Below are 115,343 nucleotides of genomic sequence, written 5' to 3'. Positions count from 1 at the left end.
TCGTTCTGAGCACTCTTTCCCAATTTTGCCATAAGTTTTTAAAAATTGAAATGCAAATTTAATTGTTTCTGAGAGATTTACAAAATACTTTGTTGGTATTATTAATGAAATTTTGTGAATTGTTAATCTTGGATGGTGAATTTATTAAAAAAAGATGCTTCGACCTTGCCCGGCATGACACTTCTAATACTATCTGTTTTAATCTCACAGTAAATTATCAGCCATTGTCATGCTGAGCGGAGCCGAAGCATTTATCTTGTTAGGATCAATCTTAATAACTTAAAATATGGTAGATCTCTGCACCGAATTTCTTCAGTTTTTCATCACCGTTCAGACCTTGTAAACCGATAAGGAAACTGAACTGTGAAACTGTTGCGCCTTGCTTTTCTACTAATTTGGCCGCAGCTTCAGTAGTTCCTCCGGTTGCCAGAAGATCATCATGGATTAAAACTCTTTGTCCGGGTTTTATCTGCCCTTCACGGGTTTCTATAATAGCGCTTCCATATTCCAGGTCATATGTTTCTGAAATGACAGGAGGAGGAAGTTTTCCCGCTTTTCTGATTAAGATGAATGGAACTTCCAATGCCACAGCGATAGCAATTCCAAAAAGGTAACCGCGGCTTTCAATTCCGCAGACTGCATCGATTTTCCCTTTACTGAAGGCTACAAGATCTGCAATAACGTCTTCATAAAGTTTTGGATTTAAAAAGATGGGTGAAATATCCTTAAACTGTATTCCCGGAATCGGAAAATCAGGGATATTTTCAATTGTTTCTTCTAATTTTTTGATCAGTTCTGCTGAAGCCATTTATTAATTGATTTTATAGCTGGAAATTTTCCAGTCACCGTTTACATTTTTAAGCCCGAAAGTTACTTTTAAAGAAGTTGTCTTCCCGCTTTTATCCGTCACATCATAAGTGGCGTTTACACTTGCACTGTTGGCAGAGGTACCGTTAGTTGTAATATTTTTTACACTTACATTCTTCACCGATCCAAAACCTGAAGTAGGATTTGAGAAAGACTCATAGCTTCCCCAACTTGGATTGCTTGCGGTTTCGTAAGCTGCTTTTAAATTCTGGGAACTTACATTGTTCAGAAACTTGCTTACCGTATTCTTAGGATCTGCTGTGGGCTGCTTTGGAGCTGCTGGTGTCGTTGGAGCCGCTGTTGACGGATCTGTAGTTGTTCCGGAAGGAGCTGTAGGGTTGTTTGGGTCCACCACTGCACTTGGCTGTTCTGTCACCGCTGTAGAATCTGTTTTTGGAATGGCAGGTACTTTTAAGGCTGCAGCATTCACATCAAGTCCGATTTTTGACATTTTGAAAGTTTTTGCCGTAGTTTTTACGGAAACCGTGATGTCAATTTTATTATCTACCACTTTTGAAGCAGGGATAGATGAGAATTTTAAATTGAATCCTTTGAAGTTATTATCCTGCATCAGGTTTTTAGCTGTAGCTAGTCTTACACCATTGCTGAATACTTCAAGAGTGGCTTCAAGACCTGCACCTGTGAAAGATACCGGGTTTCCGGCTGCATCTACAAGTCTTGGAACAATCTGAATGGCCGTAGGCGCCCCGGTTCCGTCATCACCTGTAGGTCTTGTCACAAGGCTTAGTGATCCTGCTTTCACATCATTAGGATCGCTTTCTTTTGCTTTATCATCCCCGAAGATATTCATTTCTCCCAGTGATGGTGGGGCAGTACTTGCCCATTCAATTCCGTTTTTCTGAGCCACTTCATCAGCCAGAGCCATGATTTCAGGAACTTTTTTTCCGTTGATCAGTTTTCCCAGGGCTTTCAGCTCATTGATATCACCATCAGCTTCTACTCCAAATGTTTTAAGGATGTAAAGAGCTTCATTAAACTTAATCTGTTTAATGGTTGGTAAACTGGAAGTCATATCATTGATACTTGACTGCAGTGTTTTAGTATTCGTAGCATCTACATGATCTTTCTTGCATGCTGTAAAAAGCAACAGACTGAAAACAAGTAGAAAAGAAAACTTTTTCATTTTTATTTGGTTTGTTGCAAATTTAATAAAACCTTTATTAATACTAGATTTTATTTTCACTTTATGTTTTATGACTTATTTTATTTCTTTATCACAGGAGCCATAATCTTATTTTTACTTTTTGTTGGGTTGTTCTTTTAAGTCTCCTTTAAAAAAATTACTGAAGATGGTCTGCATATTCGGGAACGAAGGATTCTGCCAGTAAGACGTCTGGTAACTGCTGTTATCTTTATTGAATTTTACCTTTTCAATATCGTTGTCATTAGTGAAACTAAGTTCCGCAGGGTAGAAATTAGTGTAAAGTGCAATCTGATTGTATTCAGGTTCACTTTTATGTTTTAGTTTAACAAAAACGAGTTCGTTATATTCGAGGAAATCTTTTAGTGTTTTTTCTGATCCTTTCTCAAACGACATATTCAATATGGTTCTGATATCATAAAATCTATATCCGAAGAATGAAAATTCTTTTTCCTGAAGGGCGCCGCCTGTCACTTCAATCTGATCTTTACGATCGCCTTTCAATTCTCTGATGATATTTCTTTTGGTTTTATACTCTTCAGGATTTCCTACATTTTTAAGTTTTGGGATTTGCAGAGAGTTCCCATAATCCCATGATGAAGTTTCTTTTTTCTCGTTTTTAGAGTCTGCCAGTCTGAAAACTCTGTATTGTTCTACATTGGAGCTTTTCAGTTTTTTTGTTTTATTGTCAAAAATGTAAGTTACAATTCCATCGGCATAGCTGTTAAGCTTATTGTTTACCGTTACATAGGCGTTAAAATTTCCCTTAATGAAAATATATTTTGCCGGTTTGTTATTTTTGATAACGACAGTTTCAATTTCCTTTACCTGATCATTGATTTTTATAACGGATTGATCAAAGTCTGAGTAAGATAAGGTGGCCACCGGAAAATTATTGTAGACAAGCTGAAATTTCTCCTGGGAAGGCGAGAGGGATTGTTTGTCTATCTTACCTTCAATATCAGAATAGGCTAAAATAGTTCCGTCTTTTCCAAATACAGAAACTCTTGGAAGAGGGTTGTTATTTTTTTCAGAAACAAAGGTGATGGTCTGAGCCTGAATAAAACTACATAGCAAAAGGAAGAATGTGTAAAGGCAAAGTTTTGTTTTCATAGTAAGTTTGTTGATTGATGTGCATAAAAAAAGACTGATCGTTTTAACAATCAGTCTTTTATCATTTTATTTTGTTACAAGTCCTTAGAAAGGATACTCATAAATTTCAGATTCGTGTAAGAATGGGTTTCCTGTAGGAATCAACTTCAGTTTAGATAAAGCTGAAAGTACAGTAAACATAAATAATCCGGCTACGAATAAGATTGCTCCAAGGATTAACAAGAATACTTCAGGAGTGTTCCAGTATGGTCCTACCGTTCCCGGCATTACCATGTTGAAGTAGTCTAAGATGTGTCCTAAGATTACTACTACTGCCATTGTAGTAACTACTTTGTAGTTTCTCTTGATGCTGCTGCTCACTAATACCAATAATGGTAATAAGAAGTTGATGATCAACATTGGTAAGAAAGTAGGAGAGTAGTGCTGGAATCTACCGAAGAAGTAGTTAACCTCTTCCGGAACGTTGGCATACCAGTACAACATGAACTGAGCAAACCATGTATACGTCCAAAGCATACTTGTAGCGAAAAGGAATACCCCTAAATCGTGTAAGTGGTTGTCATTGAACTGTGGTAAGAAACCATTTTTCTTAAGATAAACACTTAATAGAATGATTACAGCGATACCACTTGAAAGGCAGCTAACCATTGAATACCAGATATACATTGTAGAATACCAGTGAGGGTCAATAGACATCAACCAGTCCCAAGCCCAAGCTGCAGAAGCAAATCCGAAGAATGCAATATATCCTACTGCCCATCTGTAAAGCATTTGATACTCTACTTTAGATTTAGTTTCGTCTACTTTCTTAGACTGAGCTTTTAATTTCCAAGCGAAGAAAGAAGCACCAATCACATAGATTAAAGTTCTTACTGCGTAGAAAGGAATATTTAAGAATTTTTTCTTTTCAAATAAGATCACATCAAAATGCGGAGAATCCGGGTTTGTCAATTCAGGGTCCATCCAGTGGAATAAGTGACCATTATGAGTGATGTTTAAGATCATAAGGATTACCAGGATTGCACCACCGTAAGGGATATAAGAAGCAATAGCTTCCATTACTCTTGTAATGATGATCGGCCATCCTGCGTGGGCAGCGTGCTGAATAGAATAGAAGAATAATACGCAGCAGCTTACTCCAAAGAAAAATACAGCTACAAAATGTATTGCTGCTAAAGGCTGGTTGTGTACCTGCAATGTAGCATGCTCAAGGTGAGCCGCGTGATCCTGAGGTCCAACCATTTCACTTGAGTGTGTAGGAGCAGTATGACCTGAAGCATGAACAGCTTCCATCATTTGTTCTATTTTCTCAGTAGAAATTCCTTTGTTCAAAAAGAAACCAATACCGAAAAGAACTAAACCTACAACAAGAAGTATTATAGAAGTTGATTTTAATTTTGGTGAAAAACTATACATTTCTTTTCTTATTTTTTAGTTTCGGTAGTCGTTTCAGTTGTTGCTGGTGCCGCCGCTGTAGCTGCTGCCGGTGCTGCTGCTCCTTTTTTGAAAGCACTCATCACATACATTGCTACTCTCCATCTGTCTCCTGCGTTCAATTGTCCCGCATAAGATCCCATGGCATTTCTACCGTTTGTTAATACATAATGAACAGATCCTACAGTAAGTTCTCTGTCAGCATAGTTTGGCACTCCGGAGAATGCTCCACTTTGTACGATAGGTCCTTGTCCGTCACCTCCTGTACCGTGACATGCAGCACAAGTGTGATCAAACAATATTTTACCTCTTTCAAGATCCTTCGCTGCATTAGCTGGGTTCAAAGGAGATACTGTAAGTTTTTTAGAGGCTTCATACCCTGCGTTGTACTCGTCAACATTTTTAGGTAATAAGCTTTCTTCAAAAACTCCATCTTTATTCTGAGCAACTGATCCTTCTACCGGAGAAAGACCTGTTGCACCATTATTTTTAACAAAAGCAGGAATTTCATTTTCATGATCTGAGTAAGCATCCTGAGCTTTCATCAACGGATCATAAGCTACCGGAAAATACATGTCCGGGAAATATACCAACGGAGTGTTCTCCTTTGGTCCGCAAGAGTTAAGTAAAACTGTTGTTAAACCTAAAACCGCTGTAATTTTTAATACATTCTTTTTCATTTTAAGCGTCTTTAACAGTTATTTCTTCAACTCCAGTTTCAATAAGCAACTGTTTTACAGATTCTACATCTTCAGTTACGAATTCCATCATGAATTTATCATCAGTAGTTCTTGGGTCCGGGTTCTGAGCAGGAGCTCCTGGATACATTTTGTTTCTAACCAGGAAAGTTAAAGACATCATGTGAGCTGCACAGAATACCATTAATTCGAACATTGGAACTACGAATGCCGGCATGTTGTGCCCCCAGTCAAAAGCTGGTTTACCACCGATATTCTGAGGCCAGTCGTGATTCATCACATACCAGGTAAGAGTAGCACCGATCGTTACACCATAACAAGCATAGATGAAAGCGGCATCAGAAATTCTGGTTTTCTTTAAACCTAAAGCTTTGTCTAGTCCGTGAACCGGAAACGGAGTATAAACTTCGTTGATTGCGATTCCTTTATCGTTGAATGCTTTAACGCCGTTCATTAAATCGTCGTCGTCAGCATAAAGTCCGTATACAATTTTAGTGGTGCTCATCTCCTTCTTTTGCTTTATAAGTTTCACCTGAGATTTTCAAAATCGATTTTAATTCAGCCTGTGCAATTACAGGGAATGTTCTTGCGTATAATAAGAATAATACAGAGAAGAATCCGATTGTTCCTAAGTATACACCCACATCAATGATCGTTGGCTTAAACATAGTCCATGATCCTGGTAAGTAGTCTCTTGAAAGGTTGATAACGATGATATCAAAACGCTCAAACCACATACCGATGTTGATGATTAATGCAACAATGAATGTCCAGATAATGTTCGTTCTTAGTCTCTTGAACCAGAAAGAAGCAGGAATAACAAGGTTACAGATGATCAATGACCAGAATGCCCACCAGTAAGGTCCTACAGCAGCACCCGGAGAAAGATATGTGAAATCTTCAAATCTGGATCCTGAGTACCATCCGATGAAATATTCAGTGGCATAAGCTACAGTTACCATACCACCCGTTAAGATGATTACGATGTTCATAATTTCGATATGATACATTGTAATATATTCTTCTAAGTGACATACTTTTCTTGCAACCAACAATAGGGTCTGTACCATTGCAAATCCTGAGAAGATCGCACCGGCAACGAAATAAGGAGGATAGATTGTTGAGTGCCATCCTTTAATTACCGAAGTTGCGAAGTCAAAAGATACGGTAGTGTGTACTGAGAATACAAGTGGAGTTGCCAAACCTGCAAGAACCAAAGAAAGTTCTTCGAATCTTTGCCAGTGTTTTGCTTTACCACCCCAACCGAATGCAAGGAATGTATAAATTTTCTTAGTCCAAGGAGTTTTCGCTCTATCTCTGATCATTGCAAAGTCAGGGATTAGTCCCATGAACCAGAATACAGTTGATACTGAGAAATATGTAGAGATCGCAAATACGTCCCAAAGTAGAGGAGAGTTGAAGTTCCCCCAAAGAGAACCGAATTGGTTTGGTAAAGGGAATACCCAGTATCCAACCCAAACTCTACCCATGTGGATTACAGGGAAGATTGCTGCCTGTACAACCGCAAAGATCGTCATCGCCTCTGCAGATCTGTTTACAGACATTCTCCATCTCTGTCTAAATAATAATAATACTGCGGAGATTAGGGTCCCGGCGTGACCGATACCTACCCACCATACGAAGTTGGTAATATCCCAACCCCAGTTAATAGTTCTGTTAAGCCCCCATGCTCCAATACCTGTCCCGATAGTGTAAGCGATACAGCCGAATCCATAGAGGAATAGAACTAGTGCAGCATATAATGAGATCCACCATAATTTACCTGCTCTTTCTTCGATAGGTCGTGCGATATCTTCTGTAATATCGTGATAAGTTTTGTGACCAATAATTAGAGGTTCCCTTATCGGAGCTTCGTAATGTCCTGACATTTTTTACCTATTTATTATTTAAACTTTATTTTTCTACTCTGTTTCTTACTTTAGTGTGATAGAACACGTTTGGTTTTGTTCCGATCTCCTCTAGTAAATAATATCTTCTGTTAGATGCATATTGCTCTCTGATCGAAGAATCTTTATCATTCATGTCTCCAAATGTCATTGCTCCAGTAGAACAAGCTTTAGAACAAGCAGTCTGGAATTCTCCATCCTTCACTCTTCTTCCTTCTTTCTTAGCCTCAAGAATTGTATTCTGAGTCATTTGGATACACATTGAACATTTCTCCATTACCCCTCTAGTTCTTACAACTACGTCCGGGTTAAGTACCATTCTTCCTAAATCATTGTTCATGTTGAAATCGAACTTGTCATTTAGGTTATAAGTAAACCAGTTGAAACGTCTTACTTTGTATGGACAGTTGTTTGCACAATATCTTGTACCGATACATCTGTTGTAAGCCATATGGTTTTGACCTTGCTTACCGTGTGAAGTAGCCGCTACCGGACATACAGTTTCACATGGAGCGTGGTTACAGTGCTGACACATTACTGGCTGGAAGATCACATCCGGATTATCAGCAGGGTGGTTCAATGCACCTCCTTCTTTGTTGAATGCAGTACCGTATAATTCTGGTACAGCCATTCCTTCTTTTAACCCTTCGTATACTTCTACCGTTTGTCTTGAAGAATAGTAACGGTCAATTCTTAACCAGTACATATCTCTGGACATTCTTACTTCTTCTTTACCTACTACAGGAACGTTGTTTTCTGCCTGACAAGCAATGATACATGCTCCACAACCAGTACAAGAGTTCAGGTCGATAGATAAGTTGAAGTGAGGACCATCTGTATCATCAAAAGCATCCCAAAGGTCGATTTTTCTCGCTGGAAGTGCTCCGCTGATCGTGTGGTATTCCAAAGGTTTGTTCCATCCTTTGTGCTCATCATCGAAAGCTACGTTGATGAAATCTGCCAAAGGAACTTCCTTCGCGATTTCATAACGACCCATCAATGTATTTTGAAGCTGGATACCTGCGAATTCGTGATCTTCTCCTGTTTTCTCAATTTTAACACCTGAAAGAACAAGGTTAGAACCGTCAAATAAAGGATAAGCATTTACACCGGTATCAGCAGTTGCTCCTGAGTTTTTCTTACCATAACCAAGCGCAAGACCTACAGATCCTTCAGCTTGTCCAGGTTGTACGAATACAGGAACATCTTTTATTGTTACTCCGTTTACAGTAAGGTTTACGATAGAACCATCCAGCTGCATTCTTGCATTAAGATCGTTATCAATTCCGAACTTTTCTGCGTCTTTTGGAGAAATTGTCAGATAGTTATCCCAAGACATTCTTGTGATTGGATCAGGTAACTCTTGTAACCAAGGGTTATTTGCCTGAGTACCATCTCCCATTGAAGTCTTAGTGTATAATACTAATTCTAATTCAGAAGCTTTAAAGTTTCCTAGTTCAGCAACAGCCTGAGCAGCGTTTCCACCTGCATAAGCTAAAGTAGTTGCGTTGGTAGAAGCGTTGATACCGTTATACAATGCTTTGTTGAAAGAAGTACCACCTAAAAGAGAAGCAGAGTTTGCTTTTAAATAATCGTAGTAATTGTTTGCTGCATTGTTTTTTCCGTTCTTCCAAACCAATAGAGATTCTTCAATCTGTCTTGATTTGTAGATTTTCTGGATTGTAGGCTGCATTAATGAATATACTCCTGTCTGTGGTTCGATATCTCCCCAAGACTCCAGCCAGTTGGCTACAGGAATTACAGCTTTCGCTGCTTTGTACATTTCATTTTTCTTATCTGCTACAGCAATTACGTAAGGAACTTTAGATAAAGATTTCTTGAAATCTTCTCCTTTTGGATGAGAATAAATAGGGTCTACGTTGTTGGTAACCAATACACCAACTTGTCCACCGTTTATCCATCCCAGGAATTCCTGGTATCTTGCTCCGTCAAATTCTTTAAGGAAGTTTGCTTTACCTGTGAAAGCTACTGAACCTAATTTCTGGTTGATTAAGTGTGCTAAAACCTGTGCTCCTTTAGAACCGTCAGCAAAAACAACAGCTTTGCTACCTTTTGCTTTCAATTCGTTAGCAATTTCAGTTGCAGTCTTATCAGAAGTACCGCCACCTACGATTGCGTTGTAAACTTCAACTAAAGTTTTGTTTACAGCACTTGGTTTTAATCTGTATCTTGAGTCAGCATTAGCACCGGTTAATGACATGTTAGATTCCACCTGAATGTGTCTCAACATGTTTGGTCCTGGCTTTCTAGCTGCTGCATAAGAAGTTTCTAAGCTTGAAGCGTTATAGTCTCCTAAGAAATCAGCCTGGAAAGAAACTACCAATTCAGAACCTTTAAGGTCATAAACAGGTAATGCTCTTTGTCCGAATACTTCCTGAGCTGCATCTAATCCTGCAGAGTAAGGGAAAGCATCATATGTTACTAATTCAGCTGTAGGATATTTAGCTTTGAATTCAGCGAATAACTTTTTGAAAGTTGGTGAAGCAAAAGAGTGTGATAAAACCACAATCTTTTTGCCAGACGCTTTAGCTTCTTCCAACCCTTTAATAACAAAACTGTCTACTTTATCGAAAGTTTCATCTTTACCATCCAGTTTAGGCTGCTTTACTTTATCATTATCATAAAGAGAAAGTACACTTGCCTGAGCTCTTGCGTTAGTTTTACCTAAATCGCCGCCAGCTGGGTTGGGTTCAATTTTGATTGGTCTACCTTCACGGGTTTTTACCAAAACACTAGCAAAGTCGAAACCGTCAAAATAGGTTGAAGCGTAATAATTAGGGATTCCCGGAATAATATCATGCGGTTTTACCACGTAAGGAATCGTTTTGATTACCGGAGCTTCGCAGGCAGCTAAGGTAACTGCTGCTGTAGAGAATCCTAGTAATTTAAGGAAATCTCTTCTTGAAGTACTTGATCCGTTTTTCTCAGCATCTCCAAGGAAATCTTCTACCGGAATTTCTTCCTGAAACTCTTTCTGAGCCAGCTTATTATTCAAAGCCGGATCTTTAAGTTCATGAATACTTCTGAATTGTATTTTGTTTGAAGCCATTTATACTTCTAATTTTTTAGTTATTAATAATGACATTTACCACACTCAAGACCTCCAATTGCATCTACAGTGATCTTACCTCCATCTTGTGGATATTGTTTTTTCAACTTGTCATGTAGATTTTTGAAGTACTCTTTATTATAACCGTTGTTCATATCAACTTCAGTCGTTCTGTGGCACTCGATACACCATCCCATAGTAAAGTCGTTAGCCATCTGAACAACATTCATTGTATCAATTTTACCGTGACAAGCTTTACATACAACATCAATTTTGTTGTTAGGATTCTTTTTGTTGAAAGAATTGATGATCGCCTGTTCCCCAGCAATTACGTGCTGAGAGTGGTTGAAGTAAACGAAGTCTGGCATGTTGTGGATTCTTGTCCATTCAACTGGCTGTGTTTTTCCTGTGTACTGTTGTTTTGCAGGATCCCAACCTGTTGCTGCGTAGATCTTCTGGATTTCACCGTCATAGAATGCCTTGTCTTTTCCAGGCTCCATGTAGTGATCTGCGTTGTATTCAGAAATTGTTCTGTGACAGTTCATACAAACGTTCATAGAAGGAATTTCAGATACTTTTCCGTATTTAGCACTGGAGTGACATAACTGACAGTCAATTTTCTGTTCTCCGGCGTGGATTTTGTGAGAGAAGTAGATAGGCTGCTCAGGTTTGTACCCTTTGTAAACCCCGATCCACATTAGCCAGTTCCATACTCCGTAAGCAGCTAAAATAGCAAGGATTGCCAATAGACCTTTACCAATGAAGTGGAACTTCTCATACATTTCACTGAAAGAACGAACTCTTGTTTCATTAAGTCCGGCTAAATCTTCAGACTGACCTAGTTTTACCAATTGTCTTAGTTTAACCAAGATCCAAACCAGTAAACCTGCGATCGCTAAAAGTGAAATGATGACAACGTTTGTTGTAGTTTTGTCTGCAGGTGCTGCCGCAGTAGCGTCAGTTGCAGGAGTTGCTTCCGGCTTTTTCTCCTCCGGAGCAGGAGGGTTAGTTGTGAAAGCTAAAATGTCGTCAATATCCTTATCTGTAAGATTCGGAAAGACCTGCATTTCAGTCTTATTAAACTTTTCAAAAATCTCATTAGCGTATTTATCCCCAGAAGCTCTCAGAGCTTTGTTGTCTTTGATCCACTTGTGAAGCCAATCTTTGTCTACACCACCTTCTGTCTTTACTCGTTCTACAACCCCTTTTAATGGTGGCCCTACAACTTGTTTGTCCAGCGCGTGACATGCAGTACAATTCGCTTTGAAAAGTTTCTCTCCGTTTTTAGGATCGCCGTCTTGCCCGTAAAATGAAGCACTGGTTGATAGCAATAAGCCTATCGCGATCAACGTTTTTTTATAATGCTTTCTCCAACTAATCATTTAAATTATCTTATGTTAGTAAATTATTGAACATTCAATCAATTCCGCAAAAATAATATTTTTAACAGGAATTTAACGGTATATCGAAAAGGGAAAATATCATTTACGTTTAATTTGTATTGATTCTAAATAACCAGTTTGGTATAGTTTTTTAATTTGTATAAATTTGCGGAAACAAGTTTAAATGAGAAATCTAATCAAAATATTTTCGATATTATCATTATTTGGATTTTATAATATTGAAGCACAGCAAGTTGTTAAAAAGGACACCCTGTCAGGAACAGAGCTTGTAATGACAATGGATTCCAAAATAAATGCTGCTTTGGAAGGAATTGAAGGGAAATGTGCTAAAGCTGCGCCAACAAATTCTTCCAGAGATTTCAGTAATAATGATAGTGGAATTTCTACAGGAATAACTACAAAACCACCTAAGATCTTTGTGCCAAGCAGAGAACTTACCAATGCTGAAATCTGTAAGAAAAATCCTAGAATTTTAGGATTTAAAATTCAGATTACAACAGTGAAAAGTAATGAAGAAGCCAACGAGGTGAAGTCTTATTTCAGAAAAAGATTTCCCAACCTGAAAGTGGAAACAGATGCGTCTTTAAGACCCAACTATAAGATTTTGGCCGGAAGTTATTTCACAAAACAAAGTGCTGCCAGTGATCTTTCGAAAATCAGAGAATACTTTAAATCTGCAGTAGCAGTACAGTATAGAATTTTCTGTGCCGAAGCAAAATAAGAAGAATTTATTTCAACATAGAAAAACAAAAAGCTGAGAAACATTCTCAGCTTTTTTTATTGGTAATAATGTTCCATAAACCAGAAAAATTCTGTCATTCTGAAAATATTGGCGGCGAGCAGATAAGTGAATAACACTACAACCGTTAATGTTAGCAATGACATGATTTTAGGTGATGATCTGTAAGCAAAAAAGAGCCATCCTAACAGCAAAGGATATACAAAGACAAAATGTCCTCCGTAGATGTAGGAAGTATGAAGACCAAATCTCATCACACAATGGATCGCAATGTCAATGAAAAATGAAATGGCAATCACCTGAACCCATTTATTTTTGAAATTTTTACAATAACTCCAAATGATCAGGATCAACAGCAGGATTACAAAAAAGTAAGGAGACACTGATGAATAAAGATCCATGTATAGGCCCTTGAAATTAAAACCTTTCATATTATGCTTGTCTGACATAATAAATCCGGGGAAAAGAATATTACCTCCAAAAAAGAACGAAAGAATCATATCCCATGTCGGCATCGACTTTACATTGGAGAACTTTTCATATTGCTGATTTGTTTTTGAAAAGATATTCTGATATTTAAAATCAATTCTGTTCAAATAAAGAAGTACAAAACAGATCATAGAGACTGTCACTCTAAGCGCTGCATTTCCGAATTTTTTCCAGTTTCTGAAAAGTCCTTTTTCAAATAAAAGTGGGATGAAAACTTTTACAATGTTTGTAATGGTAAGCCCTCCGATAGTAATCCCAGCCAGTGATAAGGCGGTTGCAGGTATTTTTTCTTCCTTCTTTAGTTTTATTGCTGCATAGTGGTTGTATAATGAGAGTAAAAATAAAGTGTAGGTAAAATTTTCCGGAGTGAATGACAAGATGATATTAGTGGAAAAAGCTCCAAAGAATAATATGATTAAAAGGCATAACCATAAAGGAAGGGAAATGATGTTCTTTACATATTTAAATACCTGAACAATATTCAATGTGATGATGATATTGCTGAGCCATGCCAGCGTGAGTCTGAAGCTGGCATCCATTTTTCCTCCTGAAACAAATAATGAAAATTCTCTTACCCAGTTAAAAAAATAGTAGGACAGGGGATGTCTTTCAAAACTGCCTCCTGTCATAAGGATCGATTTGTTATCAAAACTGAAATAAGCATCCCATGGGATTCTATTGTCAAAAATAATTCTGTAATGCAGGGCTATATAAGATCCTAATATTCCATAACAGATCATGAAAAACAGAAATACTGCCAGTTCGGTATAGGTGGATGGGAAAACCAGTTTAAAAAAATGGATAAATTTTGTTTTGATATAAGACACGTGTCAAATTTTTTGCAAAAGTAAAATAAAAAAACCACCAAAATTGGTGGTTGTAAAAGTTTGTATAGACGTTCTTACTGTTTGATTACTTTCTCGGTTTTGGATGTTCCATCAGAGAAGTCTACTTTTAGTAAGTAAGTTCCTTTTGGAAGTGACGAAATATCTAATTTGTCAGAAGAATTGTTAAGCACGGATTTTCCGCTCGCATCAATCACTGTGGCAGATTTTATTTTTTTATCTGCTCTGATGTTGATTTCTCCTTTTGTCGGATTCGGATAGATATTAGTAATGTCTTTTACTTTGGCATTGGTTTCCTGAGTAGATAATGTGCCATTTGCCAAAACCTGTACATCATCTATTGAAAGACTATCCGCGTCATTAGCTACATAATGGAATCTGAATTTAACATTGGCTTGTCCTGCATATGAAGCTAAGCTCACGGTAATCGCGAGTGTTTCATAGTCGATAAATGATCCATAGTTTTCTTCAACCCATACCTGGTTCCATGTGGTTCCTCCGTCAGTGGACACTTCTACTTTTAGATCTCCGTTAGGAAATGGATCAACCATGTATTCATAGCCTATTTTGGCGTTAAACTTTAGGACCGGACTTGTTGTTCCTACTAAACTGAAAGAAGGACTTGTTAAGTGAGCATCCTGTGCTTGGTCAGTCCATCCGATACCTGCAGATTTTCCACCTGTGATATTAAATGTTGCTTGTCCGGTTGCATTGAAGATTATGGTAGTGAATCCCCAAGGTCTTGAAGCCACATTTGTTCCCGTTGTCCATCCTGTTGGAGGAAATGTCGTGCCCTGGAAAGTCTCTGAGAGAATCTGCGCATTTCCCAATATAGAAGAGACTAAGAAGATGAATAGTAATTTTGTTTTCATTTGGTTTACGTTTAAAGTTGACAGTAAAAGTAATAAAAAAATGAAAATAATTACATGTTTTTTAATTTTTTATGAATAATAATCAATTATGAACTACATGAAAGTGTGGAACATCCCGCTGTATCATCATATCCCGACGGCCTTTTGACGGAGAATTCAGGGTAGATTTCCTGATATGGATTTTCAAGAGCTTTGGTAAGCTTTTCCAGCATTTCCTTTTTACCGTTGCTGATCTCTTCAATACATTCGTAAAGAAGATAATTTCTAAGAATAAATTTTGGGTTTGTTTTTTCCATCATGGCTAAACATTCTTCTCTGGAATTAGAGTTTAATTCTAATCTTGATCTATAACTTTTGATGAAATTATTAAGTTTTGTCAACTTTTTTTCGTCCAAAATAATATAAGAGACCTCTTTAAAGTGCTCTGATATATTGGTTTCTTGAGTTGTTTTTGCCAGTTGATTGAAAAACAGGGTATAATCCAGCTGAAGCTCTTGCATAAGACCTTGCCAGTTGGTGAAGAAATCCTCATCTTCTTTTCGCAGCTGATCAAATCCGAACTTTCTGCAAAGCATCTGGTCGTGGGCTTCCCAAAAATAGGTGCCAAAATTATTTAAAGTATCTTCCAAAAACTTTTCATCTTTGATTAATGGATGAAGAGCATTGGCCAGCTGCCAAAGATTCCACTGAGCGATCTGTCCCTGTTTTCCGAAAGCATATCTTCTTCCTGGAAGATCTGTAGTGTTGGGAGTAAAATTCAAATCATATTCATCCATCATGGAATAGGGGCCGTAATCAATCGTTAATCCGAGAACAGACATGTTGTCTGTATTCATCACTCCGTGTACAAAGCCTACTCTGAACCATTCAACCATCAAGTCGGCAGTCCGGATACATATATTTTCAAAGAAGTCTCTGTATTTTTTGTCGTCAGTTGATGTAATTTCCGGATAATAGTTTTCAATGGTAAAGTCGGCAAGCTCCTGAAGATTGTTGTATTCTCTTTGGGCAGACATGAGTTCAAAATGTCCGAAACGTAAGAAACTTTCAGCAGTTCTGATAACCACTGCACCTTTTTCCAGTTTTGGATTTCCGTTATACATGATGTCACGCATTACATCTTCACCTGTGAAAGCCAGGCTAAGCGCTCTGGTTGTAGGAATGCCCAGATGATACATGGCCTCACTCATCAGGTATTCACGTACAGAAGATCTTAACACAGCTCTTCCATCGGCATGTCTGGAGTAGGGTGTTGCTCCGGCTCCTTTCCATTGAATCTCGGTCTTTTTTCCTGCCTCATTGATAATTTCACCGGCAAGAATGGCTCTTCCGTCTCCAAGTTGTCCTGCCCAGTTTCCGAACTGATGTCCTGCATATGCTGTGGCATAGGTTTGAATATTGTCCGGAAGATGATTTCCAACCAGAAAATCCAGGTCTTTATCTTCATATTTTCCCAAGCCTATTTCCTCTGATAATGCTTCGTTAAAAGTTATCAGCTCAGGTTTATCAAAGCCTGCGGGTTTAATGGTGGCAAATAAAACCTTCGGGGTATTTCTCTGCATTGGGTTGTTGGAGAAATCACCCGGGAAATTTTCAATAAATGGCTGTCTGATACGTTCGATATTCATCCTTCAAAGGTATTAATTATAAAAGAAAAGACCTTTCAGATTATTGAAAGGTCTTATGTATTTCTAAAAGAGAAATTATTTATTGAAATCTACTTCATCATTGGAATGAAGGTTTTCATTGATGTTGTCCTCTTTCTTTTCTGTTGGTTTTTTAGGCGTTGGATCTGCCGGCCTTGGATTTTTGATCTCATCAATGGTTTGAAGGCTTCCTTCATCTCCATATCCTCCGCTTAATCCTTTAAGGTTTGAACATCCGTCTTTCCAGTCTGAAGGTTTTACAAACTTATCATCAGGGGTAACTCCCAGGCTCTTATCTGCCCATACTTTCTTCATGAATATAGCCCAGATTGGCAATGCCATTTTTGCACCCTGACCTTCACCTGTTCCATAAAAGTGGGTAGCTCTGTCTTCCCATCCAACCCATGCTCCGGTTGCTAATTTTGGAGTAATTCCCATAAACCATCCATCAGAGTTGTTTTGAGTTGTTCCTGTTTTGGCAGCAATTTCTACTGCTTTTGAAATTCCTCTTCTTCCCAGTTCTCCGGAAGCGGTTCCGTATTGTGCAACACCTTTCATCAGTTCAATCATGGTGTAAGCATACATTGGGTTCATTACTTCCTTAGGTTCCACGTTTACTTCCTTGATGACTCTACCGTTGGCATCTTCAATTCTCCAGATCATTTCTGGTTTGTTATAGTTACCATAGTTGGCAAAAGTACTGTAAGCACCAAGCATTTCGTAAATTGTAATGTCTGATGAACCTAAAGCAATTGTATTGTTTCTTGGAATATCTTCTGTTACTCCCAGATCTCTTGCCGTCTGGATTACAGCGTCTACTCCTGTCATTTCAATAAGTCTTGCGGCAACAGGGTTTTGAGAATGTGCCAATGCATCTTTTAAAGTTAGCATTCCGCCTCTTCCCGGTACATGCCATCCGTTATGATCGTATGTTCCGTTAGAAACAGCTGAACAAGGTGTCATTCCGAGTTTCATAATCGCAGTGGCATATACGAAAGGCTTAAATGTGGATCCTACCTGTCTCTTACCTTGCTTGATGTGATCATACTGGAAGTGCTGCCAGTCTATACCACCTACCCATGCTTTGATTTCTCCTGTTCCCGGAACCATAGACATTAAACCTGCCTGTGCAATTTGTTTATGATATCTGATAGAATCCCATGGAGACATTTCTATCTCTTCTTCTCCGTTCCATGTGAATCTTGAAGTTTTGATAGGTTTTTTGAATTCCATCATGATAGAATCATCAGGCATACCGTCTGCTTTCAACATCTTGTATCTTCCGGTTCTTTTCATAGCCTGAACCATCACATCATTGATTTGTTTGTCGTTCAGATAGTAGAAAGGTCTGTTCTTTCTTCCTCTTTGTTCCGCATCAAATCTTTTCTGAAGATCCGTTAAGTGCTCCTTAATTGCCTCTTCCGCATATTTCTGCATTTTAGAATCAAGGGTAACGTATATTTTTAAACCGTCTTTGTAAAGGTTTAGTTTTTTGCCGGTTTCTTTTTCGTGAGTTTCAAGATATTTATCAATCTCTTTTCTCAGATAAAACTTGTAATAGGCAGAATAATCATCGTTAATATTTTTGATTGGATGATAATCTAATGCAATAGGTGTTGCAACTGCTTTGTCAAACGTAGCCTGATCTATGTAGCCTGTTTTCAGCATTTGATCCAAAACAACATCTCTTCTCGCTTTTGCTCTTTCCGGATTTCTCATTGGGTTGTTTTTTACCGGATTTTCAAGCATAGCAACAAACATGGTTGCTTCGGGTAAAGTAAGTTCGGAGGTCTTCTTGTTAAAGTATATTTTGGAAGCCATTTCAATTCCGTTGGCATTGTAAAGGAAATCAAACTTATTGAAATACAATGTTACAATTTCTTCTTTGGTATATCTCTTTTCAAGACTTACAGCCACTACCCATTCTTTCAGCTTTTGAAAAACAGCCTTAATTTTATTATCTGCTCTTTTCCCTGTGAAAAGTAATTTTGCCAGCTGCTGGGTAATCGTAGATCCTCCACCTCGGCCGCCACCAAAAACTACTGCTCTGGCAACAGACTGAAGGTCAATTCCTGAATGTTCTTTGAAACGCTCATCTTCTTTAGCCTGAAGCGCATAGATAAGGAAAGGAGGAAGGTCCTTATAAACAATGGGCTGAGTTTTTTCTTTTTCGAATTTACCCAAGGTTACTCCGTCTGAAGAAATGATCTCAGAAGCAACAAAGATGTCCGGATTTTCAAGTTCTTTTACATCAGGCATTTCACCAAGGAATCCTTGGGAAACCGAAAAGAAAAGTACTGAAATTCCAAGAACTACCGCGATGAGTCCTATCCAAATAAATGAAACCCATTTTCTCCAGGAGGTATCTTTCTTTTTCTTGGGAGGCAGAGGAAATGTTTTCCCCTTATTTCCTGCATTTTTTTTGTTTTCTTCCATTTATGGTTACGGTTTAGCCGTTTCTATTTTTACCCCAATATCCTCAATTCCCGGAAGGTTGTCGTTTCTCATCGCCTGGGTAAGACCGATTTCATATTTTCCTTTTCCTGGAAACTGGTAATTTACTTTATACTGAAACAAAGTTTCTTTCGTATCACCAAACCCTGTACCAAGCCATTCTCCGTTTGGTTTAGCCAGAACATAATTTAAAGTGTCTGTTTCCTTTTTTTTGTTCTGTAGATTGGTGAAATTCACTATAAACCTTATATTGCTGTAAGGATAAGTGTTGTTATTTCTTACGACAAATATAATATTTTTAGGATTCTGCGGATCTGAAACTTCAAGATTAAATTTTTGTTCACTTTTCTTATTCCATTTGTTATCAACGGAATTCATAATGACATCTCCTCCTGAGGAAGAGTTGCAGCTAAAGAAAAGGATAAGTGAAAGTAATCCTAAAATTTTATGCATTATTATCTTTTTTTGGAGGGTATCTCTTTTTGAATTTTTTCTTGTTTGGATTGTTCTGTGGTTTCTTATCAGCATCAGAGTTGTTCACCGCTTTTTCCACAGCTACTTTTTGCTGCGGGTGCTGCTTTTGAGGTCTTGGCTGATTGGCAGACTGGGCATTTGGGTTTTCGGTTTTTTCAGATCTTTCCGGCCTTTCGTTTTTCTCCGGTCTGTTTCTTTTCTGTCCTTGTCCCTGACCTTGGTTTTGTGATCCCTGTTGTCCGTTATTCTGCTTATTCCTGTTTCTGTTTCCTCTGTTTTTCTTCTCAAATCGGTCCACATTATTTTCCTGGATCAGGTCAATAGTATGAGTAGAGGCTTCCGGCTGTTTCAAGTCTTCAAGAGGAAGCGTTTTTTCACCTCTTTTGTTTTTTGAAATCAGTTTTTTAACAAGATCAATATCGAAATCATACCATGCGATTGAACTATCCACATAAGCAAACCACATTTTCTTTTTGAAAACATCAATTTTGATACAGAATGCTTTTCCTTTTTCTGTTTCCAAAGTAGTTGAAGAAGAAGGGAAGTTGCTTAACGCATCCAGATAGCTGTCAAGCTCATAGTTAAGACAACATTTAAGCTTACCGCACTGTCCTGCAAGTTTCTGAGGGTTGATGCTCAGTTGTTGATATCTTGCAACGTTGGTGTTTACAGACCTGAAATCTGTAAGCCATGTAGAACAGCAAAGCTCACGTCCGCAAGATCCGATTCCGCCCACCTTGGCTGCTTCCTGTCTGAAACCAATCTGTTTCATATCAATTTTAGTACGGAAAGCTCCGGCGTAATCTTTGATTAATTGTCTGAAATCCACTCGGTTATCAGCGGTGTAGTAAAAGGTGATTTTTGAAGCATCCCCCTGATATTCCACATCAGTAACTTTCATTTCAAGACCTAATCTTTGTGCAATTTTTCTTGCTTCAAGCTTTACGCCATCTTCTTTTTTTCTTGCTTCCTGCCATACCTCAAGGTCTTTTTGGTTGGCCTGTCTGTATATTTTGAGTGCCGATTCTTCAGAAAACTTTTTCTTTTTCATCTGAATCTTTACTAATTCTCCCGTAAGGCTTACTACGCCTACATCGTGTCCCGGACTTGATTCTACTGTAATTACGCTACCTATATGTAAAGGAATATTATTTACATTTTTATAAAACGATTTTCTGTCATTTTTAAACCTAACTTCTACAAAATCACACCTGTTAGGTGCCGGATTGTTGATGTTAGAAAGCCAGTCAAAAACACTTAATTTATAACTATTCCCGCAGGTATTTACATTTTCACAGCCATTTGCGGTTTTTTTAGGGCCGCAAGAATGTGCAGAATCGCCGGATGTTTTACATCCACAACTCATATTTTCTATTATTTATAATCTGCAAATTTATGTATTTTTATCTTTATGCGATTCTAAAATACTTAAATAAGCTGAATTCGGCATAAAACATTTTCATATTTTGACTAAGAATGATGGCTGTAGGCTTAACCAGATGCTAATATTTATTCTATTTTGTTTCCTTTAACATTTATTATCTTTTTACTTTCCTGTATTGCTTTTTCAGAGCATAATTGTTTAGTTTTAAACAACCGTTTAAAACTAAACAATGAATATGACTTGGTTTATCAACTGTTTTAAATAGTTAATAATGATTATTTTGCATTTTATTTTCTTCGAGGTGTTATTTTAAACATAGTTTTCTTTTGCAATATTGTTTAAAATATTAGGAAATATTAACAGACGTATTCAAAATAATTTTATATTTGGCTTATATATATAATAATAGTCTATGAAAAAAATATTAGTATCAACTGCTTTATTGGCGGGAGTTCTATCTTATGCAGGAGGCTTCAGAGTTTCCCTGCAGGGGGTAAAACAATTGGCAATGGCGCATACTAGTGCTCATGCCGAAGACGCGAGTGTGACATTCTTTAACCCGGCGGGTATGTCATTTATCCCTTCCAAGCTGAGTGTAGTGGCAGGAGGGTTTGGTGCAAGTAATAAAGTTACTTTTCAAAACTTCAATACTTTACAAAGTGCAGAAACAGATAACCCTATAGGAACACCTATATATGCTGCAATTACTTATAGACCCATAGAGAAACTTACCGTAGGGTTCAGTTTTTCAACGCCTTTTGGAAGTACAATCAAATGGCCTGATAACTGGGAAGGTAAGGAGTTGGTACAGAAAATGGAACTGAAAAGTTTCTATTTCCAGCCAATGGTCTCTGTAAAATTGGCTCCATGGGTATCTTTTGGTGCCAGCTATATCTACGCAAGAGGAAAAGTAGATTGGGACAAGGCAGTGACTCAATTTGACGGAAAGGTTAATATTAATGACGATAATGCAACCGGCCACGGATATGGATTCGGTTTCTATTTCAGGCCTGACCCGAAATTAGATGTGAGTATTGCATATCGTTCAGCAATCGATATGAAAGCTAAATCAGGAACTGCTACATTCCAGTTCCCTTCTCAATCTGTTTATAATCAGCTAAAACTGAATGCTGCAGGACAAGATGGTTTCTCAGCAACGTTGCCATTGGTTGAAGAATATACCATTGGTCTGACCTATAAGATAACACCGAAGTGGCAGGTTTCTGCAGACTTTAACTATCACGGATGGGAAAGATACAGCAAACTTACATTGGATTTCGAGAATGCGCCTATCGGAAACAATCCGTCAGACCCAACGATTCTTACCAATCCTAAGAACTTCAAAAACTCCAAAACTTTCAGACTGGGAACCCAGTATGCATTCACCAATATGATCTACGGACGTTTGGGAGCTTATTATGATGAAGCACCTTATACTACGGATAACTTTATCCCGGAAACTCCTTCATACGATACCTATGTGGTTACAGGTGGGGTAGGCTTCAAGCTGAAGCAGTTCGGAATTGATGTTGCCGGAGGATATGCAATGCCTCAGTACAGAAAGGTGAATAATGTTAATATAGGGCTTAACGGACAGTCAAAAGCAACTGCTTTCTACTTTGGTCTAGGTTTCTCTTATAATCCATTTTAATTTTAGAAGACTATGAAAAAAATTATAATATCGACAATGGCAGTTTCTGCACTTCTTTTTACAGTAAGCTGTAATACGGATTTCGATACGGATGTGAAAGATATCCCGGTAACAAAAGGAGACGCAGACTTTTCAAAATATATATCGTTAGGAAACTCATTAACTGCTGGTTATAGAGATGGAGCACTTTACAGCAGTGGACAGAATGAATCTTATCCAAGCATGATTGCAGCGCAAATGCAATTAGCAGGTGGAGGAGCTTTTAAACAGCCAATGATGCCTAATGACACAGGAGGGTTTACCAATTTATTTAACCCAGCAACAGGAGATTTTGCAGGTAAATATGTGTTAAGTGTGGTAAACGGAGCATTAACTCCCGGTCCAACAGCTCCAGGAGCAGCATTAGATAATGTTTCTGCTGGTGGTCCTTACCAGAATATGGGAGTTCCGGGAGCAAGAGTAGCGCATTTACTGGCTCCGGGATATGGGAATCCAGCCGGATTAATCTCTACGCCTGCTACTGCAAATCCATATTTCGTAAGGTTTGCGTCATCAACAACAACTTCAGTAGTAGAAGATGCCCTAAAACAAGACCCAACCTTCATTTCTTTATGGATAGGAAATAATGATGTTTTATTATATGCAACTTCAGGAGGAGCTGATCCAAATGTTCCGATTACGCCAGTAGATGGTGCTGTAGGGGTAGGGTTCAGTAATACCTATGCTTATTTAGTAGATAAACTATTCCCTGCCGGTACAAAAAGAAAAGGTGTTATTGCTAATATTCCTACAGTTACCAATGTCCCTTACTTTACGAGAATTCCTGCTATGCCTCTTACGGGTTTGACAGATGCTCAGGTAACTCAGCTGAATACAGGATATGCTCAGTATAACGCAGGATTGCTGCAGGCTAAAACCTTAGGAGCGATCAGCGATGCTGAATATCAGAGAAGGTTAATTAAATTTACTGCCGGAGCAGCAGTCAACGGAGCTGTAATTGTAGATAAAGATCTGTCAACTGTTCCGGGGCTTCCAAAATACAGACAAACAACAGCGAAGGATTTAATTCTTTTACCAGCTAGTAAAGTTCTTACTCCACAGGCTGGAGGAGGTACTTCCGTACCATTAGAAGATAAGCTTGTCCTTACTGAAGCTGAGACTGCAAAAGTCCTTGCTGCTACTGCAGGATATAACACAGCGATAAAAAAAGCAGCAACAGACAAAGGTCTTGCCTTTGTGGATATGGACGCTAAAATGATGGAATTGAATTCTAAATCAGGAATTATTTGGGATGGAGTAAAATATACGGCGACATTTGTAACCGGCGGAGCTTTCTCTTTAGACGGAGTTCATCTGACAGGACGCGGATATGGTATTGTTGCTAATGAATTTATTAAATCTATCAATGCTAAATACAACTCTACACTTCCACAGGTAGATCCGAACAAATATTCAGGAGTTAAATTCCCTTAATAATTGATAAAATAAAAACTTAGAAACCACAGGAGTAAATCTTGTGGTTTTTTTTTAAATTTGCAAAATCTTTTAAAAAGTAAAAATGGCCGATCAGTTAAGTTATCTATTTTGTACAAGAACCAGCAGGGACTTGGCAGAGAAAATTGCCCAGAATTATGGGAAAGAATTAGGAAAAATCAACTTTCAGGAGTTCAGTGATGGGGAATTTGAGCCTGTTTTGGACGAATCTGTAAGAGGAGGAAGAGTTTTCCTGATTGGATCTACATTCCCTCCTGCAGACAATCTTTTGGAACTTCTTCTAATGATTGATGCAGCAAAAAGAGCTTCTGCAAAGAGCATCACCGTAGTAATTCCTTACTTTGGTCTTGCCAGACAGGACAGAAAAGACAAACCAAGAGCGCCGATCGGTGCAAAATTAGTTGCCAACCTTCTTACTGCAGCAGGAGCAACAAGAATCATGACAATGGACCTTCATGCAGATCAAATCCAGGGATTCTTCGAAATTCCGGTAGATCACCTGTATGCCTCTACTATTTTCGTAGACCACATCAGGTCTTTGAATCTTGATAATCTTACCATTGCTTCTCCGGATATGGGAGGTGCGAAAAGAGCGAAAAACTATGCCGGTCACCTGGGTGCTGAAGTAGTAATTGCTTATAAGGAAAGAAAAAAAGCAAACGTTGTAGAAGAAATGTTCCTTATTGGTGATGTTACAGGTAAAAACGTAATCCTTATTGATGATATGATTGATACTGCAGGTACACTTTGCAAAGCTGCAGATATCTTGATTGAAAAAGGAGCAAAAACAGTAAGAGCTATGGCTACCCACGGAGTGCTTTCTGGTAAGGCTTACGAGAATATTGAGAACTCAAAATTGCTGGAAGTTATTGTAACTGACTCAATTCCTGTTAAAAATAATTTGTCATCTAAAATAAAAGTGCTATCTTGCGCCCCGTTATTTGCAGACGTTATGACAATGGTTCATGAACATAAATCAATTAGTAGTAAATTTGTTATTTAATTGATTTTAAATAAATTGCAAATTAAAATTAGAACAATTTTTTAAATTTTTTATAAATGAAATCTATTACAATTCAAGGTACAAAAAGAGAAAGCGTGGGCAAAAAGTCTACAAAAGCTTTACGTGATGCTGAATTAGTTCCTTGTGTTGTTTATGGAGGTGAAGCACCTTTGAACTTCTCTGCTGAAGAGAGAGCTTTCAAAGGATTAGTATACACTCCTGAAGCACACACGGTATCTATTGAGGTTGACGGAAAAACAATTCCAGCTGTTCTTCAGGATATTCAGTTCCACCCAATTACTGACAAAATTCTTCACGTTGACTTCTATCAGTTATCTGACGATAAGCCAGTGATCATGGAAGTTCCGGTAAGAATTACAGGACGTTCAAAAGGTGTTGTAGCTGGTGGTGTTTTACGTCAGTCTTTCAGAAAACTAAAAGTAAAAGCTATCCCTGCTAACCTACCTGACGAAGTAGTAGTTGATGTTACTCCATTAAGAATTGGTAACAAACTTTACATCGGTGGTATCAAAACAGAAGGATATTCTTTCATGCACCCTGACAATGCAGTAGTAGTTGCTGTTAAGATGTCTAGAAATGCAATGAAAGGAGGTGCAGCAATGCAGGATGATGATGAGGATGAAGAAGTTGCAACTGAAGAAGGTGCAGCTCCTGAAGCAGCAGCTGAAACTGCAGCAGAATAAGAATTGCTTATTTAAACAATATAAGAACCCGTCAGTTATGGCGGGTTTTTTATTTGGTAACGAGTAAGCAGGATACCTAAACAATCTGGTAGGCTGCTTTCAATTTTGTCTTTTTGCCCTTTAGTAATTTCATCTTTTGTTTTATTGGCTTTCTTCACCTTACCCTATTGAATATTTCTATCAACAGATAGCGATCAGTACCCAACCCCATGCTTCCTTTCGGAAAAAAAGCCGTAAATTTGAAGAGTTCTAAATAAGGACGTTTTAATTTAAAAAATAAATAAATGTTTGACATTCAGGAAATAAGAAGCCAGTTTTCTATATTGGACAGAGAAGTGAACGGTAAACCTTTGGTTTATCTGGATAATGCAGCTACATCCCAAAAACCAAATTCAGTTTTGGAAGTCTGTCACGCATATTATATAGAACTCAATGCCAATGTTCACAGAGGAATTCATACACTGAGCCAGCTGGCAACAGAAGAAATGGAGCTTTCAAGAAGAAAGATTCAGAAATTCATCAATGCTGAACATGACTTTGAGGTGATTTTTACCAAGGGAACAACAGAAGGGTTGAACCTCATCGCTTATATTTTAACACAGAAACTGCAGAAAGATGATGAAATCATTATTTCATATCTGGAGCACCATTCCAATATTGTTCCATGGCAGATGCTGTGTGAAAGAACCGGAGCGAAACTACGCGTGATTCCGATTGATGAGAACGGAATCCTTCAGATGGATTATTTTGATCAGTTTTTGAGTGAAAAAACGAAGGTTGTTTCTGTAAACCAGGTTTCCAATGCATTAGGTATTGTGAATCCAATTGAAGAAATTATTGCCAAAACAAGAAAAAATACGGATGCCTATGTTGTGATAGACGGAGCTCAGTCTGCTCCGCACTTCAATATTGATGTACAGAAGATGGATTGTGATTTCTTTGTATTCTCAGGTCATAAAATGTATGCTCCGATGGGAACAGGTATTTTATATGGAAAACAAGAAATATTAGAAGCTTTACCGCCTTTTCACGGAGGAGGAGAGATGATTGCAACCTGTTCTTTCGATGGTACCACTTATGCAGGTCTTCCATTCAAATATGAAGCAGGAACACCGAATGTAGGTGGAAATATTGCTTTAGGAGCTGCTGTTGATTTCATGAACGGAGTAGGTCATACCCATATTCAGAATCATGAAAATGCTTTATTGGAATATGCGCAAAGGCAGCTTTTGGAAATTGATGGTATTAAAATCTATGGTGAAAAAGCAAAGAGAACAGGTGTTGTTTCCTTTAATTTAGAAGGAGTAGGAATTGCCTCCGATGTAGGAATGATTCTTGATAAAATGGGGATCGCTGTAAGGACAGGACATCACTGTACGCAGCCTATTATGAACTTCTTTAATATTGCCGGAACAGTGAGGGCAAGTTTTGCTGTTTATAATACTTTCGAAGAAATTGATGCTCTGGTGGAAGGTGTTAAAAAAGCACAGAGAATGTTGAGCTAATCAATATTGGATGTCAATTATATAAAATTAAAAGCAGCTGTTGAGCTGCTTTTTTTATTAGTCTATTGGAACACAATAGCATCTGCCATCAATAATAACCTGGTAATAACCGATTGCGCACTCAAGGCAGATTTCTCCTCCTGCCATGATGCTTTTCATCTTTTCTTTGTTTAGTTTTTTCATATGATGTGATTTAAAGGTTAAACATAAAATTCTGATGTTTTCTAATAATTTCATGTAATGTATTGATTTTATATATAATTATTAATGTTTTATGAAAAATATTTCGCTAATTTTATATAAACATCAAATATTTTATTATGAAAAAATTCTTTATTCTATTATTGTCGATTTGTGGTCTGTGTGATGCACAAGTCTTTTCTGAAAATTTCAACGGAAATGCTTTGCCGGCCGGGTGGACGGTAGAGAATCCGGATAATTCATTTAACTGGAATGTGGGTGCTCAGAATGGTTTCGCTGGCTTTCCCGATGGAGCAGCTTTTTTTGATGATGATGATGCAGGACCATCCGTAGTTAATACGAATGCCAGACTGATTTCTCCTGTAATTAACCTGGCCGGAGTAGTAAATCCAAAGCTCTCGTTTAATTATGCTAATATGATTGATAATCTTGATTCTACTTTAAAAGTTGAAGTTTTCAATGGAACTTCCTGGATTCAGGTTTTTACTTTTTCAGGTGACGCAGGAATATGGGACCTTGATTTTAATACTTTTACATTTGTAGTAACCAGTTATGATACTGCCGCCAATATAGATCTGACACCTTATGCTAACGCAGCTTTTAAATTAAGATTTGTTTATGATGATGCCGGAGATTATTCTTATGGTGTTGTAATAGATAATGTAAAGATTACAAGTGGCCTTCTGGCAACGTCAGAAGTTTCGTATGCAGATCATATAGATGTATATCCGAATCCGGTTAAGGGGGATTTTTATATTAAACAAAGCTCTCAGAGCAAGTTTGAAAAGATTTCTGTGATTGACCAGTCAGGAAAACTTGTGAAAACATTTAATAAAGCATCTGATTCCTATGACTTATCAGATCTGCCAAAAGGAGTCTATATTATAATGATCAGTAGTCCTGATGGAAAAGTTGTTAAAAAGAAAGTGATGAAGGAATAATCATTAAAAAAGTAATTCTAACAAAAAACCCTTATAGAATGCCTATAAGGGTTTTGTATATTTTCAAAAGAAATAATCTTATACATTCGGTTTCCAGTCAACCACTGCTCTGATGAATGCTTCCGCATTTTCCACAGGAACATTCGGTAGAATTCCGTGACCTAAATTAGCAATGTATCTGTCTTTTCCAAAACGGTTGATCATTTCATTCACCATCTTCTTAATCGTTTCAGGTGTTGAGTGAAGTCTTGCAGGATCAAAATTTCCCTGTAGAGTCATCGTATGGTTTGTTAAAGTTCTTGCGAATTCCGGCTTAATAGTCCAGTCTACACCAAGAGCCGAAGCCTTAGACATTGTCATATCTTCCAGTGCGAACCAGCATCCTTTCCCAAATACGACAACGTGAGTAAGCGGGCTTAATGCTTCAACAATCTGATTGATGTACTGCCATGAGAACTCCTGATAATCCGTAGGAGAAAGCATTCCTCCCCAGGAATCGAAAACCTGTACGGCAGAAACTCCTTTTTCTACTTTTCTCTTTAAATAAGCGATTGTAGTATCTGTGATTTTCTGTAATAATAAATGTGCTGCTTCAGGCTGTTGGAAACAGAAAGATTTTGCAATATCAAAAGCTTTGCTTCCTTTTCCTTCCACACAGTAGCAAAGAATAGTCCATGGAGAACCGGCAAAACCGATCAATGGAATATCATTGTCCAACTTCTGAAGGGTAAGTTCAATAGCATCAAAAACGTAACCTAAAGTGTCATTCACATCCGGAGTTTCAATATTCTGAACCTGTTCCATCGTTCTGATGGGAGTATCCAGCCAAGGGCCAACAGATTCTTTCATTTTGAAATCAATTCCCATTGCCTGAGGAACTACCAGGATATCAGAAAACAGAATCGCGGCATCCAGAGGAAATCTGCGGATAGGCTGCAGAGTGATCTCAGCGGCAAGTTCAGGAGTCTGACATCTTGTAAAGAAATCATACTGATCTCTTAAAGCAATGAATTCCGGCAGATATCTTCCAGCCTGCCTCATCATCCAGACAGGAGGTCTTTCAACGGTTTCTCCGCGAAGTGCTTTTAAATATAGGTCGTTTTTTATCATAATCTATTGTAACTAATATTACCGGCAATATCCGGTAACAGATATTCTAAATCCTACTTCCGATTTCTTTTCTGATCAATGCAAATATCGATGTCAGGGTATTTTCTTCCGAAGTAAAAATTTCTTCCTGCGTATAATTTCTCAGCTCACCGGAAGTGGTTTCGCCAATGGAAAAAAGCTTCATACCTTCCAGAGAATTTCGCCTTGCAAAACTACGAACTCCGCTCGGACTAAAAAATACTGCAGCATGATATTTTTCAGTTATTACAGGATGAGTTTCCTCAGTATTATAAATTGTAACTTTTTTGTACTTAATGTTTTGTAACGGAAGGTCTTTGTCCAGAACATTGATGGCAAGATTGCCACAGAAGTGCAGGAACTGCTCGTGCTGGCATTTTCCGATAATGAATCGCGAAAGAGTTTCAGCATTTTTCAGTACCTTAAATGTTCCAAAACCATGTTTCCTCAGCTCTCTTTTGGTCTTTTCACCTACACAATAGATTTTGTTATAGTTTTTTGCGGTAAAATCTTCATTGGGTTTGAATCTGTTTTTAAAAAAAGAAGCCACTCCATTGACGCTGGTAAAAATCAGAGAGTAGTTTTTCAGATCAAAAGGATTGATCATAATAGGGCTGGTCTTAATTACCTCAACACAGTCAACCAAAATATCCTCTCCTAATTCTTTGGATATAATAGATGGGTCTATATTTTTGGTAAATAAGATTTTCATGTCTGTAAAATTAAGAAAATGAAAAAGTGTGGCTAAAGGAATATAAAAATGTAAATCTGAACTATCAGATCTGGCTTTTGATTTCTGCCATTAATTCTTTTCCTCCGTTCTCAAGAACAACTTTTGCAAACTTTTCTCCAAAATTCTCATTTGGAGTATAGACAAAGTTTTCATCTACAGCAATACAGTTTTTACCGTCCAGAGAGCAAAGTGCTGCTTTGAAGCGGATCTGGTCGTCGATAATTTCTGCAAATGCTCCGATAGGTGCAGTACAGCCTCCTTCTAAAGTGCTCAGGAAGTTTCTTTCAATTTCCACACAGATCTGAGTCTGTTGGTGATTGATCTGGCGCACAATTTCATTGATCTCCGGCTTGTCAGTATGTCCGGCTACAGAGATTACGCCTTGTGATGGGGCAGAGATCATTAATGGAAGCATTTCATAATCAATTTCCATTTTCATTCTTTTGATGCCTGCCAAAGATAAGATCGTAGCATCGAAATCTCCTTCTTCCAGTTTTTGAAGTCTGGTTTGAATATTTCCCCTGATATCCGAAAACTCAGCGGTAGGATAATTTCTCAGCCAGAAAGCTCTTCTTCTCAAACTGCTGGTGGCAAGTTTAAGCTCATGGAATTCTTTATTCCTTGCAGATTCTTTTCTGATCAGAATATCCTGTGGATAATCTCTTTCCAGATAAGCGATCATCTCAATATTTTGAGGCAATTGAGTGGGAACATCTTTTAAAGAATGTACGGCAATATCAATTTCATCATTCAATAGGGCAATATCAAGATCTCTTGTGAAAACCCCGGTAATTCCTAAAGAATAAAGCGGCTGATTAAGGTTCTTATCGCCAGAAGAAACGATAGGAACAATTTCCGTTAAATAATTGTTGTTCTGAAGGTGCCTCGCAACCTCTCTAGCCTGCCAAAGTGCAAGTGCGGAATTTCTCGTTCCGATTCTAATGCTTTTCATTGAATTCGTTGTTTGGTTGTTCAACTAATATTTCGTGCATTAATTTACTAATTTCTTCGGCTTTTAAAGGATTATCGATGATATATTTTGCAAAACGGTTGGTGATTTTCTGGATCATTTTATCAGAAAGTTCCATGTCCGTGATGTTTATGTATTTATTTTTTTTGTAGAAATTATGCATTTCATTACGCTCCATGTTCTTTAGAACGGCTTTGAAATGATGAATATTAGGGGCAAGTTTTCTCTTTTTCTCCCATTCAATAAAGTCTTTCATCAGTTCCTTAATGATTTTTTCAGCTTTCGGGATTTCTCTTTCGCGCTGTTGAATCGTTTCCTGAATCTGTTTTGAAAGCTCATCCACATCAATCAGAGTTACGTTTTTATTTTCAGTAACATTCTTTTCAACGTTATGAGGAATGGAAAGGTCAATGATCAGTGTTTCTTTTCCATTAGGGAAATGAGACCGGTTGACAATAGGATGCTTGGCTCCTGTTGCCACAATAAGAATATCTGTATTTTTTAATTCCTGGTCAAAATCAGAATAATCAACGTGAGGAATATTATATTTCTGGGAAATTTTTTCGGCTTTCTCCTGAGTTCTGTTGGCAATTTTAATTTTCGGCTGGTAGACATGCTTTACCAGGTTTTCAACGGTATTCTGTCCTATTTCACCTACCCCTAAAAGAAGGATGTTTTTTTCAGTAATCCTTTTCTGGTTGTTTAAAATATAATGAACGGCCGCATAAGAAACCGAAGCAGCACCATTCGAAATGCCGGTTTCATTTTTTATTCTTTTCGAAATCTGAATCGCAGCATTGATGGCTCTTTCCAGATAAGGATTCGAATTTTGTCTTTCTTTTTTGAAACGGCTATATGCTTTTTTTATCTGCCCGATAATTTCAAAGTCTCCGATAATCTGGCTTTCAAGGCCTGCCGCTACTCTGAAAAGATGAATCAGAGCTTCCTCTTTGGTAAGAATATTTGCAAACTGAAGAAAATCGGTAAGTTGTACTCCAATCGTTTTGCAATACTCTTCCGCTACTAAAAGATAATTGGGAGAAGTGGTATAAATTTCGGTCCTGTTACAAGTGGAAACCACAAATGCATCACCCAGATCTTCCTGATGGACTCTGGAAACAAAGTTTTTGATGTTCTCATCAAAGAATGCAAACTTTCCTCTCGTTTCTACGTCGGCTTTCTCGTAGCTTATTGAAAGCACGGCAAAATTTGACGTTCGATGAATGTTGGAATACTGTAACATAAGCAGTGGCAAATTTACGATTTTTTTCATTAACCTTTCTCAGATAGTGTATATGATAATTATCGTAAAAAACTATAAAAGGGAATGCCGCAAAGGTGAAACTGTAAAATGACAAAAAATGCATATTGTATGAAAGCTGTTACGCTTTTTAAGTTTTATTTATGCCTTTTTTGTTGAGCTTTCTTAGCCTTTTTACCCTTTTGCTAATTCGCTTTTCAGCCCTTTTAACATCCCATGAATTTTAGTTGAAATCAAACTCTGTAAATGTCTAAACTAAAACTTAATAAAGAATTATAAATTTTAATAAAATTTTAACCAAATTAAGTTGGTGGGAAATTTCTTTACTAGTGTTAAATTTATATCTTTGTAATCTTAAAATCAGAAGAAAAATATGAGTTTATTTGATATGTTTACGCAAGAAATTGCGATAGACCTTGGAACTGCTAATACCCTAATCATCCATAATAATAAAATTGTTATTGATCAACCTTCAATTGTTGCAATTGAACGTTCATCGGGTAAGCCGATTGCCGTCGGAGAGCAGGCCAAGCATATGCAGGGTAAAACTCACGAGGATATCAAAACCATCCGTCCTTTGAAAGATGGGGTTATTGCTGATTTCCACGCTTCTGAGCACATGATCAAGGAATTCATCAAGAAAATTCCTGGAATCAAAGGTAAATTCATTCAACCGGCATTACGAATTGTAATCTGTATCCCTTCTGGTATTACTGAAGTTGAAAAAAGAGCGGTAAGAGACTCTGCTCAGAAGGTAAATGCAAAAGAAGTAAGATTGATCTACGAACCAATGGCTGCTGCAATTGGAGTTGGGATCGACGTACAGAAACCTGAAGGTAACATGATTATCGATATAGGTGGTGGTACTACGGAAATTGCTGTTGTTGCTTTAGGAGGTATCGTATGTGATAAATCTGTGAAGATTGCAGGAGACGTATTTACCAATGATATTGCTTATTATTTAAGAACTCACCATAACCTTTATATCGGGGAAAGAACAGCTGAAAGAATCAAAATTGAAGTAGGTTCTGCAGTAGAAGATCTTGATGTAGACATCGAAGATATCCCGGTACAGGGTAGAGACCTTATTACAGGTAAGCCTAAAGAAATTATGGTTGGATACAAAGAGATTGCACGTGCATTAGACAAATCGATCATCAGAATCGAGGATGCTGTAATGGAAACATTATCTCTTACCCCACCGGAATTGGCTGCAGATATTTATAAAACAGGTATTTATCTAGCTGGAGGAGGAGCGTTATTAAGAGGTCTTGCGGACAGAATTCACAAGAAAACAGGTCTTCCTGTATTTGTAGCTGAAGATCCGTTGAGAGCTGTAGTTCGCGGAACAGGTATTGCCCTTAAGAATATGGATAAGTTCAATTTCTTAATTAAATAATTTTAACTTTTTACGACTTTATATCTGAATGGGATTTTTGCTGAGATTATTTTCGAAGAATACTCTTTTCGTCTTCTTTATATTCCTGCAAATTATTGCTCTGGTTTTGATATTCTCAAGAAATGCCATGCAGAGATCCTGGATTGCGGGCCAGACGGCTGCGTTCAACTCATGGGTGTCCGGATATATTGACGAAGGAGTTTCTTATCTGAAGCTAAAACAGATCAATGAAGATCTTGTGGTTCAGAATAAAGCCCTTATGACTGAGCTCTATGGAAAAGACGGGTCAAAGAATCCTGTTTTCAAGAAAGTTCATGATACCATTGGTGGAGGGCAGATCTATACTTTTGTTGATGGAGAGATTGTTTTCAACAGTATCAACAGAAGAAACAACTACTTTACAATCAACCGTGGACGCAGAGACGGTGTCTTTCCTCAAATGGGAGTAATGGCGCCGAGAGGTATCGCGGGAATTGTAATCAATTCTACAGATAGTTATGCATTGGTTCAATCCGTGTTAAGTGTTAATAAGATCAGAATTAATGCAGCACTTAAAAACTCGGGGTATTTTGGTACTTTAATATGGAATGGAGATAACTCAAGGGTAATGCACCTGGCGGATATTCCAAAATATGTGGCCCTGAAAGTAGGCGATACTGTTGTTACAGACGGTAAATCTGCTATTTTCCCTAAGGGAGTTACCATTGGTACCATTGCAGGATACTCTGTAGATAATAAAACCGGCTTCTGGGATATTTCCGTAGAGCTGAGTGAAAAAATGGGAGCGTTGAATAAAGTGTATGTAGTGAAGAATCTTAAGAAAGCAGAAGTGCAGAAGATTCAGGACACTATGCAGGCTGTAATAAAAAAGGAAAATGATTAGCAGGACTTTATTTACCGATATATTGATCATGATCTTTCTTGTTGCATTACAGATATTTGTATTGAACAGGATTACTCTTTTCGGGAAATATACTCCGGTATTATATCCTGTATTTGTCATGTTCTATCCGTTTTTCAGAAACAAATTTCAATTCCTGGCATTGAGCTTTTTAATAGGATTGTCTATTGACGGTTTTCTTTATTCGTGGGGAATCAATGCATTTGCAACAACGTTAATTGCCTATTTCAGAACGTTGATCTTCAGGACTTCCACAGATACGTCTACAGACTTTTTCTCATTTCAGTCCCTTCAATGGGCGCAGTTTTTGCTGTTTTTATTTTCAAGTATTTTCCTGCATCAGCTTTTAGTACAATATATCGAGTTCTTTAAGTTCAGCAGGTTTTTTGAAATATTATTTAATGTGTTGGTAACAAGTGTAATTTCATTTATCTTTATAGTCATCTACGCATTAATATTTAAAATCAAACAAAAAGTTTGAACACACGTTATTTAAAAATTTTTTCCATTCTCGTTATCATCGCCCTTATTTTTGTGGCGAGACTTGCCTATTTGCAGCTGTTTACAGACCGCTATGCACTGAATGCGGCCAACACCTCCATTAAAACAGAATATGTTATTCCACAGCGTGGGGTAATTTTTGACAGAAATGGTAAAATCATGGTGGGAAACCAGCCTGCTTATGAAATTTCGTTTACCCAGGCTTTGATGAAGCCTGATTTTGATACGCTGGCTTTTTGTAGTTTAATGAAAATTACAAAACAGGATTTTATCAATAAAATCAATGTTATCAAAAAAGAAAAATATTACTCAAAGCTGACCCCTATGACTTTCATTAAGGACCTCAGCAGAGAAGATATTGCCAGAGTTCAGGAAATTATTTTTAAGTATCCTGCATTTAATATTGTATCAAGACCTCAGCGTCAGTACGAAGTTTCCACATCCGGAAATCTTCTTGGCTATACCAGTGAGGTAAATGAAAGAGATATTAAAAAAGATTCTCTCTACTATTTACCGGGAGATTTCATCGGGAAAACAGGGGTTGAAAAATCTTACGAAAAAGAACTTCGCGGGGTAAAAGGGGTGAAATATATCCAGAAAGATATCAAGCTTCGAAATATTGGTTCCTATAAGAACGGGTCTTTAGATAAAGATGTGATTACCGGTAAAGATATTACGTTAACCATTGATTATGATCTTCAGAGAACAGCTGAAGAAATGCTGGTCAACAAACATGGTGCAATTGTAGCGTTAGATCCTAATAATGGAGAAGTTTTAGTCGCTGCAACCGGACCGGACATTGACCCGAACCTTTTTACAGGACCTAATAAATCAAAAAACCTATATGCCCTTTCAAAAGATACGCTTTATGAAAATAAACCTACTTTTGACCGTGCTTTGCAGGCAGGATATCCTCCGGGATCCACTTTCAAACTGCTGACTGCTTTAGCAGCCATGCAGATGGGTGTGATGGATGAGAAAACGATCTTCCCTTGTGGCGGCGGATTTTTCTACAAAGGAAAAAGAATTAAAGGCCATGGTGGAGCAGATCCGCTTATCCCTTCCATTCAGGTTTCGAGTAACTGTTTTTTCACCTACGCATTTATTGCCATTATCAAGAAATATCCGGGAAACCCTTCAAAAGGTGTTGATGAGTGGAAAAAAATCATGAGCAGTTTCGGAGTTGGAGAATTCTTGAATAATGACTTTGCTGTTGGGGCAAAGGGGAGAATACCTTCAGGAGATTTTTACGAGAGAAGATTTAAAGCGATCATGAAGGCAAGCGGTTCCCAGAGAACTGATTTTAAAAACTGGGATGAAATGTCTACGGGTGCCATTTATAACGGAATGGGACAGGGAGATGTTCTGGTAACTCCTATTCAGCTGGCCAATTATGTAGCGGCGATTGCTAACAGAGGATGGTATTATACTCCTCATATCGTAAAAGCAATTGATGGAAAGCCAAATCCTGACCCAAGATTTAAAGTGAAACACAAAACTCTGGTTGATCCAAAACATTTTGAGCCTGTTTTAAAAGGAATGGAAGCTGTAGTTTTAAGAGGAACTGCAAGAGGACTGAAATCCAATGATTTTACCCAACTGGCAAAAACAGGTACCGCACAGGTTCCGCAAGGAAAAGATAATTCCATCTTTGTATTGATTGCTCCTGCTGATAAACCTAAAATTGTTGTAGTAGCGGTAATGGAACATGCAGGATTTGGAGCTACCTGGGCAGGACCAGCCTGTACCGTGATTGCTGAAAAATATATTACAGGTGATCTGAAAAGAGAACATCTTTACAAAAAAATGATTACCTCGAGTTTCATGCCTGAATACAAAAGGCAGTGGATTGCTGATTTGAAACGTAAAGGCTTATATATTGATCCTAAACCTGACTCAATCAGACAGAAAAGAATAAAAGATAGCCTGGAGCAGGTAAAACAGCAAAAGGCTAAGCTGCAAAAGAAAATAAACGAAGAGACTAAAAAAATAACACGGCTAAAAAAACTGCGAAGCAATGAAATGGACAGAAGGAATAGATAAACTTGGCCTTGGGCTGTATTTCCTGCTTTGCATTTTCGCGATTGCAAATATTTACAGTGTGGACCAGAAACTGGGTGAGAAACAGTTGATCTTTTTCTGTATCTCATTATTTGTGGGGCTTATCATCTTTGTCAGCAGAAGTAAATTCTTCGAGAATATGGCAGGAATTATTTATATTGGCGGTGTGCTGCTGCTGATAGGGCTTTTTCCGTTTGGTAAAGAAATCCTTGGCCAGAAGAACTGGTATAAATTCGGAAGTTTTACCATGCAGCCCGTGGAGTTTGCCAAGATAGGAACAGCTTTAATGCTGGCTAATTATGTTTCAGGACCTGATTTTAATCTTAAAAACAGAAAGTCTTTATGGACTACTTTAGCCATCGTTGGTATTCCGGCAGTAGTGGTTCTTGCTATTCCGGATGTGGGCTCCATGCTTGTATTTATTGCATTTTTCATTGCTTTATATAGAGAAGGACTGAGTGGCCTTTTATTCGGTATAGGATTTATTTTTGCCGGAGTTTTCCTGATCTCACTGGCTATTCCTCCTGTTTATGTTGTGATTGCAGTTTTAGTGATTGCCGGTGTCCTGATAGCAATGAATTATCATAGGATGTCATGGGATGTAATTTCTATTTCAGGAATTACGGGCTCTATTCTTTTATTGTGCGGACTGGCTTTCGGGTCTCCTTATATTTTAGAAAAACTGCCTAAGCACCAGAGAGAAAGGATTGAGGTTCTTTACAAAGGAGAAAAGGCATTCAGAGATACTTCCGGATACAATCTTTTGTATTCCAAAACAGCGATCGGATCCGGTGGACTTTGGGGAAAAGGTTACCGTGAAGGGTCTGTAACCCAGGGGAAATTTGTGCCAGAGCAGCAGACAGACTATATTTTCTGCGCGGTAGGGGAAGAGTGGGGATTTATCGGAAGTGCTATTCTGGTGCTTGCTTATGTGGTATACATAGGAAGAATCTATTATCTTTCTGAACAGCAAAAATCAACTTTTAACCGTGTATTCGGATATTGCTTTGCCTCGATTCTGTTGATGCACTTTTCGATCAATCTGGGAATGGTAATGGGGCTTTTCCCGACAGTTGGGATTCCGCTTCCTTATTTCAGTTATGGAGGAAGTTCTTTACTGGCATTCTCTATGATGACTTTTATTTTCTTTAAACTTAATTACTCTGATAAGAACAGTTTGGTGTAAAAGAGGGAGTTTGGAAGCTGGATGATGGAAGTTTATCATTGTTCTGCTGATCATTCATCTTCAAAATCAACTTCATCAACAATTTGTATGAAACAATCCTATTTCTCAGACGAAGATTTCGAGAGCAAAGATTTCACGCAACTTCCTTTAGAAAAAAGTGAGTACGAAAACTGTACGTTCAGAAACTGTAATTTTGAATACGGAAACCTATCCGGTTTCAGCTTTACAGACTGTGAATTTATCGGATGCAGTCTCAGTATGGTAAAACTGATCAAAACAGCATTTCACCGGGTTGTCTTTAAAGAATGTAAAATGTTCGGACTTCAGTTTGATGACTGCAATGCGTTCGGATTATCCTTTACTTTTGATGGAAGTTCATTAAACAATTCCGTTTTTTATCAGACATCCGTTAAAAAAACTGTTTTCAAAAATTCAAAATTAATTGAGGTAGATTTCAGTGAGTGTGATCTTTCCAATGCAGTCTTCAGTAACTGCGATCTGTCGGGCGCTGTTTTTGACGGCACAAACCTGGAAAAAGCAGATTTCCGGACTTCGGTTAATTATTCGATAGATCCGGCTTTAAATAGGCTTAAAAAGGCCAGATTTTCGCTTTCTGAGATCCATGGACTGTTATATAAGCTGGATATTGAAATTGATAAGAACAGTTGATATCTTTGGTTAAGTTCTGTTTGCTTATAAATTATCAATATTAAAATAATAGGAGAGGGGTTTTAGCCCGTTTTTTTCCTTCTTGAATATTTAACCTGGCTTAGCTGGAATTTAGTCGAAATAGTGTATATAAAAAAGCCATCAGGATTCTGATGGCTTCATTATTTAAATCAATTATTTATAAAATTAAAAATTTGCGGGTGTAGGAAGAGTAGCTGCTGCTAAGTTGTTGTAAGCCTCTCCTTCTTCGTTGATCACTCTTTTTGCGAATCTGAATTTAGGTCCCCAATAAGAATCATTCAGTGAAGAAATCATTACTCCTTTTGATGTTGCTGCGTGGATGAATTTAATCTCACCATCTTCAGAAACACTTTCTACAATACCAACGTGAGAAATTCTTCTTCCATGAGAAAAGAAAATCAAATCTCCCTTCTGTAACTCTCCTTTTTCAATTCTTTCACCTTCCTGAGCCTGAGATGCTGCTACTCTAGGTAAACTAAGACCTGCTGCTGCTCCGAATACAGAAAGAACAAAAGCTGAACAATCTATACCGTTTCTGGTTGTTCCTCCATATCTGTAAGGAGTTCCAAGGTATGTTTCAGCTTCTTCAAGGATACCGTCAATGGTTTTATTATGTTTGATTGCTTTTGCAATCTCAGAATTCTTAACTGCTTTTTTAGCACTAGCGATAGATGCCGCCTTTTCTGCAAGGAATGAGTCGATAAGTTTTTGCTTATCCTGCTCCATTTTTTTGTTATCTATAGAAGCTAGTTTGGCATCTGTTTTGTATTCTTTTGTGTAAGTTGCTGGTTTTGAAACCACATAATTTGTAGCACACGATTGCAATGAAACTGTAGTAACTAAAGCAACTAAATAAAACAAAACTCTTTTCTTCATATATATTTGATTATCCGTGTTAAAAAGGAATATTTATTTTCAAAAGCATTACAAAAGTAGAGATTCCGAGCAAAAGACCCCTGATATGATAATTGTCAGGATCTTATTTTAACACATTTTAACATATAATTTACATATGTTAAAGAAAAATAAACCGCAACAGCCTGTTTTTGGTAAGTGTGCGGTTTTTTTTATTAAGATTCTTTAACAAACTTCTTCGATTTTCTTCTATATATCACGTTTTGTGATTCAAAGTCTTAATTTTCAGTGCTGTTAAAAAAACAAAAAAATTCCCCGGTTTTCCGGGGAATTTAAACTAATATGGAACTTTACAGGTGTTATTTGGTAAACAACATTTCTCTGTATTTTGTCATTGGCCAAAGCTCATCATCCACCATCATTTCCAAAGCATCAGAAGCTTCTCTGATAGGATCAAATAATGGTTTTACTTTGTTACAATAGTTTTCTGCCTGTTTTTGGCTGTCTGATATGGTTTTTGCAGCCTCTCTGGCTTTGATAAGATCTTCAACACCAAGCTTGATTTTAGAAACATTTTCAGAAATGCTTGTAATTAAACTCATTTGCTCTTTTGCCAGCGTTTTAAATTCTTTATCACCAAAGATATCTTTAAGACCTTTTACGTTTTCAATTAATCTGTTCTGATAATTTAATGCAGATGGAATGATGTGATTTCTGGCGATATCACTTAGCACTCTTGCTTCAATATCAATTACAGTAGAGTATTTCTCTAATTTAATCTCGTTTCTCGCTTCAACTTCTCTGTGGTTGAAAATTCCCATCTCTTCATAAAGGTCTAGGAATTTCTTGTCCATTTCCTGTTTTAAAGCTTCAGGAGTCGTCTTAAGGTTGTTCAATCCTCTTTTCTTAGCCTCTTTCGCCCAGTCATCAGAATATCCGTCACCTTCAAACATAATGTTTTTACACTGCTTGATGTATTCTCTCAATACATTAAAGATCGCTTCGTCTTTCTTAAGACCGGTTTCAATTAAAGCATCCACTTCTTTCTTGAAATCATTAAGCTGTTTAGCTGCAATCGTGTTCATTACGGTCATAGACTCTGCACAGTTTGCAGAAGAACCTACCGCTCTGATCTCAAATTTATTTCCTGTAAATGCAAATGGTGAAGTTCTGTTTCTGTCTGTGTTATCCAGCAGGATTTCAGGAATCTTACCAACTACATTTAATTTTAATTCTGTTTTCTCTTCCGGAGATAGTTTTCCGTTGGTTACTTTTTCAAGTTCTTCCAATACACTGAACAGCTGGCTTCCGATGAATACGGAAATAATTGCCGGCGGCGCTTCGTTGGCACCAAGCCTGTGGTCATTACTTGCAGAAGCGATACTTGCTCTTAGAAGATCTGCATATTCGTGAACCGCTTTAATGGTGTTAACAAAGAATGTCAAGAACTGTAAGTTTTTCTTTGGATTTTTTCCAGGGCTTAACAGGTTTTCACCAGTATCTGTTGCTAAAGACCAGTTGTTGTGTTTTCCGCTTCCGTTTACTCCTGCGAATGGTTTTTCGTGGAAAAGAATATGGAAGTGGTGTTTGTGTGCTACTCTTGCCATGATGTCCATCAACAAAGAGTTGTGGTCTACAGCAACGTTAACTTCTTCAAACATTGGTGCAAGCTCGAACTGGTTAGGGGCAACCTCGTTATGTCTTGTTGTTGCAGGGATACCCAATTTCATACATTCGATTTCCAGCTCTTTCATGAAGTTCATTACTCTTGTCGGAATAGAACCGAAATAATGGTCATCCAGCTGCTGTCCTTTTGCCGGAGAATGTCCTAATAATGTTTTACCTGTTAATACAAGGTCCGGACGTGATTGGTATAATGCTGAATCAACAAGGAAATATTCCTGCTCCCAACCCAAAGTAGGAGTTACCTTTGTTACATTTTTGTCAAAATACTGCATTACATTCGTTGCAGCTTCATCCACAGCGTTCAAAGCTCTTAAAAGAGGAGCTTTATAATCTAACGTTTCTCCTGTATAAGAAATGAAGATAGAAGGAATACATAATGTAGTTCCCATAATGAATGCCGGAGATGTAGGATCCCAAGCTGTATAACCTCTTGCTTCAAAAGTATTTCTGATACCTCCGTTAGGGAAAGACGATGCGTCCGGCTCCTGCTGGATAAGCATGTTTCCGCTGAATCTTTCGATGGCTCTACCTCCTTCGATTGGAGTGAAGAAAGAATCGTGCTTTTCTGCAGTAGTACCCGTCAAAGGCTGAAACCAGTGCGTATAGTGTGTTACACCTTTGCTCATTGCCCAGTCTTTCATCGCTACAGCTACCTGATCTGCAATATGTCTCTGGATTTTAGTTCCTTTTTTAATCGCATCCATGATAGAACCGAATGCTTCTTTTGTTAAATATTCTCTCATGGTTTCTTCTGAGAAAACATTTTTACAGAATAGCTCTGATAATTTCGCAGGGATCTCAACAGAGTTGTCTTTTCTGAAATCCTTAAATGGAAGGGTTTCTAATGCTTTGAATCTTAAGGTTGACATAATTGGGTTGATTTTTTACAGCGCAAATTTACAAAAAAAATGAATTGAAAACATTTTACCCCTAAAAATTTTAGGGGTGCTTTGAAAATTTATATAATCTAAACAAGTGTTTAGTGTTTTTTAAGAGGGTTGTTTTGTGATTTAAAATTTAGGATGTGAGAATTCACGCCTGTTTTATAGATGTTAATGTAAATATACTATATATTGTGCAAATTAAAATAATACGATGGGATTAAACGACTTGTTAAAAGACAGTTAAAATAAAGTGGGCAAAGATTTTGTATATTTGTGTGAAATTTATTTTATGACAAATTCTAGAGCAAGAGAAACAACAGAGGCTATTGAAAGACTATACATCTCTATGAGACACTTATTTTATAGAGGATTTTTCAAGCCGGGCGGAGTTTCAGGAGAAAGTATCAGAAGTTTGTTAAAGACCATCAATCCGGAAATTTATGGAACTATGAATATTCCAAGCAAATTGGAATTGGACGGTTTGATGTATGTACTGGACAGACTTCCGGAAGGAATTGAAGAATGTGCTTTTATTCATCTTACATCTGATGAAGGGTTTGATAAAGGAAGTTTCGAACCTATTGTTCCCAAGAAAAGAAGAAGAAACTGTTATAGAATAGACGAACACCAGATGAATATTGAGGTTCTTTTGGGCCGTTCTGAAATTTATGACATTCTTACCCACCTTACCTTCCTGTTTATAGAAGCTGATAAAATCCGTAATCTGGCATTCATCCAGGATGAAAACTGGAAACCGACACGTGCCTTCAAAATTATTGAAGAAGTAGTGAAGGGAGAAAAGAAATTCAGCAGAAAAGAAAAAGAAGTGGCACTTATTCATCTTTCTTCTTTAATAGGAAGATCTTTTGATGAAACTTTAAGAGCTTATAATACTTTTGGTGACGATCATAATCCTGACCGTCTGTTCAAAATCATTTACAACTTAGGAAAAGTAAGTCTTGATGATGCAAAAGGTAGCAGAGAAAGAGAAATTCATTTCAGTTCTATATTGAAAGAAAGAGTAGGGCACCATTATTTTGGAGAAAAATGGGCAAACAAAGTGAAGGAAGTTTTATTTGAAAACAATCTTCATATGCGTCCTTTACACATTATTTCAGCCAATATGCACTCGGTGAAAAATATGCTGTATGCCAATAATGCCCTTAAAAAGAAGCAGCACCACGAGGTAGATTATAAACTGTACGAAGAGATCTCCAATAAGAAAGAACTTCGTGATAAAGTTTTAAAATATGCTTTGGAGGAAGGGATGATTCATATTGCTGACAAGAGTGGAAGTAATATTGACGTTCAGATTATAGACCTCAGCAAAACAGATCTGAAAAATACACCATTTGCAGACATCAAGTTCTCAAGTGATGATGTAGTAATGGTTTTTGACTATGCCTTCGGAGAGCAGGCTTTCGAAGTAATGGACGAATTGCTGAGACCTTTTGAACATAAAGGAGAAGTATACATGATGCATGTAAAATCCGTTTCCATCATGGGTAAAGCAGGTATTCTTACCGGAGCGAAGGGGGATATTATGATCCCTACTTCTCATATTTTTGAAGGAACTGCAGATAATTATCCTTTTGAAAATGCCTTAAAGCTGGAAGATTTCAACGATGATGAATTAAAAGCTTTTGAAGGTCCAATGATTACCGTTCTGGGAACCTCTCTACAGAATAAAGATATTCTTTCCTATTTTATGAATACTTCATGGAAAGCTATTGGTCTTGAAATGGAAGGAGCACACTACCAGAAAGCTATTCAGGTGGCATCCAAGATCAGACACCATATTTCACCGGATTTGTTTGTCATGTATGCCTATTATGCATCGGATAATCCGCTGGAAACGGGAAGTACATTATCTTCAGGAGGTTTGGGCCTTACAGGAGTAAAACCAACGTATCTGATCACTTTAAGAATCCTTGAGAAGATTTTAAGAAGTGGAAAGAAAGAAGCTTCCACTAAAAAATAATTGTAATTCAATAGTATAATATCAACCTCAGATGTATTTGGCATTTGAGGTTTTTTTGTAATTAGTTAAACACGAATATCACAAATTTTTTGCACAAATTGCACTATTTTATTGTGTTTAAAATAGTGATTTTCATTGGAGATATTTGTGTTTAAATAAAAACCTATCTTTAGGAAACATAAATAAAATATCCATGAGCTCAGTTTCACAACTCGCCAAAAGATTCAGAGAAGTACTGCTTGATGGTCTCTGGATCGCCAATACCAATTTTAAAGATCAGCTTTCAGAGGTGACCTGGCAGCAGGCTGTGACAAAGATTGATTCTTTAAACACTATTGCGATGCTCACTTTTCACATTGATTATTATATTGCAGGAATTGTGCATGTCTTTGAGGGCGGAGATCTTGAAATAAAGGATAAATTCAGTTTTGATCTTCCACCCATAGAATCACAGAAGCAATGGGAAGACTTGCTGAGTAAACTCTGGACGGATTCTGAAAAGTTTGCCACATTATTGGAACAGATGCCGGATTCCCAACTTGATGAGGTTTTCGTTGATGAAAAATACGGAACCTACCGAAGGAATATTGATGGAATGATTGAACACAGCTATTATCACCTTGGGCAGATTACTTTAATCAAAAAACTGTTGAAAAACAGCTGAAATTACACATCCTGTCCTCAAAAAATGTCCTTGTCAAGGTTTTAAACCTTGACAAGGATTGTTGCAAAAGAGCTCAAAAAAGAATTTAACCATCCATATTAAAATCCATCTAAAACCATAACAAACAGAATAAAAACCTCAGAATAACTCCTATTTGAGGTTCTTACTTAAATTACCTACCTTTAGAAAAAATAAAATTTTAAATGAGAAAATCGGCTGCAATCATTTTTGCGTTTATCATTTCACAATTTCAGGCTCAGCAAGGAGCTTATTATCAGCAGGCTGCAAAGTACAGGATGGATATAGATGTCAATGCTGAAAAATTTACCTACCAGGGAAAACAAACTTTAGAATACACCAACAATTCGCCGGATGAGCTGAATGTGGTTTATTTCCACTTATACTGGAATGCTTTCAAACCTAATTCCATGATGGATCAGAGAGTGGCTTCCCAGGGGAAAAATGGAGATTCAAGACTGCAGAAAGATGGCATTTCAAGACTCGCTTCCATTCCAAAAGACCAGGAAGGTGCTCAGAATATTCATTGGATTAAACAAAATGGGAAAGATCTGAAATTTGAAGTTCAGGAAACCATTATGAAAGTGTATCTGGCAGAACCTATCAAACCTAATTCTACGACTACCTTTACAATGGATTGGGATGCTGTGATTCCTATGCAGATCAGAAGAAGCGGAAGAAACAACAGAGAAGGAGTAGACATGACCATGACGCAGTGGTATCCGAAAATTGCTGAATACGATTATGATGGATGGGCTACCTTCGATTATCTGGGAAGAGAATTTCATGCACCGTTCTCCGATTTTGATGTTACCATTAAAATCAACAAAGATTATGTCGTAGGAGCAGGAGGAATTCTGGAAAATCCAACAGAAGTAAAAGGCTACGATGCCAATGCCAAAATAAAAACAGAAAAAGACAAAAAAGTGGTCTGGAAATGGACCGCAAAAAATATCCTTGATTTCGCATGGAGTGCAGACAGAGATTATTCTGTAGAAAGCTTCAATGTTCCGGAAGGTCCGAAAGTATATCTGGTGTATCAGAAAAATGATAAAACGAAAGCATGGGGTGAATCTCAGCCTTATATCACGAAGTATTTCCAGATCATGAATGCTCACTTCGGGAAATATGTATATCCTACCTATGCCTTTATCCAGGGAGGAGACGGCGGAATGGAATACGGGATGTGTACCATGATTTTAGGAGAAGCTAAAAGTGTTAAAGATTTAATGGGATTAATGGCTCACGAAGGAGCCCACTCATGGTACCAGCAGATGCTTGCCACTAACGAATCTGTACGTCCGTGGATGGATGAAGGTTTTACAAGCTATGCGGAAGGCTATACCATGTATCAGTTATTCCCTGAAGATCTTCCGAATCCTTTTGTTGAAAGATTGGATGCCTACAGAAACTTCGTTAAAAAAGGAATTGAAGAACCTGCCGTTTGGTTAGGTGACCATCATGATAACGGTACATCTTATACCTATGCATCCTATGTCAAAGGAGAGTTGTATCTGGTGCAGCTTGGATATATTATGGGAGAGCAGAATCTTGCCGAAACCTTAAAGCAATATTATGACCAGTGGAGTATGAAGCATCCTTCAGACAGGGACTTCCTTCACATTGCACAGAAAGTTTCGGGGATGGACTTGAAATGGTTCCATAATTACTGGATCAATACGACAAAAACTATCGATTACGGAATTAAGGATGTAAAGTATGATGCGAAGTCTACCACCATTACCCTGATTAATAATGGTCAGGTCCCGATGCCGATTGATTTTGGTGTGATGACTACCGATAAGAAAGTTGTTACCTATCAGATTCCAATGAATATGACTCACACATGGAAAACAAAGGATGTGTATGGTGATTTTAAAACAATGCCATACTGGCCATGGACACAAAAAGAATATACACTTACGATTCCTTATACAAAATCTCAATTGTCTGTCCTGGGAATTGATTTCAGCCAGAGAATTGCAGATGTGAATATGGAAAATAATTTTGTTGAAGTGAAATAACAATTAACATATATAAAGCAAATCCACAGATGAGTCTGTGGATTTTTTTATTATTGTATTCCAAATTGCTGTACCATCCAGTGATGGGGATGATTTTGGATAAGATCTTTCCTCAAAGTTTCCTCTTTGGTATTTAGATAACTGTAAACCTTTAAAGGAACAGAATCCGGATATTCTTTTAAACCGCTTGCGACCGTCATTTTCGCTTCTTCTTTTTTTGAGCCGCTATCTAAAGCCTCTGCTTTAAAAATGTAAATGATTGCCGGGAGTTTTCCATATACTTCTTTTGTTTCGCTTTCCAGAAGATTCATTGTTTCTATCTGAAACACAGGATTAGGACTCTTTCCTTCTGCTACGGCCTGGCTGATATGCTGCTGATACATCAGAAAAAGATAAAGCAGGTGTATATTTTTGGTATTCGGATCGGAAACGGCTTTTTTAAGCTTGTGGGTAAATTCGGGAGTCATTTCATCATTGTCAGCCTGAAGATTTTTTTGATAAAACTCATCCATCAGATCATAAACTGTTTTATCCTGAGTATCAATTTTCGACTGACTCTTTATTTTTTGTAAAATGCTTGCCATTGAATTGCCGGATTGCGCAAAAATGGAGACGCTGAAGCATAGTAAAGTACCGAGGATCAGTTTTTTCATGAGTTAATCAGAATAATTATAATGTGTTATTAAATATAGTGATTTGTTCTCAGGAAAGAAAAAATAAGTGAGCCATTGTAATTTAGTTGGATAATGACAGGTTCTTTTTTTTAAAATTATTAAATTTAGTGCCTCAAAAATAAGCAGGATTTCAATTTATATAATGAATTTCTTCTGAAAAATATATCAATGAATTCAATTGTAATAAACGTAGGAAACAGCAATATCAGATTCGGTCTTTTCAATGGCGATAATTGTGATATTTCTTGGGTCATCAATACAAAACCTTACAGAACAGCAGATGAACTTTATGTACAGATGCTGATGCTCTATCAAACCTATAAAATTGATCCGAAAGAGATTGATAAGGTAATTATCGGATCCGTAGTACCTCAGCTTACCAAAGTAATGAGCTCCGGGATCAAAAAAATTCATGGAACAAATCCTGTGATTGTTGACAGAAATACACCTTCCGGAGTGCAGGCTAAATCCAAGCAGATGGGAACCGATATCTATGCAAACCTAGTGGCTGCACACAATTTGTACCCAAACAGAAAGAAGATTGTCATAGATTTCGGAACAGCACTTACGGCAAGCTGTGTAGCAGAAACAGGGGAGACTTTAGGAGTAATTATCGCTCCGGGAATTGTAACTTCTCTGAATTCACTGATTAACCAGACCGCACAGCTTCCGGATATCGAACTGAAGAAACCAAAATCTGTTTTGGGACTGGATACGGTAACCTGTATGCAAAGTGGTATGGTATATGGTTTTCTCGGTATGGTAGAAGGCTTTGTCAGCCGTATCAACGAAGAAGTGAACGATGATTGTTTTGTAGTGGCAACAGGAGGAGTTTCCCATGTCTATAAACCTCTGACGGATAAGATTCATGTGATGGACAGGCTCCATACATTGAAAGGTCTGTATTTCCTCGGAAAAGATTTATAAATTTAAATGATTAAGGTTGAGGTTGAATCCAGCTGATACTTTAGTTCCTCAATCTTACAATTAATATAATGGAAGAATTTCCCGTACTACAAACCGAAAGACTGATCCTTTCACAGCTGGAAGAAAAGGATATCCCTTTTATCGTTGAACTTCTTCAGCATAGGATTTTTTCTGACCTTACCTCCAATATTCCTTATCCATACGTGGAAAATGATGCCAGATCCTGGGTGGAAATGTCAAAAGAGGCTTTTGAAAATAACACAGGGTATACGTTTGCTATCCGGAATAAAGAGGGGCAAATCATAGGAGCTATCGGGCTGCATGACAGAGATGATGATAAAGCTGAACTTGGCTACTGGATAGGAATTCCTTACTGGAACAAAGGGTATGTAACCGAGGCTGCAAAAGGGATAATAGATTTTGGCTTTGATGAATTGAAGCTCAATAAAATTTTTGCCACTCATTTCCTTCACAATCCTGCTTCCGGAAGAATTATGGAGAAAATAGGAATGAAGAAGGAGGCTGTTCTCATAAAAGAAGTGAAAAAAGACGGAGAATATTTTGATCTGGTGAGATATTGTATTTTAAAAGACTAAAACAGAAAGTCTTGCTATTTATAAAATTGAAAGCCAGAGAATTGCAATATCCTCTGGCTTTTATTTTAAATTATCTTTTGCTTTTAAAAAATTCTTTAACAATAGAAGAGCATTCTACCTCCATGATTCCCGTAATAACTTCAGTTTTCGGATGGAGGGAAAGATGTTTATTGATAAAACCTCTTTGCTCATCCCGCGCCCCAATCACTACTTTCGAGATCTGAGACCAGGAAAGGGCACCTGAGCACATAACACAAGGTTCCATCGTTACGTAAAGCGTACAGTCTTTCAGGTATTTTCCTCCCAGGAAGTTGGCAGCAGAGGTGATGGCCTGCATCTCGGCATGGGCGGTCACATCATTTAATGTTTCCGTGAGATTGTGGGCTCTTGCGATGATTCTGTTGTTGGAAACTACTACACATCCGATAGGGACCTCATCTTTTTCTAAAGCGGCCTCTGCCTCCTGCAGCGCCATTTTCATATAATATTCGTCGGTAAACATTAATCTGTTATCGTTAAAGTTAAAGGAAGTTTAAAGCGGTAAATAGTAGGGTCGCCCTTCAGCATTGCCGGGGAAAATTTTTCCACCAGAGAATATAAAGCAATTTCTGCCTGTCTGTTAAAGGTAAAATTGTCTCCCTGTGCACGGACATTACTGACTGTTCCATCTTTCTCAACAATAAAGTCAACATCCGTTTTTATCATCTTCTCTTTAGAATATACTCCATCCACATACAGCAGGTTGGCTACTTCCTGCCTCAAAGAATTGATGCCTCCGGGATAATCCGCAATTTTTTCAGCATCTGAAAACTTTTCAGATGAGTTGAATGCCTGATTTTTGATGGTTTGAAGGTCCTCCAGATTTCTGACTTTTAATAAAGCTCCGATCAGGGCATTGTTTTCAATACTATCCATTTTTTTCATGAAAAAAAGGAAATCTCCCTTTATCGCAGCCTTTTTTGAAGTATCGGATTCTGCATCAAATTTCTTTTTGAACTCTTTATTCAGCATATTTCTGTGCTGATTATAATAACTCTTTACAAGTCTGAACTCTTCTTTCTGCTGTGCGAGAAAAAAGGAAGAGATAAAGCAGCTGATGCCAATGAATAAAGTTTTCAATAAGGGTATATTTATGTAAATATAACAAAAAATATGAAATATATTCCTGATGATCAGCTTTCAAGATAACGGTTCAAAGATTCCTGCAAATGATTGCGGATCTCTTCAACTAAGGTTTTCGGTTCCAGAACGGTTACTTCTTTTCCGTAAGAAAGAATTTCCTGCATGAAATCATAAGTAGGGTGGAGGAAGAACTCAAAATAGATCTCTTCCGGCGTTTCTTTGGTTTCTTTCTGTGACTGATGAAGTGGGAAACTTCTGATGTACTCTCCCTGATGGCGGCTGCATTTCAATACAATGTTCTGCGGATTCTGTTCTGTCAGGTTCATCACTCCGAATGCATTTTTAAAGTGCTCTCTGAAGTTGTATTTGTATTTTTCCCTGAACTGATTTTTAGCCACATCAAGATAATTGATCCTGTCAAGCCCGAATGATTTTAAAACTTTGTCTTTGGTATCAATAGCAATAAGATACCATCGGTCTTTAGATTCTTTTAAAGCCAAAGGATGCACTTTTCTGGAGGTCATCAGTTTGTTCTTGTAATTGTAGTGTTCAAAACTCACAACTCTTTTATTTCTGATCGCAAAGAACAGGTCATAAAAATGTTCCACACCGGTTGGTTTGCGGCTTTCAAAAAAGATAAAATCTGAAAAGTCCGGATGAAGATTCAGGGCGTTGCTTACCTGGAAAGATTCAAGAAGTTTTTGATTGTATTCATCTACTTCCATAATCGGGCGGCTCTCGATATAATACCGGTTGTCACCCTTTTTTTTGTTGTGAATAGAGAGGTTAAAAAGATCGGAAATCTCCCGGATATCCCTCTGCAGGGTACGGATAGAGTAGCTCTTGATTCCCGCATCCTGGAATTCAAAAGAGTTTAAAAGATAGTCCTCCAGCTGTGAATAGGTAGCCGGAGAACTTTCTAATCTTTTAATAATTAAGGCATATCTTGTCAGATAAAAATCTTTCTTCATTTCTCTATTTTTTAGGGTGCAGCAACGCTGCATTCATGGTAAAGTTTTATAAGACAAATATATGCGGTTCATGCGACAAAACGTGTCGTGTTTTATTTTTTATTTATTCTATTTTTATTAGAAGGATGCCGTCAAATTACCATTTTCATCCCATTTTTTATAAGTGCCGTCGTATTCTACGTTGTTATGGGCTTTGTATTCTGTGTATTTTTTACCGTTTTTATGATAAGATCTGAACCATCCTTCCTGATAGCCATCTTTATATTCCTCTTCGCAAAAAAGCTCGCCAGTGTCATAGTATCGTAAAACAATACCTGTAAAAGGGCTGCCATTGTGATAATATATAGGAACTCCTCCGCCGTCTAAACGGTTACATGTTAACTCGCTTTCTTTTATTTTTAATGCCATGATTATTCGATTAATGTATTAAACAAATTTATTAAAATCCCATGAATCTAATTCCTGAGGTTAAATAATAACAATGGACACATGGAGGTTGTAATTTATCGGCAATTCTTAAATATCTGTTGTATCCGATAATATCATGAAAGACTGCTTCTCCCAGTTTTCCTTCAGGATCAATAGTAGTTAACAGCCTATCTAATGCTCTGATCTCTCCATGAGACCCCATTGCACCAGCCCTTAATATGTCAATTTCTTCAGCAGGAACCCCTTTCATTTTTAAACGGGCAATATGCTTTTCCAACCTTATTTTAAGAGTAGGGTGGATATTATCAATGAAGTTTTTATATACTTCACCTTTTCCTTTTCCTATTTCTGCTTTCAAAAAATTGGTTTCAGTTGAAATATACCTTATTCCATTTTTTACATAAATGAAACCACTTATCATTGTTTTTTCGAAAATAACACCAGCATCGAAAGTAGAAAGAATTTTGGCAGCATCTATATTCACCTTTTCTACGAGGCTTCTACCCCAATCCCCATATTTATTATAAGCTTCTGCTTCAGTAAGTAAATCTTTTAAATTACTTGTAGGATATATTTTACCATATGTAAGAAGTTCTTCAGCTGCTTTAATAAATTCCTTTGGGTTATTAAGGTGCTTCAACAGCTTGTTGGCCTCTTTATAAAACTCGGATTTTTGAGCTCTTGTAATTATTTCACCTTTATATACTATAGCAATCTCGTTATTAACTTCTTCTACAACCTTATTTTTTACAATTCTTTGAGTCTTGAACTGTCCTTCTATAAGGAACATGCCATATTTATTTAGCATTTTTGATTTAGCTTCGTTTACAAGACCTCTTGTTGCATCTATTAATTCCTTGTTTGTCAGGAGTACCTTAAATGTATTTTTGGTAAAGTTAGAAATTTCTCTTTCAAGCATTACTTTTACCATGCAGCTCATTACAAAATTCTTTACTTCTGCTCTGGTTTCTTCGGCTAATATCTTTCCCCCTATTTTGTATAATTGTTGTACTACGGCTGTTGTAGCTGTTGCATAACCTGCTGTTTTATAAATTTTCTCCCATATATCCAGAAATTCTTTCGTTAGGTTATCTTTGGCTAATTGAATTCCCAAATCTCCTAAGGCGATGGCTCCGTCTACAGCTACTAACATTCCCCAAAATGTAATAGAGCTGGCTCCTTCAGCAGCTAATAAACTTGTTCCAAGGGTTTCTACAGCTAATGCAATCGCCAGCATGTTTATTCCAATTCTGATTGCACTGGCCAGTCCTTCCATGTTTTTCTGATGCTGTTTATCATAGAGAAACAATGCAGGTACAAATAAGAGACTTTGAGTTTCTTCTTCTATAACAATAACAATATCAAGTGGATTTAGTTTTATTGCTCTTGTTGTAATGGTATTACTACCAATATCCATGATAACACTTCCGGTATCTATTAATTGTTCGTCTGTAATATATTTTTGTTGAACATAGTATTTGTTTTTATCCTCTTTTAGATTGGACTCTATTTTTTCCAGACTTACAAAAGATTTTTTTCCAACTGAAAAAAGATGATTAGTAAAAGTGAAATTATCTTTTGCGATATGAGAGAATGAATTAATGATACTTATAAAGGCCATTCTACAAGGAACCTCCTGGCCCATAAAAGCTATCTCATCATCCAAAGCATGATAGAGGTTAACTACAAAACTTTGGTTTTTATTGAATTGTTGCATCAAAAATGAGATTCGTTGAGGAGTGTTAAATGCAAATAATGCTTTCATTAACGCAGGACTGGCATCTCTTACAAAGCTGAAAAAACCGTTTACATCATAGCTGTAAAAAGAACAAATGTTTTTCCATAAGACTTCAGGTTTTAAGCTGGATAATGTGAAATCAGGGGCGTTTTCATATAACCAAATAAGTTGTTTAATATCTGTAGTCCTTTCAATTAATGGAATATATTTGTTGTTAATTAATTGTTGAAACCATTCAGGGGTATCTCCTTGGATCTCTTTGATTAAGTAATATATATCCGTAATGTTTTCACTGAAAAACATAATGCCAACATATTTATCATTAATGCTAAATGCATTTTCTGAAGTTGTTGACTGTACAGAATTCCGATAATGTTCTGTATTTTTATAAAAGTATGCTGCCTTACACTTAATTTGTTCTTGGTTGCTGTCAATTTGAAAAGATATTGATATTGTACTGTCAATATTATCTATTTTTCTATTGATACCACAGCTAATCGATGTTGTAATTTTCTGTTTATAAGAGTTGATATAAGAAAAAGGAATTGTCTCATTAACTTTTCTCTTTACATCAACCACACCATCTGTACCAATTACAACACTTTCATTAATTATTTTTGTTGGGGCAATAAAGTTAGTCCAGTCTAAAGGTTCTTCTGTGCCAGTCTTCAAGTATTTAACTATCTTAGAAAAATCAATTTTTTCATTTCTTTCTAATCCATAAAAATCTTCTGAATATTTACCAGTTTTTTTTGGGGGTAGCCCTAGCGGAGGAATTGCTTTTATGATTTGAGATGGAGAGGAAATATCCTGTATTTTTGGAACTTTTAATGCTTTTATTGTGCTCATCTTTTTAGTTTTTAATGTTATGAGAAATAAAATGGCGGATTAACCGCCATTTTGTTGAATAAATATTAGCCTAAAGTGCTGGTGTCTTTTTCTCCATGCTGTAACTGTGCATCTTCATCTAATCTGAAACTTGTTTCAAACTCCAGTTCTGATGGGTTTTCACAATTCTCAGGGGCATTTTCAGGGAAAATCGGTAATGGCTGATTTACCGGAAGTCCTGTAGATTTATCCTGAAGGATCGTTAGGGTAGTAGGGATTCTGGTAATCCAGTATTTACCCTGAGGCTCTCCGGTTGGCTGTCTCATTTCGTCCACGATACTCATGTACATTGGATCTCCGATTACCGGAACAGAACCGCCATTCCAGATCAATCCTGTTTCAAGGAAGAACTGAACAGCTGCTTCGAAACCTGGTTTTACGGTAACGATAATCCTTGCCATACCTGCCTGTAGGAAACTTCTGAACAATGGGTCCATACTTTCGCTGATATAGAATTCCTGCCAGCTCTTACGGTTGGCCCAATAGTAAGGATAGAAGGTGTAATCCATGATTTCCCATTCAAATGCCTGCTCCATGAACTTGGCAAGGGCTGTATATCTGTCCAGATTTTCATTCAGGTATACCTGGAAATTATCCATGGTTGTTTTCTCATCAGCACCATTGGTTGTTTCCTGACCTAATGTATAAAGGTAATCCTGTAATAAATAAGCGATACAGTTGTGCTTTAAGACATCATGTTCCATATAACGGTAGAAAGTATCCTGTCTTTCTTTAAGCTGAGCTTCTTTTTCTTTTTGCTCTGCATCCAGCCTTGCCTGATCTTCCTGGAATTTGGCATAAGCAGCTTCATAGGCTTTAATAATATCATTAAAACTGTCTGTTTTCCACTTGTTGATAAAGGCATCGCTCAGCTCACAGTTCACAACAACTTTGATGGTATAACTTCTTACGTTGTGGCCCTTCACCTGAAAAGATACATTACCTGTGATATTGAAACCAGATGACCCGTCGTCAAAATTAAGGTCTCCACCACGTTCAGAACGGCCAATCATATCTCCTTTTAAGTTAGAGAACATCACTTCAGAATAACGTGACCCTGACCATCCACCACCTCTGTTTCTGGTTGATCTACAGGCAAAGCTTGCATTTTTTCCGGCATAATTGTCCGGGATGGTAAACTGTGTATAGTCAATTCCAAAATCATCATTTGTCTGAGGAACGCTGGAAGCAGTATGAATTACTTGTTTGGTTGCTTCCGGGAATGCCTCTAAAGTTACTCCGTATTCCTGAGCCCAATGCTGGATCTGTACAATCGTTGCAGATTTTGGATCTGCCATTAACCATGGTTCCGGTGCTTTTCTTGGATCTACAGGAGCTTTAAGTACCTGAGCTTTGGCAACAGTAAGAGCCAGACGGTGTAATCTTGAAGGTTCAGGAACCATAAATTCAAACATCGTACGCTTACCATAGTTGTAGATCTGGTTTTTCATTTTCTTGTCGATCCATCTGTAAACTCCGGTAATGTGTTTAGGCTGTGCAGCTTCAGCATTATCAGTGTTGGTTACCTTTCCTCTGTTATCATATTCATGAACATTGGTTTCCGTATATTCTTTGATGATTTTCTGTACTCTTTCTTCTGAAATTTTAGTAAGAACTCTTTCCATTGCTCTTTCTGTAATTTCCTGAGATTTCATTACAGCTTGTCTTGTACTGTCGTGCTGTGCTGAGTTATTGGCATAATCTGCTCCGATTTCAAACTTCATGGCACTGTCATTTCCATAGCTGAATCTTGTGTAGGCAGAAATACTCTGCTGCTTTTCAATTTCTTTCGCAACTTCGGTCTGCATATCCGTTCTGGAAGTTTTGGAAGTGTCTGACATCTTCTCTGTTTCCTGAGATTTGGAAGTTGTATCTGTAATTTCAGAGTACTCTCTGGAAACGGAAGACTTATGTCTCAGTTCGCTTGCCATAACGTTCTCAATATTGGACACTTCTCCCGGAACATAAGCATGAACACTTTGCACGACTTTCATATAATCTGCTACACCCAATCTTTTGATCCCGAAATTTTTTCGTTTTTGGGTTGTACCTGGTTCAGGTGTACCCGGGTTTTCAACTGCTGCACGCTTCAGAGTCAGCATTCCGGTAAGGTTTAAGTCTTCTTTCAGATATTGTGTGGCAATCTCTCCATAAGCCTGGCTTCCGTTATCAAAAATAATTTCTATTTTGAAACTGAAGCTGGTTCTGAATCTGTTTACCAAAGCCGCAGGTAAGGTAATTTTATTATCAACTACAGAAATATTGCTGTAATTTTCTTCGAAAGTTCCGGCAGCATCTGTTGTAGCCGTAATTTTAGCATTGGCAACGCTCCACGAAACATCTTCAACCTCAAAAGAAAAATTAACAAATCCTCTGCTGCCTGCTACTACGTAAGCACTGTGAGCATATAAGCTGTATGCCATCGGTGTTCTGGCTGTATTCTGAATAAGAGGTATTGAAGCTCCGCCGATATTGGCATACTGCTGTTCCGGAAGAGGGCTGTTTTGAAGTGCCGTCTCCATGGAAGCAGAGATATTGTTTCTTACAACAAGTAAAGCATCAGCATAGCTTTCAATCTCATCATCAAGAACAATGGTCTGAGCACCCATTCTTAAGGTGTCGTGCGAAAGGATCTGAAGGTTGTCTGTATCTTCTGCCACAGAAGTTAAGCTGGTTGTAGATTCACCGAAAAGTTCTACAAAAAGGTCGAAAGATTCCGGAGAAAGCTTTGCCTGCAAATCTTCCAAATTGATTTCATTTTTGTACGTAAATACGAAAGGAGCAACTTCATATTCTTTCAAAGTGCTGTAAAGGCGTTCTTTTTCTTCTTCGGACATGTCCGGAGTGATTTTACTGTCTACTTCTGCCAGCTTTCTGTCATACAGTTCCAAACGCTCTTTGTTTTCTGCCATATATTTGGAATACTCATCTTGATAGGCCTGATATCTGGATTTATGGAACTTTTTCTGAAGTTTTTCCAGTTCGGAATTCAGTGTGTTCAGAGATTCCTTTCTGTGGATCGCTTTGCTGGATACAAAAGAAGCTCTTGCTTCAGATTCTAATCTTTGAACCGTTCTTGCTGCCAAAGCAGGCTCGGAACCTTCAGCGTTTGCAGATGAAACTAAAGATGCCGTTTCCGTATCCTCTGAAAATAGAATGGTAGGAAGTATAATTTTTCCATCCATTGCCTTCTCCAATGGTTTTTCTCCATTAATTTTGATGATTTCCTGATCTGTAAGGTCCTGGTTGCTGGCAAAACCAAGCTGAATAGCCATTAAAATGTGGCTGATGGCTTCTTTAATATAGAAATCTCCCTGGGTAACAATCTGATAAATATAATTATTCCAAAGCTGGGAAAATATAGCAATTCCTTCTGCGTTCAGCTGTCTGTTGGTATTAATAAGGCTTTTGTAATAATCCGTAACGAACGTCCAGTCAGCGCTTTCTAATGTTTCTTTTTTAGAAAGCTTTCTTCCGATCATCAGAAGGTCTTTAAATGCTCCTTCTTCGATTTTCTTCTCGCTTTCGAATCCGGAATTGTTAAACTCACCGGCAGCCCTTTTCATGGCTGTAAATTTTAAAGTTTTGGCAGGTCTTCCAACGACTGCTGTATCAAAGACACCGGTGACTCCTTTAGGTCTGTGGATAAATCCTAAGTTTTTGTCTTTAATTTCTGTTAATTGAGGGTTTCTCAGACTTACAAATCTGAAAAGTGATTGTGATGCGTTATTGGTATTCATAGGGTTTGTTTCTTTGTAGTTAATAATTCCTTCTCCTATTAAGGATTTTCCGACAGTAAATGCGGATTTTACTGTTGATGTATTATTTGTTGACATGGTTGCTTATTTTTTTGTGTATTCAAGGGTTAGGGTAAATGAATTGATAAGAGAATAATTGTAATCAGGTACATTCAACAGCTCAATAATGGCTCTTTCTCTTTCGATTGTGATATAGGCTTTTGTTCTCCATTGGTTACCTGCAAATGCCGCTTTAAGATCATCCCATTCTGTAAACATTTCGTTGGAGATAATAGTTTCAAGATCCGGGAATTCGGGTATTAAATCGATTTCACCTGTTCTCGGAATCTGATTCAGATACAAGGTCTTTTTATAAACCGGCTTACCGTTGATCCATTTTCCGCCTGTCAGCTCTTCTTTGGTGCTGTAGGAATGCTGTTTGTCTGCATATTGTTTCTGGATGTAATCATTTTCCTGTGCGTTGTCTCCAAAATAAGTTTTAGAACTTAATCCTCTGGCATTTGATACCTGATGCTCTACCATAACAGGTTCATCTGGATAATTGCTTACCATGATTCCTTTTCCGTCAGAATGATCGGTAAAGCTCGTTAAAGAAGCTCCGGCATTACTTAAACTAAGTTTTGCACCATAAGCTCTTGCCAATACACCGTAATCTTTACTGACATCTAAATTCGATTGTATAGAATTATCTACACTGCCTGATGTGATCAAAACTCCGCTTGGAAAGAAACCTACCTGGTTTTTAATTCCGTCCTGAGTATTGATTTTATAAAGAAGAGATTCAATTTCCGGTGCTTCGGCATTCTCAAACTGAATATGACCGGAAACGGGATTGTTCACTTCTGTTCCTGTGAGAGGAATGCAGTTCTGGAAGTCGGAAAGGTTTTTATATCCCAATACATTACCGGCATTCAGGACCGCTACTTTTGTATAGGTATTATCGGCCAGTGGAGTTCTTCTTGCACTGATTACAGCATCAAAATCCAATGTTCTTGCGGCAAAATCTCCACCAATTAATGGAGTGACAAGATCGTGACGTCTTGCTACCGGATTGGATTCAATCACCAGCTTGTTAAATATTGAACCTCCTAACGGGGCATTACAGCCGATAACGACGTTGTTATCTCCCCAAACACCCATTGCATGAGTAGTAGACGCTGCATTGTATCCGATGAAAGTATTGGAACCCCATGCACCTGAAGTCGTCGCTTTTCCATGAATATACCCTGCAAAAGCACCTAAAAAAGTATTCTGGGTTCCATTAGTTAAGGAATAAGCAGCTCCAAGACCCAGCGCGGTGTTATTGGTTCCGGCAATATTTTTGTTTCCTGCCTCATCTCCGATATACGTATTTCCGTTTCCTGTTGTTGTTTCAGTTCCCGCCTGTGTTCCGAAAAAAGCATTGAAATTACCCGTGGTAAGTTTAGCTCCGCTTGAAACACCGGTTGCGGTATTCCATCTTCCTGTTGTGGTTTCATTTAAAGCATAAGAACCAAGTGCTACGTTATTTGCTCCGGTGGTTAATTTTGATAATGTATTATAACCAATTCCCAGTCCGTAAGCTCCGGTGTGATCCGTGTTCAAATTTCCAAACCAGAAGGAATACGTTGTAGGACTGAAATTGATTTCGCCTGCTCTGCCCTGGCTTGGCTGAAAAATAATAGGCTTGGTTGTTCCGTTACCTCTGTCGATGACATTTTGTAAATTATCATTCCCGCTAAAAGTGGGTTTGTCAGAAAGGTCATTATAGCTGCCTGTTACAGCTACTTTTTTCAGGATAACTTTTTCCTGTCCTTCCTGTGACAATGTAACACTTCCATCTACATTGGTGGTGGGAATAATACTGAATTCAGAAAGGTTGATGTGAAAGGCAGAGCCGTCATTCTGGGTAATGGTAATGATATTTTGAGAGGCGTCATATACTGCGTTTTGAATGCTGATATCACGGGTTACCAAACTGCTTAAATCTACGGATTTGCTTTGCTGAACCCCATTCTCACCCGTATAAAATACCGTTAAGATATTTCCATTTAATTGCGGAACCTGAATAGCTGTCTGCGTTTCAATTTTTTCTTTCCAAAGCTGAGCATTCTGCGGATTTATATTGGATGCATTTGCATCTGCTTTTTGTGACAGATCATAATCTAATTGAGCTGCAGGAATTTTTTCATCTTTGTGCCAGTATGAATCATGCCACTCCCAAAATTCTTCCTGTACCGGGATATCTCCGTTTTCGAAATATTTTTTTAATTCTTGTTTTGTTTTCATTTGCTTAAAAATTTTAATTGATGAGTTTTCCTCCCACGATTTCCACTGTGCTGTCAAAAGAATAAGGTAAATAGGTCGTTTCAGGGCCTAATGTTACTTTTGTAAGCTGGTTAACTCTGAAAGCATTGTTTTCAATTTTGAGTACACTGGCCGGAATGGTTACTGAGGTGAGTTGATTGCTGACAAAAGCATCCGAGTGAATTTCTGTTACTCCATCGGGAATCTCAACAGATGTCAGTTTATTGACAGAGAAGGCTCCCTGTGAGATCATTGTTATTCCTTTAGGAAGGCGAACTTCTTTCAGCTGATTGGCTGTAAATGCCTGTATTCCAATGTTGATAACGCTGTCCGGAATAAATAAAGACGTCAATCTGTTATTGTAAAAAGCCCAATTGGGAATTTCGGTTACCTTTGGAGGAATTGTAAGGGTTGTTAGGCCTCCGTTACTAAATGCGCTTTCCTGGATACTTGTTACGGAGTCGGGGATTTCTACATCAGTTACCTGCAGACCTGCGGCGAAATTTTTGGGAATAGTGAGTGTTCCTTCTTTTATCACAATTTTTCTTTTTGAAAAGAAGGCTAATGAAGCATTTTTATCAGCATCCATTTCAGCATAGAGTATGTTGAATGTACCATTCTCCAGACCTGCAATCTTGCGCATGTCAATTTTCTCATCCTTATGCCAGTAAGCGTCCTGCCATTCCCAGAATTCTTCCTGTTTTGGGATATCTCCATTTTCGAAATAGAGTTTTAATTCTTGTTTTGTTTTCATAATGTTATTTACATGTCAATGATTAAACTTCCACCCACAACTGTTGTTTGGGCATCAAAAGCATCAGCGTAATATTGGGTTGAGTTATCCAGCCTTACATACAATAAATCAGGATTATTGCTAAATGCTTTGGAACCAATCATGGCAACCGTAGAGGGAATAGACAAAGAGCTGATTTTGTTATAGCTAAAAGCTGAATTTTTAATTTCTATGAGACCTTCAGATAAGGATAATGTTGTGATTTGATTGTTAGAAAATGCATAATCATAGATGGTTTTAACCTGAGCGGGAAGATGTACAGACTTAATAAGGTTATTGCCGAAGGCATCTTTTCCAATGGTAGTAACGCTGTCAGGAATTGATATTTCCGATATCCCTGTATTAAAGAGAAACCTTTCAGGAATGGATAGTGTTCCTGCTTTAATAAATACTCTTTTGACTTGTAAATGAGCCAGGGAAGCATTTCCATTTTCATCGATCTCAGCATAAAAGTCATTAAAACGTGGTAATCCGTTTTCCAGACCTGCGATTTTTGCCATATCGATTTTTTCATCCTTATGCCAGTAAGAATCCTGCCATTCCCAAAAGTCTTCCTGTTTTGGAATATCTCCATTTTCAAAATAGAGCCTGAGTTCTTCTTTTGTTTTCATAAAACGTTGTGTGATTTGTTGGTTAATAAATTGATTATATGTCCTGTATTTTGGTATAACAGGCTTATGATTGCTATATTTTAAGACATAGTTCTGGCTGTCCAGCATTTTGTGAATGGTGAATTCAAAGGGGTTCGGGGTTGTTTAATGAGATTGCTGTGCGTATATTACAGAGATTTAAAGGTAATGGCGGACAGCGTCAGAACTTGTCGTGTTTTTTTAATTTTATTTAAAAAATATCTTCTTCAGGTATTCCTTTTTCAAAATCTTCTCTGAAGAAGTTTTCAATGTCATTGAGATAGTTTTCATAATCCATCTCAGCATTTTCGATATCACTCCATTCTATCGTATAGAGATCTTCATCGATGAGTATATCTGTATTGTGATCTGGTGTTTCCATGTTTTGTGTGATAAGGTGTTGGTTATATTTTTTTGAACATATTTCAGGCTGTTCAGCATAGGGAAATGTTGAATTCAAAGGCTTCTTAAAGTTTTTTAGATTGTTGTTCTGTGTCTTTTTTGATACTCCAAAGGTAGTGGAGCGAAACGACAAAACTTGACGTGTTTAAAAAAGATTTTTTAATTTTTAAATATAATCTTAATAACTTATATAAGGTAGTTATAAGGCAAAAAGCTTATATTTTATTTTTGATGAGTTTCTGAACAATCTGGTTCAAAGTTTCTCGGTTATCATCAATATAGCTCAGTCCGGCCTGTATCAGATTCTCAATATTGGATCTTCTTACATTATCCATGGCGGGAGAAGCATTTTTCAGTGAAGGATTCAGACGATAATAATTTTTTTGATTTCTAAGTCCCAGAGTCTGAAACATCTGTTCCAGCTGGTAATCTACTGTTTCCGCATTGGCAGACATCAAAATGTCAACAATAGGGCTTACCCAGCCAATTTTTCCTGCTTTTTCCAGTCTTTTAAAAGAGTAGGGCCTTGCTTCGATCCCTGTTCCGATGGAAACTATTATCATATCGTTTACCGTGGGACGGTTAGCTTTCTGATGATTTTTTAAAACTTCTGCAAAAGGAATCTTTCTGGCCTCTGCATAAGCACACAATGCGGGATTATTGGCAAACATACCGCCATCAATCAGACTGAAAATCTGGCCATACATTGATTTAATCTGAACAGGACTGAAATACGTAGGAGCTGCTGAAGTCGCTCTGCAGATATCTCTTACATAGAAATTGTCTGTGCTGAGGTTGGCTTTCCAGGAGTTGAAAAGCTTTGCTCTTCTGTTTTCTATATCATAACTTGTTATCAAACAGGGTTTTATTAATTCTTTTAATTCTAAATTTCCAAAGAAATCATGTAAATTTTTTTCCAGAGCTTCCTGGGAAATTTTTTCATTCAATAATCCGAATGGATTAACCAGTTTTTCCCAAAAGGAAACCTGGAAGATGTCGCCGCCCTTTTCAGCATATAATTCCAATCCTTTCTGAATAGAATATTTTGCTTTTCGGGTTTCATCAGGAGAGAGAATAATAGAAGCAATCAGACCTCCGGTGCTGCTGCCAGCTACCAGATCAAAATAATCTCCCAGCTTGGCGGAAGGCTTATCATAATACTGGAGCTGTTCTTCTATGTAACGCAGAATAATGCAGGTTACAATTCCCCTTATTCCACCTCCGTCCAAAGAAAGAATGGTTGTCTTTTTCATGTGATATTTTTAATGGTTTGTTAAAAGGACACATGCAATCTTACATCTACAGAATCTGTTTAATATTTTAAAAATTGTGGAGATTCCATACTTAGATTTCATTGCTTTTTTTGTTGTTTTCTTATAAAGCAAAGGTAGTCTGGGGAAGCGACAGAACGTGTCGTATTATATTTAATTTCAAATAAATGAGACTAAAAAATAACGTAATTCTGCTGGTCTTTTGGCATCTTCAAAAGCGTTCTCCAGCTGGTTTTTACAGGTCCTTTTTTAGAGGGAATTGTCTTTTTTTCAAAGTGGGGAAGGTCTTTAAATGTTTTCCAGTTTCCGCCCCAATCCCAGCCGTGGCGGGCAAAGATTTTTACACATTCGTACCAGTCTGCAACGTTGTCATTATCCCAGTCTTTTGCCGTATCCCAGCTTGCTGTTTTTCCGTCAATCATAAGACAGATATCTACTGCAAGGCCATAGTTGTGAATGCTTTGCCCTGCCTTGGCATTGGTTACTTTTTTTCCTGAAGTAATTCTTCCGATTGCATAAAGCTTTTCCTGCTCTTCAAAAGATCTTAATCCCTGAGTGATCCGCACTTTGGCTCTTCCGGTAAGTGCTTCATCACATTCCTGTATAATTTGCTTCACTTCATCTCTTACCAACGGGTGAAGTTTCTGAATCCGTTCTAAGGTTACTTTGTCCATATTTCTTATTTTCTTGTAGAACAAAAGTATAGCGCGGATGCGACGAAACTTGACGTGTTTTATTTAAAATTCTATAAGTATTCAACCTGAGGTGAAAAACATAAAGTAAAAAGATTTAGAAGGAGATAAATTCATCCGTACACAAAAAAATAAGAAAAAATTGTTTTTAAATTTTTAAAAATCAAATAGAAGTAGTAAATATGACGGATAAAACACAATATCAATGCATACCTTCCTACCTTTTTTATTGGCCATGATTGTGGCTATTGTGCTGCTCAATATGTGGGCTACAAAATTAAAAATTGCTTATCCTGTTTTACTCGTTGTATTCGGACTGCTTGTTAGTTTTGTGCCAGGTCTTCCGGTGGTAAAGATCAATCCGGATCTTATCTTTTTTATCTTTTTGCCTCCTCTTTTGTTTGAGGCTGCATGGTCAATTTCCTTTAAAGAAATGAAAAGATGGTGGCGTATTATCGGAAGCTTTGCTTTTTTAGTGGTCTTTTTTACAGCGCTGGCAGTAGCGGTGACAGCGAATTATTTTATTCCCGGATTTACACTTGCTCTCGGGTTTTTGCTGGGAGGTATTGTGTCTCCACCGGATGCTGTGAGTACAGGAGCCATTATGAAATTTGTAAAAATACCATCCACTACATCTGCGATTCTGGAAGGAGAGAGTCTGTTGAATGACGCTTCCTCTCTTATTATATTCCGTTTTGCTCTGATTGCTGTAGGAACCGGACAGTTCGTATGGCAGGAAGCTTCTCTGGATTTTTTATGGATGGTAATCGGAGGCGCAGGAATCGGGTTAGTACTTGCATGGATTTTTGTACAGGCTCACAAACGGCTTCCTACAGAAGCTGCTTCTGATATTGCCCTGACCCTTATTGAACCGTATCTGATGTATTGGGTCGCAGAGCAGTTTCACTGTTCCGGAGTTTTAGCTGTAGTTTGTGGTGGGTTGTATATGTCTGGAAAACGAATGATATTTCTAAACAGTACCAGCCGTATCATGGGGTATAGCGTATGGGAAAGCTTCGTATTTATTCTGAATGGCATCGTATTCTTAATAATAGGGCTCGAGCTTCCTGAAATTGTCGGAGGGCTGCGGTCAGAAGGAATTCCTTTGAGAATTGCTATCCAATATGGAGTGTTGGTGACCGGTATTCTGATTGCCGCCAGAATCATAAGTTCTTATGCCGCCATGCTGGCTACATTGATTTTCCGGCCAAGTGTTGCTCCCCGTGCTTCTTCTGCAAGAAGACGTCTCCTGATGCCTTTGATGCTTGGATGGACAGGAATGAGAGGTGTTGTCTCACTGGCTGCTGCCCTGGCCATTCCGATTACCCTTGAAAACGGACTTCCTTTTCCCAACAGAAACCTTATCCTGTTCATTACTTTCGTGGTAATCTTGCTTACCTTACTCGTACAGGGACTTACTTTGCCTTACTTTATAAAATATGGACATGTATTTGATGATTTCACAGATGAAGAAAAAGATAAAAAGACACGGGAAGAAATAAAATATAAACTAAAGCAGCATGTCTACCATTTTCTTAAAACCAAGCATGAAACTGAACTGAACAGCCATGCAGGATTGGAAAGAATGCTGAAACAATGGGAAGAAAAAATACAGACCAATAATACCGAATGGATGAATGAAAAGACCAAAGATATCTTTTTTGAAATGCTGGAAAGCCAGAGACAGTTTCTTTCAGAACTGAATAAAGATATTTCCGTCAATGAAGAAATTATCCGCCACCAGCTGTACCAGCTCGACCTCGAGGAAGAACGGCTGAGGATGATTTAATCTATCATATAATTTGTGTTTTTGAAAACAAAATTACTGCGCTAATGCGACAAAATATGTCGTATTATAAAAATTTTATTCGTTTGTTTTTCAGAGTGTTAAATATGATGTTAATTGTAGCTTAAAAGATGGTTTTATTCTTTAAAAGCTATAATTTTGTATAGATTTTACTATACAATTGTCATGTACGCTCTGGTAGATTGTAACAATTTTTTTGTTTCCTGTGAAAGGACTCTAGATCCTGATCTTGAAGGCAAACCCGTTGTGGTTCTTTCCAACAACGATGGATGTGTTGTATCCAGAAGCAAAGAAGCAAAAGATCTGGGAATTCCTATGGCTGCTCCTGCATTCAAGTATAAAGAGCTTTTCCGGAAACATGATGTGAAAAGTTTTTCTGCAAAATTTGAACTGTATAATTATAAAAGCCAACAGGTTATTAATATTGCCAAATCTTATGTGCTTGACCATGAAGTGTACAGTATCGATGAGCTCTTTCTTGATTTGACAGGTTTTAAATACATTGATATGTATGAATATTGTCTTAAGATCAGAAATGAGATTAATGAGAAAGAAAATATTCCGGTAAGTATAGGAATTGCACCCACCAAAACTTTATGTAAAGTAGCCAACAGGATCGTAAAAGAATTTCCGGATAATTTTAAAGGAGTTTATATTCTGGATACTTCTGAAAAAATTGAAAAAGCTTTGAAATGGCTCAATATAGGAGATGTATGGGGAATAGGACGCAGGCTTGCTGCTAAAATGAATGACAGTGGTGTTTATAAAGCATGGGATCTTCTTCAGAAGCCTGAAATGTGGGTTCGAAAAATCATGGGAATTCATGGAGTAAGAATGGTCAATGAATTGAAGGGAATTCGTCAGCTTGAGCTGGATGCTCCTTCACCTAAAAAATCTATCGCAGTTACCCGAAGCTTTATGCAGATGCTTACAAAGAAAGAAGAAGTACGGGAAAGGGTAGAAACTTTTGGAATGTATTGTTCGGAAAGACTCAGAAAGCAGAACACTTGCTGTAAAATGATAACTGTTTTTGTACAAACCAACCGGTTCAGAAAAGACCTTCCTGAATACAAAAATGCAATGACCCGGATCCTTTCCAATCCTACCAATTCGTCCATTCTCATCGGAAGAGTGGTTAATGAACTTTTTGAAGCCATTTACAGAGAAGGATTTCATTATAAGAGAGCAGGAGTAATGGTAAATGATTTTGTACCTGAAGATCAGAGACAGATCAGCCTTTTTGAAGAAGATATTCAAAACCAGCATCTGCCTGTGATGAAAGCAATGGATGTCATGAACAGAAAGTTTGGTAAGGATAAGGTACGTCTGGGAAGCATGAGTGGAGAAAATACCTTCGGCCGTGCAAAGCTGTCTCCTGAATATGAAGCCTTTTTAAAAAAGAATACATTACCGGAAGCGAACTTCAGATTTCATTAAGAATCATTTTAATTCAAAAACTCTGTTTATTTTCCCCCTTATTATTTCTTATTGAATGGAAAATAAAATACCTGAAATCAATAATTTAATACATAAACTTGCATTTGAAGACTTTTCCGGATATGAATTTGTAGATTACTGGGACGCAGATACTACAGTTTTAGGACTGAAGAAGGGAAATGTTCTTATTTATATTTCAGCATACGACTATTCTAAAACCAATGGCTATGATGTCATTATTGAGGAATCTGAAACAGGAACAATATTGAGATCGGAGTATAGGAGATCATATGATGAACTTATTAATGACATCCAATCTTTTCTGAAATAATCTTTTTCATCAAAAAACATAAATCCTTAAAATTTCTTACGAAATAAGGTTCAGTTTTATGGTAAAATAATAAAATTCCGTATTTTGATAATGTAAAATAATATTCTATTTTGCTTATTATCAATATTTTAAGTATTTGTGTCTTAAGCGGGGCTATTGTGTGGGATGTGCTTTTACATTTATCTTTGACCAAGAAATGTACTCGTTTTAAAACCACAAATTAAATGAAAAATCTAAGTATTTTGATGAAGGGAATTCTGGTTCCCTTATGCTTTACCATAAGCTATTCAAAAGCTCAAGTAGGTATTAATACTTCAAGCCCTCAAACTATTTTCCATGTGGATGGGGCAAAAGATAATCCCTCATCCGGAGCTCCATCCTCTACCCAAATTTCCAATGATGTTGCCATCACTTCTGCCGGAGAAATCGGAATCGGAACTTTAACACCGGCCACCAGAATCGATACGCGCTCAGCTAACAATACTGATAATGCAATCGGAATTGGAGAAACCAGTCAGACAGCCTCGACTGCAGGCGGAGGTGCTGTACGGTATAATCCGCTGAATGGTGGAAAGATGCAGTATTCGGATGGTATTGTATGGCAGGATCTTATTTCTTCCCCAACAAAGGCAGTAGTGGTAGCCAACCTTCAGGCTGCGAACTTTGCCGTTAAAATTCCCTATCAGACTGCTACAGGTATTACAGGCTGGACAGAGGTTTCCGATCCGACAGGAAATTTTACTCCCGGAACAGGTGTTTTTACAGCGCCAAGAACAGGAGTATATCTTGTTTCTTTTACGTATGACTTTGTAAGAATTCCTATTGTTTCAGGCTATTTTTCAGAAGCAAGATATGTTGTAAACGGAAGCACTACGATAAAAAAATGCGTGAAATCTTACTCCAATATCTCAAAACAGGCACAGGTGGCAGGATCCTGCGTTGCAGGCGTTCAGCTCAATAAGGGAGACACGCTTCAGCCGTATATCTATCAGTCTGTCTATAATGGCAACCTGAGTCTGAGAACCGATACTTCTTCTGCAAGCAATGAATATGGCTTTGTAAATCTTTCTATTCTGGAACAATAACACATTGAATATGATAAAAAAATTAGGACTGGCCCTGATCATTTGCAGCAGCATAGCGATGAAGGCCCAGATAGGAATCAATATGTCTTCCCCGGAAGGAGCAGTACATATTGACGGACAGAAAAATACAAATACCTCAATACTTTCCAGTTATTATGATGATGTAGTCATTACTTCTTCCGGAAATGTAGGAGTAGGGAGAAAATCTCCCAAAACAAGACTGGATCTGAGATCAGGGGAACGCCTGAATGCTATTGGCATCGGAGGAACTTCACAATCTGCATCTGCAGCAAAGGCAGGAGCGATGAGGTATAATTCCGGAACTCAGGATCTGAGCTATTCCAACGGAACAGCTTGGGTAGCACTGGCTCATAAGGCTCCCAATGATTTTGTGGATGCTGAAAATGCTTCCATACAAAGTTTCAGCAATGGAGTACAGACTGCCGTTACGGGCTGGACTAAAAAAACAGATGTGAACAGCAGCTTTAATGCCGGTACAGGTACTTTTACAGCTTCAAAAACAGGGGTATATATTGTATCCTTTACCTTTTCACTGGCTTCCGGAAGTATTGCAGACGATTCAAGATATGAAACCTTGATCCAGACCAATTCTACCTCTTCCGCAACCGGTAAAGTTTTCAAATGTGTAGGAAGTTATCCCGGAAACAATACCATTGGAAACCGCGTCGCAGGAAACTGCTCAGGTATTTTCAACCTGAACCAGGGTGATAATATTACCGTAAGCCTGAATCAGAAACTGGGAAGTTCAAAAACCCTGGATACCGATTCTACGCTTACCTCTTTAAGTATTTTCGGATTATAAAAACATACATGATGAAAAAAAATTGTTTACTGATTTTAATGACGTTAAGCTTCCAGTGTGCATTTTCACAAATTGGAATCAATACCCCAAATCCGCAGGGCATTTTGCATATTGACGGACAAAAAGATAATCCTGCTTCAGGGGCTGTATTTACTCCAGCCCAGCAGAGTAATGATATCCTTGTGAACAGTGCAGGGAAAATAGGAGCAGGAACTTTGAACCCGGCAGTAAAAGTGGATGCCAGAAATTCCGGAAACGGAGCCATTGGTTTTGGAACATCTGCCCTTACAGCCGCAGCCGCAGATGAGGGTGCCGTACGGTATAACAACGGTGTGGAATATTCCAATGGAAATGAATGGCTTCCTTTGCTCACAGCACAGTCTGCCAGTAATAAAGTAATCGTTATTGCAGCCAAAACGACCAATAATGTAAAACTGGCAACTCCTGCTGCTCCCACTATAACTGCGGGTTTACAGAACAGAGCAAGTAATTATCTTGTAGACTGGAGTAAAACTTTTGAGAGCAATTCCGGGACGAGCTTTAATGCTGCGACAGGTATTTTTACAGCTCCCAGAAATGGAATTTATGTAGCCACTTTCACTACAGATCTGGCTCCGCTGGCCATTAATTATACAACGGATCCTTTAAATCCTATTCAGATAGAAGCCATCTGGCAGCTTTATGATAATACGGGCGGACTGGCTGTCACCAATATTATCAACACCGTAAAATGTGCCAATACCATGTCCTCAAACAGCGTAGGAAATATTGATGCAGGAAGTAACTGTACCGCTTCATTCTACATGACAGCAGGGCAGAGGCTGATGCCTTATATCTGGTTTAATTTAAATAATTCAAACCTCGCGAATTTTTCACTCAACAATACGGGTGGCTATAATAATCTTACCATAGCAGAACAGTAATCAGGAGATTTCATCAAGGGTTTTGATAAAAGCAGACGGGTGAAGTCCTGTAATCTTTTTGAACTCAAGAGAAAAAGCACTGTGGGAGGAATATCCCGTAATTTCTGCAAGGTGATTGATCTTATACTTTCTGTATTGAGGTTCATTTTTCAACTGGTTAACAATGTAATTGATCCTCAGATGATTAATGTATTGGTTGAAATTGAATTTCTTATGTTTCTTAATAACCGTTGAAAGATATTTTGTATTGATATTCAATGTGTTGGCAAGATTGTAACGCGAAATGTTTTTGTTGTTAAACTCAAGGTTTTCTTCAAATATTTTTAATCCCTGTAATATGTTTTCCTCTACTTCCGGCGAAATTTTTATTTCTGATGGAGTAGAGGTATTTTTTGCCTGAATATCCTCAGAAATTTCCTGTGGATCTTCCTCATAAATAACAGGAGAAATGCCTTCTCTGTAAATTCTGGCAACAACTTCTTTATGTTTTTTACGGAGACGGAGGGTATTGAAAATCACAGCTCCTAAAATTATTAACAATGCAAGGCACGCAATAATAAGCCCTTTTGAGACAGAATGGCTTTCATTGAGCTGCAGATGAAAACTCTCTTCTTTTTTAGAAAGTGTTTTGTTGACGGCCATGGCCTTGTTATAAGCAATGCTGTCTTTTAATGTAAGATTTTCAATTTTATATTTTTCGGTATTGGTATCGTCGTGAAGCTGGGCGTAGGCTTCTTCAAGATTTTTAGTAACCTCAATCTTTTTTTCATTGAATCCATACCGATCTACAATGGCCAGCGATTTCTGATAATAAAGCACCGCACTGTCCGGTTTATTCTGTTTTGAAAAAGAAAATCCAATATCATTCAGGATGTTTGCCCGAAGATAATAATTGTTTTCCCCTACCAGCGAAAGGGCTTTTACAAAATAAGGTTTAGCCTCCCTGAATTTTTTTACCTCAGATAAATTATATCCCATATTGGTATAAGCGGAAATCAACAGTTCATTTCTTCTGCTGACATTTTTAAGCTTCTGAAATTCCTGGATGGCACTTTTGGAATAATACGCTTTCTCTTTATATTGTTCCTTGTTAAGAAGGATCAAAAAAGAATTATAGATCATTCCTTTCAGCTCATGTCCTTCTTCGGTATTATTATTTTTTACTTCAGCAAGTGCATTCCGGAGGCTGGCAGAAGACTCTTTAAGCAGCCCGAGCTTTGCATATTGAGTTCCCTGCATTCTGTATGCGAGAGCTTTTCCGATGCTGTAATCGCTTTGGGTCGCTATTGTAAGCGCCTTATCTGCAAAATCAAGACTTTTCTCAGCATCAGATCTCAGATAGCTGTTGAAAGACTTTAAATAATAAGCTTTTGCTAAAAATTCCGGGAGATTTCTTTTCCGTGCAGAATCTATAATCTTATTCAGAACGATTTCTGAGCTGTCCGGATTTTTGGACGATAGTGTTCGGGCATACTTATATTGTCCCTCAAAATCAAATTCCTGAGCGAATGTAAAAATTGAAATAATCAGGAAGAAAAAGAGAATAATTTTTTTCTTCATTGTGTGTGTTTTTTTATTTTTTCTGGTACTTCCAGTTGCGGCCTTTACCTTCGGCTATCCATTCCAAAGACTGTTCCAATCTTTTATTTCTGGTAGCTTCTGTTTTGGCTTCTGTAAGCCATGCAATATACTCTTTTCTGAAAGATGGTGAAGCTTTTTCAAAAATTTCTTTTGCTTTCGGCTGAGCATTCAGGGCAGATTGAAAATAATCAGGAATTTCCATTTCTATCCTCGATGGAGGTGCTTTTTTCATCATTACACCCATATCTGTAAGCTCCATGGCTTCTTTAATCGCTCTTTTCAGCTGAGGTTGGGATGGAAGATCTTCAAGACGGGTTATTTTTCCTAAACTGAACATTGAACTTTTTTCAGTATTTGTTTATATTTCCTGTAAAGTTTTCATTTCCTGATGCAGCCAGAATCCAAGGCTGCAATATTGCTTGAAAGCGGTGATGGAACATAAAATCTTCCCTTTATACATGAAAGTGGGAAACTTCCATTTGATGGCTTCTTCCGCATCGGGGCAGGCTTCATGAATGATTTCACGAAGATAATCTAAGATAGGTTTTGCAAAATCGGGAGATTTTTCAATGTATTCATCAACTTTTGCGCTATGTTTTTCCATACTGTTTATCAGAATAGTTCTACAATTTCATTCACAAGGAATTTTACCTGGTCAGGTCTTCCTCTGTCATTCTTAGGATTGTTGGAATAGCTTCCGGTTTTTACAATAACCATATTATGCTCCGGAACCATGATAATATATTGTCCCTGTAATCCGAGGAAATAATAATGTTTGACAGGATTGTCATGATTGATCCAAAGTCCCATTCCATAAATGTTTTGAGACTTTTCAGTAGGAGTTCTCATCTGTTCAATAAAGTCTGCATTGAGAATCTGATGATCTCCGGCTTTCCCATCATCCAGAAAAAGTTGTCCCAGTTTGGCAAAATCTCTTGCATTGGAATGAATACAGCAATAGGCTTTTTCCATACCGTGATCATCTGTACTCCATTTGGCATTCTGTTCCATTCCCAGAGGAATCCAGAATTTTTCGGATAAATAGGCGGCTAGTGATTGATTCAATGCTTTTCGGAGTGCAAAACCAAGAAGCTGTGTCGAGCCGCTTTGATACTCAAATCTGACACCGGGTTCTTCTTTAAATTTTCGGGAAAATACAGCTTTTACAAGGCTTTTTCCATAATAGGCTTTAGCATTGGGCAGAAAAGGATTGTTGTAATCTTCATTCCAGTCCAGTCCGGCTTCCATCTGGGCCAAATTCTTAAGGGTAACCTTATTTGCAAAGGGTTTGTTTTTAAATTCGGGATAAAAATCTGAGAACTTTTCATCTAGAGTTGGAATAATTCCTTCTTCCAATGCCTTTCCCAGAAGCATCACCGTCACTGCTTTTGCCATAGAAAAAGAATTGGTTTGTGATAGCTGGTTGTAGCCATCCCAGTACTGTTCATGAAGAATTTTTCCATTCCTTATCACTACCAAAGCAGCTGTTCGGGAGTGTTTTAAGTTTTCAACTAAATGTTTAGGTAATTCTGTTTTATTGTAGTCCGAATCTTCCTCCCAGAGTTTGGGTTCTTCTGTTGCAACAGGATTGCTCGGGAAAAGATTTCCATCATCAATATGGGCGCTTGATTTTCCTTTCAGATAGGTTTTGGAAATGCCATTGAATAAATAATCATATCCCAGAAAATAAGCTGCTGCCGCACCGGCTACAGCCCCGCCTATCATATATTTTAGTATTCTCATTGTTTATGAATGGGTCTTTAACAAATTTAAAATAATTTGGTTATAAAATTTAAAATGAATCAGCAAATAAGTTATTTTTGTTCTTATTGATGAAAACTATGACCAGAAAAATTTTTGTATTGGGGTACTTCCTGTTTTCAATCCTGGGAACAGCCCAGATGTATAAACCGATAGATACTGCAGATTATATACAGAGAAAAGCATTTTTAAAGAGTTTTGAAGGGAATAATGAAGCGACTGTAAAGAGGTTAAAGTCCCAATATTCCGGGAAAACAGGCTCTGAATTATCCAAAATTTATAAAGAATTCGGAACTGATTTCGAAAAGCAGGTGAAGAATAATGATTTTATTTTTAAATCTGAATTTGAAACCAGCATACAGTCTATGATTCAACGTCTTAAAAAGAATAATCCTACAATTCCTCACGATCTGAAAATTCTGATTGCCAAAGATAACACTCCCAATGCCTATTGCCTTGCTGACGGAACTTTTGTCATCAATATGGGGCTTTACAGCTGGCTGAATAACGAGGAACAGATTGCTGCAGTGATTTCCCATGAGCTTGGACATAAAATAGAGGAACATTCCCTGAAGACTTTTTTGAAAATTATAGAACAGGATAAACAGGATAAACTGGTGGTTGAGAATATCAAATCCACTACGACAAGCAGAAGCCAGAGCCAGAACCAGAAGGCTTTCGATATTTTTAAAAACAGAGTCTACAAGAAAAGCGTGGAAAGAAGACAAAATGAAATACAGGCAGATTCTTTAGGGTATGTTATTTTTAAAAACAGTGATTTCAGGAAAACAGAATTCATCAATGCTCTTCAGAGGTTACAGGATTTTGATACGATCTCTCCCCGGGAATTAAAGGTGGAAACCTATAAAAAACTGTTTAATCTTCCCAGACAGGCATTCAATGAGAAATGGATGAAAAAGGAAGATTTTTCCCTGTACAATTATAACTTTTATAAAGAAAAGCTGAACAAAGATTCTCTGGCATCGCATCCTGAAGTTTCCAGAAGAATAGAAGCGCTTAAAAAGACTTTTACAGAGCTTGGTACTCCTGTCAGTCCGGAAAAACCTTCAGACCTTTTTTTAACATTAAGAAAAACTGCAAGGATGGAGATTTTACCCAATTATTTCCATTCGGAAGATTATGGACTGGGAATCTATGCTGCCATGCAGTTTTTGCAGGATGAAGAGGAAGAAAAATATTATAAAAGCTGGCTGGGAAGATGTTTCTCTAAAATATATGAGGCGAGAAAAAATTATAATCTGAACCGGTATCTGGATAGAATAGAGCCTAAAAATCAAAGTGAAAGCTACCAGCAGTTTCTGAACTTTATGTGGAACTTAAGCCTTGATGAAATAAAGAATATAGCAGACTTTTATCAGACGAATGAGACGCTGGCAAAAGCAAACTGATTTTAATTATAAATGATTGAAATATCAAGATAGGAATGGGCTATTGTCCTGAGCTTAGTAGAAGGGAGCCTGTTTTTGAAATAATAAAAATTCCGCTGGCTTTAGCCTAAACACAAAAGAAAGAACCCTGATGTTTTGTCAGGGTTCTTATTATTTTAATAATTTAATTTCTCCAGACGGATTTTATTGAATTTCTCTTTCTCGTTATACTCACGAAGCAGGATATAACCTTCTTTTCCTACATATGGCGTTACTGCATAATTATCTTTTTCAGAGATCGGAATAATCTCCTGTTTGAATTTTCCATCAATAATGGTATTGATAAACAGATTCCATCTTTTTTGTTTGGTGACTTCATCTTTTTGATAGTCACGATAGAAAAACACCACATCTTTTCCTCCGTTAAGGTACTGTGAAAACAGATAATCGCTGTTCACCCATTTTGATTTTTCCTTTTCAAAAACCTGAACATTTTTCACTTTAAAATCCTTATCCGTGTAGATGTACACAAGATCAGTCGTCTTTGGTGCGTTATACTGACCGGCCGGCTTATACTTTTCTGATAAAATACCCACACTTCCATCATTCATAAAGTACATGTCTTTAGTCTGAAGCATGTATCCGCTTTCTACCATACCATTTTTATTGAGCTTCGGGAGAAAAGCAGAGATGTTGGGCTCATAATTAATTGTTTTCGTATCTACAGAGAAATCGGATTTGTTGAGGAGCATTCTCGCAAACCCTACTGATTCTGAGTTATCATAGTTTCTTCCCAGCAAAACTACTTTATCATCAAAGGTTTTATCATTATCAAGCTTTCTGTAATTGGAGTAGAAAGATTCAATATTGTCTATGGTATCATCAGATAATCCGGTAATGGGTTTGCTGGATTTCTCTTTTCCGGTTTTCATATCAAGAACCATGAGGCTGAATGTTTTCTGCTTGTCATTCACTTTTTTCATAATGCAGTACATATTGTTCTCATCCCTTTCCAGAACAGAAAGGGTAGTGTACAGTTTTTTGCTGCCGTCTGTGTTGTATTGATACCTCCAGATTTCCTTTTTGTTTTCATCAAACCTCATGAGGCTGTTGCTGTTTTCATACTTGCCGTAATCTTTGTATTCAACAGCAAAATAACCGCCTTCTTTCAGTTCTCCTACCGCAGAAACGTAGTTATAGCCTTTCTCTTTTTTCTCATCACGGTTTTCCTTACGTTGTTCTTTCCAGCTCTTCGGTTCGTTGATCTCTTTGAAAGTACCGTTTTCCAGATAGTCGTAATATATTTTCCGGGTAATGGAGTTGGTTTTCGGATCGATTACCATAGAAACCGGAGTAAAGACTTCTTTGCTCTTCACAAGAGAATAATCCATCATGGAAGGCTTTAAAATAATCTGACCTTTAAAATCAACATATCCCAGATAAGAAGCAGCCGTGATATCTCCCTCAAACTCTTTATTGGCAACAGGGTTGAGGTTTTTATCAAGAATTACATACTCAAATTTCTTGGTCTTGTCACCGGATTTACCATAAGAATAGAGAGAAACGTAACCGTACAGATTGTCTTTATCATCGAATAGAGCATTCATCCCCACATGGTCGCCGGCAGCGAGAGTTGTCAGGTCCTGAGTTTGGGAAAAAGCAAATGTCTGGATCAGACCAAACATCATCAGCGTTATTTTTTTCATGGTTAAAATTTGAGGGATAAAAATAATAAATTAACCCATATGTTGCGAAAAATAAAAAAGCCCTGAAACCAGGGCTTTGTAACTATAATTGAGAAAGTAAATTTCTGAAGTTCGTTTTTTCATCAATGATTCTTCTCAGCTCTGAAACAGGAACTCTTTCCTGCTGCATCGTATCTCTGTCTCTGATGGTTACCGTGTGATCTGTAAGAGAATCGTGATCCACAGTGATACAGTATGGAGTACCAATGGCATCCTGTCTTCTGTAACGTTTTCCGATGGCATCTTTCTCTTCATAGAACAGGTTGAAATCATATTTCAGATCATTGAAGATCTTTTCAGCATATTCTGCTAAACCATCTCTCTTCATCAATGGAAGAATAGCTGCTTTAATGGGTGCCAATGCCGGAGGTAAAGATAAAACCGTTCTTTCTGAACCGTCTTCCAACACTTCGTCTCTTAAACAATGAGAGAATATGGAAAGGAATAATCTGTCTAAACCTACTGAAGTTTCCACTACATAAGGAACATAATTTTCGTTTCTTTCAGGATCGAAGAACTGTAACTTTCTGCCGGAATGTTTCTCATGAGCTTTTAAGTCGAAATCTGTTCTTGAGTGAATACCTTCCAGTTCTTTAAATCCGAATGGGAAGTTAAACTCAATATCAGCCGCAGCATTAGCATAGTGAGCAAGCTTTTCGTGATCGTGGAATCTGTAGTTCTCATCTCCCAAACCTAAAGCTCTGTGCCAGTTCAGACGTTTCTGCTTCCACTGTTCGTAGAATTCAAGTTCTGTTCCCGGAGCTACAAAGAACTGCATTTCCATCTGTTCGAATTCACGCATTCTGAAAATGAACTGTCTCGCAACAATCTCATTTCTGAATGCTTTACCGATCTGTGCAATACCGAAAGGAAGCTTGTGACGTGAAGTTTTCTGTACGTTTAAGAAGTTAACGAAAATACCCTGAGCCGTTTCAGGTCTCAGATAAAGATCCATAGCACTGTCAGCAGAAGCACCAAGCTTTGTCCCGAACATCAGGTTGAACTGTCTTACTTCCGTCCAGTTTTTAGAACCTGTATCAGGATCTGCAATTTCAAGCTCCTCAATTAAAGCTTTTACATCAGCAAGGTCTTCATTTTCCAGAGATTTTGCCAGTCTTGAAAGAATAGCCTCTCTTTTTGCTCTGTATTCAATAATTTTTGGATTGGTAGATACAAACTGATCTTTATCGAAAGCCTCACCGAATCTTTTAGCTGCCTTTTCGATTTCCTTATTCTCTTTATCTTCAATTTTAGCACAATAATCTTCCACCAAAACGTCTGCTCTGAAACGTTTCTTAGAATCTTTATTATCAATCAATGGATCGTTGAAAGCGTCTACGTGGCCCGATGCCTTCCAGGTTGTAGGATGCATAAGGATCGCCGAATCAATGCCGACAATATTTTCGTTAAGCTGTACCATAGCTTTCCACCAATATTGTTTGATATTATTTTTTAGTTCGGCACCGTTCTGTCCATAATCATAAACAGCGGATAAACCATCATAGATCTCACTCGATGGGAAAATAAAACCATATTCTTTAGCGTGAGAAATCACTTTCTTGAAAACATCTTCTTGCTTTGCCATAATTTTTTTACGTCTGAAATGCAAAAATAGCAATTTGGATCCAAAATCATGAGATTCAATAAAAAAAGCAGTTAATAAACAGATAAATATTGACAATTTAATTTTTCAGGAGCCGGGAACCCGCTCTCCGTTGCAATTCCTCGCTCGGCGGCTCTGCTTCGCGCCGCCGCCTCACTGCGGGATTTTCTCTCAGATCGGGGCTATTGATAAAGGAATGTCTAAACCTGTTAGGTTTACAAAGATGGCAGCATATAATATCAATCGAAAAATCTTTACTTTTGCCGGATGTTAGAAATTCTTTATCGTGACGAGCATCTTATTGCCATCAACAAACCCAGCGGATTACTGGTTCATAAATCTTTTTATGCCGGAGAAGCTGATACATATGCTATTCAGGAGTTGAAGAAACAGATCGGGCAAAAAGTGTATCCCGTACATCGGTTAGACCGGAAAACTTCGGGGGTTCTGCTTTTTACTCTGGATAAAGATATTCTTAGAATCATGAGCGATCAGTTTGCATCACGCGATGTGGAGAAGAAATATCTGGCCATTCTTCGTGGCTGGACAAAAGAAGAAGAAACCATTGATTATGATTTAGTTAATGAAAATGAAGTCACACAAAATGCTGTTACGTACTATCGTCGGTTGCAGACTTCAGAAATAGATTTACCTTTTCTAAAGCATCAGACTTCGAGATATTCTTTAGTGGAAGCTATCCCTGAAACGGGAAGATTTCATCAGCTGAGAAAACATTTTAAACATATTCTCCATCCGATCTTGGGCTGTCGCAAACATGGCTGCAACAAACAAAATAAGTTGTGGCTTCAGACATTTGACATCAATAAAATGACACTTCATGCCCATCAGTTGATTTTTAATCATCCCATTTCTAACGAAAGAATCACCGTAAATGCTACTATAGATGAGGAATTCAAAAGAGTAGGAGATATTCTGAAATTCGATCTGAGTGCGTACTCTTCATGAAAACCTTAAGATTTTAAATATCCTTGTCAAGGTTTTAAACCTTGACAAGGATGGGATTTCTAAGTATCCCATTCCATTTAACAGATAACACAGATTTCTCTGTACATATTGTTTTAATGCAATGCTCGCAAAGTTATTGATAAATAGCTTTTATTTCCGCTCGCAAGGGCACTTCGTTCAGCAAAGGCTGATAGTGCATACTTCGCTTAATGAAACGCCCTTGCGAACCAAATGTTTTCATGATTGTCCTATTTCTTTGCGGTCGTAGCGTTTAGAAAATTATCTCACCAATATGTATATCTTATAGATGCTGTATATGAGATATTTCGATAAAATATCCTACATCAATCTAGCATTAATTTTAAAATGAGTAATTTTGTAAAACTTTTTTTCAATGTACAAATCGCTCATTCGTCCGATCCTTTTCAAATTTGATCCTGAAGAAGTTCATCATTTTACATTTTCAATGCTTAAAAATTTTGGATTTCTTACCAAACTGCTTTTACCAAAACCTATTGAAGACAAACGTCTGGAAAGAGAAGTCTTTGGATTGAAATTTAAAAATCCTGTAGGACTGGCTGCCGGTTTCGATAAAAATGCAGTGTTATTTAACGAATTGGGAGATCTTGGTTTCGGATTTGTAGAAATAGGAACCGTTACCCCGAGAGCGCAAGCCGGAAATCCTAAGAAAAGATTGTTCCGTTTGATTGAAGATGGTGGGATCATCAACAGAATGGGATTCAATAATGATGGTCTTGAAGCAGCTATTGAAAAACTGAAATCCAATAAAGGAAAAATAATCATCGGTGGAAACATCGGGAAAAATACAGATACAAGTCCGGAAAATTATACGCAGGATTACTTAGACTGTTTTGAAGGTCTTCATCCTCATGTAGATTACTTTGTATTGAATGTGAGCTGCCCGAACGTAGGAAGCCACGCGAAACTGGAAGATGTAGACTATCTGAGAGAACTGATTACGGAAGTGAAAAAAATAAACCAGTCAAAATCTGTACAGAAACCTATATTACTGAAAATTGCACCGGATTTGAATAACAATCAGTTAGACGAAATCATTGATCTGATCGCTGAAACAAAAATAGATGGTATTGTAGTTTCCAATACATCCGTGAACAGAGAAGGCCTGAAAACCTCTCCGGAAGTTTTAGCACAGATAGGAAATGGTGGATTAAGCGGAAAGCCCATTCGTGAGAGAAGTACAAAAATGATCAAATACCTTTCCGATAAAAGCAACAGGGCATTTCCAATCATTGGAGTAGGAGGAATTCACTCTGCTAAGGATGCGATGGAGAAGCTGGATGCAGGGGCTACACTGGTTCAGTTGTATACCGGATTTATTTATGAAGGTCCGCAACTGATCAACGACATCAATCAGGAATTACTAAAAAGAGCCAGCAGATTACCGAGATAAAATAAAAGAGAGTTGATATGACTCTCTTTTTTATTTTGACTTTACAACGGATGCGTTTTTAATATTTACTGTAAGCGTATGGGGCGGAGTGCTTTCGGATTTACCGATTTTATAGATAATTGTTTGTTTGTCTTTGGATTTCGTTTTGGTAACGTCATATATATTTTCGCGGCAGCTTTCAGTCAGGAATTCTTCATAGTTTTTATAATTCCAGTCTTTTGTGAAGTAAAGAACCCGGTAGCCTTTCTCTCCATTGCTTGCACCGCATTGCCCGCAGGCATTAAAATTTGATATTTCCTCAAAATACAGTAAAATCCTGTTCCCATTTTCTCCTGAAGAATAGGAGATTAGCTCGTTTCCACCTGCTTTATTGATAAAATCATAGGTGTTGATTTTCTTATTATTGGGTAAGTACAGATAATTGTTGAGACGGTAGATCATCGTATTGCCTGTAAATAATTTTGCAGGCTGGGATTTTTTGTCCAGATAAAAATATCCGGGAACAGGGTTGGTATTCTGGCTGCTATTTTCAAATACAATAGATTCCTTTGGTGCTAATTTCTGGGCTATTTCATCCGTCTTTTCCACTTTCTGAAGAGAAGTGATCTGCTCTTTCAAAAGCTTTGAATTCTGTTTTTGTTTTGCTCCAAAATTATACAAATACAGTTTTCCATAGTAATCATATATTCCGGTAAGCGGGATTTTCTTTCTGTATTTGTTATAATAATACCATCCATCCACATAATGCTGATACTGATCACAGTCTACAACACCTGTGTAGTTGAGTTCTATGGTAATCGGAATTCCTCCGATTTCTCCCGTAAAGGTCTGGGAAGAATCCGTTACTTTCTTTAATTCAACTTTTTGACACAGAGCAAATGTGAGGAAACAAAAAAAGAAGACACTGAAAATTTTTTTCATGGCTGAGTGATCGTGGATTTGAGTTTTTTAAATGAAGAAGTGTGCGATGGTGTAGATAATCAGACCGACCAGACCTCCTACCAGCGTTCCGTTAACCCGGATAAACTGCAGGTCTTTTCCTACTTCCAGTTCCAGTTTTTCACTGAGCTCTTTTCCCTGCCAGTTCCCAACGGTAGTACTGATGAGGTTTCCGAATTGATGAGTGTTTTTCAGGATGTACTTATAAGCCGTTACGCGAACCCAATGGTCAATTTTATTCTGAAGGTTTTCATCTGTTTTTAAATTCTGGGCAAACTCGTTCAGGTTTTTTGAAAGGTACTTTTTCAAAGCAGAATCCTCCTCGTGAAGTTCTTTCATCAACGTTTTTTTAATGGAAACCCAGATATCATTGGAATATTCATCCAGTTTATCATTTTTGAGAAGACCGTTTTTAATCGTTTTAAATTCTTCATCCCATTTCGGATCTTCTTTCAGATCAACGGAAAATTCATGAATCTTCTGAGTGATCAATGCTCTTACTTCATGCTGAGGATCTTCTTCTATTTCTTTGAAAAAATCAGAAAGTCCGTCGGCAATTTTATCAGCAATTTTGTTATCTACAAAAGATGGAATGAACGAATAACTGCCTTTTTTTACTCTCTCCTGGATCATTTCATCGTTTTCAATGATGTATTCTTTGATCTGTTTTGAAAGATTGGTGATGATTCTCTGGTGATCATTTTTTTCCAGTATATAACCGATTCCGTTTCCTACTACTTTATTAAGCTTGACATCATCTGTCATTTCAGAAACCTTTTTGCTGATAAACTGGCTTACCGTAGAATCATCCAGTTTATTGAGAATATCAAGAACAATATCCGAAAGGTTTTTAATCAAAATGTCCTGGCTTTTTTCCTTGGCCAGCCATTCTCCAACAAAATTGGATACTTTAAGCTTTTGGATGTAAGGGCGGATATTCTGAGGTGAAAGGAAGTTTCCCACCACGAAATTTCCAAGGTTGTCTCCCAGTCTCTGCTTACTGTTTTCAATCAGGTTGGTATGGGGAATAGGAAGCCCGAGAGGATGCCGGAATAAGGCCGTTACCGCAAACCAGTCCGCAAGCGCACCCACCATAGCGGCTTCAGCAAAGGCCTGGACATAGCCAATCCAGTGAGAGTTATCAGACTTCTGTAAAATAGTGGTAACAATGAAAATAACAGCCATCAGGACAAATAATCCGGTGGCAAATGCTTTATATTTTCTAAGTTGTTTTCTTTTTGCTTCGTCATTCATATTCTCAAATTTACTAAATTTGGTTATGAAACCATTCGTGGTTAAAGAATTAAAATTTACGATGAAATTTTTAATTTCAATAACCCTATTAATTATTCTGCAGGCATGTACGCAGAAATATGAACCTATTAAAAAAACTCCTATGGAAAATACACAAGCAAAAAGCAATCCATATTACTCCAGAACAGATACTTCAAAACTCAATGTTTCCAATGAAGAATGGAAAAAAATCCTTGCTCCGGATCTATACGCAATAGCCAGAGAAGCGGCAACAGAAAGAGCTTTTACAGGAAAATATAACGAATTTGATGAGGTAGGAGAATATTATTGTGCGGTATGTGGAAATCATCTGTTCCGTTCTACATCAAAATTTTCCAGCAGCTGCGGCTGGCCGAGTTTCTTTGAAGCTGATAAAGAAGGAGTCTATTATGTAAGAGATCAGTCGTACGGTATGGATAGAGTAGAGGTACTTTGTAAAAGATGTGATTCCCATCTGGGACATGTTTTTGATGACGGTCCGAAGCCTACAGGATTAAGATATTGTATGAATTCTATAAGTCTGGAATTTGTTCCGGATTCTCAAAAATAACCACTTTAATTCACAAAATCAGGACGTTAAAGTTTCTTAAATAGCGTTAAACTTTGTAGAGTTATAACCCCTTGGTAATTATGTTTTTATAATTTTGCCCCACTAATTTGGATTTATATAGTATTGAATGAAAGGATTTTATAGCGTATTAGGCCTTGTTTACATGGTGACGACTTCATTCTACATTTCCCCAAAAGTGGTGGCGAAAAGTGAGAATGTGAAAACAACGAAAACTGAAAAAGTAGCTGAAACGAAATCTGAGAAGAACACTGCAGCAGTGTCTTCATCAGAAGCACTGTACCAATCTATTGCATTTGAGCCGGGGCATGAACTGAATTATGATGTGTTCTCAAAAGCATTGACTGGCTATGAAAATTTAAAAAAAGCAGGATTGCTTACCCAGGACTCGCATTTATTAACTATCTGCGATTTTTCTATGTCTTCTAACACAAAAAGACTTTGGATCATTGACCTTGAAGACAAAAAAGTTCTGTTCAACTCTCTAGTAGCACACGGAAAAAATACCGGTGAAGAATTTGCGACGAATTTTTCTAACAGGGAAAGTTCGCTGCAGAGCAGCCTGGGATTTTATATCACGGATGCAACCTATCAGGGTGATAACGGATACTCTCTGAAATTATTGGGAATGGATAAGGGCTTTAATGATGCTGCATACAGAAGAGCAATTGTAATGCATGGTGCGGATTATGTAAGTGATGCATTTGCTGCGATGCACAAAAGAATCGGAAGAAGCTGGGGATGCCCTGCCGTCCCAAGAGAACTGACACAATCTATAATCAATACGATTAAAGGCAAAAACTGTCTGTTCATCTATTATCCTGATCAGAATTATCTTTCTTCCTCAGAATGGTTGAAAGCGTAAGATTAAAAAAGCAGTCATTTTTGACTGCTTTTTAATTTTTGGAGGGAAATTCTACAGTAAATACACTTCCTTTGGATACTTCAGAATTGATAGTCAATTTTCCTTCATGTATTTCTACAATTCTTTTTACAATGGAAAGACCGATTCCGTTTCCTTTTTCGAAGCTCTTATTGGAACCGCGGTAAAAAAGATCAAAAATTTTTGAAAGATCCTTTTCTGAAATACCGATCCCATGATCAATAAAATGGATTTTAATATGTTCCTGTTGGGTTTCTATCTCAATATGACAGCTTTTATCTGCCGAATATTTACAGGCATTCTCTATTAAGTTCGAAAAAGCAACCTGCAGCAGGTAAGGATTACCATAAAAATCATAATTGTTTTCATCATCATCTGAGGCATTGCTCATATAATTGATCCCGATTTTGAAGCCGGCATTTTTCTGCAGCAATGCAAGCTTAGCTTCTGCTAAAATCTCATCCAGACGTAGATTGGTAAAACTGATCTGTGATACATCATAGCTGGCTCTGGCAAAATCTAACAAGGCAGATGACAACTCCGAAGCGTCATTGGCATCCTGCAGAGCATTGTCAATAGAAAGCTTATAGTCATCTAAGGTAACGTTAAGTTCCTTGGCAAGCTCAAGTTCTGCAATTAAGGTAGAAAGAGGAGTCCGGAATTCATGAGAAATAGTGGTCACGAATTGCTTATGATTATTGAAGGATTTTTCAAGCCTGTTGAAGGTAGAATTAAAAGTTTCCGTGAGTTCATAAATCTCATCTTTTGCCTTGGGAATATCCAGCCGTTTATTAAGGTTGTGCTCTGAAATATCACGGATCTGGAGAATGATATCCTTTAAAGGCTTAAGCGTATAATAGGAAAAAAGAAATCCTATAATAAAAATGATAACAATCGAACTGATGTAGATGATGATGATATCTTTTTTAAACTCAGAAATATGGGCCTTTCCCGTGACGTCTACCGCACTTCCAATAATATAATATTTTTCTCCGTTGGAGGAGAGCTGAATGGCAATATACTGACGATCACCCCGCTGCCAGAATATTCTGTTTTTATGGGACCGGGTAATTTTGTTCAGGTATTTTTCATTGCTTTTGAGAGGAGGAACATCTGTGAAGGTAAGCTCTTTTTTGCTGTTATAAACACTGATGTCTGCTTCATTCAGAAGTTTTTGGTTACGCCGGTGAAGTTCACGGATTTTTTCATCACTGATTCTGGCATCAAATATAAATTCTGAACGCCAGATCACTTTGTATCCCAGCCGGTCATTGAATTCATCTTCTCTGTTTTTTTCAGAAACAAAATAAAGAACGTAAGCAAACAAAAATAGGATGCCTGCCGTAAGGATGGAATAAATGAGTGCTGTTCGGGTTGCTATTTTCATAATTGTGAAGCAAAAATAAATCCTACTCCGGGTTTGGTATGAATCAGTTTATGATCAAAATTTTTATCAATCTTTTTCCGTAAATATGCAATATAGACATCAATATAATTGGTCCCTGTGTCGAAATGATTCCCCCATACATTTTCTGCAATTTCTTCACGGGTAAGAATTCTTTCGGCATTGCTTACCAGAAATACCAGGAGTTTAAATTCTTTGGGAGTAAGTTCTATTTCCGCTCCATTTCTGAAAACCCTGTTAAATTTCTTATCAATTTTCAGGTCATAATATTCCAGATCGTTCAGATAGGCTTCTTTATTTTTAATTGATCTTCTCTGCAGAATGGCTTTGATTCTCACATAGAGCTCCCTAATCTCAAAAGGTTTCACCATATAGTCATCTGCCCCGGCGTCAAATCCTTCAATTTTTTCATCAATCGTTCCAAGAGCGGTAAGCATGATGATGGGGAGGTCAGGATATTGCTGTTTGATCAGTTTGCACAGATCAATACCACTCATTTTCGGGAGCATAATATCCGTAATGGCCAGATCAAATGTTATTTTATTCAGCAGGACAATCGCATCTTCTGCATCTTCCGAAATATAAACCTGATATTGCTGGCTTTCCAGCCCTCTTTTCAAAAGGCTTGAAACGCGTGAATTATCTTCTACAATTAAAATTTTCATAAAGAAATACGATGAATAAGGGTGTTGGTTTTCAAGCGTTTTTTTGATTTTAAAAGCCTGACTTTCATTTATTCCCAAAGCACTGTACAAAGGTATTTTATATTTTTCTTTTATCAGAAAACATTCCCCCTTTTAATAGTTTTCTATAAGGTTTCTAATAGATTTCTAATACCTGTCGGCCTTTTAGCAATCTAATTTTGTCCCGTTGAAATCAACAAAAGATAAGAATAGAAAAATATGAAGACTACCTCTTTCAAAACAGCAATTGCGTTGTTTTCCTTATTAGGACTTATGGGGAAATTAGAAGCCCAGAAAAAAAATGATTTTAATAATCCCGGATTGACTCATTATTTCAATGAAGATCACTCAAGATATATTTCCTTTAGCGGATATGCAGAATTGTGGGCCAGATATACCCAGCTTAACCCTGGAAGCCTTGTCAATAACGAAGCAAAATCAGACCTGTCTGACCTTTCGCTTAGAAGAGTTCGTGTAAAAATGACTTATAAACCAACAGAAAAGCTGATGTTTGTATTGCAGGGTGGAACTACCAACGTGAATGTCAATGCAAAAGGAAGTAACTATTTTGACCTTTTGGATGCTTATGCTGAATACGCTTTTAATGATAAAATTGCTTTTGGGGCAGGACGTTCTACATGGCGCGGCCTTTCAAGATTTACTACAGGACCTTTGAATACGCTGTTATACGACCTGCCAGCTTATGCAACCTCCAATGCGGGAGCAACAGATTATACCGTAAGGGAATTGAGTGCCTATATTAAAGGACAGCTCGGAAGATTTGATTATCGTCTGGTACTGGCTGATCCTTATACCATGGCAACTTCTGATCCGAAACTGAATGTAGCTTCCTTTAGTAAAAACTCCCCCGGAAAAGACTTCTCAGGATATTTCAGATATGCTTTTTTGGACAAGGAAAATATTTCCACTCCCTTTAATGCAGGAACTTATGTAGGGAAGAAGAATGTACTGAGTCTGGGAGCGGGGTTTGATTATATTCACAATGCATTATGGCATCTGGATTCCGGTAAAAATACAGTGAATGATGATATGAAAAGCTTTGCAGTAGATTTATTTTATGATGCACCACTGAATAAAGAAAAAGGAACGTCAATAAGCGCTTATGGGATGGCGATGCATAACGACTACGGACCCAATTATATCCGGTATGTAGGTACCAATAATCCTGCGACTTCTGTAGATGTTACACAAGCGAGTCTGAATGGAGCAGGAAATGCAATGCCTGTTATCGGAACCGGAAATACATATTATGTACAACTGGGAGGAACCCTGCCTTATCTGGACAAAGAAAAGAAAAGTCTTCAGCTTCAGCCTGCCGTAGGAATGCAGCTGTCAGATCTGAAAGGGCTTCATGATAATGCTGTGATCTATGATGCAGGAATATCTCTGCTGATGAACGGAATGTCTTCCCGTTTAACCTTTGACGCCCAGAACAGACCTGTTTATACCAATGACCCTTCAAACAATGCCGTAGTTTCAGACCGGAAATGGCAGTTTGTCCTTAAATACAGAATAGATTTTAATTAAAATAAATGACAATGGAAAGAAGAAAATTTTTATTCCGCTCAGTCCAGGCTTCTGCTTTGCTGCTGATCTCAGGAAATATGTTTGCCTCTGCTTTACCCATGTTTAATCCTAAAAAAAAGAAAAAAGTGTACTTCCATTATTTGTTGTTCTGGCTTAGAAAAGACCTTTCCGGGCCTGAAGTAAAAGAGTTTGAAAATTTTTTTGAAGGCCTTAAAAAGCTTCCTTATCAGAAGAATCTCCGTTACGGAAAGCCGGCAGCTTCCAGCCCGAGAAGCGTTTTAGACAGCACATTTACTTATAATGCGTCTATGGAATTCGATAGTCTGGAAGAGCTTGAAGCATATGGAAAGCTTCCTGAACATCTTGCTTTGGTTCAGAAATATAAACCATTCTTTGACAGAATGCTGGTTTACGATACTGTTTATAATTAAAAATAAAAAATTAAATTTATAATGAAAAACATCATTAAGGGCTTAAGCCTTGTTTTAGTAGTAAGTACTGTAGGATTTATGAATGCACAACATAAAAAACATAACCATGTGAGCGTTACTGCGGAGAGCTCCACTGAGTTTATTCCTGCCATAAGATTAATTAATAATCCTGACGGCTCATGTACTTTTGAGAAAGGGAAAATACCTACTCTTAAACATATGAATACCACAACATTCTGGATGAGCAATAAAACGGAGGAGTGGGAAAAAAATGCACATCCGGCTCCCAGAAGACAATATGTGATTACCATCAAGGGCAATATACGATTTAAAGTAACAGATGGTTCTACTTTTATGATTAAACCGGGAGTAGTTCTTCTTGCCGAAGACCTTAAAGGAACCGGCCACAGCTGGGATATGGTGAAAAGCAAAGAATGGGAGAGACTCTATATTCCGATTGCTGAAAATGCCGATGATTTTTTTATCCCGGATGCTCAATAGTTACAAGTCAATCTCTTTATAAGGGGTATATAATTCGTTATGTTTGAAGCAGTCAGTTTTGACTGCTTTTTAAATTTTAAAATAAATAAAAAAATCCCTGCATGGTTTTCATACAGGGATTTTCAATTATTTAATCTGATTAGCTGAATTTCTTAAATACTACAGTGGCATTATGTCCACCAAATCCAAAAGCATTACTCAACGCAAAATTGATATTCTTTTCTTTCGCTTCTCCGAAAACGATATTGATATCCTTAGGAATACTTTCATCAATATTGTGAAGATTAATCGTTGGAGGAATAATTCCATTCTGAATCGCTTTGATTGAAAGAATGGCTTCCACCGCTCCTGCAGCACCCAATAAGTGGCCGGTCATGGATTTTGTGGCACTGATATCAAGGTTTTTACTTCCCTTAAATGCTTTATTGATGGCTGTTAATTCAACCATATCTCCTAATGGAGTGGAAGTAGCATGAGGGTTAATATAATCAATATCTTCCATATTGGCTCCTGCTTCTTTCACTGCCAGCTGCATTGCTTTTATAGCTCCAACGCCATCAGGATGAGGTGCTGTCATGTGGTAAGCGTCTGCAGTCATGGCGGCTCCTGCTAATTCTGCATAAATTTTTGCTCCTCTGGCAACAGCATGTTCATATTCTTCAAGCACCAGGGCTCCTGCACCTTCACCCATTACAAATCCGTCTCTGTCTGCATCGTAAGGTCGGCTGGCCGTTGTAAAATCATCATTTCTTGTCGACATGGCCTTCATAATAGAGAACCCTCCGATAGAAGCCGGAGTGATAGCTGCTTCAGAACCACCGCTGATGATTACTTTGGCTTTTCCCAAACGGATATAATTGAAGGCATCCATCAATGCCGTATTTCCTGTAGCACAGGCAGAAACTGTTGTATAATTGATTCCCTGAAGACCATATTTCATAGAAATCATTCCCGAAGCCATATTGGCGATAAACTTCGGTACAAAGAAAGGATTGAAACGTGGCGTTCCATCTCCAGCAGCGAAATCCATTACTTCTTTTTCAAAAGTCCACATTCCGCCCTGTCCTGTTCCCCAGATGACTCCTGTGTCGAAGGGATCCATTTTTTCAAGCTCCAGACCTGAATCCTGAATCGCTTCCGCAGAAGCATACATGGCATATTGTGTAAACAGGTCACTTCTCTTGATTTCGTTATGATTCAGATATACTTTTGGATCAAAGCCTTTTACCTCACAGGCAAAATGTACTTTAAATTTTTCCGTATCGAAATGGGTAATGAGTCCTGCTCCGCTGACTCCTTTAATACTGTTTTGCCAAAAATCTTCAACATTATTTCCCAAAGGTGTCACAGCACCTAATCCTGTAATGACAACTCTCTTCATATGTAGTTACTATTTTTTAATAGATTAGACTTTCATAAGATAAACCCTGTTTATCCCATGTTTTATTTTAATTACTTCTTTTATCAGCTAATTTTTGCACTGCAATATTATCAATTTTCTTTCTCTGCAGACGAATAATCAATCATATTATTTACTGCATAATAAAAGAATCTGCTCTTTTGAATATAGGATGAGGCTTTTATTACTTTTCCAAAATCATCGTTACTCCCTGTCCACGGGCTGCACAAATGGATATAAACCCTTTCCCACTGCCTTTTTCATGAAGTAATTTTGCCAGTGTTGCGATAATTCTTCCTCCGGTTGCAGCAAAAGGATGGGCGGCTGCAAGGCTTCCTCCTTTTACATTCAGTTTATTTCTGTCTATTGTTCCCAGCGCTTTTTCCAATCCGAACTTTTTGGCCAGCTCATCATTTTCCCAGATTTTTATGGTAGCCAGGACCTGTGCTGCAAATGCTTCATGAATTTCGTAGTAATCAAAGTCTGACAAATTCATACCTGCTTTTTTAAGCATTCTCTCTGCTGCAAAAACAGGAGCTAGAAGTAAATCCTGTTTATTTTCAACATATTCTATTCCTGCCAGCTCTGAAAAAGTGATATAAGCTAAGACGGGAAGATTATTGGCTATCGCCCATTCTTCGCTGGCCAGCAAAACTGCAGAAGCACCATCTGTAAAAGGAGTTGAATTTCCTGCCGTTAAGGTTCCGTTTTGCTTATCAAAAGCAGGTTTCAGCTGCGATAATTTTTCAATACTGCTGTCACGTCTCAGATTATTATCTTTATCCAGCCCAAAAGCTGGAGTGATCATATCATCAAAAAATCCCTCATCATAAGCTTTTGCCATGTTCTGATGGCTTTTTAATGCCAGTTGATCTTGTTCTTCTCTTGGTATATTGTAATATTGGGCAGTAATTTCTGTATGTTCACCCATCACAAGACCTGTTTTGGGTTCCTGCCCTTTATAAGGAATGGGCATCCAGTCTTTCAACTTCGGGCTTAGCAGTTGTTTTATTTTTCCAAACGCTGATTTCTCTTTATTGGCTTTGAGCATGGCTTTTCTTAACCTTGGTGAAGACTCAAATGGAATATTGCTCATGGCTTCCACACCGCATGCAATACCACAGTCTATCTGACCCAGGGCAATTTTATTCCCAATATAAACAGCTGCTTCAATTCCTGTATCACATGCCTGCTGAAGATCACAGGCAGGAGTAGCGGGATCCAGCGTTGTATTCATCACCGTTTCCCTGATGAGGTTGCTTTCGGAAATATGTTTAATGACTGCGCCGCCGGCAACCTCTCCGAGTCGTTTTCCTTTTAAGTGATAACGGTCTATTAATCCGTTCAGAGAAGCAAGCAGAAGATCCTGATTTCCCTGCTCTGAATAAGCGGTATTCATTCTGGCAAAAGGAATTCTGTTGTATCCTACAATAGCCACTTTTTTTGTTTCCATATGGTATTATTTATGATGGAAGAATATTGAGTTCATGATCAATCATATGACTGACTTTATCTAAAGCGTGGTTGAGAAAACTTTGGTCACCCATTGTTTTTGAAAGCAGGATTCCGCCTTCAATAAGCATGATGAATAAGGACGCATATTGCTCAGCATTCACTTTTTTATTAATTTCCCCTTTACTTTGTCCTTCAGCAATGGCATTTGATATTTTTGTCATCCATTGTTCAAAAGACCTTTTCACCTGTGCTTTTAAGGCAGGAAAAGAATCGTCAGCTTCGGTTGCAGCATTCATTAACGGACAGCCGCCGTTGGCAAAGACAAACTTCCAGTTTTTCCGGTAAAAATCTACAAAAGCATGCAGTTTATCCAGTGAAGTTGGATACTCATTACCAAAAGAGCGGCTAAGTGTTTTGCCCAGTAATCCCGCATTGTATTTATAAACCTCAATGGCTACTTCATCCTTGTTTTCAAAATTTCCATAGATGCTGCCTTTCGTCAGTCCGGTTGCCTGAGTAATGTCAGACAGCGATGTGGAAATATAACCCTTGGTATTAAAAAGGTTTGCTGTTTTCTCGATAATATGCTGTTTCGTTTTTTCTGCCTTCGACATTATAAATGTTTAAATATGATGCAAATATACAAAAATATACCACTCGGTATATTTTATTTTAAAAAGTTTAATCAGGTAATATTCTGACTTTTAAGTTTTGGCTGAGGCTAATGGATTCTTTTTAAATTAAAAAACGGACTAAAAGCCCGTTTCTATTGATATTGAATGATTACTTAAATTAGTTTTCCAACGTAGCATTCAATGTGATTTCAAAGTTGAATGCTGCACTTACAGGGCATCCTTCTTCAGCAATCTTAGCAAATTTCTGGAATTCTTCTTCTGAGATTCCCGGAACTTTAGCAGTAAGAGTCAATTCAGATTTTGTAATCTTACCAATATTGGGATCAAGGGTAATTACAGAAGTCGTCTTTAATTCTTCAGGATTATAGCCTGCCTGAGATAATTCTGCATCCAGTTTCATGGTGAAACATCCTGCGTGGGCTGCTGCCAGCAATTCTTCAGGGTTGGTACCTACACCATCCGCAAAACGGCTGTTGAAAGAATATTGAGTCTGGTTTAAAGTTGTACTCTGAGTTGTTAAATGTCCTTTTCCTTCTTTAATGGTACCGTTCCAAACGGCTGTTGCGTTACGTCTCATAATGTTTGTTTTTGTATTTAGTAATGTTGTTTGATTTTGATGTTACAAAGGTATATCTATGGCGGGGAGTATTCAATAGATAAAATGACTTAACTATTGTACTTTTTTCCCGTGATGTAATTTTTTTTAAAATTTACCGGTGTGCTTCCTGTTTTATTCGTGAAAAGGCGGTTGAAATAGGCGGGATCTTCATAACCCAGATCATAAGCAATTTCTTTGACAGGTTTATCCGTATAAAAAAGTAACCTTTTTGCTTCTAATAAAATTCTGTTAATAATAAACTGGTTGGGAGACTCCAGCTTTAAGTTTTTAAATTTATGAGTTAAAGTTTTCGGAGCGATGTGAAGAAGCTCTGCATAATCAGCAACATTATGTTTTTCTCTGAAATGAATTTCCAGATGTCTGCTGAAATCTCTGAAAATATCAAGCTCACTGCCTGGTATTTTGAGCGTATCATTATCCAGATTTTGTTTCTTCCACTTGCGGGTAGCCCTAATGATGATCTGTTTTACATAGGTTCTGATCATTTCCTCTGCCGAAGAATCCTTCCCTTTAAGTTCATCCCGAATATTCTGAAACAAACTTTTTATAAGAGAAGTTTCTGAATCATCAAGTTCTACAAAAGGAATTTCAAATACATTATGAAAGAGAAGGCCGTCACAAGCCACTTCCTTATCATGGATCTGAATACAGTAAAAATCCCGGTTGTAGAAAAGAAGAATAGATTCATCTTTGCCTTTTTGGATACTCAAATGTTGGTTGGTGAGGAAGAAAAGTGAAGGTTTCTTTGTTTTATAATGATTAAAATCTACTGTAAGTTCATATCCTGAAGGAATAAAAAATACTTTAATATCTGAAGAGAATCGACTTCCGTTGAAATTCTCCAGATTTTCTTCTGAAAATACTTCCAGTCCGAGTCTTTTATAGTGATCTTCAAAAATAAGCTGTTGCGGCATACTTTAACTTTAGTTTAAAGATAAAAAAAAAGCATGATTTGAACTGTATTAAATTACTTAACCTATGATTTCTTACGTTGGATTTAAAAAATTGAAATAAAATAAATTCAAAATATGTTTTTACATTGATATTATTTTATCATTTTTACAAAGATTTGTATTGTAACCTAAAAGTATTAACCTTTTTTCATAACTGCCTGTATGAGCGAATTAGAAAATATTCTGAGAGAAATAACTCCACTATCTCCTGAGGATAGTTTTCTCGTGTTTGACAGGATTAAGGCCTCATTTGACTTTCCATATCATTACCACCCGGAAATAGAAATCAATTTTGTTTATAAGGGGAAGGGCTACAAAAGAATGGTGGGAGATCATACCGGAGAGATCGGAAATATAGAATTGGTGTTGGTAGGTCCAAATTTACCGCATTGCTGGGCTAATTACAGATGTAAGAACAGAAAGACCCACGAAATTACCATACAATTCAATCAGGATTTCTTTAATCAGTCACTGATGGAGAAAAATATCCTGAAACCCATCAATAATCTTATGAAAGATTCCATCCGGGGAATTCTTTTTTCTACAGAAACTGCCGAGAAACTAAAAGATTCGTTTCTCAATCTTTCAAAGATGAACAGCTTTGAATCTTTCATAGAAATTATGAAGATTCTGAATGAACTGGCTGTGGCAGAGGATAAAACACTTTTATCTTCGTATAGTATTGAACTTGAAACTTTCGCAGATAATGATAAAATGAAAGTGGTTCATGATTTTGTCCATAAAAATTTTGAAAACAAAATTACACTGGATAATGCAGCATCATTGGTGAATATGAGCAATGTGACGTTCAATAGGTTTATTAAAAAAAGAACAGGAAAAACCTTTATCAATTATCTTAACGAGATAAGAATCAGCTATGCTGCACGCTGGTTGATGGAAAAGAATCTGACTGTTTTTGAAATTGCTTTTGAGGCTGGCTTTAATAATATCGCCAACTTTAATAAAGTATTTAAGTCGATCAAAAAGACAACTCCAACCGAATTTAGAGAACAGTTCAAAGGAGTTAAAAAGATTGAATAATACGTTTTAAAAATTTATTTTTTCTTTTTAACATACTATTTTTTGCACTAAAATTCTGTGCAAAAATCTTCTTTTATTTTGTCAGAATATCAGAATAAATCCTCTTTTTTTAATGTTTGGAGAGTGTTGTATTATGTTGATATATAGGGTTTTAATGTCTTTTAAAATTAATTGCTGAAAAAATAATATCGTTTTATGATAAAATAGTATTATATCAGACTGGTTACAAAATTTAGATTTGTGAATGTGAATTAAATCTTAACAAAACTTTAAATAATTTAATACATAAACGGCAAAATTTTGCTGAAAGAACAATAATTTTTTTTGTATTAAAAAATAAAGTAATGTCATTGATTCTCAATTAAATCTAACGAATCTATACCTTATGAGAAAAGCAGTTATACCCGTTCTGTTTGTTTTTTCACTCACTGCGAATGCACAGGAGAAAAAAACAGCCGATACTACGAAGACAACCAGTATTGAGGAGGTCGTGGTCACCTCTTTGGGGATAAAAAGGCAGGCCCGCTCTTTGACGTATTCCAGTCAGCAGATTGGCGGGGATGAGCTTACAGAAGTGAAAACTCCCAATCTATTAAATTCGATCAACGGAAAAGTTTCCAATGTGCAGATCAACAGAACCAATGGTGTAGGTAGCTCCGTAAGGGTGGTCATGAGAGGAGATAAGTCTGTCAACAGTGCACAGCCACTGTATGTGATTGATGGTATTCCCATTATCAACGGAACAGGAAAATCAGCAGATATCGGACAGTATTCCAATATGCCGGATCCGGGGGATGTATTGAGCTCCATCAATCCTGATGATATTGAAAGCATCAACTTCCTGAAAGGAGCTTCTGCTTCTGCATTGTACGGTTCTGCCGGAGGTAATGGGGCTATCCTGATTACAACTAAAAAAGGACGTGCAGGGAAAAGTTCAATTACTTACAGCTCCAGCCTTACAGTGGACAGGGCTTATAGTCTTCCAAAACTACAGCACAGTTATCTGTCTTATGACCCTTCTGTATCGGGATCACAGCCGGGACAGTCAGTAGAAAGCTGGGGCGCAAAAGGATCTTCTAAAGATTATCTTAAAGACTTCCTTCAGACAGGAACAACTTGGGTAAATAGCCTTTCTTTCCAGTCAGGAAATGAGAGATCAACAAGTTATTTCTCAATCGGAAATACCACCAACAAAGGAGTGGTTCCCATGTCTTATTTTGATCAGTATAACGTTTCTTTCAGAAATTCAAGTAAGTTTCTGGATGATAAGTTAACATTAGATGCCAACTTCATCGGTTCATTACAGGAAAGTAAGAACAGACAGACTCCCGGAGCATCTTTTTCTCCTTTGACGAGTTTGTACTGGTTGCCAAGAGGAGTAGATTTTGATCAGTATGGTCCAGATAATTACACTTATTTAAATAAAGAAAGATTTTTACCTGCTCAAAACTGGTGGGAGGTTAATCCGGATGGAAGTTTTAAAGGAAACCCACCAACACAGAACCCTTATTGGATTTTAAACCGTAATCCGGTTACTGTAAGCAATAAAAATACCTATGGAGCGCTTTCATTATCTTACCAGATCAATCCTTGGTTAACGGCAAGAGTGAGAGGAAATTATAGCTGGAATATTTCAGACAGTCAGCGTGATATTGCTGCTTTTTCAGCACCTACTTTACTGGCTGTTAAGGAAGGAATTAATGGAAGAATTCTTAAGAATACCTATGAAAACTCTTCAACATATGGGGACGTGTTGCTTATCGGTAGTCCTAAAATTAGTGAGTCTTTCTCTTTAGATTTTACGTTAGGAGGAAGTATCAATACAACAAGAAATAAAATAGGACAAATTGATAACGCATATCTGACAAACCCTAACCTTTTCACTGTGAGTAATCTTGAATGGGGTAAAAAAAGATCCCCTGGTGATGGATATCATAATATCTATACCAATATGAAGAAGCAGGTACAATCTGTATTTGCAAGTGCTACAGTAGGGTATAAAAATATGTTTTATGTGGACATGACTTTTAGAAATGACTGGGATTCCAGTCTGGCCTTAACAGGGAGAACGGGATTTGACTATGAATCTGTAGGAGCTAATGCTGTGTTATCTTCTGTTTTCAAACTTCCGGAAGTCATTAGTTTCTGGAAAGTAAGAGGATCTTATGCAACGGTAGGATTAGGGTTGCCTACCAATATTTCCAATGCTATGATTGAATATAATAAAGGATATACTGTTGGTGTAGATGCGGGAACACTTGTGTTTCCAAAGAGTTCATTCATTACTGATCCTAAGTATAAAGACCTGTTTCCGAAACCTGAATTTAATAAAACTTTTGAAGTTGGAACAGAGCTAAGGATGTTTAGTAATAAATTAAGTTTTGATATTACTTACTACAACTCCAATACGAGTAATCAATTGTTAGAAACAAAAATAGATTCTTATTTCGGAGGAATAGCTCCTGGATCATATTATATCAACGCAGGAAAAATCCGAAATACAGGTTTTGAATCTTCATTGTCATATAAGATCTTCAGTTCAGAAAAATTTGGATGGACAACTACATTAAATGCATCGGCTAACAAAAATACTATTGTTGAATTGTTTCCACCAAGTTTACCTATATCAGAAAACCAACTTTTCTCATTAACAGGAGGAGGGGAATACACCAAACTGAAATTGGGAGGATCTTTTGGTGATCTTTACGGAATCAAGTTTAAAAGAGACGATCAGGGACGTATTTTAGTGAATGAAAAAGGAATCCCATTAGCAGAAGGTACTCCTTCTTATCTTGGCAATCCGAATCCTAAGTTTATTATGGGATTCAATAACTCCTTTAATATTGGTAAGCTGGGAATCTCTTTCCTTATTGATGGTAAATTTGGAGGGAAGGTACTTTCCCTTACAGAAAAAGCAAACGATATCTATGGAGTTAGTCAGTCTACAGCTGATGCAAGAGATGCTGGAGGTGTATCTATTCCAAATGCAGTATATGCACCGGGAACACCAAATGCGGGACAGGCTTACACGGGTTTAACCAATGCAAAAGATTACTATAAAGCAGTAGGAACAACAGAAGGGTTTGGAAAAGGTATTGATGAAGCCTATCTGTACAGTGCTACAACAATACGTTTACGCCAGGCTTCCATTTCATATACTTTCGATATTCAATCTAAATATATGAGAAACGCAACCGTAAGCTTAGTAGGAACCAACTTATTTTTCTTCTACAAAAAAGCACCATTTGATCCTGAGCAGGTATCAGGAAATACACCTGGTGGAGTAGGGGTAGATTCATTCGGATTACCGGTTACCCGATCTATTGGATTATCATTAAAAGCTAACTTCTAACTTTTACAATTAAGAAAATGAAAATCAATCATATTAAAATATTGGCATTCGGAGCTGTACTGTTATTTTCTGCTTCAGGATGTACAAATGACTTTGAACAGTATAATCAGGAAAAAGCAGGAGGTCCTGAAAATTTTTACGCTGATTTCATCGCTGTTGTTGATCCCATGAAATCCATGCAGAGAGGATTACAGTCAGATTATCAGCTGTACCCTAACCTTAGTGCAGATATGTACAGTGGAATGTTCAGTACAGCAACACCATTTAATGGAGGGGTAAATAATCTTACTTATTCGATGATGGACGGATGGAATAACAGAATTATTGCCAGACAACAGGATATTTTCAATTACTCTCTTATTATTGATAATACGGCTAAGGAAATCTATAAAGGAGTAGATTTTACAGGAACATTTGCTGTAAAAAAGATTTTGAAAGTCATTACAGCCGCAAGAGTTTCAGACAGTCATGGCCCTGTAGTTTACAGCAAATATGAAAAACCCAATCCGAATGGAGTAACTGATTTTGATTCTCAACAGGAAGCCTACAACTATTTTATTGCTGATCTTACTGCAGCTATTAACGATTTGCAGAAAGTAATTGCCATGTCAGCAACACAGAATGTAGAAGATAAATCGGCATTGAAAAAAGCAGATTTAGTATATGGCGGAAATATGGCTCAATGGGCAAAATTTGCCAATTCATTAAAGCTGAGGTTAGCCATGAGAATGAGCTATGCTGATCCTGCAAAATCTAAACAATATGCAGAAGAAGCACTAGCTTCACCTGCAGGATTGATTACTGACAATGCAGATAATGCGTTGATCAGTGTAGGACAGTCAGAATTGAGTTTTATTATTTACTCATGGGGAGATTGTCTGATCGGAGCCCCTTTGATGGCATATATGAACGGATACAATGACCCAAGACTTCCGGCATATGCTATTCCTGCATCTGATCCAAGCTTACAGGGAAAATATATAGGAATCCGCCAGGGAATAGATTTATTAAATGGTAAATCAACGTACGGAGGGTTCTCACAGCCACAGGCAAAATCTGCCAGCGGAGATTATTTTTCCGGTACCGATGGTAAAATGAAATTATTCACCGCTGCAGAAACATGGTTCCTTAGAGCTGAAGCTGCTTTGAGAGGATATGCAGGAGCAGGAGATATTCAAACCAACTATACAACCGGAGTTCAGCAGTCTTTCGGAGAATGGGGGAAAAGTGCTAATGTTGCTGCTTATCTTGCCGATAATACTTCTACTGAAGCACCTTATATTGATCCGAAAAATGCAGACAATAACGTACTTGTTGGAAACCCTCAGTTAAGTACCATTACGATTGCGTGGAATAACGGTGATACCAACGAAAGAAAATTAGAAAGAATTATTACCCAAAAATGGCTATCCCTTTATCCGAATGGACCTGAAGCATGGGCTGAGCAGAGAAGAACAGGTTATCCGGTTCTTTTCAAGGTAAGAAAGAATGACAGCGGCGGAGCCATCAGTACAGAAGCAATGATAAGGAGAATTCCTTTTACTATTGATACCAAAACATCATTATATAATTACCAGCAAGCTGCTCAAATGCTGAACGGTCCTGATACCGGAGGAACAAAGCTTTGGTGGGATAAGAAATAAAAAATATTCAGAATCACTCATCAGTAAAGAGACATCTCAAGATCAGATTTATTTGATACATTCATTGAGGCGGGAGAATAGAGTAGAATCTCCAAAAAATTTATAGTTTCGTTTTTTTAGCCTGAATGTATTTTTGAGATGTTCTCTTTTATTTAGAATCTTATTTTAAATATGGGAAAAAACAACTCCGGAACCTGTCGGATTCAGCCGATTCTTTGGATTTCAACATTATATTTTGCAATGGGAGTGCCCTTTGTAACCATTAATGCGGTTTCAGGAATCATGTATAAAGATATGGGGGTTTCGGACTCGCAGATTACTTTCTGGACTGCCCTTATCATGTTCTCCTGGACATTAAAACCTCTTTGGAGCCCGTTTCTGGAGATCTATAAAACCAAAAAATTCTTCGTTGTTTTTACTCAGTTTGCGATAGGAATTCTGTTTGCATTAGTGGCCTTAAGCCTGCCAATGCATGATTTTTTCAAATACAGTATTGCCCTTTTTGCGATAGTTGCATTTTGTGGGGCTACCCATGATGTGGTAGCGGACGGAACGTATATTGGGTTTTTGACCAATAAAGAGCAGGCAAAGTATATTGGATGGCAGGGTGCTTTTTACAACCTGGCGAAGATTATCAGCAGTGGAGCACTCGTTTATTTTGCCGGGGTTTTAGAAAAGACAAAAGGAGTTACCAATGCCTGGATGATCATTATGGTGATCTATGCATTGTTGTTTTTTGTATTGGGAGTTTATCACTATTTCATTCTGCCGAAAGAAAACAAGGAAGAAAATAAAGAAGAGAAAACGGCTGGAAACGTTCGTCAGGAACTATTGGAAGTGATTACTTCTTTCTTCACCAAAAAGAAAATTCTGTGGTGTATCCTCTTCATTATACTATATCGTTTTGCAGAAGGATTTGCCATCAAAATTGCGCCTTTATTTTTTAAAGCTCCAAGAACGTCGGGAGGATTAGGATTATCTACTTCCGATATCGGGCTTATTTATGGGACATATGGTTCTGCAGCATTCATCCTGGGGTCCGTATTGGCAGGGTATTTTATCTCAGCCCGCGGATTGAAAAGATCTTTGATATGGCTATGCTGTGCATTCAATATTCCATTTGTGGTCTATGCATTACTGGCTTATTATCAGCCGGCAGATCTTTTACCGGTAGGAATTGCGGTGGTCGTGGAATATTTCGGTTACGGATTTGGTTTTGTGGGGCTTATGCTCTACATGATGCAGCAGATTGCACCCGGAAAACACAAAACGGCACATTACGCATTTGCAACAGGGATTATGAATCTTGGCGTAATGATTCCCGGAATGTTCAGTGGAATGATCAGTGACTGGATCGGATACAAAATGTTCTTTATCTGGGTACTGATTGCTACCATTCCTGCATTTTTGGCCACTGTATTCGTTCCTTTCCCTTACCCTGAAAATCAGAAAGAACAACAAATCAATTCATAATAATAAAAAAATAAAAAGTAAAAAATACTTTATGACAGCTCAATCAGTAATGATCCCCTGGCAGGATCGCCCGGAAGGTTGTAATGATATCATGTGGAGGTTTTCCGAAAACCCGATCATTAACAGATACGCGATACCAACATCCAACAGTATATTCAATAGTGCCGTAATTCCCTTTGAGGACGGATTTGCCGGAGTGTTCCGTTGCGACAACAAGGCAGTACAGATGAATATTTTTGCCGGTTTCAGTAAAGACGGAATCAATTGGGATATCAATCATGACCCTATTGAAATGCAGGCAGGAAATACGGATATGATTGAATCCGATTACAAATACGATCCACGTGTAACTTTTATTGAAGACCGCTACTGGATCACCTGGTGCAACGGATACAATGGTCCTACCATCGGAATTGGGTATACTTTTGATTTTAAAGAATTTTTTCAGTGTGAAAATGCCTTTCTTCCATTCAACAGAAATGGTGTTTTGTTTCCTGAGAAAATCAATGGTAAATATGCCATGCTGAGCCGTCCGAGTGATAACGGACATACGCCTTTCGGAGATATTTATATCAGCTATAGCCCTGATATGAAATACTGGGGTGAACACCGTTGCGTGATGAAAGTAACGCCTTTCGAAGACAGTGCATGGCAGTGTACCAAAATCGGAGGAGGGCCGGTTCCTATCAAAACAGAAGAAGGATGGCTGCTTTTCTATCATGGTGTGATCAATACCTGCAGAGGATTCAGATATTCAATGGGAGCGGCTTTGCTTGATCTTGAAGATCCTACAAAAGTGTTGTACAGAACGAAGCCTTATTTATTGGCTCCGGCTGAATTGTATGAACTGACAGGAGATGTACCCAATGTGGTTTTCCCTTGTGCAGCATTGACTGAAGGAGACAAAGTAACAGTATATTACGGTGCTGCTGATACCGTAGTTGCGATTGCCTTTGGATATATCTCAGAAATCATTGATTTTATGAAAAAGAATTCAATTTAATACAGTAATATAAAGTTTAGGAAAATAGGTTAATCATCTTAATTTTTCCGTTTGCTGGGAATTTTATAATGGTTTTCCTATTTTTAAACCAACTTTTAAATAAAAAAATCTCCGATACCTCTCTTATCATGAAAAAAGAACTGTTAATCTGCTTTTTTACCACCCTGATTTCTGTAGCCAGTGCCCAGCAAAATAAAAACGATGTTTTATCCTGGGTAGATCCTTTCATAGGCACAGGAGGACATGGGCATACTTTTCCTGGAGCAACCACGCCATTCGGGATGATACAGCTGAGTCCGGATCAGAATACGAAAAGCGGCGACTGGGATTGGTGTTCCGGATACCATTACAGCAGCAAAACGATCATGGGATTCAGTCATAACCATTTGAGCGGAACGGGATGGGCAGACCTTGGAGATATTCTGGTAATGCCTACAGTAGGACAGGTTAAAATGGTTCCAGGATCTGAAGACAAGCCGGAAACGGGTTACCGTTCAAAATTTACCCATGATAAAGAAATTGCATCTCCGGGATATTACTCTGTAATGCTGGACAGCTATGGAATTAAAGCAGAGCTTACTGCTTCTCCAAGAGTAGGATTTCATAAATATACTTTTCCGAAGAGTAGTGAAGCTAATATCATTATTGATCCTACCAACAAAATCTTCGGAAATATCTACCATACTTTGGTGAGTGTGGAAGGTAATAATAAAATCAAAGGATACTGTTACAGCAACGGCTGGGGAGGTAAACGGTTTGCTTACTTCGTGATGGAGTTTTCCAAACCGTTTAAGTCTTACGGTGTTTATGCTGACGGAAAAATCAAAAATGATGAAAAAATTGCCCTTGCCAAAGATGCTAAAGCTTTTGTGAGATTTTCCACAGAAGACCAGGAAAGCATTGAAGTAAAAGTATCTTTATCTCCGGTGAGTACAGAAAATGCACAGGAAAATTTTGATACAGAAGCAACAAATGTTGACTTTGCCAAAGCAAAAGAAACCGCTCAAAAGACCTGGAGAGATCTGATCGGAAGATTCCAGGTGACAGGAGGTACAGAGAGCCAGAGAAAAATTTTCTACACGGGAGTTTACCATACCTTCATTGCACCAAATTTATACATGGACGTGAATGGAGATTATGTGGCCGCTCAGGAAAACATGAATACCAAATGGTTCACCAACTACAGTACGTATTCTTACTGGGATGGATTCAGAGCAACACATCCATTATTGACTATTATGGATCAAAAACATACAAAAGAATTTGCCAATTCCCTGATCAGCAGATATACAGATCGTAAAGATCATATGCCGATCTGGGAGCTTTGTGGATATGATAACTTCTGTATGCTGGGCTATCACAGTGCTTCGGTAATCTGGGATGCCATTTCAAAAGGAGTTCCGGGTATTGATGCAGAAAAAGCATTTGCCGCGATGAAAGATGCTTCTTTAACAGATAAAATGAGCAGCAGCGATGGTGGTGGCGGTCTTAATGATTATATCAAATTAGGCTATACTCCATCAGAAAACGGAGCTTCAGTTTCTGCAACATTAGAATATTCATATGACGACTGGTGTATTCAGCAGCTTGCAGAAAAATTAGGTAAAAAAGAAGAATCGGAAGTATATAAAAAACGTTCTATGAACTTCCTGAATACCTTCAATAAAGAAAATAATCACTTCTGGCCAAGACAAAAAGACGGCAAATTCTTAGCAGATTTTACCCTTAACGATTGGAAAAAACTTCAGCCACACTGGGTTTCCGGAAATATCTGGGCCTATGACTTCTTTGTTCCACACCAGATTGATGAAATGATGAATCTGTATGGCGGGAAAAAAGGATTTGAAGAAAAACTGGATAAAACCTTTACAGAAGCACTTCATATGGAAGGTGAACAGCACGTAGATATTTCAGGATTCATCGGATCTTTAGGATTTGGGGATGAGCCAGGTCATCATGTTCCATACCTGTACAACTATGCAGGAAGTCCTTATAAGACTCAGAAAATGGTAAAATATATCCGTGACAATATGTACGCAGCAAAACCTGATGGAATCGTTAACAATGAAGACTGTGGTCAAATGTCAGCATGGTATATTTTCTCATCATTAGGATTCTATCCTGTAACACCTGGGAAACCTGTTTATGCCATCGGAGCACCACAATTCCCGAAAGCTTCTTTAAAACTGGAGAATGGAAAAACGTTCACCGTAATTGCAGACAAAATATCCGACAAGAATATCTATGTACAGAAAATGTTCCTGAACGGAAAAGAATATAAAAGCTGGGAACTGAATCACAGCGATATTATGAACGGTGGCGAATTGAGATTCGTAATGGGAAGCAAACCAGTAAAATAAGACTCATAAAAATAAACGAAACAAAGTATCAATGGAAAGGAGAAATTTTATTAAAACAAGTGCACTGGCAGGAGCCGGATTGCTGTTTACTCAAAATGTTTTTGCTAAAAATTTAGTGCTGGACAATTTTCCTGTTGTCCGTGTTCCTAAAGATAAAAGACATTTTACCAGCGAATCTGTAGAAAGTGCTATTGCCGCGTTTAAAAAGAAAGTGAAAAACAAAGAGCTGAGCTGGCTTTTTGAAAACTGCTTCCCGAATACATTGGATACTACTGTTTATTATACGGAAACCAACGGAACGCCGGATACCTATGTGATCACCGGGGATATTGATGCCATGTGGCTTCGTGACAGTTCCGCACAGGTTTTCCCTTATCTGCAGTTCTCGAAGAAAGATGAAAAACTGCACAAGCTGATCTCAGGAGTCATCCATAAACAGACTACTTTCATCCTGAAAGATCCTTATGCAAACGCTTTCTATAACGATGACCAGAAGATCAGTAAATGGAAAGAATATGACCATACCGATATGAAGCCGGGAACCCATGAAAGAAAATGGGAAATCGACTCGCTTTGCTATCCTATCCGTCTGGCCTACCACTTCTGGAAAACAACCGGAGATACAAAACCTTTCGATGCCAACTGGCTGAAAGGAATCAAACTTACCCTGCAGACTTTCACAGAACAGCAGAGAAAAAATGATCTGGGTCCTTACAAATTCGAGCGTACAACGGCTTGGGCAACAGATGGAGTTCCTATGGGAGGATATGGTTATCCAACAAAACCTGTGGGATTGATCAGCTCTATGTTCCGTCCAAGTGATGATGCTACCATCTACGGATTCCTGATCCCTTCCAACTTATTTGCGGTGGTAAGCTTACGTCAGGCTGCGGAAATGGTTGCTCAGATTAAAAATGAAAAAACGTTGGCTCAACAATTGAACAGCCTTGCTGATGAGGTAGAAGCAGCCATCAAAAAATACGGAATTTACAATCATCCTGAATTTGGAAAAATATATGCTTTTGAAGTAAATGGCTTTGGAAGCTACAACCTGATGGATGATGCGAACTGTCCAAGCTTGCTGGGACTGCCTTATCTGGATGCGGTGAAAGCTGATGACCCTGTGTATTTGAATACAAGAAAATTTGTGTGGTCAGAAAACAACCCGTTCTTCTTCAAAGGTAAGCTGGCAGAAGGAATAGGAGGTCCGCATATCGGATTGGATATGATCTGGCCAATGAGTATCATAATGAAGGCACTCACTACCAAAGACAAAAGTGAGATCAGATGGTGCATAGATACCTTACAGAAAACGCATGGAGGAACAGGCTTTATGCATGAATCCTTCCATAAAGACGACTCCAAAAAGTTCACCAGAGAATGGTTTGCATGGGCCAATACCTTATTTGGAGAATTGTTATGGAAAACCTTTAACGAAAACCCAGAGCTACTGACATAGCACACCCTTTTATATGGTTTTTTCATCTGAGATTCCTTCCCGAAAAAGAAGGAATAAGGGGATTGCTATATAAAATTCAGACACCAAAACACCTTAAAAAAATTATACAATGAAAAAAAAATCCATCTTTACCGCACTGATTGCCATGATGCTTCAGTCTGGTTCTCTGATCAACGCACAGCAGCTTAGCCCTAAAGGGATATGCTATGTGGAAGTGAATAACAACAACCTCCTGAATGCAGGAGCGTACAAACTGCAGACATCGAACAGTTACCTGTTTAATGTGGTGAATATCTTTGCGGCCAATATTAATTATGATACCAGCCGTGGAAGAGCCTATCTGTATTCGAATAATAACGTAACCAAGGTTCTTACCAATGCAGATACCTACATAAAGCCTCTTCAGCAGAAAGGAATGAAAGTCGTACTCACTATTTTAGGAAACCATCAGGGAGCGGGAATCTGTAATTTTCCTACCCGTGAAGCAGCAAAAGACTTTGCTCTGCAGCTTGCCAATACAGTGAATACCTACGGTCTTGATGGAATTGATTTTGATGATGAATATTCTGAATACGGAAATAACGGAACAGGGCAGCCTAATGACAGCTCTTTTGTAATGCTGGTTCAGGAACTCAGAGCTTTATTACCCAATAAGATTATTTCATTCTATTATTATGGTCCTGCCGCTTCAAGACTTTCCTGGAACGGAGCCAGAGTAGGAGATAATGTCAATTACAGCTGGAACGCGATGTACGGAACATTCTCTGCTCCGAATGTACCACCTCTTACCAAAGCACAAATCTCTCCTGCTGCCGTATGGATGGGAAATACTTCCAATTCTACCACCACCAGCCTGGCTACCCAAACTAAAAATGGAGGTTACGGCGTATTCATGTGGTATGATTTACATGGAACGAATGAAACGGCACAGCTTTCAGCAGGAACCCAAACTTTATATGGCGAACAGACTGTTTTAAGCAGCCCTTTACAATCATGGACACAGGGAACCAATTGTGACGCCCCTATCGGGTTGTACACAAGCAATCTTACAGGCACAAGCGCAAAACTGAACTGGTCTGCTGTAGGAACCAATACCTATGATGTCGATTATAAACCAGCTTCTTCAACAACCTGGACAAATGCAGTTTCAGCGACAAGCTCCACTTCTGTAACCATTTCCGGTTTAACAGCCAACACCGAATATGACTGGAGAATCAGAACCAACTGCAGCGTGAAAAGTGCCTATATGTTTGCGCCAAGATTTACAAGTACTTCAGGAACAACGCCTACAGGTTCTTATGCTCTGTCTTTGGATGGAAGTACTGAATCAGGAGCGGCCGGAAGTATGAATCTAAGCGGCTCAGCATTGTCTTTTGAAGGGTGGATCAAACCGTCATCGTTCAAATCTGCGTCGCCATATATTTCTTCTATCATGGGAACAGAAGTAAGCGACGGCAATTCTGCATTCTTACGATTAGGAGATGCCAGTCTGGCGAATAATAAACTTCAGTTTGTGGTAAGTATTAATAATGTACAGCAAAAACTGGCTTCTGCAACAGCTTTGAATGCCAATACCTGGTATCATGTGGCAGCTACTTATGACGGTGCCAATATGAAAATTTACATCAACGGTGTTCTGGATGCCACTAAAGCACAAACAGGAAGTGTGAATTCAACTGGTGCATTCAACGTAGGATATTTATATAATACTTCCAGAAATTTCAATGGTAAAATAGATGAAGTAAGAGTTTGGAAGCGCGCATTAAGCCAGACAGAAATCAGTCAGAATATGTGTAATGTGTCCGTTCCGGCAACTTCACTGGCTGCGTATTGGAAGTTTAACGAAGGAAGTGGTTCTACAGTTCAGGATACTTCCGGAAATGGAGTGACTCTAACCTTGACAGGTGTTGATGCTTCCAATTGGGGAACAGATCTGCCATGTACAACAGGAAGCTCAGCATTAGCAAGAACTGCGGGGCAAAAGGCGATCAATACGGGAGAGACTAACATTAAAAATCAAATCAAATTATATCCTAATCCGGCAAGCAAATCTTCATTACTGACAGTTTCTGTTCCGGATGAATACAGCAAAGGGAAATTGACGGTTTATGATTTTAACGGAAGAATTGTAGATACTAAATCACTGAACTCAGGAGATAATCAATATGAATTGAGCAGAGTTCCGGCAGGAAACTACATTGTTCAGTTTGAATCTCATGATGGAAGCCTGAAACAATCCGAAAAGCTAATTGTAAAATAACAAACCCAGTCATTGGGCTTCGGCCCAATGATTTTTTCTACTACAAAATTGATATACTATGAGAAAAAAATCCTTTTTTATTCCCTTAATGGCCCTGATGCTTCAGTCAGCTCCGGCACTCAAAGCACAGCAGCTTGATCCTTTGGGAGTCTGCTATGTGGAAGTGAACAACAATAATATGCTGAATGCAGGTTCCTATACTTTACAGAATACCAACAGACAGCTTTTTGATGTTGCTATTATTTTTGCAGCCAATATCAACTACGATGTTTCCAAAAACAGAGCTTACATCTCCAACAATAACAACGTTACCAAAGTTCTGAATGATGTTAATACCTACGTAAAACCTTTACAGCAAAAAGGAATAAAAGTACTTCTGGATCTTTTAGGAAATCACCAGGGAGCCGGAATTTCCAATTTCCCTAATCGTGAGGCGGCAAAAGATTTCGCTTTACAGGTAGCTCACACTGTTTATACCTACGGACTGGATGGAGTAGACCTTGATGATGAATACGCAGGATACGGAAATAACGGAACAGGACAGCCTAATAACAGCTCTTTTGTCATGCTTTTGCAGGAACTGAAAGCCGCAATGCCGGATAAACTGATTACATTCTACTACTATGGTCCGGCCACAACCAGACAAACGTATAATGGAGATTTAGCCGGAAATTATATCAATTACACCTGGAATGCCATGTACAGTACGTACAATGCGCCTGTTGTTCCACCTCTTGATAAATCCAAAATTTCTGCCGCGGCAACCTGGATACAGAACTCGAATCCAAGCTCAACATCTGCAACAACATTGGCAAACTTAGCGACCAGCACAAAAAATGATCAATATGGTGTTTTTATGTGGTACGATCTGCCGGGAACCAATGTAGCCAGCTATCTGAGCACAGGATCTAATATTCTTTACAATGAAAATACGCTTTTAAGCGGTCAGTTATATTCATGGTCGCAGGGACAAACCTGTGATCCGCCATTGGGACTTGATGTTTCCAATGTGACAGGAACTTCAGCTCAACTGAACTGGACTTCCAATGCTTCCCAGTCTTACAATATTGATTATAAACCAGCTAATTCAACAGTATGGACAAGCGTTGCCAATAATTATTCAGGAAATAATATTGTCATCAGCAACCTTACCCTGAATACCAATTACGATTGGAGAATACAGTCCAACTGCTCACCGACATTAACAAGTACTTATATTTTTGCACCAAGGTTTAACTCCGGAAGTGGCTGCACTACGCCATCAGGATTGACTTCCGGAAGTTTCCTTGGTAATACGGCTCAGTTATCATGGGATGCCGGAAATGCAACTTCATATACATTACAGTATAAAACTGCTGCTGCCACAACCTGGACTGAAATTCCAAATATTACAACCAATTCCTATTCATTACAAAACCTGACACCTAATACAAGTTATGTATGGAAAGTACAGGCTTCATGTGCCGGAGGAACTACAAGTACTTATTCGGGAGAAGGATCATTCAACAGTGGTTTTGCTCCGGTTACAAGTCCGGGTGCAAGATCTCTTGCTTTCAACGGAAGCACTCACTACCTTAATGCAGGACAATTTAACCTGAGCGGAAATGCCGTAACATTTGAAGGTTGGGTAAAAGTAAATGCTTTCAAAACAGGCTTTCCGTATATTTCATCGGTAATGGGGATAGAAGTAGGAGATAGCAACTCGGCAATGCTTCGTTTCGGAGATGGAAACCTGGCGAATAATAAGCTGCAGTTTATATTAAGTTTTGGTTCGTCACAGGTGAAATTGAATACGAATACGGCATTTAACACCAATACATGGTATCATATAGCAGCCACTTATGATGGCGCAGCCATGAAAATTTATGTCAACGGTAATCTTGATGCAACATTTGCGGTGACGGGTAATTTTACCGCAAACGGAATTCTTTATCTGGGAAGAAACTATGATAATTCCCGTACACTCAACGGCTTCCTTGATGAATTCAGAGTTTGGAAAAAGGCGTTAACACCACAGGAAATTTTAAGTAACAGCTGTAATGTTCTTGCCAATTCTACAGGTCTTGAAGCCAACTGGAAAATGGATGAAGGAAGCGGAATGGGAGCTTTAGATGCTACGGCCAACACTCATTTTGCTACCTTGGTCAATATGACAGATGCGAACTGGAAAACAGATGTTGCCTGTGCTTCTAATCTTGCAGTGAAAGATGTTGAATCTATGAAGGAGAACAGCGCAGTTTATCCGAACCCTGTGAAACGAGGAAATGATATTCATTTTGTTATCACGGACAGCTCAGCCAATGAAGTGGCATTGTATGATGCCTCAGGAAAATTATTCAAAAAACAGAATATTAATCAAAATAATAACGCAGTGAATACGCAGGATTTAATCAGTGGTACTTATATTTACAAAATTACATCCGCAAACAGTAAAGTAATATCAACCGGTAAAATTATTGTGAAGTAAGATTCTGATAATAAAATAGTAACCGGGACTAATGAAATAGAGTCTGAAATACAAAGCAGGCAGGCAGAGGTGTACTTCTGTTTGTCTGTTTTTGCAGTCACAGGAAGACTTGAATTTAAAATAAAGAAATAATGCAGAATATAGTAGGAATCGATATTGGAGGGTCGCACATCACGCTGGCTCAGGTAGATCCGGAAAAACGTGAAATCATTTCATCCACCTATGTAAGAGAACATGTAGATGCTTTCGAAAACAAAGAAGTTATTTTCAACGCTTGGGTTTCAGCCATTAATAAGGTGGCTCATGATCTGGTAAAAGAAGATCTTTTAATCGGTATTGCAATGCCCGGACCTTTCGATTATGAGAAAGGGATATCACTCATGCAGCAGGGAAAATTTATTGATATCTATCAGGTGAATATCAAAGAAGAGCTGGTAAAAAGACTAGGCATTTCTGAGAAGCAAATTCACTTTGTAAATGACGCTGCAGCCTTTATGGAAGGAGAAGTATTTGGTGGATGTGCCCAGGGATTCAACAGGATTTTTGGAGTGACTCTTGGAACAGGATTGGGAACTACTTTCTTCAATGGTGAATTGGCTACCGATGAAGACTTATGGGATTCTCCCTTCAGAGATTCTATCAGTGAAGACTATCTGGCAACGCGCTGGTTCGTGAATCACTACAAAGAACTGACCGGTGAAGAAATTTCAGGAACAAAAGACCTTCTGGATAAACCTGCGGAAATACAGAAAAGAATGTTTGATGAATATGCAGATTCTTTCTCTGAATTTATCGTGAAATATGTGGATCATTACAAACCGGAAGTTTTAGTTATAGGGGGAAATATTGCCAAAGCTTATCCTCATTTTGAGCAAAGATTTATTCAGAATTTAACAAAGAATAATATTAACTTGCAGGTTAAAATTTCGGCCATATTTGAAGATGCGGCCATTCTTGGAGCTGCCAGCTATGCATTAAAAAAGCGTATATAAATTAACAAACGAAAAGATACAATGAAGTTTATATTTTCCACTTGCTTACTGTTATTACAGGCCTGGGCTTTAGGTCAGAATGTATCTCCCGTAGACTATGTGAATCCTTTGATGGGAACCCAATCCAAACCTTCATTATCCAATGGAAATACCTATCCGGCAGTCGGACTTCCCTGGGGAATGAATATCTGGACACCCCAGACCGGTAAAATGGGGGATGGATGGGCATATACCTATGATGCAGATAAAATAAAAGGATTTAAACAAACTCACCAGCCATCTCCATGGATGAACGATTATGGCGCATTTGCCATCATGCCTGGAGTTGGAAAAGTGAAGTTTAAAGAAGATGAAAGGGCAAGCTGGTTCAGCCATAAAGCTGAGGTGACCACACCTTACTTCTATAGTGTTTATCTTGCTGACATCAATGTCACAACAGAATTTACACCTACTGAAAGAGCTTCTTATTTTAAATTTGATTTTCCAAAGACAGACAGCGCTTACGTAGTGGTTGATGCTTTGAACAAAGGATCTTATATCAAAATTTTACCAAAAGAAAGAAAAATCCTCGGATATACCACAAGATATTCTACCGGGAAATACGAAAACTTTAAAAACTACTTTGTTATTCAGTTTGATAAAGATTTTGAACTCACAAAAACCTGGAAAGATGATAAACTGGTGAATGATCAGTTAGAAATTACCAGTGATCACACCGGAGCTGTGGTAGGATTTAAGCTTAAAAATAAAGAAACGGTGTATGCAAAGGTAGCCTCTTCATTTATCAGCTTTGAACAGGCAGAACTGAATCTTAAAAGAGAAATCGGAAACAGAAATTTTGAACAGGTAAAAACCGATGCTAAAAATATCTGGAATAAGACATTAGGAAAAATAGAAGTAAAAGGAGGAACAGATCAGCAGATGAGAACCTTTTATTCCTCTTTATACAGGACTTTATTCTTCCCGCAAAAGTTATATGAAATTGATGCTCAGAATAAAATAAAACACTGGAGCCCTTACAACGGTAAAATTGTTGACGGAAGAATGTTTGCAGGAACCGGTTTTTGGGATACTTTCCGTGCTTTATATCCTTTCCTGAATCTTGTGTACCCAAGTATCAATGTAGAAATGCAGGAAGGATTGGCCAATGCTTACAAAGAAGGAGGTTTCTTACCGGAGTGGAGCAGCCCTGGATATTCTGATATTATGATTGGAAATAATTCTGCATCCGTAGTAGCAGATGCCTATATCAAAGGACTTCGCGGATATGACACAGAAGCGCTGTGGCAGGCTGTAAAGCACGGAGCAAACAATGAAGGTCCTATAGAAGCTGTGGGCCGCGCGGGAGTAAAGTATTATAATGAATTGGGCTATGTTCCTTACGATGTAAAGATCAATGAAAATGCAGCAAGAACATTAGAATACGCTTATGATGATTTTTCAATCTATCAGTTAGGAAAAGCATTAGGAAGACCTGCTTCAGAAATTGATATTTATAAGAAAAGAGCTTATAATTACAAAAATGTATTTGATAAGGAAACAGGTTTAATGCGTGGTAAAAATAAAGATGGTAACTTCCAGAAACCTTTCAATCCTTTCAAATGGGGAGATGCTTTTACGGAAGGAAACAGCTGGCATTATACATGGTCGGTTTTCCAGGACATTGATGGTTTGGCAGAACTGATGGGTGGGAAAAAGAAATTTGAAGCCAAATTAGATGAAGTATTTTCATTGCCTCCGGTTTTTGATGACAGTTATTATGGAGGCGTGATCCACGAGATCAGAGAAATGCAGATCATGAATATGGGTCAGTATGCCCACGGAAATCAGCCTATTCAGCACATGATTTATCTGTACAACTATGCAGGTGCACCTTACAAAACTCAATATTGGACGAGACAGGTGATGAATAAATTGTATCATGCCACTCCGGACGGATATTGCGGTGATGAAGATAACGGACAAACGTCTGCATGGTATATTTTCTCAGCCCTTGGATTTTATCCGGTAACACCGGCGACAGATCAATACGTATTGGGAGCGCCATTATTTAAAGAAGCTACCATTCACCTTGAAAATGGTAAGAAAATTGAAATAAAAGCTCCTGAAAACAATGCGGAAAATTTATATGTAAAATCTTTGAATGTAAACCAACAGCTTTATTCCAAAAACTGGCTAAGCCACAAGGAATTGATGAAAGGTGCTGTGTTAGACTTTAAAATGGATAGCAAACCTAATAAAGAAAGAGGTACACAGGAAAAAGATTTCCCATATTCAATGTCAAAAGAAGAGTCAAATAAATAAATTTTAAATTAAAAATATAGCTGTATGAGTACAGAGAAAAAAGAAATATTCGATAGAGTAGAAAGCATGCTGCAAGGACAAGGTTTTAACATCGCAGCAAAAGACGATACAAGACCATGGGGAGGATTTTTTGTGATTGATGAAACACAGGCACAAGATTTTGCCAACCAATATTTCGATGGGATTGATGTAGACAGCCTGAGAATAGGAGGAAAGTTAAGCCCTAAAATTCTTATCGTGGCTCCGGAAGCAAGATTAAGCTGGCAGTATCACCACAGAAGAGCCGAAATCTGGCAGGTAGTGGAAGGAACGGTAGGTATCAAAAGAAGCAATACCGATGAAGAGGGAGAATTGAAAGAATATGGCCCGAAAGATCAGGTGAAGCTTCAGCAGGGAGAAAGACACAGATTAATTGGTCTTGCAGGCTGGGGAATCGTAGCTGAAATCTGGCAGCATACCGATGCCTCCAATCCTTCAGATGAAGATGATATCGTAAGAGTACAGGACGACTTTGGAAGATAAATAAAAAATCCGCTTCAAAAATTAGACTGCACCCAAAAGTTTAGACAAAATTAAACAATATTATTATATGAAAGAGTTCGGTACTCTACCGGACTCTTT

At 37.9% G+C, this 115,343-nt stretch carries 95 protein-coding genes (1 of these 95 running past the window's edge); 44 read left to right on the top strand and 51 right to left on the bottom strand.

All coding sequences use genetic code 11. From position 1 onward, the window contains the following. From AC59HC_RS00475 to AC59HC_RS00430, 10 genes are all read right to left on the bottom strand, one after another. Positions 1-32 carry the start of a YfgM family protein gene (locus AC59HC_RS00475; RefSeq protein WP_062673110.1) on the bottom strand. Its footprint begins 676 nt before the window's first position, so the window shows 32 of its 708 coding nt (coding positions 1-32); it begins with the start codon at positions 30-32; the stop codon falls past the left edge of the window. A 239-nt stretch (positions 33-271) separates the two neighbouring features. Then, positions 272-808: an adenine phosphoribosyltransferase gene (locus AC59HC_RS00470; RefSeq protein ID WP_227941205.1), complete on the bottom strand. Its 537-nt coding sequence runs from the start codon at positions 806-808 to the stop codon at positions 272-274. A gap of 3 nt (positions 809-811) precedes the next feature. Further along, complete coding sequence (locus AC59HC_RS00465; RefSeq protein WP_496557793.1) at positions 812-2,011, bottom strand: hypothetical protein; 1,200 nt, start codon at positions 2,009-2,011, stop codon at positions 812-814. 114 nt (positions 2,012-2,125) lie between these two features. Continuing rightward, on the bottom strand, positions 2,126-3,142 hold the full coding sequence (locus AC59HC_RS00460; RefSeq protein ID WP_496557792.1) for a hypothetical protein: 1,017 nt from the start codon (positions 3,140-3,142) through the stop codon (positions 2,126-2,128). Positions 3,143-3,226: 84 nt separating this feature from the next. Next, the gene (locus tag AC59HC_RS00455; RefSeq protein ID WP_034691800.1) at positions 3,227-4,558 is read right to left on the bottom strand and encodes a hypothetical protein; all 1,332 of its coding nucleotides are present in this window, start codon (positions 4,556-4,558) and stop codon (positions 3,227-3,229) included. An 8-nt stretch (positions 4,559-4,566) separates the two neighbouring features. After that, positions 4,567-5,256: a c-type cytochrome gene (locus AC59HC_RS00450; protein ID WP_110009109.1), complete on the bottom strand. Its 690-nt coding sequence runs from the start codon at positions 5,254-5,256 to the stop codon at positions 4,567-4,569. A gap of 1 nt (position 5,257) precedes the next feature. Next, positions 5,258-5,779 carry a DUF3341 domain-containing protein gene (locus AC59HC_RS00445; RefSeq protein ID WP_027371993.1) on the bottom strand — a complete coding sequence of 174 codons (522 nt, stop codon included), beginning with the start codon at positions 5,777-5,779 and terminating at the stop codon, positions 5,258-5,260. Next, complete coding sequence (gene nrfD, locus AC59HC_RS00440; RefSeq protein WP_034691792.1) at positions 5,766-7,163, bottom strand: NrfD/PsrC family molybdoenzyme membrane anchor subunit; 1,398 nt, start codon at positions 7,161-7,163, stop codon at positions 5,766-5,768. The genes AC59HC_RS00445 and nrfD overlap by 14 nt, the downstream gene beginning before the upstream one ends. 25 nt (positions 7,164-7,188) lie before the next feature. Then, positions 7,189-10,251 carry a TAT-variant-translocated molybdopterin oxidoreductase gene (locus AC59HC_RS00435; protein WP_110009110.1) on the bottom strand — a complete coding sequence of 1,021 codons (3,063 nt, stop codon included), beginning with the start codon at positions 10,249-10,251 and terminating at the stop codon, positions 7,189-7,191. 23 nt (positions 10,252-10,274) lie between these two features. Beyond that, the gene (locus AC59HC_RS00430; RefSeq protein WP_047426932.1) at positions 10,275-11,633 is read right to left on the bottom strand and encodes a c-type cytochrome; all 1,359 of its coding nucleotides are present in this window, start codon (positions 11,631-11,633) and stop codon (positions 10,275-10,277) included. 184 nt (positions 11,634-11,817) lie between these two features. Here AC59HC_RS00430 and AC59HC_RS00425 point away from each other — a divergent pair, with 184 nt between their 5' ends. After that, entirely contained in the window at positions 11,818-12,375 is a 558-nt protein-coding gene (locus tag AC59HC_RS00425; RefSeq protein WP_202841905.1) for an SPOR domain-containing protein, read from the top strand. Positions 12,376-12,431: 56 nt separating this feature from the next. On the opposite strand, the gene AC59HC_RS00420 is transcribed toward AC59HC_RS00425, so the two are convergent. The 6 genes from AC59HC_RS00420 to AC59HC_RS00395 all read right to left on the bottom strand — a co-directional run bounded on the left by AC59HC_RS00420 (position 12,432) and on the right by AC59HC_RS00395 (position 20,539). Continuing rightward, positions 12,432-13,709, bottom strand: coding sequence for a DUF6080 domain-containing protein (locus AC59HC_RS00420; protein WP_496557791.1), 1,278 nt, complete (start codon positions 13,707-13,709; stop codon positions 12,432-12,434). A 74-nt stretch (positions 13,710-13,783) separates the two neighbouring features. Beyond that, entirely contained in the window at positions 13,784-14,599 is an 816-nt protein-coding gene (locus AC59HC_RS00415; RefSeq protein ID WP_429817240.1) for a T9SS type A sorting domain-containing protein, read from the bottom strand. Positions 14,600-14,685: 86 nt separating this feature from the next. Next, a complete protein-coding gene (locus AC59HC_RS00410) occupies positions 14,686-16,227 on the bottom strand; it encodes a protein adenylyltransferase SelO (RefSeq protein ID WP_496557790.1) in 1,542 nt (513 codons plus the stop codon). Between the two features lie 75 nt (positions 16,228-16,302). Further along, entirely contained in the window at positions 16,303-18,681 is a 2,379-nt protein-coding gene (locus tag AC59HC_RS00405; protein ID WP_110009115.1) for a transglycosylase domain-containing protein, read from the bottom strand. A gap of 6 nt (positions 18,682-18,687) precedes the next feature. Beyond that, positions 18,688-19,152, bottom strand: a complete 465-nt coding sequence (locus AC59HC_RS00400; protein WP_110009116.1) for a gliding motility lipoprotein GldH — start codon at positions 19,150-19,152, stop codon at positions 18,688-18,690. Further along, positions 19,145-20,539 (bottom strand): PSP1 domain-containing protein, encoded by a 1,395-nt coding sequence (locus AC59HC_RS00395; RefSeq protein ID WP_110009117.1) that lies wholly within the window; start codon positions 20,537-20,539, stop codon positions 19,145-19,147. Before AC59HC_RS00395 ends, AC59HC_RS00400 begins: the two co-directional genes overlap by 8 nt. Positions 20,540-20,969: 430 nt before the next feature. Between AC59HC_RS00395 and AC59HC_RS00390 the strand changes: the two genes are divergently transcribed. The 5 genes from AC59HC_RS00390 to AC59HC_RS00370 all read left to right on the top strand — a co-directional run bounded on the left by AC59HC_RS00390 (position 20,970) and on the right by AC59HC_RS00370 (position 26,914). Further along, positions 20,970-22,208 carry an OmpP1/FadL family transporter gene (locus tag AC59HC_RS00390; RefSeq protein ID WP_110009118.1) on the top strand — a complete coding sequence of 413 codons (1,239 nt, stop codon included), beginning with the start codon at positions 20,970-20,972 and terminating at the stop codon, positions 22,206-22,208. Positions 22,209-22,220: 12 nt separating this feature from the next. Beyond that, on the top strand, positions 22,221-23,681 hold the full coding sequence (locus AC59HC_RS00385; RefSeq protein WP_343643873.1) for a G-D-S-L family lipolytic protein: 1,461 nt from the start codon (positions 22,221-22,223) through the stop codon (positions 23,679-23,681). A gap of 85 nt (positions 23,682-23,766) precedes the next feature. After that, positions 23,767-24,705 (top strand): ribose-phosphate pyrophosphokinase, encoded by a 939-nt coding sequence (locus AC59HC_RS00380; RefSeq protein WP_110009120.1) that lies wholly within the window; start codon positions 23,767-23,769, stop codon positions 24,703-24,705. Positions 24,706-24,761: 56 nt separating this feature from the next. After that, complete coding sequence (locus AC59HC_RS00375) at positions 24,762-25,409, top strand: 50S ribosomal protein L25/general stress protein Ctc (RefSeq protein WP_110009121.1); 648 nt, start codon at positions 24,762-24,764, stop codon at positions 25,407-25,409. Positions 25,410-25,693: 284 nt separating this feature from the next. Continuing rightward, complete coding sequence (locus AC59HC_RS00370) at positions 25,694-26,914, top strand: aminotransferase class V-fold PLP-dependent enzyme (protein ID WP_496557789.1); 1,221 nt, start codon at positions 25,694-25,696, stop codon at positions 26,912-26,914. 57 nt (positions 26,915-26,971) lie between these two features. Here AC59HC_RS00370 and AC59HC_RS00365 read toward each other — a convergent pair whose 3' ends face one another. Continuing rightward, positions 26,972-27,097, bottom strand: a complete 126-nt coding sequence (locus AC59HC_RS00365; protein ID WP_227941194.1) for a GNAT family acetyltransferase — start codon at positions 27,095-27,097, stop codon at positions 26,972-26,974. A 137-nt stretch (positions 27,098-27,234) separates the two neighbouring features. On the opposite strand from AC59HC_RS00365, the gene AC59HC_RS00360 reads away from it, so the two are divergent. Further along, a complete protein-coding gene (locus AC59HC_RS00360; RefSeq protein WP_496557788.1) occupies positions 27,235-28,056 on the top strand; it encodes a T9SS type A sorting domain-containing protein in 822 nt (273 codons plus the stop codon). 78 nt (positions 28,057-28,134) lie between these two features. On the opposite strand, the gene hemE is transcribed toward AC59HC_RS00360, so the two are convergent. From hemE to hemA, 4 genes are all read right to left on the bottom strand, one after another. Continuing rightward, entirely contained in the window at positions 28,135-29,166 is a 1,032-nt protein-coding gene (gene hemE, locus AC59HC_RS00355) for a uroporphyrinogen decarboxylase (protein WP_034691752.1), read from the bottom strand. A gap of 46 nt (positions 29,167-29,212) precedes the next feature. Next, positions 29,213-29,896, bottom strand: coding sequence for a uroporphyrinogen-III synthase (locus AC59HC_RS00350; RefSeq protein ID WP_202841884.1), 684 nt, complete (start codon positions 29,894-29,896; stop codon positions 29,213-29,215). Positions 29,897-29,960: 64 nt separating this feature from the next. Continuing rightward, positions 29,961-30,869, bottom strand: coding sequence for a hydroxymethylbilane synthase (gene hemC, locus AC59HC_RS00345; protein WP_202841882.1), 909 nt, complete (start codon positions 30,867-30,869; stop codon positions 29,961-29,963). Beyond that, positions 30,856-32,130, bottom strand: a complete 1,275-nt coding sequence (gene hemA, locus AC59HC_RS00340) for a glutamyl-tRNA reductase (protein WP_110009152.1) — start codon at positions 32,128-32,130, stop codon at positions 30,856-30,858. Before hemA ends, hemC begins: the two co-directional genes overlap by 14 nt. Positions 32,131-32,521: 391 nt before the next feature. Here hemA and AC59HC_RS00335 point away from each other — a divergent pair, with 391 nt between their 5' ends. The 6 genes from AC59HC_RS00335 to AC59HC_RS00310 all read left to right on the top strand — a co-directional run bounded on the left by AC59HC_RS00335 (position 32,522) and on the right by AC59HC_RS00310 (position 38,865). After that, positions 32,522-33,547 carry a rod shape-determining protein gene (locus tag AC59HC_RS00335; protein WP_002982450.1) on the top strand — a complete coding sequence of 342 codons (1,026 nt, stop codon included), beginning with the start codon at positions 32,522-32,524 and terminating at the stop codon, positions 33,545-33,547. A 28-nt stretch (positions 33,548-33,575) separates the two neighbouring features. Continuing rightward, a complete protein-coding gene (gene mreC, locus AC59HC_RS00330) occupies positions 33,576-34,430 on the top strand; it encodes a rod shape-determining protein MreC (RefSeq protein WP_496557787.1) in 855 nt (284 codons plus the stop codon). Further along, a complete protein-coding gene (locus AC59HC_RS00325) occupies positions 34,423-34,929 on the top strand; it encodes a hypothetical protein (protein ID WP_002982456.1) in 507 nt (168 codons plus the stop codon). The genes mreC and AC59HC_RS00325 overlap by 8 nt, the downstream gene beginning before the upstream one ends. After that, on the top strand, positions 34,926-36,992 hold the full coding sequence (locus tag AC59HC_RS00320) for a peptidoglycan D,D-transpeptidase FtsI family protein (protein ID WP_496557786.1): 2,067 nt from the start codon (positions 34,926-34,928) through the stop codon (positions 36,990-36,992). The genes AC59HC_RS00325 and AC59HC_RS00320 overlap by 4 nt, the downstream gene beginning before the upstream one ends. After that, complete coding sequence (gene rodA, locus AC59HC_RS00315) at positions 36,967-38,196, top strand: rod shape-determining protein RodA (RefSeq protein WP_395972191.1); 1,230 nt, start codon at positions 36,967-36,969, stop codon at positions 38,194-38,196. Before AC59HC_RS00320 ends, rodA begins: the two co-directional genes overlap by 26 nt. An 87-nt stretch (positions 38,197-38,283) precedes the next feature. Further along, positions 38,284-38,865 carry a pentapeptide repeat-containing protein gene (locus AC59HC_RS00310; protein ID WP_395972193.1) on the top strand — a complete coding sequence of 194 codons (582 nt, stop codon included), beginning with the start codon at positions 38,284-38,286 and terminating at the stop codon, positions 38,863-38,865. A gap of 186 nt (positions 38,866-39,051) precedes the next feature. Here the strand turns inward: AC59HC_RS00310 and AC59HC_RS00305 are convergent, their stop codons facing one another. Together AC59HC_RS00305 and AC59HC_RS00300 are read right to left on the bottom strand one after the other, a co-directional pair. After that, positions 39,052-39,762, bottom strand: a complete 711-nt coding sequence (locus AC59HC_RS00305) for a C40 family peptidase (RefSeq protein ID WP_395972195.1) — start codon at positions 39,760-39,762, stop codon at positions 39,052-39,054. A gap of 338 nt (positions 39,763-40,100) precedes the next feature. Continuing rightward, complete coding sequence (locus AC59HC_RS00300; RefSeq protein WP_137904454.1) at positions 40,101-42,296, bottom strand: glutamine synthetase III family protein; 2,196 nt, start codon at positions 42,294-42,296, stop codon at positions 40,101-40,103. A 304-nt stretch (positions 42,297-42,600) separates the two neighbouring features. Between AC59HC_RS00300 and AC59HC_RS00295 the strand changes: the two genes are divergently transcribed. The 3 genes from AC59HC_RS00295 (at position 42,601) to AC59HC_RS00285 (ending at position 46,998) form a co-directional block, all read left to right on the top strand. Then, the gene (locus AC59HC_RS00295) at positions 42,601-44,292 is read left to right on the top strand and encodes a DUF6909 family protein (RefSeq protein ID WP_496557785.1); all 1,692 of its coding nucleotides are present in this window, start codon (positions 42,601-42,603) and stop codon (positions 44,290-44,292) included. A gap of 193 nt (positions 44,293-44,485) precedes the next feature. Beyond that, on the top strand, positions 44,486-44,956 hold the full coding sequence (locus tag AC59HC_RS00290) for a DinB family protein (protein WP_496557784.1): 471 nt from the start codon (positions 44,486-44,488) through the stop codon (positions 44,954-44,956). Between the two features lie 203 nt (positions 44,957-45,159). After that, positions 45,160-46,998, top strand: a complete 1,839-nt coding sequence (locus tag AC59HC_RS00285) for a M1 family metallopeptidase (RefSeq protein ID WP_496557783.1) — start codon at positions 45,160-45,162, stop codon at positions 46,996-46,998. Positions 46,999-47,048: 50 nt separating this feature from the next. Here the strand turns inward: AC59HC_RS00285 and AC59HC_RS00280 are convergent, their stop codons facing one another. Continuing rightward, a complete protein-coding gene (locus AC59HC_RS00280) occupies positions 47,049-47,651 on the bottom strand; it encodes a hypothetical protein (RefSeq protein ID WP_343640843.1) in 603 nt (200 codons plus the stop codon). Between the two features lie 189 nt (positions 47,652-47,840). Here AC59HC_RS00280 and AC59HC_RS00275 point away from each other — a divergent pair, with 189 nt between their 5' ends. Then, positions 47,841-48,599: a type III pantothenate kinase gene (locus AC59HC_RS00275; protein ID WP_110009141.1), complete on the top strand. Its 759-nt coding sequence runs from the start codon at positions 47,841-47,843 to the stop codon at positions 48,597-48,599. A gap of 68 nt (positions 48,600-48,667) precedes the next feature. After that, entirely contained in the window at positions 48,668-49,195 is a 528-nt protein-coding gene (locus AC59HC_RS00270; RefSeq protein WP_343640839.1) for a GNAT family N-acetyltransferase, read from the top strand. A gap of 70 nt (positions 49,196-49,265) precedes the next feature. Here the strand turns inward: AC59HC_RS00270 and AC59HC_RS00265 are convergent, their stop codons facing one another. From AC59HC_RS00265 to AC59HC_RS00210, 12 genes are all read right to left on the bottom strand, one after another. Then, on the bottom strand, positions 49,266-49,697 hold the full coding sequence (locus AC59HC_RS00265) for a nucleoside deaminase (RefSeq protein WP_062673172.1): 432 nt from the start codon (positions 49,695-49,697) through the stop codon (positions 49,266-49,268). Continuing rightward, complete coding sequence (locus AC59HC_RS00260) at positions 49,697-50,314, bottom strand: hypothetical protein (protein ID WP_496557782.1); 618 nt, start codon at positions 50,312-50,314, stop codon at positions 49,697-49,699. The genes AC59HC_RS00265 and AC59HC_RS00260 overlap by 1 nt, the downstream gene beginning before the upstream one ends. 53 nt (positions 50,315-50,367) lie before the next feature. Then, positions 50,368-51,288, bottom strand: a complete 921-nt coding sequence (locus AC59HC_RS00255) for a helix-turn-helix transcriptional regulator (protein WP_137904446.1) — start codon at positions 51,286-51,288, stop codon at positions 50,368-50,370. 117 nt (positions 51,289-51,405) lie between these two features. Beyond that, the gene (locus AC59HC_RS00250; RefSeq protein WP_034691694.1) at positions 51,406-51,696 is read right to left on the bottom strand and encodes a toxin-antitoxin system YwqK family antitoxin; all 291 of its coding nucleotides are present in this window, start codon (positions 51,694-51,696) and stop codon (positions 51,406-51,408) included. 31 nt (positions 51,697-51,727) lie between these two features. Next, positions 51,728-54,304 carry a hypothetical protein gene (locus AC59HC_RS00245; protein ID WP_202841858.1) on the bottom strand — a complete coding sequence of 859 codons (2,577 nt, stop codon included), beginning with the start codon at positions 54,302-54,304 and terminating at the stop codon, positions 51,728-51,730. Between the two features lie 65 nt (positions 54,305-54,369). Further along, positions 54,370-58,179 carry a hypothetical protein gene (locus AC59HC_RS00240; RefSeq protein ID WP_429817216.1) on the bottom strand — a complete coding sequence of 1,270 codons (3,810 nt, stop codon included), beginning with the start codon at positions 58,177-58,179 and terminating at the stop codon, positions 54,370-54,372. 6 nt (positions 58,180-58,185) lie between these two features. Continuing rightward, positions 58,186-60,369, bottom strand: coding sequence for a hypothetical protein (locus tag AC59HC_RS00235; protein WP_343640827.1), 2,184 nt, complete (start codon positions 60,367-60,369; stop codon positions 58,186-58,188). 13 nt (positions 60,370-60,382) lie between these two features. Next, positions 60,383-61,141 carry a leucine-rich repeat domain-containing protein gene (locus tag AC59HC_RS00230; protein ID WP_202841854.1) on the bottom strand — a complete coding sequence of 253 codons (759 nt, stop codon included), beginning with the start codon at positions 61,139-61,141 and terminating at the stop codon, positions 60,383-60,385. 8 nt (positions 61,142-61,149) lie between these two features. Further along, positions 61,150-61,791 carry a leucine-rich repeat domain-containing protein gene (locus AC59HC_RS00225; protein WP_496557781.1) on the bottom strand — a complete coding sequence of 214 codons (642 nt, stop codon included), beginning with the start codon at positions 61,789-61,791 and terminating at the stop codon, positions 61,150-61,152. Positions 61,792-62,020: 229 nt separating this feature from the next. Then, complete coding sequence (locus AC59HC_RS00220) at positions 62,021-62,191, bottom strand: hypothetical protein (RefSeq protein ID WP_167497887.1); 171 nt, start codon at positions 62,189-62,191, stop codon at positions 62,021-62,023. Between the two features lie 235 nt (positions 62,192-62,426). Then, a complete protein-coding gene (locus AC59HC_RS00215) occupies positions 62,427-63,464 on the bottom strand; it encodes a patatin-like phospholipase family protein (protein ID WP_137904442.1) in 1,038 nt (345 codons plus the stop codon). A gap of 191 nt (positions 63,465-63,655) precedes the next feature. Continuing rightward, positions 63,656-64,156, bottom strand: a complete 501-nt coding sequence (locus AC59HC_RS00210; protein WP_110008332.1) for a M15 family metallopeptidase — start codon at positions 64,154-64,156, stop codon at positions 63,656-63,658. A 223-nt stretch (positions 64,157-64,379) separates the two neighbouring features. Here AC59HC_RS00210 and AC59HC_RS00205 point away from each other — a divergent pair, with 223 nt between their 5' ends. The 6 genes from AC59HC_RS00205 to AC59HC_RS00180 all read left to right on the top strand — a co-directional run bounded on the left by AC59HC_RS00205 (position 64,380) and on the right by AC59HC_RS00180 (position 70,580). Continuing rightward, complete coding sequence (locus AC59HC_RS00205) at positions 64,380-65,963, top strand: Na+/H+ antiporter (protein ID WP_496557780.1); 1,584 nt, start codon at positions 64,380-64,382, stop codon at positions 65,961-65,963. A 156-nt stretch (positions 65,964-66,119) separates the two neighbouring features. Then, entirely contained in the window at positions 66,120-67,418 is a 1,299-nt protein-coding gene (locus tag AC59HC_RS00200; protein ID WP_496557779.1) for a Y-family DNA polymerase, read from the top strand. A 55-nt stretch (positions 67,419-67,473) separates the two neighbouring features. Beyond that, entirely contained in the window at positions 67,474-67,749 is a 276-nt protein-coding gene (locus AC59HC_RS00195) for a hypothetical protein (protein WP_496557778.1), read from the top strand. A gap of 224 nt (positions 67,750-67,973) precedes the next feature. Beyond that, positions 67,974-68,834, top strand: coding sequence for a complement C1q domain-containing protein (locus AC59HC_RS00190; protein ID WP_411414168.1), 861 nt, complete (start codon positions 67,974-67,976; stop codon positions 68,832-68,834). A gap of 10 nt (positions 68,835-68,844) precedes the next feature. After that, positions 68,845-69,657 (top strand): hypothetical protein, encoded by an 813-nt coding sequence (locus tag AC59HC_RS00185; protein WP_411414169.1) that lies wholly within the window; start codon positions 68,845-68,847, stop codon positions 69,655-69,657. Positions 69,658-69,665: 8 nt separating this feature from the next. Then, positions 69,666-70,580, top strand: coding sequence for a hypothetical protein (locus AC59HC_RS00180; RefSeq protein WP_496557777.1), 915 nt, complete (start codon positions 69,666-69,668; stop codon positions 70,578-70,580). Here the strand turns inward: AC59HC_RS00180 and AC59HC_RS00175 are convergent, their stop codons facing one another. From AC59HC_RS00175 to AC59HC_RS00160, 4 genes are read right to left on the bottom strand one after another with little or no spacing between them, the layout of a single operon-like run. Beyond that, positions 70,581-72,140 (bottom strand): tetratricopeptide repeat protein, encoded by a 1,560-nt coding sequence (locus AC59HC_RS00175; protein ID WP_496557776.1) that lies wholly within the window; start codon positions 72,138-72,140, stop codon positions 70,581-70,583. Positions 72,141-72,153: 13 nt separating this feature from the next. Further along, positions 72,154-72,498, bottom strand: a complete 345-nt coding sequence (locus AC59HC_RS00170) for a YdeI/OmpD-associated family protein (RefSeq protein ID WP_411414172.1) — start codon at positions 72,496-72,498, stop codon at positions 72,154-72,156. A gap of 21 nt (positions 72,499-72,519) precedes the next feature. Beyond that, the gene (locus AC59HC_RS00165) at positions 72,520-72,765 is read right to left on the bottom strand and encodes a DUF1801 domain-containing protein (RefSeq protein ID WP_411414173.1); all 246 of its coding nucleotides are present in this window, start codon (positions 72,763-72,765) and stop codon (positions 72,520-72,522) included. A gap of 8 nt (positions 72,766-72,773) precedes the next feature. Continuing rightward, a complete protein-coding gene (locus AC59HC_RS00160; RefSeq protein ID WP_496557775.1) occupies positions 72,774-73,904 on the bottom strand; it encodes a serine hydrolase domain-containing protein in 1,131 nt (376 codons plus the stop codon). A 98-nt stretch (positions 73,905-74,002) separates the two neighbouring features. Here AC59HC_RS00160 and AC59HC_RS00155 point away from each other — a divergent pair, with 98 nt between their 5' ends. After that, a complete protein-coding gene (locus AC59HC_RS00155; RefSeq protein WP_238349665.1) occupies positions 74,003-75,331 on the top strand; it encodes a M48 family metalloprotease in 1,329 nt (442 codons plus the stop codon). Between the two features lie 155 nt (positions 75,332-75,486). On the opposite strand, the gene AC59HC_RS00150 is transcribed toward AC59HC_RS00155, so the two are convergent. Beyond that, positions 75,487-77,016, bottom strand: coding sequence for a hypothetical protein (locus AC59HC_RS00150; protein WP_202841819.1), 1,530 nt, complete (start codon positions 77,014-77,016; stop codon positions 75,487-75,489). A gap of 82 nt (positions 77,017-77,098) precedes the next feature. Beyond that, on the bottom strand, positions 77,099-78,640 hold the full coding sequence (locus AC59HC_RS00145) for a glycine--tRNA ligase (RefSeq protein ID WP_110008346.1): 1,542 nt from the start codon (positions 78,638-78,640) through the stop codon (positions 77,099-77,101). 285 nt (positions 78,641-78,925) lie between these two features. Here AC59HC_RS00145 and AC59HC_RS00140 point away from each other — a divergent pair, with 285 nt between their 5' ends. Together AC59HC_RS00140 and AC59HC_RS00135 are read left to right on the top strand one after the other, a co-directional pair. Then, complete coding sequence (locus AC59HC_RS00140; protein ID WP_496557774.1) at positions 78,926-79,624, top strand: pseudouridine synthase; 699 nt, start codon at positions 78,926-78,928, stop codon at positions 79,622-79,624. A gap of 394 nt (positions 79,625-80,018) precedes the next feature. Then, positions 80,019-81,056, top strand: a complete 1,038-nt coding sequence (locus tag AC59HC_RS00135; RefSeq protein ID WP_202841815.1) for a quinone-dependent dihydroorotate dehydrogenase — start codon at positions 80,019-80,021, stop codon at positions 81,054-81,056. A 30-nt stretch (positions 81,057-81,086) separates the two neighbouring features. Here AC59HC_RS00135 and AC59HC_RS00130 read toward each other — a convergent pair whose 3' ends face one another. Then, entirely contained in the window at positions 81,087-81,977 is an 891-nt protein-coding gene (locus tag AC59HC_RS00130; protein WP_202841813.1) for a hypothetical protein, read from the bottom strand. Positions 81,978-82,004: 27 nt separating this feature from the next. Beyond that, on the bottom strand, positions 82,005-83,249 hold the full coding sequence (locus tag AC59HC_RS00125; protein ID WP_496557773.1) for a DUF445 domain-containing protein: 1,245 nt from the start codon (positions 83,247-83,249) through the stop codon (positions 82,005-82,007). A gap of 142 nt (positions 83,250-83,391) precedes the next feature. Between AC59HC_RS00125 and msrB the strand changes: the two genes are divergently transcribed. Then, positions 83,392-83,838, top strand: coding sequence for a peptide-methionine (R)-S-oxide reductase MsrB (msrB, locus tag AC59HC_RS00120; protein ID WP_238349664.1), 447 nt, complete (start codon positions 83,392-83,394; stop codon positions 83,836-83,838). Positions 83,839-83,965: 127 nt separating this feature from the next. After that, complete coding sequence (locus tag AC59HC_RS00115; RefSeq protein WP_411414179.1) at positions 83,966-84,721, top strand: murein L,D-transpeptidase catalytic domain family protein; 756 nt, start codon at positions 83,966-83,968, stop codon at positions 84,719-84,721. Between the two features lie 31 nt (positions 84,722-84,752). Here AC59HC_RS00115 and AC59HC_RS00110 read toward each other — a convergent pair whose 3' ends face one another. Together AC59HC_RS00110 and AC59HC_RS00105 are read right to left on the bottom strand one after the other, a co-directional pair. Then, entirely contained in the window at positions 84,753-86,126 is a 1,374-nt protein-coding gene (locus AC59HC_RS00110; protein ID WP_496557772.1) for a HAMP domain-containing sensor histidine kinase, read from the bottom strand. After that, positions 86,123-86,809 carry a response regulator transcription factor gene (locus AC59HC_RS00105; RefSeq protein ID WP_202841808.1) on the bottom strand — a complete coding sequence of 229 codons (687 nt, stop codon included), beginning with the start codon at positions 86,807-86,809 and terminating at the stop codon, positions 86,123-86,125. Before AC59HC_RS00105 ends, AC59HC_RS00110 begins: the two co-directional genes overlap by 4 nt. A 237-nt stretch (positions 86,810-87,046) precedes the next feature. Here AC59HC_RS00105 and AC59HC_RS00100 point away from each other — a divergent pair, with 237 nt between their 5' ends. Genes AC59HC_RS00100 through AC59HC_RS00090 form a run of 3 tightly spaced genes read left to right on the top strand, consistent with a single transcriptional unit; the run spans position 87,047 to position 89,307 of the window. Next, positions 87,047-88,375 carry a porin gene (locus tag AC59HC_RS00100; protein WP_202841807.1) on the top strand — a complete coding sequence of 443 codons (1,329 nt, stop codon included), beginning with the start codon at positions 87,047-87,049 and terminating at the stop codon, positions 88,373-88,375. 11 nt (positions 88,376-88,386) lie between these two features. Beyond that, a complete protein-coding gene (locus tag AC59HC_RS00095) occupies positions 88,387-88,806 on the top strand; it encodes a Dabb family protein (protein WP_181397926.1) in 420 nt (139 codons plus the stop codon). Positions 88,807-88,827: 21 nt separating this feature from the next. Beyond that, positions 88,828-89,307: a cupin domain-containing protein gene (locus AC59HC_RS00090; RefSeq protein WP_343640761.1), complete on the top strand. Its 480-nt coding sequence runs from the start codon at positions 88,828-88,830 to the stop codon at positions 89,305-89,307. A 139-nt stretch (positions 89,308-89,446) separates the two neighbouring features. On the opposite strand, the gene fabF is transcribed toward AC59HC_RS00090, so the two are convergent. From fabF to AC59HC_RS00065, 5 genes are all read right to left on the bottom strand, one after another. Further along, complete coding sequence (gene fabF, locus AC59HC_RS00085) at positions 89,447-90,688, bottom strand: beta-ketoacyl-ACP synthase II (RefSeq protein WP_110008354.1); 1,242 nt, start codon at positions 90,686-90,688, stop codon at positions 89,447-89,449. A gap of 202 nt (positions 90,689-90,890) precedes the next feature. Beyond that, positions 90,891-92,159 carry an acetyl-CoA C-acetyltransferase gene (locus tag AC59HC_RS00080; protein ID WP_110008355.1) on the bottom strand — a complete coding sequence of 423 codons (1,269 nt, stop codon included), beginning with the start codon at positions 92,157-92,159 and terminating at the stop codon, positions 90,891-90,893. 10 nt (positions 92,160-92,169) lie between these two features. Then, positions 92,170-92,775 (bottom strand): TetR/AcrR family transcriptional regulator, encoded by a 606-nt coding sequence (locus AC59HC_RS00075; protein WP_120232470.1) that lies wholly within the window; start codon positions 92,773-92,775, stop codon positions 92,170-92,172. Positions 92,776-92,953: 178 nt separating this feature from the next. Next, complete coding sequence (locus AC59HC_RS00070) at positions 92,954-93,373, bottom strand: OsmC family protein (protein WP_002982623.1); 420 nt, start codon at positions 93,371-93,373, stop codon at positions 92,954-92,956. Between the two features lie 89 nt (positions 93,374-93,462). Next, the gene (locus tag AC59HC_RS00065) at positions 93,463-94,329 is read right to left on the bottom strand and encodes a helix-turn-helix domain-containing protein (protein WP_482399070.1); all 867 of its coding nucleotides are present in this window, start codon (positions 94,327-94,329) and stop codon (positions 93,463-93,465) included. 201 nt (positions 94,330-94,530) lie between these two features. Between AC59HC_RS00065 and AC59HC_RS00060 the strand changes: the two genes are divergently transcribed. From AC59HC_RS00060 to AC59HC_RS00005, 12 genes are all read left to right on the top strand, one after another. Further along, positions 94,531-95,409: an AraC family transcriptional regulator gene (locus AC59HC_RS00060; RefSeq protein ID WP_202841803.1), complete on the top strand. Its 879-nt coding sequence runs from the start codon at positions 94,531-94,533 to the stop codon at positions 95,407-95,409. Positions 95,410-95,794: 385 nt separating this feature from the next. Beyond that, complete coding sequence (locus tag AC59HC_RS00055) at positions 95,795-98,761, top strand: SusC/RagA family TonB-linked outer membrane protein (protein ID WP_202841801.1); 2,967 nt, start codon at positions 95,795-95,797, stop codon at positions 98,759-98,761. A gap of 17 nt (positions 98,762-98,778) precedes the next feature. After that, the gene (locus AC59HC_RS00050) at positions 98,779-100,404 is read left to right on the top strand and encodes a SusD/RagB family nutrient-binding outer membrane lipoprotein (protein ID WP_277693771.1); all 1,626 of its coding nucleotides are present in this window, start codon (positions 98,779-98,781) and stop codon (positions 100,402-100,404) included. 171 nt (positions 100,405-100,575) lie between these two features. Then, entirely contained in the window at positions 100,576-101,877 is a 1,302-nt protein-coding gene (locus tag AC59HC_RS00045; protein WP_496557771.1) for an MFS transporter, read from the top strand. A gap of 31 nt (positions 101,878-101,908) precedes the next feature. Next, a complete protein-coding gene (locus tag AC59HC_RS00040; RefSeq protein WP_047376309.1) occupies positions 101,909-102,880 on the top strand; it encodes a glycoside hydrolase family 130 protein in 972 nt (323 codons plus the stop codon). A gap of 128 nt (positions 102,881-103,008) precedes the next feature. Continuing rightward, positions 103,009-105,240, top strand: a complete 2,232-nt coding sequence (locus tag AC59HC_RS00035) for a GH92 family glycosyl hydrolase (RefSeq protein WP_343643625.1) — start codon at positions 103,009-103,011, stop codon at positions 105,238-105,240. A 31-nt stretch (positions 105,241-105,271) separates the two neighbouring features. Further along, positions 105,272-106,699, top strand: a complete 1,428-nt coding sequence (locus AC59HC_RS00030; RefSeq protein ID WP_496557770.1) for a glycoside hydrolase family 125 protein — start codon at positions 105,272-105,274, stop codon at positions 106,697-106,699. A gap of 109 nt (positions 106,700-106,808) precedes the next feature. Next, a complete protein-coding gene (locus AC59HC_RS00025; protein WP_496557769.1) occupies positions 106,809-108,959 on the top strand; it encodes an endo-beta-N-acetylglucosaminidase H in 2,151 nt (716 codons plus the stop codon). A 58-nt stretch (positions 108,960-109,017) separates the two neighbouring features. Beyond that, positions 109,018-111,426, top strand: coding sequence for an endo-beta-N-acetylglucosaminidase H (locus AC59HC_RS00020; protein WP_496557768.1), 2,409 nt, complete (start codon positions 109,018-109,020; stop codon positions 111,424-111,426). 131 nt (positions 111,427-111,557) lie between these two features. Continuing rightward, positions 111,558-112,418 carry an ROK family protein gene (locus AC59HC_RS00015; RefSeq protein ID WP_496557767.1) on the top strand — a complete coding sequence of 287 codons (861 nt, stop codon included), beginning with the start codon at positions 111,558-111,560 and terminating at the stop codon, positions 112,416-112,418. A gap of 21 nt (positions 112,419-112,439) precedes the next feature. Beyond that, positions 112,440-114,722, top strand: coding sequence for a GH92 family glycosyl hydrolase (locus AC59HC_RS00010; RefSeq protein WP_496557766.1), 2,283 nt, complete (start codon positions 112,440-112,442; stop codon positions 114,720-114,722). A 24-nt stretch (positions 114,723-114,746) separates the two neighbouring features. Then, positions 114,747-115,244 carry a cupin domain-containing protein gene (locus tag AC59HC_RS00005; RefSeq protein ID WP_137904426.1) on the top strand — a complete coding sequence of 166 codons (498 nt, stop codon included), beginning with the start codon at positions 114,747-114,749 and terminating at the stop codon, positions 115,242-115,244. Positions 115,245-115,343: the final 99 nt, after the last annotated feature.

It is taken from the genome of Chryseobacterium sp. DZ-32, from assembly GCF_059587025.1.
Note: the sequence above shows the minus strand (reverse complement) of the source record. Positions and strands in the feature narration are given on the sequence as shown.

What these genes read in the sequence shown, in the direction of transcription:
- AC59HC_RS00175 (WP_496557776.1), bottom strand. Translation starts at nt 72,140, where the DNA reads ATGAAGAAAAAAATTATTCTCTTTTTCTTCCTGATTATTTCAATTTTT.
- AC59HC_RS00070 (WP_002982623.1), bottom strand. Translation starts at nt 93,373, where the DNA reads ATGAGACGTAACGCAACAGCCGTTTGGAACGGTACCATTAAAGAAGGA.
- AC59HC_RS00270 (WP_343640839.1), top strand. Translation starts at nt 48,668, where the DNA reads ATGGAAGAATTTCCCGTACTACAAACCGAAAGACTGATCCTTTCACAG.
- AC59HC_RS00115 (WP_411414179.1), top strand. Translation starts at nt 83,966, where the DNA reads ATGAAAGGATTTTATAGCGTATTAGGCCTTGTTTACATGGTGACGACT.
- AC59HC_RS00350 (WP_202841884.1), bottom strand. Translation starts at nt 29,896, where the DNA reads ATGAAAATCTTATTTACCAAAAATATAGACCCATCTATTATATCCAAA.
- AC59HC_RS00400 (WP_110009116.1), bottom strand. Translation starts at nt 19,152, where the DNA reads ATGCATAAAATTTTAGGATTACTTTCACTTATCCTTTTCTTTAGCTGC.
- AC59HC_RS00385 (WP_343643873.1), top strand. Translation starts at nt 22,221, where the DNA reads ATGAAAAAAATTATAATATCGACAATGGCAGTTTCTGCACTTCTTTTT.
- AC59HC_RS00090 (WP_343640761.1), top strand. Translation starts at nt 88,828, where the DNA reads ATGAAAAACATCATTAAGGGCTTAAGCCTTGTTTTAGTAGTAAGTACT.
- AC59HC_RS00265 (WP_062673172.1), bottom strand. Translation starts at nt 49,697, where the DNA reads ATGTTTACCGACGAATATTATATGAAAATGGCGCTGCAGGAGGCAGAG.
- AC59HC_RS00220 (WP_167497887.1), bottom strand. Translation starts at nt 62,191, where the DNA reads ATGGAAACACCAGATCACAATACAGATATACTCATCGATGAAGATCTC.
- AC59HC_RS00280 (WP_343640843.1), bottom strand. Translation starts at nt 47,651, where the DNA reads ATGAAAAAACTGATCCTCGGTACTTTACTATGCTTCAGCGTCTCCATT.
- AC59HC_RS00135 (WP_202841815.1), top strand. Translation starts at nt 80,019, where the DNA reads ATGTACAAATCGCTCATTCGTCCGATCCTTTTCAAATTTGATCCTGAA.
- AC59HC_RS00295 (WP_496557785.1), top strand. Translation starts at nt 42,601, where the DNA reads ATGACAAATTCTAGAGCAAGAGAAACAACAGAGGCTATTGAAAGACTA.
- AC59HC_RS00275 (WP_110009141.1), top strand. Translation starts at nt 47,841, where the DNA reads ATGAATTCAATTGTAATAAACGTAGGAAACAGCAATATCAGATTCGGT.
- AC59HC_RS00235 (WP_343640827.1), bottom strand. Translation starts at nt 60,369, where the DNA reads ATGAAAACAAAACAAGAATTAAAAAAATATTTCGAAAACGGAGATATC.
- AC59HC_RS00020 (WP_496557768.1), top strand. Translation starts at nt 109,018, where the DNA reads ATGAGAAAAAAATCCTTTTTTATTCCCTTAATGGCCCTGATGCTTCAG.
- AC59HC_RS00210 (WP_110008332.1), bottom strand. Translation starts at nt 64,156, where the DNA reads ATGGACAAAGTAACCTTAGAACGGATTCAGAAACTTCACCCGTTGGTA.
- AC59HC_RS00215 (WP_137904442.1), bottom strand. Translation starts at nt 63,464, where the DNA reads ATGAAAAAGACAACCATTCTTTCTTTGGACGGAGGTGGAATAAGGGGA.
- AC59HC_RS00245 (WP_202841858.1), bottom strand. Translation starts at nt 54,304, where the DNA reads ATGAGCACAATAAAAGCATTAAAAGTTCCAAAAATACAGGATATTTCC.
- AC59HC_RS00205 (WP_496557780.1), top strand. Translation starts at nt 64,380, where the DNA reads ATGCATACCTTCCTACCTTTTTTATTGGCCATGATTGTGGCTATTGTG.
- nrfD (WP_034691792.1), bottom strand. Translation starts at nt 7,163, where the DNA reads ATGTCAGGACATTACGAAGCTCCGATAAGGGAACCTCTAATTATTGGT.
- AC59HC_RS00080 (WP_110008355.1), bottom strand. Translation starts at nt 92,159, where the DNA reads ATGGAAACAAAAAAAGTGGCTATTGTAGGATACAACAGAATTCCTTTT.
- hemC (WP_202841882.1), bottom strand. Translation starts at nt 30,869, where the DNA reads ATGAAAAGCATTAGAATCGGAACGAGAAATTCCGCACTTGCACTTTGG.
- fabF (WP_110008354.1), bottom strand. Translation starts at nt 90,688, where the DNA reads ATGAAGAGAGTTGTCATTACAGGATTAGGTGCTGTGACACCTTTGGGA.
- AC59HC_RS00370 (WP_496557789.1), top strand. Translation starts at nt 25,694, where the DNA reads ATGTTTGACATTCAGGAAATAAGAAGCCAGTTTTCTATATTGGACAGA.
- AC59HC_RS00160 (WP_496557775.1), bottom strand. Translation starts at nt 73,904, where the DNA reads ATGAGAATACTAAAATATATGATAGGCGGGGCTGTAGCCGGTGCGGCA.
- AC59HC_RS00060 (WP_202841803.1), top strand. Translation starts at nt 94,531, where the DNA reads ATGAGCGAATTAGAAAATATTCTGAGAGAAATAACTCCACTATCTCCT.
- AC59HC_RS00325 (WP_002982456.1), top strand. Translation starts at nt 34,423, where the DNA reads ATGATTAGCAGGACTTTATTTACCGATATATTGATCATGATCTTTCTT.
- AC59HC_RS00170 (WP_411414172.1), bottom strand. Translation starts at nt 72,498, where the DNA reads ATGTTCAGTTTAGGAAAAATAACCCGTCTTGAAGATCTTCCATCCCAA.
- AC59HC_RS00030 (WP_496557770.1), top strand. Translation starts at nt 105,272, where the DNA reads ATGGAAAGGAGAAATTTTATTAAAACAAGTGCACTGGCAGGAGCCGGA.
- AC59HC_RS00100 (WP_202841807.1), top strand. Translation starts at nt 87,047, where the DNA reads ATGAAGACTACCTCTTTCAAAACAGCAATTGCGTTGTTTTCCTTATTA.
- AC59HC_RS00225 (WP_496557781.1), bottom strand. Translation starts at nt 61,791, where the DNA reads ATGAAAACAAAAGAAGAACTCAGGCTCTATTTTGAAAATGGAGATATT.
- AC59HC_RS00040 (WP_047376309.1), top strand. Translation starts at nt 101,909, where the DNA reads ATGACAGCTCAATCAGTAATGATCCCCTGGCAGGATCGCCCGGAAGGT.
- AC59HC_RS00195 (WP_496557778.1), top strand. Translation starts at nt 67,474, where the DNA reads ATGGAAAATAAAATACCTGAAATCAATAATTTAATACATAAACTTGCA.
- AC59HC_RS00435 (WP_110009110.1), bottom strand. Translation starts at nt 10,251, where the DNA reads ATGGCTTCAAACAAAATACAATTCAGAAGTATTCATGAACTTAAAGAT.
- AC59HC_RS00035 (WP_343643625.1), top strand. Translation starts at nt 103,009, where the DNA reads ATGAAAAAAGAACTGTTAATCTGCTTTTTTACCACCCTGATTTCTGTA.
- AC59HC_RS00360 (WP_496557788.1), top strand. Translation starts at nt 27,235, where the DNA reads ATGAAAAAATTCTTTATTCTATTATTGTCGATTTGTGGTCTGTGTGAT.
- AC59HC_RS00380 (WP_110009120.1), top strand. Translation starts at nt 23,767, where the DNA reads ATGGCCGATCAGTTAAGTTATCTATTTTGTACAAGAACCAGCAGGGAC.
- AC59HC_RS00145 (WP_110008346.1), bottom strand. Translation starts at nt 78,640, where the DNA reads ATGGCAAAGCAAGAAGATGTTTTCAAGAAAGTGATTTCTCACGCTAAA.
- AC59HC_RS00165 (WP_411414173.1), bottom strand. Translation starts at nt 72,765, where the DNA reads ATGGAAAAACATAGCGCAAAAGTTGATGAATACATTGAAAAATCTCCC.
- AC59HC_RS00150 (WP_202841819.1), bottom strand. Translation starts at nt 77,016, where the DNA reads ATGAAAAAAATAACGCTGATGATGTTTGGTCTGATCCAGACATTTGCT.
- AC59HC_RS00075 (WP_120232470.1), bottom strand. Translation starts at nt 92,775, where the DNA reads ATGTCGAAGGCAGAAAAAACGAAACAGCATATTATCGAGAAAACAGCA.
- AC59HC_RS00310 (WP_395972193.1), top strand. Translation starts at nt 38,284, where the DNA reads ATGAAACAATCCTATTTCTCAGACGAAGATTTCGAGAGCAAAGATTTC.
- AC59HC_RS00110 (WP_496557772.1), bottom strand. Translation starts at nt 86,126, where the DNA reads ATGAAAATAGCAACCCGAACAGCACTCATTTATTCCATCCTTACGGCA.
- AC59HC_RS00300 (WP_137904454.1), bottom strand. Translation starts at nt 42,296, where the DNA reads ATGTCAACCTTAAGATTCAAAGCATTAGAAACCCTTCCATTTAAGGAT.
- AC59HC_RS00335 (WP_002982450.1), top strand. Translation starts at nt 32,522, where the DNA reads ATGAGTTTATTTGATATGTTTACGCAAGAAATTGCGATAGACCTTGGA.
- AC59HC_RS00415 (WP_429817240.1), bottom strand. Translation starts at nt 14,599, where the DNA reads ATGAAAACAAAATTACTATTCATCTTCTTAGTCTCTTCTATATTGGGA.
- AC59HC_RS00125 (WP_496557773.1), bottom strand. Translation starts at nt 83,249, where the DNA reads ATGAATGACGAAGCAAAAAGAAAACAACTTAGAAAATATAAAGCATTT.
- AC59HC_RS00095 (WP_181397926.1), top strand. Translation starts at nt 88,387, where the DNA reads ATGGAAAGAAGAAAATTTTTATTCCGCTCAGTCCAGGCTTCTGCTTTG.
- AC59HC_RS00005 (WP_137904426.1), top strand. Translation starts at nt 114,747, where the DNA reads ATGAGTACAGAGAAAAAAGAAATATTCGATAGAGTAGAAAGCATGCTG.
- AC59HC_RS00455 (WP_034691800.1), bottom strand. Translation starts at nt 4,558, where the DNA reads ATGTATAGTTTTTCACCAAAATTAAAATCAACTTCTATAATACTTCTT.
- AC59HC_RS00190 (WP_411414168.1), top strand. Translation starts at nt 67,974, where the DNA reads ATGAAAAATCTAAGTATTTTGATGAAGGGAATTCTGGTTCCCTTATGC.
- AC59HC_RS00250 (WP_034691694.1), bottom strand. Translation starts at nt 51,696, where the DNA reads ATGGCATTAAAAATAAAAGAAAGCGAGTTAACATGTAACCGTTTAGAC.
- AC59HC_RS00045 (WP_496557771.1), top strand. Translation starts at nt 100,576, where the DNA reads ATGGGAAAAAACAACTCCGGAACCTGTCGGATTCAGCCGATTCTTTGG.
- AC59HC_RS00290 (WP_496557784.1), top strand. Translation starts at nt 44,486, where the DNA reads ATGAGCTCAGTTTCACAACTCGCCAAAAGATTCAGAGAAGTACTGCTT.
- AC59HC_RS00375 (WP_110009121.1), top strand. Translation starts at nt 24,762, where the DNA reads ATGAAATCTATTACAATTCAAGGTACAAAAAGAGAAAGCGTGGGCAAA.
- AC59HC_RS00305 (WP_395972195.1), bottom strand. Translation starts at nt 39,762, where the DNA reads ATGAAGAAAAGAGTTTTGTTTTATTTAGTTGCTTTAGTTACTACAGTT.
- AC59HC_RS00050 (WP_277693771.1), top strand. Translation starts at nt 98,779, where the DNA reads ATGAAAATCAATCATATTAAAATATTGGCATTCGGAGCTGTACTGTTA.
- AC59HC_RS00015 (WP_496557767.1), top strand. Translation starts at nt 111,558, where the DNA reads ATGCAGAATATAGTAGGAATCGATATTGGAGGGTCGCACATCACGCTG.
- AC59HC_RS00405 (WP_110009115.1), bottom strand. Translation starts at nt 18,681, where the DNA reads ATGGAAGAAAACAAAAAAAATGCAGGAAATAAGGGGAAAACATTTCCT.
- AC59HC_RS00465 (WP_496557793.1), bottom strand. Translation starts at nt 2,011, where the DNA reads ATGAAAAAGTTTTCTTTTCTACTTGTTTTCAGTCTGTTGCTTTTTACA.
- AC59HC_RS00365 (WP_227941194.1), bottom strand. Translation starts at nt 27,097, where the DNA reads ATGAAAAAACTAAACAAAGAAAAGATGAAAAGCATCATGGCAGGAGGA.
- AC59HC_RS00255 (WP_137904446.1), bottom strand. Translation starts at nt 51,288, where the DNA reads ATGAAGAAAGATTTTTATCTGACAAGATATGCCTTAATTATTAAAAGA.
- AC59HC_RS00130 (WP_202841813.1), bottom strand. Translation starts at nt 81,977, where the DNA reads ATGAAAAAAATTTTCAGTGTCTTCTTTTTTTGTTTCCTCACATTTGCT.
- mreC (WP_496557787.1), top strand. Translation starts at nt 33,576, where the DNA reads ATGGGATTTTTGCTGAGATTATTTTCGAAGAATACTCTTTTCGTCTTC.
- AC59HC_RS00390 (WP_110009118.1), top strand. Translation starts at nt 20,970, where the DNA reads ATGAAAAAAATATTAGTATCAACTGCTTTATTGGCGGGAGTTCTATCT.
- AC59HC_RS00430 (WP_047426932.1), bottom strand. Translation starts at nt 11,633, where the DNA reads ATGATTAGTTGGAGAAAGCATTATAAAAAAACGTTGATCGCGATAGGC.
- AC59HC_RS00425 (WP_202841905.1), top strand. Translation starts at nt 11,818, where the DNA reads ATGAGAAATCTAATCAAAATATTTTCGATATTATCATTATTTGGATTT.
- AC59HC_RS00180 (WP_496557777.1), top strand. Translation starts at nt 69,666, where the DNA reads ATGATGAAAAAAAATTGTTTACTGATTTTAATGACGTTAAGCTTCCAG.
- AC59HC_RS00055 (WP_202841801.1), top strand. Translation starts at nt 95,795, where the DNA reads ATGAGAAAAGCAGTTATACCCGTTCTGTTTGTTTTTTCACTCACTGCG.
- AC59HC_RS00025 (WP_496557769.1), top strand. Translation starts at nt 106,809, where the DNA reads ATGAAAAAAAAATCCATCTTTACCGCACTGATTGCCATGATGCTTCAG.
- AC59HC_RS00460 (WP_496557792.1), bottom strand. Translation starts at nt 3,142, where the DNA reads ATGAAAACAAAACTTTGCCTTTACACATTCTTCCTTTTGCTATGTAGT.
- AC59HC_RS00010 (WP_496557766.1), top strand. Translation starts at nt 112,440, where the DNA reads ATGAAGTTTATATTTTCCACTTGCTTACTGTTATTACAGGCCTGGGCT.
- AC59HC_RS00140 (WP_496557774.1), top strand. Translation starts at nt 78,926, where the DNA reads ATGTTAGAAATTCTTTATCGTGACGAGCATCTTATTGCCATCAACAAA.
- msrB (WP_238349664.1), top strand. Translation starts at nt 83,392, where the DNA reads ATGGAAAATACACAAGCAAAAAGCAATCCATATTACTCCAGAACAGAT.
- hemA (WP_110009152.1), bottom strand. Translation starts at nt 32,130, where the DNA reads ATGTTACAGTATTCCAACATTCATCGAACGTCAAATTTTGCCGTGCTT.
- hemE (WP_034691752.1), bottom strand. Translation starts at nt 29,166, where the DNA reads ATGATAAAAAACGACCTATATTTAAAAGCACTTCGCGGAGAAACCGTT.
- AC59HC_RS00450 (WP_110009109.1), bottom strand. Translation starts at nt 5,256, where the DNA reads ATGAAAAAGAATGTATTAAAAATTACAGCGGTTTTAGGTTTAACAACA.
- AC59HC_RS00240 (WP_429817216.1), bottom strand. Translation starts at nt 58,179, where the DNA reads ATGTCAACAAATAATACATCAACAGTAAAATCCGCATTTACTGTCGGA.
- AC59HC_RS00285 (WP_496557783.1), top strand. Translation starts at nt 45,160, where the DNA reads ATGAGAAAATCGGCTGCAATCATTTTTGCGTTTATCATTTCACAATTT.
- AC59HC_RS00155 (WP_238349665.1), top strand. Translation starts at nt 74,003, where the DNA reads ATGACCAGAAAAATTTTTGTATTGGGGTACTTCCTGTTTTCAATCCTG.
- AC59HC_RS00065 (WP_482399070.1), bottom strand. Translation starts at nt 94,329, where the DNA reads ATGCCGCAACAGCTTATTTTTGAAGATCACTATAAAAGACTCGGACTG.
- AC59HC_RS00185 (WP_411414169.1), top strand. Translation starts at nt 68,845, where the DNA reads ATGATAAAAAAATTAGGACTGGCCCTGATCATTTGCAGCAGCATAGCG.
- AC59HC_RS00410 (WP_496557790.1), bottom strand. Translation starts at nt 16,227, where the DNA reads ATGAATATCGAACGTATCAGACAGCCATTTATTGAAAATTTCCCGGGT.
- rodA (WP_395972191.1), top strand. Translation starts at nt 36,967, where the DNA reads ATGAAATGGACAGAAGGAATAGATAAACTTGGCCTTGGGCTGTATTTC.
- AC59HC_RS00230 (WP_202841854.1), bottom strand. Translation starts at nt 61,141, where the DNA reads ATGAAAACAAAACAAGAATTAAAACTCTATTTCGAAAATGGAGATATC.
- AC59HC_RS00445 (WP_027371993.1), bottom strand. Translation starts at nt 5,779, where the DNA reads ATGAGCACCACTAAAATTGTATACGGACTTTATGCTGACGACGACGAT.
- AC59HC_RS00395 (WP_110009117.1), bottom strand. Translation starts at nt 20,539, where the DNA reads ATGAGTTGTGGATGTAAAACATCCGGCGATTCTGCACATTCTTGCGGC.
- AC59HC_RS00470 (WP_227941205.1), bottom strand. Translation starts at nt 808, where the DNA reads ATGGCTTCAGCAGAACTGATCAAAAAATTAGAAGAAACAATTGAAAAT.
- AC59HC_RS00105 (WP_202841808.1), bottom strand. Translation starts at nt 86,809, where the DNA reads ATGAAAATTTTAATTGTAGAAGATAATTCACGCGTTTCAAGCCTTTTG.